The organism is Streptomyces mutabilis, from assembly GCF_046628145.1.
GTDB lineage: Bacteria > Actinomycetota > Actinomycetes > Streptomycetales > Streptomycetaceae > Streptomyces > Streptomyces mutabilis.
Genome location: NZ_CP176874.1, coordinates 7929212 through 8019266, shown reverse-complemented (window position 1 = coordinate 8019266; position 90055 = coordinate 7929212). Strand labels below are relative to the sequence as shown.

The following is a 90055-nucleotide window of genomic DNA, read 5'->3' as shown; positions in this document are numbered from 1 at the left end:
CCGGCCCGGCTGCGCCGGGCCGGTGACGCTCCGTCCGCTGCGCTCCCGGAGCTGCGGGGGTGCAGCCCCCGCGAGGTGGCCTCCGCTGCGCTCCAGCCACCCGGCCGCACCCGCTGTGCGGGACGGCCAACGGGCCTACGGCCCGGGCAGCAAGGGGAGAAGGTGGCCGGGGCCGGTGACCCTGCATCAGGTGATGCCCCATGTAGCTTTGGCAGAACCGGGCCACCCTCTCCCCTTGCTTCAAAGTGAAGCGCCAGACCAACTCTGGAACCAGGCCCTGCCCCCGCCCCTTTCGAGGCGGGGGCAGGTGCGCTTACATTCCGTTCTTTCGGCGGTTGGTCCTGCGGTCGAGTGCGGCCCGGAGTACGAGAGCGCGGCGGCTGGATGCGGGGCACGGTTCCAGGATTCCCCGCGTGTACAGGGCGGCGCCCATTGCTGCCCCTGCCTTCAGAGCTTCTTCAATGGCTCCGAAAATTGCTTGTGCCTGCTCCACGCTGGTCGGGTGCTGGAAGTCGCATTCGCACTCGTACTTGCGGTCGGCGGCCAAGTTGATGAGGGCGAGGGGGTGGTCCTTGACGGGAATGCATCCGGGGTGCCGGGTGATGGGGCGGGGGATGCCGTTGCCGTTGCGGCCGCGCAGGTGGCTCCAGAAGCGGTGGCCCTTCCAGCCGCACAGGCGGCACTCCATGAGCCACGGCTGGTCTGCGCCGGGGTAGCCCGCCAGGGGAACCCACCCGAGCTGTGCCAAGCGGGACATGGCCTCGGCGGCGCGTACCAGGTTGGGCAGGGTGAACCGCAGGTCGGGCAGGAGGTAGGCGTAGGTGCGGGTGGCGCGCAGGCCGACGATGGAGCGGAGCCGGTCGGCGGGTGAGTGGACGGGTGCTTGTGCGGGGACGGTGGGGCGCTTGCCCTGGTCGATGAGGGTGACGAGGTGGGCGGCGGCCTGGTCGCGGTCGGCGGCGCGCTGGACGGGGTGGCCGGGCATGGTCGCGTACCAGGAGCCGTGACGGCGGTGGACGGTTCCGGCTGGGGTCTGGTCGACGGTGACGGGGTAGTAGCCCTCGCCGTCACGCTTCCCGAGAATGTAGCGCTGCTGGATGTCCATTCCTTTGTTTCCTTTGTTTGTTGCTTCTTCGGTTTGCCGGTTGGGTGCCACTCCCTCCCGGCAAGGAAAAGACTATCCAATTCGCCGTCCGAGATCCAATAAATCGGGTCCCCGAAAGGGGTCTTTTTAATTCTCTTTTTCTGCCTGAATAGGCTTCACCATTTCCCTTTTCCGGGGTAGGCGGGCCGGGGCGCGGTGTCGGTCGCCGCTTTCGATAGCGCGCAGCGCTGTCGGTGACCGGCGCCGCGCAGCGGGGTCGGCAGGGGCGTGCCGCGCAGCGGGGCGGCCCGCAGCACGCGGAGGCGCGCAGCGCCGCAGGGGCCGCGCAGCGAGGGCGGGAGCGCAGCGGACGTCCGGTGCCCCGCCCGCGTGGCAGGCGGCGACCGGCGGCGCGCCCCGGCCCACCCACCCCGGGAAAGGGAAATGGTGAAGCTGCGCCTTGCCCGAGGCTGCGCTTGTGTGCCGCCCGTCCCCTCGCCGCGCTGCTGCGCCTGTGCACGCTGGAGGCCGGCGGACGGGGGCGGGGCCGATATGCTGGCCTCGGAGTCCTCCTTTGTGGGGTTCTTCGGTTGGTCGGTGCCCGTGCCACCCGCTTCGGCGGACTGAGGGCGCCGGCCGTTTTCGTCTCAGGGCCGGATGCCGTGCGCTGCCGCCTCGCGCAGCGCCCCCAGCGCGCCCCGGAACGTCCGTGTGGTCTGCTGGCGGACGACTTCCGGGCACGGGTACTCCGTGGCCTCCCGCAAGTCCTGAACGGCGTCCTGGAGAGTGTCCAGGGCTGCGCGCGGGGCGTCGAGTAGGACCAGGGCGCCCGCGCTGTCGGCCGTCCAGACCTTCCCTGTCTTTGGGGCGATGTCGGCGGCGTCGAGCTGCTGTCCGCAGGCGCAGGTGAACGTGGCGTCCGGCTGGAGGGTGTACGGGGGTGGGCGTGGGCGCAGGTGATCGGGTCCACGAGGTGCCCTGGCGTGGTGGTGCCCAGGAGGCCGTGCGGTGGAGCGGGGCCTCGGCGGGACCGCGCTTGCGCGGCGCCCGTCGACCGGGGCCGCGGGTGCGCCCCACAGGGCGCTCCCGGACGGCCCCCGACCCGCGCCGTGTGGCACCTGGGCCACCACCACGCCAGAAGGGGCGTCTACTGGCCGAGTGGCGTCTTTGCCGACATGCGAAAGCCCCGGCCGCTACGGGAGCAGGGCCGGGGCCGCGAGGGGGTGTGCCGACGGAAGGCGTCTGCGCTCGCCCGTCAGATCGCCGGGGGAGGGGTGCCGGCGTTCGTCGACCTGCGGGTGGCGTCAGCAACCGCCGTCATGTCTGAGGCGTCGCTGCGCCGCAGCACGAAGATCTTGACCAGGGCGAGCAGGCTCGGACCACACATCAGGGTGGACAACCACCAGTGCTGTGGGGCTACCAGGACACCACCCGCGAGCATCGCCAGCGCGACTACCCCGCCGACGATCAGGTTCACCAGGTACTGCGTGTGCCGGCGCTTCTCCTGCCGCTCCGCGTAGTGGCGCTCCTCGGATTCCTTCATCATGGTCATGCGCATCATGCGCTCGCGGTGCTCACGTTTGAGTGACGGCTCCATGGCCGAGAGGGCTACCTCAAGATGGGCGGCGTCCACGTCCTTCCATTGTCGGGCGACGTGCATCGCCGCTGAGAACGCGGGATCGTCACCGGCGGTGCGCTCGGGGAGACGCTGTCCTTCGGTACTCATTGCGTCGCTCCTCCGCCGCCGCTGGTCACTGGGCTGAAGTCGCGGTCCGTACCTTCAGGCGGTGGCCCCAGTCGCAGGAACAGGCGAGCCAGCGTGTCCGAAACCAGGGACGCCGCCTCTTGGGCCAGTTGGTCCCTCTCGGCGGGGGTCAAGTCGAGGTAGTCAGGTTCCGCATCCTGGGACTGACTTGGCGGAGTCACGCGTATAGCCGTGTCCCACAATCGGCGGGTCTTCTCCTGAAGCCGACGGAGGTTTTCCTGGTATCGAGCCAGCTCCTCCGGGGTGAGGTCGACTGGGTTACGCTCGGCCGGTATGGCGAAGCCTCGCTGTCGGGCGTCAAAGCTTTCGCGTCCGTCGGTGGGGTCGGCCGTGATGAGCAACCAGGCACCGTCGCTGTCGTCCGAGAGGTCGTCGATCAGCTTGTCGACTACGTCAGCCTGATCGTCGCTAGGTTCCTCTGCCCTGCGTCGTCTCTGCAACCGTCGACGCCATCGGCTCCAGCCGTCACCTGAGTCTGTCATCGCGCGCCCCCCCGAGTGATGAGTCGCCAACTCTAGCGATTTGAACGCGGAGCGGTAAGGGATACGACGACGGGAGGAGGGGCGCTGGCGGACAGGGCGTGTACCCCTGCGCCGCCCGAGTACTGCATCAGCACTTCCGCCAGCGCCCGGTCCGAGGGCTGCGCGGAAGCCCCCCATCCCTGTGTCCGTGTCGGCCTGTCCGATCGGTGTACCAAGGTGTCCCGGTGCATCTTCAGGATGCGGCGACCTTGCCACCACACTGGCCGCGGTAGCCACGGTCGCACTCGTGTGGTTCGGGGCCGGCGGACACGGCCTGCGCCTTGTGCAGCTCTGAAGAGTCCTCGCGCCCGCTGGAAAAGGCGCCGGGTCAACTCAACGAGGTGGGGCGGCGCGGAGGTGGCACCGCGCGCAGGAGTTCCCACAAGGGGCGTGAGCCGGATGCCCACACCGCGAGTGTCTGGCGGTCGACGACGTGCAGGCGCTGCTGCTTGGCGAAGATCACGGCCGGCCCGGTCACGCGACCATTGGTAACGATCACCGCGACGTCGGCGCCGTGCACCTGGCGGGCCGTCCCGTTGAGGACCTGGAGGTCGGGTGTGCCGACCGGTGAGCCGTGGGCGCCGTTGCGGCGGTGTTTGCACTGGATGACCCAACGCCGCCCGTAGGGGTCGGTGGCTTTCACGTCGGCGCCCAGATCGCCGCGGCCGCCGACCCGCTGGGCATCCCGGCAGCCGTCGCGCTGCATCAGCTCCCGTATCGCTTCCTCGAAGCGCGTGTAGTGCAGGGCGTCCAGCTGCGGCAGGCCGTAGCGCAGGCCCTGGGACCGTACTGCCTCCCAGTGGGCTTGCTGCTGGCGGTGGTAGAACCAGCCGGCGCCCGCGAGGGCGGCGAGGACCAGAGCCGCGACGAGGATCCACCAGTGGGTGAGCAGCCAGTTGACGACCATCACGACCAGCGTGATGCCGGCCGCGGCCGCCGCGGTATAGGCGAGGAGCTGGGCGTCGCGTTGCTGCTGCCTGCGGCTGGACCGCCTACTGCGCCGCCGCGCGGGCGGCCGTCGGCGGGTCACCGCTCCCACCGGATCGGGTACGAGACAGTGGGGCGCGGCTGCGGCGCCCTCACGGCGGGTGCGTCGTCGAAGCGGATCGGGTACTGGACGGTGGTCTGCGGCCGCAGGGTGTTCCCGTCGCCCGTGGAGATGTTGCTGTTGCCCAGGCCGACCACAGCCAGGGCCACCACGCTGAAGATCATCGTCTCCCGTCTGGCACCCGGCACCCACCGCGAATGCCCGCGAACCGGTGTCCCGTCAGAGCGCACGTACGGCCGAACCCAAGGCATGCAAGCCTCCCCCTCGTCACCGACTTCCCCCTACACCAGGACATGCTGACACCAGGCACTGACAACGCGTCAGCAGACCAGCACCCGGGGTGATCAAGAAAGAGGAGAACAAGCCAGGTCAGACAAGCCGAGAGGCCCCGCATCACCCGACGCCGGCGGAGGCCGGAGGCGACCCACCGGGCGCGGGTGGCGGGGGGGCGGCGACTACGCCGCAGCCTCATGCCACCGTCCGCGCGCACTTACCGTTGTCGTTCAAGGGCGGTCGCCCGGGCCAGCCGGCCCTCCAACTCACGATCGAGGTCCCGCTCATGAGCGGCCGTGGGGGCTGGGCTGCCTGCTTCGCGGCTCACTCTGTCACGTCTCCGTCGTGCTTTGCGCCCCGGCTCCGTTTGTGGGCACGAGCGGCCGCAGCTACCGCGGCAACGATGGCTGCCGTGATGAGTTGTGCCGGCAGCTCGGTCAGCAGGCCGTGTGCGAACAGGCCAAGGGCGTGATCAAGTCGCTCGGTCATGGTGTCGCTCTCCTCGTAGCTGCCGCCTGCGGGCGGCGCAGTCGGATTGGCTCATCGTCTGATGCTCTGCACTCTTCATCTGCTGAGATGGCGTGGTCGACTTGTTCGGGGAGCGGGCGGGACAAGGTCGGACATCGGCTAGTTGTTCGTGGACAACCAGGGGGTCGTAGTGACGTCGAAGGGGAGGAGAACCCGTCCGTGGGGTCGTCTCCGGGGGGCATCTGCGCGGGACAACGCGATGGCAGGCCTGCTGCGTAGCTGGGTGGACCAAGCCGGCCTAAGGGTCGATGACCTCCTCATAGCGTTCCAGCCCGAACACTTTCTTGACGGCCGTGTCCCTAGCCGCACGACGGTGTCTGAGCGGCTAGCGGGAGTAGGGCTGAGGCAAGATTTCATCGAGGCGGTGGCTGATGTCTGTTCTGCTGATGCTTCAGGACGGGACCGGCTGCTGCTTGCAGCCAGAAAACTGCAAGAGCTAGCTCCGCATCAGTCGCCCGGTGATCCACCAGAAGCCGAGGGGGCCTCGTCGAGCGAGTCGGCAGGTCCGTTCGCTACGGAACTGGTAGCTGTTCAGCAAAGGTCTCTTGCAGTCTCGGACAAGCTGATGCGCGCCATGGAACGAGCTGTCGAGCTGGAGCGTGAGCGGAACCAGGCCAATCAGATGGTGCTGGTGCTGCTGGCCATGGTGGAGAAGCTGCATCGAGACATCGCTGCGTTGTCTCGCGCGCAGGACCGTCTGACGTCTCACAGTTCGCTCAGCACCGAGCTCACTCAGACCCGGCAGCAGCTGTCACGCAGTGAGAGGCAGAGAGAGACGGCTGAGGCCGAGCTCAGGCGAGCCAGGTCTGAGCGGCAGAAGGCCGACCAGCTGGCAGAGGAGGCCGCCGAGCAGGTACGCGTGCTGTCCGAGGAACTCGAACGTCTCCGGGGCCAGCGGCCACACGAGGAGCCGGAGAGTTCTGATCCCAGCCCCACGCCAGTCCTGCAGCAGCCCCTGGAAGGTGACGACGACATCGACGTGGCGCTGGCCAAGGCGTCCCAGCACCTGGACGAGCATGCCGACCGTCTTGATCAGCTTGCTGGCGAACTACATCAGGACAACCCGCCGCCCAGCCCCTCCACCTCGGCGAATGCTCCGGACAACCCGTCGGACAACCCTGCCGATGCGAGCAACCGGCGTAGCGCTCCGCGCCGTCACCGTCTTCCGGCGCGTCACGAGCACGCCTACTGGGCTCCGCGATCGCCGACCACCAGAACCATTCAGGCGCTGGAGATGGTGGAGCAGACGAAACCGGACAAGGTGAATCATCCCTCGAGTTTTCCTGTGCGTCATGCCCACGCCTACCTCCTAGGCATGTCGGGGGACGTGGCCGCAGCGGTTGAGATGTATGAGCAGCTGGTTCATACACAGGTGATGATGTTGGGCGCCACCCACCCGAACACTTTCACCGCTCGACACAACCTGGCCTACTGGAAAGGCTGCGCCGGAGCCCCGGAAGAGGCCGCTCATGCCCTGGCTCAGCTGCTTTCTGAGCAAACGGAAGCGTTGGGATTCGACCACCCGGACACACTCACTACGAGCAACAATCTCGCCTACTGGCAAGCTCAGGCAGGCGACAGTGCCGCCGGTACAGCTGCTCTTATGGACCTCGTACTCACTCGCTCAGAAACGTTGGGCATCGACCATCCCGACACGCTGCTCGCCCGGAGGCATCTCGCCGTGTGGCACGGTGAAACAGGTGACGCCGGCGCCGCAGCAGCTGACCTGGAGCCCTTGCTCATCGACTTCCGTCGCGTCTACGGCTCAGCAGACCCCGAAACGGTCACCACCTGGCATCTACTTGCTCACTGGCAGGGCGAAGCCGATAGACCGCTCGCAGCCGTGAACACGCTGCAGCAACTCGTGAGCAAACAAGCATCGATCCACGGCCGAGCCTTACCAGCCCCACTCCAGGGCTATAAGGAACGAATCGCGTACTGGCTCACTCAGGCGCCAGGCGACTCTTCTCCCAGCCATCCGCCCTCTGAGCCGTCTTAGGTGCGTACGAGCGTTTCCCTGGGTAGCCGGCCCCCCAGTCAGTTCCATTTGTCAGTCCGGTGGGTCGCGATGCCGTCGCGGTGTCTCGGACCACGCATTGGCCAGGGAGGGCACGACCAGGGCGCCGCCCAACTACACCTATTGCGGAGCCCTTTCACTTCGGCGAAGAATGACTTCGCGCCCCACGCGGCGCGGCTGACGATTGGAGCGCCCCCGCGTCGGCGGGGAGAACGCCTCCAGCCCCTCGTAGGGGTTCACTCGGTTCGGAGCACCCCCGCGTCGGCGGGGAGGACGGGTCGGCCATCCATGTGGCGGAGGCGACGGGCGGAGCACCCCCGCGTCCGCGGAGGTGTTCCGGCGATCAACCCGGACGAGGCCGAGGAGATCAGGTCCTCCCCGCCGACGCGGGGGTGTTCCTACGGCACGTTCGAGCGGGAGGACTCCCGCGGCGTCCTCCCCGCCGACGCGGGGGTGTTCCGCGGCAGCAGCTCCTCGACGCCCTCGCGCAGGCGTCCTCCCCGCCAACGCGGGGTGTTCCGGTTACGCGCGGCGTGCTGCCCCGAACAACCTGTCGTTTCCACCGATGCCGTGTGTTCCGCTGCGGACCACGTGGCACGACCTGGACGTCGTTCCTGTCGATGTGGTGCTGGGAGGGCTGGCGCGCTATGGCCCTGCCTTGCCGGTCTAATGCTTCAGACCTCGATGTACGCGACGACGACCACGGTGCGCAGCGCTGTGATCCAGTACAGGAGGCGTACGTGTTCGATCTCGTCGGTGTACTGGCGCAGGTGGGGGTTGGTGGCGTCGCCGGGCAGGGGTTCACCGATGTCGGGGTCGACGGAGATGACGACCAGGGCGCGGTCCAGGGCGTGGAGGTCTGCCTCGCTGGTGATGGTTTCCAGTTGCTTGGCGGCGGTGTCGGAGAAGGTGATCCGGGCGCGGTGTGGGCCGTGCTGTCGGGTCATCAGGCGACGGCGGGGCGTTGGCGGGTGAGTCGGGCGAGGTGGGTCTCGCGGAGTTCTTCCCACGGTGTGCAGTCCTCGACGGAGGGCAGGCCGTTGGTGGCGATGTCTTCGAGGACGGCGGCGAGGTGGTCGGCGTTCTCGCGGGTCTTGGTCGCGTAGGCGCGGATCGCGTCGGCGGCTGCGGGCTGCAGTTGCTGCCGGGGTGTGTCCGTGGTGGCCGGCTGTTCGCTCATCGTGGGCTCCAGGGCGCGTGACTGGCGTGTCTCATCACGGTATCGCCGGGTGCAAGAGGAGGGGGCTGCTTGGGCGACGCCGGGCGTCGGCAGCCGCGTGGACGGCGTGGTCTGGTGAGGGTCGGCGTGGGGGTTGGGGGCTTGGAGGGGTGCAGGGGGCGCACGGTCACCCTTGGCGTGTGCTTCGCGTGTGAGCTTCCGCACGCTGGGGGTGGGAACTGGCACGGCGTACCCGTCGGGCCGTCAGGCACTGCCGCTGTTCGGGGACTTGAGCGCCGTTTGAGGTTTGGGAAGTTCGCCTATGCGACTGCTCGGTATGGCACGGAGTGTCAGATCGGCGTTTGGTAGTGCCGTGTTTGACGGGAAACGGGATCCGTGGCGCTCAGGTAAAGTGCCACCACCTCGTAACCCCAGGGCCCATGCGTACGCGTGGACCGCCCCGCGCGGGGTCCACGAAGTTTGTGGCCTCCGCGGAGCTGCGAAATCCGCAGTCTCCAGAGGAATGGGGTGATGGGTCCCGATGACTGAGCACGACGAGTCGGAGGGGCACTGCCGTTGTTGCAGCAGGCGGGAGCCGCCCGAGCGGGCCTCCCGTTGGCTGGGGCTTTTGATCCACGTGGCTTACGAGGTCGCGCGGAACTGGCCCTGGTAACGCGGAAAGCCCCGGTCTGAGGACCGGGGCTCTGACCGACCTATAGGTCGGCCGCACTGCACACGGGCGTGCTGGGAAGGCCTCACCGGGATGCTTGGCCGGCGTCGGGTGGGGCTTTCCTTATGTCCGAATGCGGTTACCGCCGCGAACGCAAGCGAAACTCAGCTTTTGTGATGCCTGTCACACTCGGGGGTGGCGATGTCCCCACTATGCCTTGCCTTGCCGCCCTGATGCGACAGGTAGTCACATGTTGATCAGCACACATCCGGGCCCTCAGGGCGGAAACAGCGCTGGTAGTTCCCACTTTTTCCCCATGTGGGCGTGATGCAAGTCACACCCTCGTATGGGTGATGCGCCGCACTGACGACCGCGCTTTTTAGGTCGATTTGTCGGGGATTCACACGTGCATAAATCCAACTCGGTACGGCCGCTGTGATGCGGCGCCGGACTTTACACGCACCCTCTGACAATCACATCCCCGAAGGGCACGTTTCTTCATACGCTGGTGCCGTCCGTGCAGGCGTCAGCCTGGACGGGACGTGCTGCGCCTGCCGGCCTCTTCCTCGATGAGCAGGACTCCGCGCCATCGGCGTCGATCCCAACTTCCCGAGGATGCCGCCGACCCCGCGGCCGTGAACGCGCCTCCGTCCACGGGTGCCCGACCGCGAGGGCGTGAGCAACTGCGGTGACGGGCGCCCACGTCCGGGCACTTCCGGGGCCGCCCGTCGCCCCCACCCGCCCGCCATGAGGCCAGGCGATCGCTGCTCGACCAGCTGCACGTTCTTGTCCTTCGCAGCCAGAGCCCCGGGGCCGGCTCGTTCCGCGGAGCAGCCACGGTTGCGTCGAGGGGAGGCGGTATGACCATTGCACTCACACGGGCGGCGCACTCGGCGAACCGCCGATAGCGCCCCTCCCCCGGCCGCTATCAACAGCTCATGCTCACCTCAGTGCTGCGCGGTCTGGCCGCCGCCTCCCTCGCCGTCCTGTCCGTCACCGCGTCCACGCCTGCGGCCCACGCCGCGGAGACGCTTCCTGTCGCGGAAGCCGTCACCCGCCTGCCGGTCGATGCCGAGTCCCGCGACGGATACGACCGTGACGCCTTCCGCCACTGGAACCGCGGGGAGGATCCGGCCGACGGATGCTCGACCCGCAACGAAGTCCTCATCACCGAGGCCGTCGAGCCACCTGCGGTGGGGCCCGGGTGCCGGCTGTCGGGCGGGCGCTGGTGGTCCTACTACGACCAGACATGGGTGACCTCGGCCTCCGGACTGGACATCGACCACATGGTGCCACTCGCGGAGAGCTGGGACAGCGGGGCATCGGCATGGACGGCCGAGCGGCGTGAGGCGTACGCCAACGACCAGGGCGCGAAGGCGTCGCTGGTGGCGGTCACGGCACGGTCGAACCGGTCCAAGGCCGACCAGGACCCGGCCCAGTGGCTGCCGCCGGCCGCCGAGGTGCACTGCCGGTACGTCGCCGAGTGGGTCGCCACGAAGCTGCGCTGGAATCTGAGCGCGGACGAGACGGAGGTCGCGGCGCTGCGGGAGGCGGCGGACGGCTGCCCGGAGCAGAGCGTGACCTACGAGCCCGCCGCATAGCGTCCTTCCCGCCGCGGGCGGCGGGGGCGGGAACCGGCACGATGTCACCCAGTTGCTCCCTCTACTCGACGCTTGTCCCCCGCATACGAGGAATGTGAGGCTGGCCTCGGAGCAAGCGCAAGCGGTTGTTTGCCGACCGCGGCTACGACTTCGATAAGTACCGTCGCCTGCTGTGGAAGCGCGACATCAAAGCTGGGCAGGACGCGCTGGGTGGGCGAGCGCACTTTCGCCTGGCTCCTTCGAGCTCTGATACGAGTGAAGTGTCAGCGAAGTCGCGGCATCACAGGGCGTAGTAGTACGGGCTGTTGTCGTCGAGTTCGTCTCACTCGTGCACTATCTGCCACATGGCCTGCGCGTCCTCGACCCGCGGCAGCTTCTGGAAGAGAAGCGTCAGCAGGAGGACGTCGGAACAGCTGTCGGGGAACTTCGGCTGTCATCGCCGTGCAGGGGTCGGGTGAGGCGGTAGCACTGGTCGACTGCTGCCTGCGAGCTGGAGACGAGGACGGAAATGGTTACGGCGTCCCTGTTACGCACGACGTTCTTGACGTCGAAGGAACGGCGTCCGGTGGGGTCGAGGCCGTTCTGTATCCCGGCGCGCGTCAAGTCCATGGTGTTCATGCTCGAGATGCGCGTCAGCGCCATGTGGACACGGCCAGCGATTTGGGTGCTCGGACGGCACTGGTCGTCGTCCTGCACGGAAACCCGCGGGGCCCACGCCGGGCCAGGGCGATGGGTATAGGTGAAGACGAAACAGCGAGTCAGCCGGCCGGCTCCGCTACCGGGGAGTATGCCTTCTGCGTCGTACTGGGCGGTTCTCGCGGCTGTGGCGGTGAACTCGTGACGGGCTGCGCTGTAGCTGATGACCGGGGTTGCGGAGTGCTGCCAGATCACGCCGGTCAGGGTGTCGACATCGGTCGCCTGGCTCGTGTCAAGTGCGCGGGCCGTGTCGTCCGATATGGCACGGGCCTGCTCGAGGAGCGCCACGGTTTCCTTCTTCTGGCGCTCGCTATTGATGTTGTCGTCATGCCAGTGGCGGTACCACAGCCAGGAGGCAACGATGCCGAGAATGGCGATCAACGCAGTCAGGCTGATCAGACAGCCGGTGGTCGCGAGGCGGTTGCCCTGCCTCGCGACCACCGTGCCACCGGTTCGGTCAGGTTCCACTAGCTGCCTTTGTATCCGATACCGGCCAGTTCCTGCTCCATGACCCGGGCGTAGCCCGTGGTGCCGGCGTTCTTCGGGTGGAACGACTCAAGACTGGCACAGATGTTCTCCCCGGGCCAGGGCAAGCAGGGCGCCTGGTTGGCCGGGTCTCCGGCGTGGAAGTCGCCATCGCCGTTCGGGCCGGCGACGACTCGGTTGATCCACTCGTCACCGTCACAGATACCGTGGCCCTGGAAGGCGGGTATCGGGTCGGCGAAAGCCACCTTGGTCCCGGCCTTGTTAAGTTCCGCCACCTTGGCTTTCTGCTTGTCTCGTACGTAATCGGCCAGCTGGTTCAGGGCGTTGAAGTCGGCTGTCACGCATTGCTTGTCACTGACCAGGCGTGGGTAGCCCATGAGGACGATCTGTGCGTTCGGCGCGGCGAGTGCGATGTCAGCGATGAGGCCCCCGGTGTCCAGGACCGCTTGGTCGACCTTGCCTGTGTAGTCGGCCGGGTCGCATATTCCGATGATGTAGCAGTTCGTGATGGCGTTGGTGAAGTTGTCCCCGTCGTTTCCGCCGATGGTCAGCATGACCAGCGTGGTGTCCGGGCTGAGGACACCGGAGTCGATCTGGCTCACCTCGTGGTAGTTGCCGATCTCTCCCCAGGGCAGGGGGTCGCCTGGGGTCAGCTGCGAGGTCTTCGCGCCGGAGCAGCTGACGTCGAGGAAGTCGACGGTGGCACTTCTGTTGTCCGAGAGTTCGCCGATGCTCGTGCTCTGACCGGGCAGCAGGACCTTGCGCGGCCAGGAGTTGTCGCTGCGCCGGCAGGCGTTCCAGTCGCTCTCACCGTGGTCTCTGTCGGACTCGGGCGAGTAGGCTCCGGCGCCCTCGCCAGAGGTGTAGGAGTCGCCCATGGCGACGACCATGTGCTTGGGCTTGCCCGCCAGCGGCTGGAAGGCGACGGCGTCCCAGGCGACGTCTTCGTCGGCGGTGCCGTCGGCGGTGGTGTTAGTCAGCTGCACTTGCGGGGTGCCGGTGAAGCGGTAGACGCCGAGTTCCACCCAGGTGTTGGCGCTGAAATGGGTGTTGACGTAGCGATGACGGTCGCCGCCGGCGACTCCCTTGATCACGTAGTGGGCCTGCTGGGTGTGTGCCCCGGTGTCGGGTTGGTGCGCGAAGACGCGGGTCCACTCGACGTTGCGGTCGAGGGTCCAGGTGCCGTCGATGGTCATGCGGCCTCCGGGACCGCCGAGGTGCGCGGTGTCGCGGGTGTGCGTGTACCAGAAGTGGCCGCCTTGCCCGCCGCCGATCTGGTGCAGGTCTCCCTTGGCCTCGTACTGGCCGAGCCCTGGTCCGGTTGCCGCCGGGTTGGGGTGGAAGGTGAACTGAAAGTGGCCGGCGTCGGTGTCGGAGTCTCCGCAGGTGCTGTAGGTCGCGGTGTTGTCAGGGATGGACTCGACGATCAGCGCTCCGGCGGGAGCTGCACCGCACTCCGGTGTGCCGTACTGCAGTCGGGTGCCGCGGCCGGGTTCGGCGCGGAGCGTGACGTACTTGATGTTCTCGTGGCCGCAGTCGGCGTCGCAGTTCGCTTTCCACGTCACATTCGCGCCGCGCCACCAGTACGTTTCGTAGCACTTCGCGTCGGGGCAGTCCGGTGGGTTGGCGGCGTTGCAGTTGTTGGTGGCGTTGCAGAAGGCGTCCAGTGGCGGCTTGATCCTGTCGCGCTGTCCGGGGTTGTTCCACCAGGCGGGCCGGAAGCCGGCGGAGTCGTAGCCTGACTCGCCGGGCCAGTCCTGCCGTCCGGAGGTGGCGTAGGAGTAGCCGGTGTCCATGGACCAGGCGGCCCAACCCATCACTTTCTCCTGGTAGGGCCAGTTCTGGGGCTTCGCTGCGTGCCGGGGATCGGTCATGAACGGGTCCCGCGAGGGCGGGTAGAACGGGTTGGCGGGGTTGTTGTACCAGCCCAGCCCCCATGGCTTGCCGTCACCCTTGTTCTCGTTGAAGCCGAGATTGTAGTTCCACAGGGCGGCGAACCAGTTCTCGGGCTTCGACGGGTCGTCGTTGTTGACGGTGATGGTCTGCCCAGGGGTGTGTACCTGGTTCCACTTGTCCGCGAGGATGTACATGGACGCGGCGATGTTGACCGCGTAGTCCAAGGCGACGGCCTTCTGCTTGGTCGGGGACAGGGATGTCTCGCCGGGCTTCTCGTAGCCGGCGAGGCGCATGCCGTCAGTGACCTGGCCGACTCCGTAGCCGCAGTCGGACTCGTGCCAGCGGATCTGCCAGTACGCCTCGGAGGTCTCTCCCTCGTGGCCGTAGAAGCCGGCGATCGCTGCTTGAGGGTTGCCCATCTGGCCGGGGATGGCGCCGCCTTCGGCCTGCCACAGGTTCGACTCTTGGGCGAGTACGCCGAGCAGCACCTGGGCGGGGATGCGCCCGCCGCCCTTCAGCTCGGGGGCCGGGAAGAGTCCCTGGGGGTCGACGGTGCCCAGTCCCAGCTGGGAGCGCCAGCCTCCCTGCGTGACCCACTGGGAGCGCAGCTCGCCGCGGATTGCCATGTTGACGGCCCATTCGACCTGGTTCGAGGTCGGCTGGAGCGCGAGCGCCTTGACGTCGTTGCGGGGGATGGAGCACCAGCGGTCGGTGTCCACTGGGTTGTGCGCCCGGGGGTCGGCCGCCAGTGCGGCTTTCCCGGGTGCCCGTTCCTTGTCGGCGGCTGTGCGCAGGGCGGGTGAGAAGGATCCCTTGCCCGTGTCGCTGGTCGTGTCGGTGACCGCCTGGGTGATCTTCTCACCGGTGGCGGTTGCGACACTGGTGAGGGTCAGCGGGGTGGCGCTGTCCCGCGTGGGGTCTTCAGTAGTGCGGGCTCGCGGCGTGGGTTCTGCCTTGGTGAAGCCCTTACCCGCGTTGCCGATCCTGTCCAGGCCGGCGCGTACCCCGGGCATGAGGACGGGGTCGACGGCCAGTCGGCCGTGGGTGGACACCTCTGTGTCTGCCGGAACGTCCAGGCGGGTCACTCCCGTGCCGGCAAGGTTGGCGTCTGTGGTGTTTCCGGTGAGGAATGCCTGGCCGTCAGTTCCGTGTCGGAGGGCCAGGTCGCCGAGCTTGCCCGTCGCGAGCAGTGACGGCCTGCTTCCCTGCTTCCATATTTTGGCGTGAGCGGTGGTGTCCTTGCGGTCGAGGAAGGCGATGCCCTGGCTGGTGGGGCGGATGTCGAACGGAACCTCGTTCGTGGAAGCCAGCCTCTTGAGGCTGCTGCTTGCCTGGGCAATGTGCACCAGGCGGCGACCGTGGGCGGCGACGAGTCCGTCCGTGGTCGGAACGGCGGAGGTCACCTGACCAGTGACAGAGATGTCGCTGGTCGTCTTGCCGCTGGTGTCGACGGTGAGGAGCCGGGTCTTGGTGTCGCGGAAGGCGGTGAAGGCGGCCGTGCGGGTTTCGGAGTTGCACGAGGGGTCGAAGTAGGCCAGTGATCCGGTGAAGGGGAGCTTTGTCACCTGGCCGGACTTCACATCGACGACTGCGGTGAATGCTCCGCCCCGCATGAGGTCCGGCTTGTTAGTGAACGTCCGCGGCGCGTAGACGACCGCAACGTGATCACGGTCCATGACACAGGAGTTGCCGATCCATGAGTCGGCCGGCATACCGGGCTCGGCCAGTGTGGCAGCGGTGCGCCATTGGTAGGCGTCCTTGCTGTCCGCGACAAGGATCTTGAATCCGTCGTTGTCTGCCGCTGTGGTCACGGCCCGGTCCATTGAGGTGTTCCAGCTCTTTCCGAGCTTCTTGCCGGGGTTGGGCACACGCGTCGGCGCGTCGGGCGACGGGCTACTGGTCGGCTGCGGTGCCGGTTTCGGGCCAGGAGCACTGGAGTCGGCGAATGCTGGCGTGGCCTGTATGAGCCCGGTCAGGACCGCTGTGGCCGCAAGGCCCGCGATCCCGGCAGAGGCGAATCTTCGAGCTTTCAACTGTTCTTCTCCAGAAAGTGACGTCCGGCCAGAGGCCGGCAGGCGTCGGTCGACGGAGACCGGGAGACGGTGATGACCGTTAGAAGCAGCGGCTGGTGGCACGTAAGAGGACGTGACGAGTCCGCAAGGCCAGTCTTGAACTGCTGTGCCATACGGCTCAGCGGTTGAGCTGGATTGTTGCGGTCCCGGCCGGAGAGTCCGGGACCGCAGCTGCGGGCAGCCAAAAGACGTGGCTGTCGGGCACTCTGGGAGAAGTGCCGTTATCGCTAAGTTATGTCACTCCCGCCTGCTCACATCGTTATGTAGTCGGCCTTGTCGTTGAAGGTGCCGCCCGTCGGGTAGCTGGCGGTGGAGAACTTGTAGCAGCCGCCGTTGGTCAAGACCATGTACGGGTCGGGCAGGCCCGTTCGTGCGTCGTAGACGGACACGCCGCCCTGATCGCGCTTCACGCAGCCAGCGCTGGCCTTGTCCCGGAAGTCCCAGTCCCCGAGCTGCTTGGTTCCCTTGGCGGTCCACTGGAGTCGGCGTCCGGTGTAGTCCGAGTGCTCCCACAAACAGACCCACCCGTACACGCAGTCGCTCCATGCGGTCGGGCCGAACTGGCCGTCAGCCTTCGCTGACGTGGCCCCGCTTGCGGAGCTTCTCGCAGTTGCCGGGGCGAGCGCAGCCATCGCCTGGTCTGCTTCCTCGGCACTGTCGTAGCAGTAGACCTCCCCACTGGGAACCTCGGAGCAGGCCTGCGCTCCCTGCCAGCCGTCGGCCAGGTTGATCTTCTCTCCCTTGTAGGTGGCAATCACAGGCTGGGACTCGGCGAGCTGCTGCTGCAGCTGCGCCTCCTCGGCCGGCGTGGCGAGGCCCACCTCAGGTACCGCGGAGGGCTGCGGTGCGGCGGTTGCGTTCGGCGCAGCCGCCGCCATGGCGCAGAGGGCGGCGACGACCGGGACAAGGAAACGTGTGCGGCGCATGCCTTTTTCTCCTGTGATGACGTTGTGTCAGTGAGTCACAGGAATTTCACAGTGCACTCTGAGGTGACGGTGTGACAGTGGCCGATTGTGTCGGATTATCGATCACAGTCGTCCTGATGTTCGACCTTGCGGCGGTGCCGACATCTGTGTAGGTCTCGCTGTGCTGCGACGTCTCACGGGGTCTGTCCGGCCTCGTCGACCATGCCGGAGTCGATGAGAGCGACGGAGGTGACGACGGTTCCGGCGTTGCCCCAGGCGTTGTCCTCCACGAGGACCGTGCGCTCGCCCAGCAGCCGGGCCGTGTTCTTGTCGAAAATCCACTCTGTGCGTTCGCCGTCGTGCGTCCGGGCGACGGCGACCCCGTGTCGACCCGCCGCGTCCACCGCGTCGGGGACCGTGTCGACTCCGGGAATGAGGGCAGCAGCGCGGTAGAGAGCCGCAGTTGTCTTGGGGGGCGTCACTCCGCTGCGCAGCAGGTCACCGATCGTGACGAAGGCTTCCTGGTCCGGTCCTGTGGTGGAACCGGAACCTGCTCCGTGGTTCTTCTCCGCGTCGTCGCGAATCTGCTTGAGCAGATCGTCGGGGTCGGCCGGCAAGGCGGCGAGGAAGCTGTAGGTCGGCGCGTTCAGGTTTCCTCCGTCGGCGGTACCCGGCAGCAGACTGTCGCTGCCGTCCTTGCGCTGCAGAGTCTGCTGGCTGCCGTCCACCGAGGTCCACTGCTCCATGCTCTCGTCCTCGCGCAGAAGTTCCATCTCGCCGGCTGAGGTCTCGGACAGCACCGTGGTGTGGCCAACCGTCTTGATGTAGGAGTACTGTCCGGCGCGCACGGTCGTCTGCGGCGTCGACGCCGCGGTCAGCGCCGCTCTTTCCAGCAGCTGAACCGATGCTGCTGAGGCCGGTGGCACGTCACGCGCGGTGTCAGGGGACCCGGAGCCGAGACCGAGGACGACGACGGCAGCCCCGGCGGCCACCGCTGTGCCCAGTACCAGTCCCCAACGTCCCGTCGGCCGCAGTGCCCAGCGGGAGGAACGGGAATGCGTCTGCCGGTCGACCTCGTTCAAGAGGTGTGCACGGCGTGCTGCCAGGCGATCGGGTGCCGGCTCCGGGTAGGGCACGGGAGGCAGCGTCCGGCTCGCCTTCGCACGCTCGGCCTGTTCCCGCTGCTCCAGATTCATCGTGCTCTCCTTCGGTGGGACGTGCGGGCTGCGGCCACCCCGCTGTGCGATATGTGTCCGCTGCCGGACCGCGGTTCCGTACCGTCCGAAACAGGCACCACCAGTTCCTCGTCGACGAACTTGCGCAGCTTCTCTCTCGCCCGGGAAAGCCGGGAACGCACGGTGCCCACCGGAATGCCCAGTGCCTCAGCGGCCGCCGCGTACCCCAGGTCGGACCAGACGACCAGCGTAAAGACCTCGCGCTCGCCGCGCTTGAGACGCTGCAGCGCTCTGGCGGCAGCGGCCAGCCGCTCAGCGTCAGCCATCTGACCGACCACATCGTCCGAGAAGTCCGGCAACGCTTCCGGGGGCGGCAGACGGGACATCGCTTCCCGGTGGCGGCGTGCCGACCGAGCGATATTGCGCATCACGTTTGTCGCGATGCCCAAGAGCCACGCCCGGACGCTTCTGACTTCCTCGCGCAGCTTGTCACGCAGCCGCCAAGCCTCCAGGAAGGTGAGAGACATGACGTCCTCGGCCATGGCCCAGTCGCCCGTCGTCCGGATCGCATGGGCGTAGACGATGCGCGCGTGCTCGTCGAAGATCTCGGCGAACGCCTCCCGATCACCAGACCGGATCCGTTCATGCAATAGGAAGTCCACAGCAACAAGTGTCCGCTCAGCCACAGCGGTTCCGTTTCTATACCCACCTTCTGACCAACACGTCCCCGAAGGGGGCGGTCCTGCGCCGGTGCCGTCACGAGCGGCCGTCAGCCCGAGACGGGCCGTACGGGCCACCGCCATAAATCCAAGTCACGCGAGAGTGCCGCCGACCCGCGGTCGTGAACGTGCGCCCGTCCATTCAGGTACTCGACTGTAAGGACGTGAGCGACTCTCCTATGGCGGCCGTACGCGACCCGCAGCTTCCCTGGGCCGCCCGTCATGCCCACCCGCTGCAGGGTCAAGCGATGGCCGCTCGACCAGCTGCACGTCCTCGTCCTCCACCGCCAGAGCGCCGGGGCCCGGCTCGTTCGACGAAGCAGCCATGGTCACTTGAAGGGGGGAGGATCAGCTGCCTTTCTCGCCGTCCTGCCCGTTGACGCGCGGTCACGACCCGCTCGTACCGGTCCAAGGCCGATCAGGGCCCGGCCCCAGTGGCTGCCGCCGGCCGCCGAGGTGCACTGCCGGTACGTCGCCGAGTGGGTGGCCACGAAGCTGCGCTGGAGCCTGACGGCGGACGAGACGGAGTTCGCGGCGCTGCGGGAGGCGGCGGACAGCTGCCCGGACCAGCAAGTGAGCTACGAGCCCGCCGCGTAACGCCCTCCCCCACCACGGGCGGCGAATAGACGGGCCCGGCCGCCGGGCATCTGCTCCGGCGGCCGGCTTCTTCACGCTGGTGGCTCGGTCAGCCGTGGTAGGTGATGTAGCCGTTGCCGTCCCTGTCGTTGGCCTTCTTGGTGTACGAGTGGACGTCGGCGCGGGCGCCGCCGGGCTTGTAGAAGTAGATGGTGTCCTTGTCGTTGTTCCAGATGAAGTTGCAGTTCTGGCGGTAGGCGACGTTGCCCGCGTCGGAGTCGGTGCCGCGGCCGCCGCGCAGGCTCACCTGGTCGCCGGGCTGCAGGGTGTGGTTCTTGGTGAACGTGAACGAGTTCCCGGCGGCGTCCTTGACCTTGTAGCCCTTCAGGTTCACCGTCGCCGTCTTCGAGTAGTTCTTGATCGTCAGGTACTCGTTCTTCGTGTTGCCGCCCGAGCACTTGTTGGAGTCCCGGCCCGGAGCGTCGTACTGCACGCCCTTGATCTTCAGGGCCGAGGAGTACTCGGCGGCCTGCGCCGGAGCAGCGCCGGCCAGGCCGAGCGCGGCAGCAGCCGCCGTGGTCGCGGCAGCGGTCACAGTGCGCCTGATGCGCATGAGGATTCCCCCCTCAGTGGTGCCAATGGAGCGCACGGAGCCTATCGGACGTGATCACGACGTGACGTTCAAGTGAAGGAAATGTGCTCGCGTTTCCGGCGGGCCCGGGCATGTGCCGGCCTGCCGGGGACCCGCAGGGGTGAATGCGAAGCGGGAGGAGAACTGCCGACCACAGCCGGTTCGTCGTGCCGGTCATGGAAGCGATCAACGATGTGCACGTGTCCGAGCCCGGCCTGGTCGTGGTCGACGTCGCCGCAGCCGACGACGAGACCGCGTTCGCCTTCCACACGGCGCTGGCCGCCCGATGGGCGACGACCTCGGTGGAACGCACCACACGCGAGGCCGGACAACCGGGCGTCCGGCTGCGCTGCTACCTCGACCTGCGCCAGCCCATCACCGCACCAGGACACTCCGTCAGCTCCTGATGAGGAAACCCCAGTAGGTGCCCATGTGACAGCGGCAGCACCCGACGGTCAGCCCCGACCACCGAACTCGGGAACTTGCATCGGATGCATCTCCGCTCGAACCCGGTGAAGGCGTACCGGGTGGCGCCACCGGCCGACCCCGTCGCGGGCGACGTCCACAGCGACCTCCACCACCAGCTGCGGGTCGACGAGCCTGACCTCCAGGACATCACGGCTGCCCCACCCGGCGGTGAACGTCCGGCCCGCCCACGGATGCTCGCCGACCGCCGGCGCCAGCGCGTCCGCGAGGGCAGCCGTCGCGGTGCGGGCAAGCGCGACGGTGCGGCCGGTGTAGCGCAGGCGGCCCGTGTCGTCGTAGCGGCCGAGCAGCAGCGTGCGGGGCGCGGCGGGCGTGCCGGTGACGGCGCCGACGATGGCCTCGGTGGTGACTCGGATCTTGTACTTGCCCCACGCCCTGGCCCCCGCACGGTACGGCTCGGTCAGCCTCTTGAAGCACAGCCCTTCCAGGCCGACGGAGGCCCAGGTGAGCCAGTCCCGCGCGGTGGCGGGGTCAGTGGTCGAGGGGCACAGCGTGAACGGCGCCGCCAACGGCGTGTCCGCGAACAGAGTCTCCAAAGCGGCCCGACGCCGGGCGAAGGGCCAGGAGGTGAGGTCGGCGCCCTCCAGGCGTACGACGTCGAACACGACCAGGTGCGCGGGCCAGGCGCGCGCGGCCGCCAGGGCGCCGGCGCCGCGGCGGCGGGCCAGGCGCTGCTGCAACCGCTCGAACGCGAGGCGTTCGCCCTCCCACACCACCAATTCCCCATCGAGGCCGGTGTCGCCGGGCAGCTGCGCGAGCGCGGCGTCGGCAATCTCCGGGAACGCGGCGGTCATGTCGGTGCCCTGCCGTGAGCGCAGCAGCACCCGCCCGTCGGCGTAGCGGGCGAGCTGTGCTCGGTAGCCGTCCCACTTAGGTTCTCCGGCGGCTCCGGGCGGCAGGTCGGGGCTCGCCACGGGCGTGGTGAGCATCGGGTCCGGCAGGGTCCAGGTCACGGCCGATGCCTTCCACGACGGTGGGCGCCGCGCGGCGGATTGCGCCGACCGGCGCAGGCCCCGGGTGTCAGCGGCTGGAATCGTTGATGCCGGAGACCAGCTCCCCCACGAAGTCCAGCACTCCCTGCCCGAACGCGGTCGGTGCAACGAGGATGCCGAAGACCAGGACGATCAGAACGGTCAGCTTCTCGTCATTGCGGCTGCGCGCGTGAGTCCGCCGGCGCAGCCGCAGGACGATGATGACCGCCAGCAGCACAGCGACATTGATCGTCAGCACACAATCCCCCACCAGCCGCAGAGACATCCCCTGGTGAGGTTGTAGCCAGCACGCACCTCCGAGGCGGCTGCATCGTACAAGGATGGCCGCATGTATCTGCCAGATCGGCCGGATCATCCCTCTTGCGGGGTGGAGGCCAGGCATCCGCACCAGTCAGTCGGCGCGCAGCTTCCTGCCCCACCGCTCGACGGCCTTGGCGTCGCAGTACTCGCACAGCGGGGAGCGGGCCCCGGAACCGTACTTATGGGTCGGCCGTCGGCAGGAGGAGCAGGGGCCGATCTGGTCCCCGGGGCACGAGCGGGCGGATGTGTCCGGTTCGCTGGTGGGCGGTACAGGGGCGGTCATCGGGGTTCCTCGTCGTCCCGGCGGCCACGAACGGCCGCTTCGAACGAAGAATAGAACGTAATCCGCTCCGCCCCCGGCAGGCTGGCTTCCCGGGCCGCCGCCCGCAGGTCCGCGGCGATGCCCTCCAGCGTCGCCGGGAGACGGGAGCGCCGGCGGACCGACATCCCGTGGTCCCAGCACAGATCCACCCAGCGCCATCCTGCTGCCGGGAAGGACACGGTGCGGACCGTGGCCGCCTGCTCTCCGCACACCACTCACGCCCGCGGCGGCATCGCCTGGACGCGGGCGAGAACCTCCCGCCGCGCGGGCGGCGCCGGCGCCGGCTCCAGGCCGTCGGGCTCGATGCCGTGCCGGTCGAGCAGGTCGGCGGGCTCCATGGGTGTCTCTCCGTTTCACCCACCCCTGGATTGCTGCATGACCAGCAGCACTCTCTAGAATAGAACATGTGTACGATTCAGGTCCTACGCGGCTCACGCTGCTCCGCTTCCTGGAGCGGGTACAGCTGCGCGACCTGGAACGCACCCGCCGATGGATCACCGACGAAGAACGGCGCGAGGCCGAACGCCGACGCGGCGTCGAGGAGAAACCTGCCCCGCCCGACTGGCTCCTGGAGCGGGGCCTGAACGGCCACAGCCCGCCCGTCTACGTTCACGCCGGGGACTGCTGGAACGCGGGCAAGCGCAGCACGGGCATCAACCAGGAGCAGGCCCGGCGCGCCCTCGCGGACGGCGTCAAAGCCTGCCCGCACTGCCGACCGGACAGCGCGCTGCGCGTGCTCGACTAGGCGATACAGCGCACCTGGTCGGTCTGGCGGGCTGGCCTGCCCGGCCCCCTGCGTCGTCCGGGCCCACCAGACTGCCCTTCTTCCACGGCTGCACATCTAGCCCGGTGAACGCCTTCTCTCGCTGCTGCGGCGAGCCGATCAGGCCATAGCCGGGGGTGTCTCGCCCCGTCCCCCAGTTCCGGCGGGATCGGGACGGGTGTCAGTCCGACTGGTTGGCTGAAGGCATGACTGACGCTCACCCAGCACACGGGGCCTTCGAAGAGGCGATCGATGCTCTGTCGAGCACCGCTGGCCGCGACAAGGTGCAGGCTGTCCGTACGCTGATGCGCATCGTCCGGGAAGACCCGGCTCACCGGCAGCAGGGCCTCGAAGCGCTCGATCGTTTCGTCCAGAACCAGCGCGGCCGACCGGGCTACCGAACCGACCCGGTCCTGGACGCCCGCACGACGCTGTGCGCGTTCGACCGCAAGCGGTCGGTACGGACCCTCATCGCAGTGGAGGCCTCCGCGGCCGTGCTGCTGGCTATTCCCCTGGCGACCGCCCACCTCGTCGGCGGTCACGGAGCCGCCCGCATCCTGGCCTGCGCGGGCGTCACGTTGGCGCTGCTGACCGTACTCGCCGCCACCACGCGACTGTGGAGGCCCTACCTGGGCCCCTGGGCCCTTCTGATGTCCACGTCCACTGACCGGCGCCTGCCGGGCATGCTCATCGCCGGACGGGTCATCTTCCTCGCGCTGCTGCTCAGCCTCCTGATCCGAGCGGTCCCCGACTCGGCAACCAGGGCGGCAGTGCACGCCTTGGCTCTTTGCGTTGTGGCCTGGGTCCTCTACAGGCGAGGGCCCCGACCGGCCCGGCGCCGGTAACCGGCGCGTCTTCACGGAAGAGCGGTCACCTCCGATGAGGTGGCCGCTCTTCTTTCGTGCTCGCCGGGCTGCGCACGGTCTGCGGAACGGGGTTCAGGAGGCGCGGCGGATGACCGCGGCGGGGCCGATGACGTCCTGGCCGTACTTGTCGCGTACCCGGTCGACGGCGGCCTCCGCGACGAGTCTGGCCTCGCGGGTGTGGTCCAGGCTGATCTGCTGGGCCACCTGGTCCGCGTCGACGAGGTCGTCGCCCATGAGGACCAGGCCGGTGATCCGGCCGCGCTGCAGACCGGCGGAGTCGATCAGCCGGTAGGCCATGCTGCGCAGGTCCTCGTCGTGAGCGGACGCTTCCGGCAGACGGCGGGTCTTCTCCCAGCTGCTGCCGCCGGCGAACTGGAAGGTCAACGACAGCGCGCGGGCGGCCTGGCCGCGGCGGCGCAGCAGGCGTGCGAGTTTCACGACGAGGTCCAGCAGGGCCGCGCGGACGTCGGCGCCGTCCAGGACGTGCCGGTCGAAGCGCAGGCGAACGGTGGCGGATGCGGGCAGAGTTCGGGGCACGACGGGGCGGGGGTCGAGTCCGCGGGCCCGGTCGGCGGCGAGGCGGCCGGCCTTTCCGCCGAGCAGGCGTTGCGTGGTCTCGGGTGAGACGGCTGCGAGCAGGCCCACGGTGTGGATACCGTAGTCGTGCAGCGCGGCGGCCTGGCGGGGTCCGATACCGTGGAGGGCTTCGACCGGCAGCGGGGCCAGCCAGCCGGTCGCACGGTCGGGTGTGACGGTCAGGACTCCGCCGGGCGAGGCGACCTGTGCGGACGCGGTGGCCGCGACCGTGATCGACGGGCCGATACCGACCCGTACGTCGACCCCGAGGCAGGACAGGGTGCGCACCCGCAGGATCTCGCCCAGCCGGTGCGTGTCCGGCCCGTGATACCGCAGCGCACCCTTCAGCTCCACCAGGGCCGCGGTCGGCGGCAGCGCCTGCACGACCGGGGAGAGATCGGACAGCAGCTCCAGGACCTGCCGGTAGATCTCCCCCCGGACACGGTCAGGGCAACGCACATGCATCACCGTCGGCACCCCGCCAGCCCCCGTGTCTGTGTCCGTCACGACCCTCACCTCCCCCACCACATTATCGAACGGAAAATCGAACACGCGAGAGTGGCGCGATCTGAGCGCCGGGCGGCGGGAGCCGAAGGCGCGACAGGTTGCATCAGCGGCGGTCAGACCCGTTCGAGGCAGGTGGCGGGCACCTGGCCGCCACGGACGATCCTCCACACGTGTCCCCCTCGGCCGCACTTGCGGTAGGCCGGGCCGCTCTGTGTGCGGGCGATCGCCTCGACGCACGACGTCACGATGTCTCCCCGGTGCAGGTACCGCACGACCGGCGAGTCGGGTGACGCCACGGGCTGATTGTTCTGCGGCATCCGGACAGCGACCTTCTTGCCGGTGACCCGCCACTGCTTCGTGCACTTCGCCGCTGCCGGCGCCGAGGCCGGGCTCGCCGGGACCGCCACAGCAGACTCCCCGACGAGCGCCGTCACCGCGGCGGCCAGGACCAGCACCTTCACGAATCGGTTCATGATCCCTGCAACTGCAGCACAGCCAGCCCGTCACGGCCGGGGCCGGCATGACCACACCCACGAGCGACGACGCACCAAGCGGCAACCTGCTGGTCTCCCCGGCCCTCCGGCAGAGGTCAGCGGCTGCGCAGTTCCTCGGACCAGGCGCGGAGCTGGTCCTCAAGGGCGAGGTCGTCGAGCCTGAACCTTTCCCAGTCCGCGTGCGTCCCTACGTACACCGTGACACCGTGGAGCCACCGAACCATGACCACATCTGCGCCGCCACTCTGGCCGCACTGCGCACATGGCGCAGACCCTGCCGCCGACTCAGTCGGTTGCCGCGGCATCCACGTCCCCGGCCACACGGCGTGCCTCGCCCACCTTGCCGACGCCGATCGCGACGCTTACCTGGCCAGCCTGACTGCCGGCGCCAGCATCGACCACCGAGGCACGACCTTCACCTCCCGCCTCCTGAACTCCCTGCTTCGCGCCCTCCGTGACCCCACAACCGGACACCCCCGATTTGGCATCGCCGAGTTCGCAGGGTCAACCTTCGAGAGCGAGGCCTTCTTCGGGGAGGCGACCTTCGAGGGCGACGCCTTCTTCGGGGAGGCGACCTTCGAGCGCGACGCCTTCTTCGGGGAGGCAACCTTCCAGCACAACACCGTGTTCGCGGAGGCGACCTTCAAGGGCGAGGCCTTCTTCGGGGAGGCAACCTTCAAGCTCGCCGGATTCGGGGAGGCGACCTTCGAGCGCGACGCCTTCTTCGGGGAGGCGACCTTCGAGCACAACGCCTGGTTCAAGTCGGCGACCTTCGAGCGCGACGCCTTCTTCGGGGAGGCGACCTTCAAGGACGCCGTGTTCGCGGAGGCGACTTTCAAAGGCGACGCCTTCTTCGGGGAGGCAACATTCAAGGACGCCGAGTTCGGGGAATCGAACTTCGAGCGCGACGCCTTCTTCAGGGAGGCGATCTTTGAGCACAACGCCGTGTTTGGGGCAGCGACCTTCGAGCGCAACGCCTGGTTCGGGTCGACAATCTTCAAGGACGACGCCAGGTTCGGAGAGACGACCTTCAGTGGCGACGCCGAGTTCCAGTCGGCGACCTTCGGTGGCGACGCCGAGTTCCAGTCGGCGACCTTCGGTGGCGACGCCAAGTTCCAGTCGGCGACCTTCGGTGGCGACGCCAAGTTCCAGTCGGCGACCTTCGTGGAGGCTGACCAGTTCGGGCCATTGATGTGTGCTGGGCGGCTTGTGCTGTCCAGTGCTACGTTTGGCGGCCCGGTGACCCTCTCAATCGCTGCGAGCCGTCTGGAGTGCCGTCGCACTCGCTGGTCATCGACAGCGGAGGTCCGCCTGCGCTATGCCACGGTGGACTTCGCTCACGCCGTGTTCGAGTACCCCCTCACGATCGCCGCCGAGTCGGAACCATTCTTACTCTCCGACGGCCGGTCGCTCTCTGAAGATCTCTTTCCGAGCGCGTACGACCCCGGGGTGCGGATGGCGTCGCTGCGCGGGGTGGACGCGGCACATCTGGTCCTGGCGGACCTCGATCTGTGGGAATGCCTGTTCACCGGCACGGTCCACCTGGACCAACTCCGTCTGGAGGGGGCCTGCACTTTCAACAGCGCACCGTCCGCCGTGCACTGGCGGCGTTGGCCGCCCGTGCGGTTCACCGAGCGCCGCGTCCTGGCCGAGGAACACCACTGGCGCGCCGGCCAGCCGGGGTCAGTGCCAGGCTGGGTGCTCGGCACCGGCCGGGCTGGGCCGCTGCAACTGGCTCCGGTGTACCGAGCGCTTCGCAAGGCGTTCGAGGACCAGAAGCACGAGCCGGGGGCGGCGGACTTCTACTACGGGGAGATGGAGATGCGCCGCCATGCCGACGACATCCCCCGTAGCGAAAGGGCGTTGCTGACTGCGTACTGGGCGCTGTCCGGCTACGGCCTGCGCGCCTCCCGGGCCCTGGCCTGGCTCGGGACGGCCATGTTCCTCACCATCGTCTTGCTGATGGCCTTCGGCCTCGCCCAGGAGACACCGAAGCAGACCGCGACCGGCACCGTCCCGGCTGGCGGGGGGAAGGTCACCTTCGAGATCGACAAGGACGATCCCCAGAATCCCACCGGCGACCGGTTCACCGGCAAGCGCTTCGAGAAGGCCCTGAACGTCACGTTCAACTCGGTGGTGTTCCGCTCTTCGGGACAGGATCTGACCACTGCTGGCACCTACATCGAGATGACCTCGCGCGTGGCCGAACCCATCCTTCTCGGCCTGGCGGTCCTCGCCATTCGCAATCGCGTCAAACGCTGACAGCCCCACCCCGCCAGACGTGGCCTGCGGAACGCCCGGCTCGACCGGTACGAGCAGGACCGTGTCACCGCAGCGCGGGTTCCGCGTCCGGGCCGGGAGCGGGCACGGGACTCATCTCGAAAGCTTCGTAGTGGTCGCTCATGCGCCCCGCCCTCCGGCCTCACGCGACGTGAGGGTCAAGCCGGATCCGTGGCCGGTACGACCAAGGGGCGGAACGGTTCGGGACGGGTGACGCAGTCCTTGTCGTCGCCGGCATTTCGCTGCCAGGTGGGATTGTTGCGGGCACATGGCGCACCTACGAAGGTGTCATTGCACTGGCCGTCCGGCCGACATCCCTGCCTTGACCGGCTATTGACGCATGGATAGCGTCCACGGCATGTCCAAGGACCGGCAGTTCCGGAAGAGGCGAGCCATCGATCTGATGCGCGTCGCCACCGCGGTGTGTCGCTGAACTCCACCGCTCCACTGCCCGTCCTGCCCTGTTTTCGTGTCACCTCATTCGGTGTCTCCCCCCTCTTTTTCGGGGCGAATTCCCTCTTGGCGAAAGCTCTCTTCTGAGAAGGCCGTAATGACCTCTCGCACACATATACCCGGATTCCGGCGTCTGACCTTCTCGGCGGCCACCTTGACCGTCTCGCTCGCCCTGACCTCCTGTGTGGACCCCGCTCAGTCCACCGCGAGCAGCAAGGACGTCTCCGCCGAGAAGATCCCGGCCACGGTCTCCCGTGACACCACCCTCACCGTCGGCGCACCGGACCTCAAGGTCGCCCTGGAACTGTCGGGGCAGATCGACAAGCTGCCCTTCAAGGTGAAGTGGGCCAACATCAGTGGCGGCCCGCAGTGCTCGGAGGCATTCCGGGCCGACGCCCTCGACATCTGCTCGGCCGCGGAGATCCCGTCGATCAACGCGCACTGGACGGGGCTCGACACGAAGCTCGTGGCGGCGAAGTTCCGCAAGGATCCGCTGAAGAACCCGATCTACGAACTGGGCGTCGCTCCCGGCGCCGACATCCGCTCACTGGCGGACCTGCGCGGAAAGAAGATCGCCTACAGCCCGGGGCAGGCCCAGGGCGCGCTGGTCCTGCGCATCCTGGAAAAGGCCGGTCTCACCCGGCAGGACGTCGAACTCGTCGAAATCGCCAGCACGGGCGACGTCTATCCCACGGCACTCGGCAACCGCCAGGTCGATGCCGCCCCCATCGCGGACGTCAATATCAAGCGCTATCTGACGAAGTACGGCAAGGAGGGCGGCACGACCGTCAAGCACGGCCTCCGGGACGACCCCGCCCACCTGTGGGCGCTGACCGAGTCGGTCGGCGACGCCCAGAAGTCCGCCGCGATCAGGGAACTCATCGGGTTCTGGGCACGGGCGCAGATCTGGATCGACGAGCACCCGAAGGAATGGGTGGCCGGCTATTACGTCGAGGATCAGGGACTGAGCCGCGAGGACGGCGAATACCTGGTCCAGCGAGTCGGCCATCCGGACATTCCCGCTGACTGGACCGACGCCATCCGCCGTCAGCAGCAGACCATCGACCTGCTGGCGAAGGAGCAGGACCGCGAGCCCTTCGAGGCGGATCTGCTCTTCGACCGCCGCTACGAACCGGTGGCCGCCGCGGCCATCGCCGGCGAAGGGACGTCATCATGAGCACCACCGCCCTCGACGAACAGGCACCACCGGCGGCCGTGGCCCCGACGGCCGCCTTGCGTCCCCGCCGCCCCGGCCGCAAGCGGCTCGGTCCGGGCAGGCCCGTGCCGTACGGCTGGGCGATCGGCCCGCTGCTGCTGCTCGCGCTCTGGGCGGCCGGCTCCGGCCTGGCCCTCGTCGACGCGCGCAGCCTGCCCGCGCCGTGGACCATCGCCGGCACCGCCGGGGACCTGATCGGCAACGGCAAGCTTCAGTCCCATCTGGCCACCTCCGCCGGGCGGGCCCTGCTCGGCCTGTTGTTCGGCGTGGCGGCGGGGCTGGTCCTCGCGCTGGTGTCGGGTCTGAGCCGGCTCGGGGAGGCGGTGATCGACGGTCCCGTGCAGATCAAGCGGGCCATCCCCTCGCTGGCGCTGATACCGCTGCTGATTCTCTGGTTCGGCATCGGCGAGACGATGAAGGTCATCACGATCGCGCTCGGTGTCTTCGTGCCGGTGTACATCCACACGCACAACGGACTGCGCACCATCGACAACCGCTACGCCGAACTCGCCGAGACCGTGCGCCTCGGCCGGCTCGCGTTCGTCCGGCACGTCGTGCTGCCCGGCGCCCTGCCCGGTTTCCTGCTCGGCATGCGGTTCGCGGTGACCGCCGCCTGGCTCGCGCTGGTCGTGGTGGAGCAGGTCAACGCCACCAGCGGCATCGGCTACATGATGGAGCTCGCGCGGACGTACGGGCAGACCGACGTGATCATCGTCGGCCTGGTCGTGTACGGCCTGCTCGGCCTCGTCTCCGACGCCCTGGTACGACTCGTGGAGAGGAGGACCCTGACATGGCGACGCACACTGGCGGGCTGACGAGGACCGAGGAGCGCACGACGGTCCGGATCGAGAACCTGGTGCGTTCCTTCGGACAGCGCCGGGTGCTTGACGGGCTGGACCTGTCCATCGCGCCGGGCGAGTTCGTCGCCCTGCTCGGACGCAGCGGGTCCGGCAAGAGCACGCTGCTGCGGGCGCTGGCCCGGCTCGACCACGAGGTGGCGGGCAGCGGGGAGCTGACGGCCCCGGACCATGTGTCCGTCGTCTTCCAGGACGCGCGGCTGCTGCCCTGGAAGCGTCTGCTCGACAACGTGGTCCTGGGCCTGGGCGGGCCGTCGGCGCAGGAGCGCGGCAGGGCGGCCCTCGCCGAGGTCGGACTCGCCGGCCGGGAGCGGGCCTGGCCCGTCGAACTGTCCGGGGGCGAGCAGCAGCGCGTGTCGCTGGCCCGCTCCCTGGTGCGTGAGCCGCAACTACTGCTCGCCGACGAGCCGTTCGGCGCGCTGGACGCGCTCACCCGGATCAGGATGCACGCGTTGCTGCGGCGTCTGTGCGAGCGGCACCGGCCCGCCGTGCTCCTCGTCACGCACGACGTGCACGAGGCCATCGCGCTCGCGGACCGGGTCGTGGTGCTGGACCGCGGCCGGATCTCCGCCGATCTTCCCGTGGACATCCCGACACCGCGCCGCGGGGGCAGCGCCGAGTACGCGGCCCTGCGCGGACGACTGCTCGCCGGGCTCGGACTGGATCTCGTCGAGGAGGACAACGCGGCATGAGCGCCCGCAAGCTGCACCTGAACCTGTTCGTCTACCCGGGCGGCCACCACGAGGCCGCCTGGCGCCACCACGGTACCGATCCCACCCGGCTGCTGGACATCGGCTTCTACCAGGACCTCGCCCGCAGCGCCGAACGGGCCGCCTTCGACGCGGTGTTCTTCGCGGACGGACCGTCGCTGGCCGACAACGTGCGCTACGCCAGCCGGTTCCGGCTGGAGCCGTTCACCTGTCTGTCGGCCGTCGCCGCGGCCACCGAGCGCATCGGCCTGATCGCCACGGCGTCCACCACCTACACCGAGCCGTACAACCTGGCCCGTCTCTTCGCCTCGCTGGACCATCTCAGCCGGGGCCGGGCGGGCTGGAACATCGTGACGACGGGCGCCCCGCAGGCCGCCGCCAACTTCGGTCTCGACGCGCACCCGGTGCACGCGGAGCGTTACGACCGCGCACGGGAGTTCGTGGACGTCGTGACGAGGCTGTGGGACAGCTGGGAGGACGAGGCGCTGGTCGCCGACCAGAAGTCCGGGTTGTTCGCCGACACCGACCGCATCCACGAGATCGACCATGCCGGCCGCCATCTGAAGGTGCGCGGGCCGCTGAACCTGCCCCGCTCCCCGCAGGGCCGCCCGGTCTACGTACAGGCCGGGTCCTCAGAAGACGGCCGTGCCTTCGCCGCCGCGTACGCCGAGGCGGTTTTCACGGCGCACCAGACGCTGCGCAGCGGGCAGGAGTTCTACGCCGACGTCAAGGCACGGGCCGCGGCGCTCGGCCGGGATCCGCGCCAGGTGGTCGTCCTGCCCGGCATCAGCCCTTTCATCGGCTCGACGGAGGCGGAGGCACGCGCGCTGCACCAGGAGTTCAACGAACTCACCCAGCCCGAGTACTCGCTCCACCTGCTCCAGCGGCTTCTGGGACTGGAGCTGAGCGCCGACGAGCTCGACGGTCCCGTGCCACGGTCCCTGATCGAGACCCGGGGCGAACGCGGCAACGGCAGTCGCTTCCAGCTCGTGCTGGACATCATCGACCGTGAACAGCCCACGGTCCGGCAGCTCCTGCACCGCCTCGCGGGTGCCCGCGGCCACCGCGTGGTGGCCGGTACGCCGGAGCAGATCGCCGACGAGATCCAGGAGTGGTTCGAGCACGGGGCGGCCGACGGCTTCAACATCATGCCGCCCTGGCTCACCGGTGGATTCGACCTCTTCGCCGAGCACGTGGTGCCCATCCTGCGGGCACGCGGCCTGTTCCGCACCGCCTACACCGGCGCCACGTTGCGCGAGCACTACGGGCTGCCGCGTCCCGCCGCCGCCCCCGTCCCGTCGAAGGAGATAGCGTGACCGTGTCCGGACCCCGTCCCACCCGCCGGGGGTTCGTCGCCCTCGGCGCGGCCGCCCTGCTGTCGGCGTCCGTCGCCGTCCCGCGGGCCGTCGCCGCCGACCGCCGCTCGGCGGTGCTCACCTGGTACGACGCCACGGCGGATGCCGTGGCGGCGGCCGGAGCCGCCACCCAGGTCACCAACAGCCGTACGTGGGCGATCGCGTGGCTCGCCGCGGCCCGCGCCGCCCGCGACGTGCCCAGAGGTGTCGACCGCGCCGCCTACCAGGAGGCCGCGCTCGTCGCGGCCGTTCACTACGCGCTCGTGGAGCTGGTCCCCGGCCGGGCCGGGCAGCTCGACGCCACGTTCCGGCAGAGCGTCGACCGTATTCCGGACGGCGAGGCCCGGAGCCTCGGCGTCGCGGCGGGCCGGCGCGAGGCCGTCGACGTCCTCGACCGGCGCCGGCACGACGGGCTCGACCCCGCCTCAGTCAACGCCCCCTACCCCGTCCCGGCGCCCCGGCCGGGCATCTGGCAGCCGACACCCCCGGCGTACGCCCCGGCGACCCAGTACGGCAATCGCCTCGCCGTGCCCTTCCTGCTCAGGACGCCGGACCAGTTCCGGCCGGGTCCGCCGCCCGCGCTGGACTCCGGTCGCTATGCCGCGGACCTGGCGGAGGTACGCGCCTACGGTGCCGTGGACAGCAAGGCGCGCAGCCCGCACCAGACGGAGACGGCCACCTTCTGGCTGGGATCCTCCCTCACGCTGTACACCGAGCCGCTGCGGGTGGCGCTCTCCCGGTCTCCCGCCGGGACCGCCGAACTGGCGCGTCAGGTCGCCCTGTTCCACGTGGCGCTGGTGGACACGCAGATCGCCACGTCCGACGGCAAGTACGCCTACGAGCGGTGGCGCCTGGTCACCGCGATCCGCACCGGGGCCATCGACCCCGACCCAGGCTGGACACCGCTGCACACCACGCCCGCGCACCCCGACCACCCGAGCGGGCACAACACCTACTCGGGGGCGGCGGAGGCCGTGCTCACGGCGTTCTTCGGTCCGGGCACCGCCCCGTTCGAACTGACCAGTCCGACCGCTCCGGGGGTGACCCGCACGTACACGAGCTGGAGGCGGCTCTCGGACGAGAACGTGGAGGCGCGCGTCCTGTCGGGCATCCACACCAGGTCGGCCGACGAGGCCGGCATCACGCTGGGCAGGCGGGTGGCCTGGTACGCGCTGGAGCACGCCGGGGAGCTGTTCGGCTCGCGGTGAGTGCGCCGGACGGCTGCGGGGGTGCGGGACAGCGGTCCCGCGCCCCCGTCCGCTCGGACCCGCTCCAGCGCCGTGCGCAGGGCGGGCGGTGTGGCGGCGGCCCAGGCCTGCGGTGAGCACGCGTGCGGGTACGGGACCGGTCCGGTGGTCGCGTCGCGGTCGTAGCCGGCGACGACCTCGGGCAGCCGGTGGCCGTGGCGGGCCGCCGCGACGAGGCCCTCGATGACGGTGCGCACCTCGTCGGCGAGACCGTGCCGGGCCGGTCCGAGGGCGATGACGGCGTTGTCGTGGGGCCATGCGCTGCCCCGGTGGTAGGACAACGGGTGGTACGGCCGTTGTCCGGCCGCCAGGGTCCGGATCGCCCAGCCCGAGAAGAAGTCGGGCTCCAGCAGCCGCCGGCCCACCCGGCGGGCGCGGGCCGGATCGAGGATCCCCGACCAGAACAGGTGCCCGGCGTCCGACGCCAGGGCGTCCACCTGACGCCCCGCCCCGTCCAGCGCGAGGGTGGGGAAGCCGGCCTCCGGCATCCAGAAGTCGGTGAGGAACCGCTCGCGCAGCCGGTCGGCGGCTTCGCGCAGGCGCCGTGCGTACGGCTCGTCCCGCCGTACCCCGCGGGCGAGTTCAGCCGTGCGCACGAGGGCGTCGTAGGCGTAGCCCTGTGCTTCCGACACCGCGACGGGGCCCTGGGCCCGGGTGCCGTCGCGGAAGCAGAGGGCACCCGCGAAGTCCTTCCATTTCAGGTTGACCAGTCCGCCCGGGTCCGGGGTGTACGACGTACCCGTGCTCCTCGAGACCGCCCTCGGTGAGCATCCAGTCCACGGCCCGCCGTGCGTGCGGCTCCAACCATTCCGCCAGGGAGGCTTCGCGGCAGGTCTCGTAGTGGGCGTGGAGCAGTACCAAAAGGAGGGGCGTGGCGTCGAAGGCGCCGTAGTACCGGCCGTACGGGACCTGCCGGACGTGGGCGAGTTCGCCGTGCGGGGTCTCGTGGACGATGCGTCCGGGCTGCTCCCCGCTGTAGGTGTCCTGGCGCTGACCCCTGGGTGGCGGCGAGCGCGCTGAGGACGGCGGTCGCGGTCTCCGGCCGGTACGGCAGCAGGAAGTACGACGTCAGCAGGGAGTCGCGGCCGAACAGGGTGAGGAACCACGGGATGCCGGCGGCGGGTATGCGCACCTCCTCGCCGTCGACGCCGGTGACCGGGATGGTCAGCAGGTCGACGTCGGCGAGGCCGCGCTCGCAGGCACGGGTCAGGTCGTCCGTTCCGCCCGCCGCCGTGGGGTTTCGCCTGTGCGGCTGCCGTTGGGCGGGGGTGGTGAGCGGGTGGCGGGTGGGCGAGGTGCTGGTGACCGTCGTCACCCTGCTCAACCCCGGCGTGCTGATGATCGCCGGCGAGCTCTCCAGAGTCCCCTTCCTGACCGGCGTGCGCGAGTTGCTCTACCAGCGCGCCATGCCGCGTGCCACCGCTAATCACCAGGTCGTGACCTCGCGGCTGGGCGACCACTCCGGGCTCATCGGAGCCGCCGCCATGGTCGTGGAGTCCCTCTGCTCCCCCACCCGCGCCGACGCCCGGCTCGCACGGTGACAGCCTGGCCGCTCGCCCCACAGACAGGATCACCGTGACCACTGCCTCCCCCGCCCCGTGGACCCACCGGCCCGTCGAGGCCGGGCTCGTGGGCGCCGGCCCCTGGGCCAGGGCCATGCACGCCCGCGTCCTCGCCGCCGGGCCCGAGACCCGGCTCGCCGCGGTCTGGGCCCGCCGTCCGTAGGCCGCCCGGCAGACCGCCGCTCCCCACGCCGCCCACGTCGCCGCCGGCTTCGAGGAGCTGCTGGACCACCGCGAGGCCGTGGCCCTCGCCGTTCCCCCCGTCCGTCCAGGCCGAGTTGGCGCCGCTGGCGGCGAAGCGGGGCAAGGCCCGAGCTGCTGGAGAAACCCCTCGGCCCCGACCTGCCCGCGGCCCGCCGGGTGGCCGACGCGATCGCCGAGGCCGGGGGCGTCTCCCAGCTCGTCCTCACCATTCGCTATCACCCCGCCACCCGTGCCTTCCTCCAGGCGGCGCGCGGCCTCGACGTCCGTGGCGCCCGCGCCTGCTACCTCCACGGCGCCTTCGTAGCATCCGAGTTCGCCACCGGCTGGCGCCTCGAGCACGGTGCCCTGCTCGACCTCGGTCCCCATCTGCTCGACCTGCTGGACGCGGCGATCGTCTCTAACAACGGCATCCGCGGCACGGGCGACGCGCGCCGCTGGTTCGAGCTGACCTGCGAGCACGAGAACGGCTCGGTGAGCCAGGCGACCCTGTCCGGCTCGGTCGCCGTCCCGCGCACGCTCGCCCGTGTCGAGCTGTTCGGCCCCGCGCTCCCCCTGGTCCACGACACGACCGGCATCGACCACGAGGAGTGCTGGCCCGTCCTGCGCCGCGAGTTCGCGACCGCCGTCCGCACCAACGCGCCGAGTTCCATCGACGCCGGACGAGGGCTGTATCTGCAGACCCTGCTGGAGCGGGCTGCACACCACTTAACATTTCGTGCTCATGACAGGTTTGTTGACAGGCCCTCAACTCCCTTGTACCGCCCCGGCGGACGGCCGACGCTTGTCCACGACCGGGAGCGGAACGCAACGCTCCCGGTCGTGTGCGCGATCACGCGCACACCCCCCACAGACGCGCGCCCCACCCGGGCGCGCGCCGCCCGGAGGAGGACTCCCTCGTCATGGCACGACTGCGGAGCAAGAGAATCCGGTTCGCCGCGCTGGCCGGCGTGGCAGCCGCCGCCCTCACCGGCGGGCTCACCGCCGTTCCCGCCCAGGCCGCTCCCGCGGAGGGCACCGTCCTCGCCGCCGGTTCGCCGACGGCGGTCAAGGACAGCTACATCGTGACGCTCAAGAAGAGCACCGGCCTCAAGGCGTCCTCGGCCGCTGGCAAGGACCTCGTCGAGGACTACGGCGGCACGGTGAAGAAGACGTTCCGGAGCGCCCTGAACGGCTACACCGCCACCCTCTCCGCCACCGAGGCCAGGCGCCTCGCCACCGACCCGGCCGTGGCCTCCGTCGAGCAGGACCAGCGCGTCCGCCTCGCCGACACCACGCAGGCGAACGCCCCTTGGGGCCTGGACCGCATCGACCAGACGTCGCTGCCGCTCTCCGGCACCTACACCTACCCGGACAGTGCGGGCAGCGGGGTGACCGCGTACGTCATCGACACCGGTGTACGCATCACCCACCAGCAGATCAGTGGCCGTGCCTCCTACGGCTACGACGCTGTCGACGGCGACACCACCGCCTCCGACGGCAACGGCCACGGCACCCATGTGGCCACCACGATCGCGGGCACGACCTACGGCGCCGCCAAGAAGGCGAAGATCGTGGCGGTCCGGGTGCTCGACAACAACGGCTCCGGCACCACCGCCGGCGTCATCGCGGGCATCGACTGGGTCACCGCCAACCACTCGGGCCCCTCGGTCGCCAACCTGTCGCTCGGAGGCGGGGCGTCCACCACCCTGGACACCGCCGTGCGCAACTCCATAGCCAGCGGCGTCACCTACGCCGTGGCGGCGGGCAACAGCGGTGCCAACGCCTCCTCGTACTCGCCCGCCCGGGTCACCGAGGCCATCACGGTCGGCGCCACCACCAGCACCGACGCGAAGGCCTCGTACTCGAACTACGGCTCGGTCCTCGATCTCTTCGCGCCCGGCTCCTCCATCACGGCCGGCTGGCACACCGGCGACACCGCCACGAACACCATCTCCGGTACGTCGATGGCGACCCCGCACGTCGCGGGCGCGGCCGCGGTCTACCTGGCGAACCACACATCGGCCACTCCGGCGCAGGTCGCCACGGCCCTGGTGAACGGCGCGACGGCGGGCAAGGTCACCAGCCCCGGCACCGGCTCGCCGAACCGTCTGCTGAAGATTGTGCCGTGACGTGACACCGAGCAGGCCGTCGGCCTGACAACCACGTGCCCCGGGGCACGTACGCACAGGGCCCGGCCCCGCCGCTCGCGGGACCGGGCCGGTGGACCGGGTTCTGCTCAGCTCTGGCGGGCCTTGAAACGCCGGTCCTTCTTGTTGATCACGTAGGTCACGCCCCGGCGGCGCACCACCTGTGCGCCGGGCCTGGCCTTCAGTGAGCGCAGGGAATTGCGAACCTTCATGGGATCTCCTCGCTCCGGTCCGCCGTTCAGCGTTCCTCTCGGAAGGGGACGTGCTGCCCGGCCACCGGGTCGTACGTGCGCAGGACGAGCCGGTCGGGGTCGTTGAGCCGGTTCTTGCGCGTCGCGTAGGTGACGCCTGTTCCGGCGGTCGACTTCAGCCTGACCACCGGACGTGCGGTGCTGCGTGCTATGGGTGCCCCTTCCGACCGCCGCGCGATTGCGGTTCCGACCCGCGCACGTCAGTCGCGCCACTCAACACCGTCCGCCGTCGGCGCATTCCCGGGCCCGCTACAGCAGCCCTGCCACAGCCGGGTCATCACCCGCACGCCGAAGCGCAGGCCCTCCAGCGGCCTACACCGGGACCGCTTCGCCAGTGCGCAGCAGTCCGGTGCCGTAGTCGCCGTCGTCGACATCGAGGACTCCGTCGCCCCGGCCGATTCTCATCTCCTGATCGTCCCGGATTAGCGGTTCGCGACAAGGAGGTCTGCGGGCGTTGACAGGGTGGTCCGCAGTTCGCCTGCGGCCGTTGCTCGCGCACCCGGCCGCCGGGGTGCGGGCGCGAGCCGTAGCCGGGTTGCGGGCATTGGACGGCGCGGATGCTGAGCAGATACGACAACTCCTCGACGACCCTGCCGCCGAGGTCGTCCGCGAGACCGCCACCGCCCTGCTGTCCTCGGCCAAAGGGCTGCCCGCCGACCGGCTACTGGAGCGCACTAGCGGCCGCGGCACGTCCGCGTCGGCGCCTTCCGGCTGCTCGACGCACGCGGCGGCATAGTGGCGCTACGGGCGGCGGTCGGTCTACTCAAGGACCCCGATGTGAAGCTGGCACCTGGGCCGCTCAATCAGTGCAGCGCTGACATCCGCCCCCGGACGGCCGGCGCGGCGACGCCGAGGTGGGTGAACTACTCGACCGGTCCGACACCTCTTCAGCGACCACATGCTGCGCCGGCTCAAGTGGGAAGCCGGGGTGAACAGCTGAGACTGCACCGCGGTCCAGAACTGCGCTCAGCACTCGCCGCCCGGTGGCCCTGGTAACAACACACTGCCAACGGTCGTGCTGCGGCTCGAATACGGCTTATGGCAAGTGAGGAATTACCGGTGTCTCGAAATTCGAACTCAATTGACCTGACATCCGTTAGGCCAGCGTGCAGCTCCTTGTCCCGGGTTTCCCATTCCGTGAAATGGCTCGGCGATGGCCTCTGTGACGAGTGGATGCAGCTTCTGCTCCGTCGCACCGGACTCCCGGACGTGGAGGATCTGCGCGGTGTAAGTAGGAGGTTTCGGGGTGGAGATGTGCCGCTCGCGGCCGTCTTCGGACGACCCGTTGGCCGTGTAGAGCCGAGTTGCCTTCAGATCGAATAGCGACCTTCCGGATTCCGATGGCGCCAGGCGGGGGCTTTCACGCAGTCGATCGAATCATCACCGTGAGACGAGGTGATGCTGGGGAGGGCTGGCTGTAACCCAGGTCTTCGTACCCCCACGACCGGTACAAGGCATGGACTTTCCCGTCTCCAGCAGCGCTGTTCACCATCAACGTCACGTACCGCTCGCTCCGGTCAGCGAGGAACGCATCATGGATGCGCCGCGCGACGCCGGTACCGCGCCATGCAGAGCGCACACCGATCTCCTTCAAGGCTACGGCTGCCTGCACCGTGTACTTCTCGCTGGGCGCCGGGTGCGTGCGCTGCCAGTAGCGGTCCCCGTCCTCGATCCGATTGCCGTAGACGTACCCCACCGGGTGCTGCCCCTCGTACGCGAGCACGGCTTGGAAGCCGGGTTCAGCAGCATGCCGGTCCAGCCGCTCGCCAAAGGAGCTGACCGCATAGTTCGCCAGGTGAAGCAGTGGCGCCCGTACCTCGGCGTAGACGTCGAGCAGATCACCGCGGACGGTGTCCAGCTCGGTGAAGGTGCGCAGTTCGATGGCTGGTGCCGACGTCATGGGTGAGTCCTCCAGGCGGCCGTGTGCTCGCTCCAGGTGATCGCGCTGCTGCTGCCGGGTGCCATGGCGCGGAGAGCAGCACCAAACTCTTGCAGCATGCGGGATACACGGGGATGTTGGGTAGCGGCCTCCGCTTTCACTGTCATGGCGGTGTCAGTGGCGGTGTCGACGTCACCCTGTGCGAGTTGTGCCTGTGCGAGACGGCTGGTGGTGATGGCGCGGGAGCGCTCCATGTATGGACGGAGGGCGGCGAGGCACCTGTGGGCGTGGTACTCGGCGGTGGCCCAGTCGCCGGCAGCCAGGTAGGCGGACAGGGCGAGGGAGTGCAGTTCGGCTTCGTCATAGAAGGCCAGAAGCCATACCGGGCGAGAGGCGACTGGGTCTGCACGGTCCATCGCCTCGCGTGCGTGATCGAACGTGCGCGGCAGGTTCCGCTGCTCATGGGCGGCCCCCTGGATGGCCATGTGCCGTGCCAGACCCAGGGAAGCGAACATCGGGTCGCGGCGGGTGACGTGCAGGTTGCGGGCGACGTCGTTGGCGGCGCGGGCATCTGCGGGGCGCCCCATGTGCCGGTACAGCGTGCCCGCGTGGGACCAGATTCGGAACTTGATGGCCTGGTCACCTGAGAGTTCGGCGAGGGCTTGCGCCTCTCTCATGTGGGTGACTGCGTCCTTGAAGCGGCGTCCGTCGATCGCCGCCCACATCGCCGATGACCGGAAACTGGCGGCGGTGGCGTAGAGACTGCTGCGTACGCGCTGCGTCGCGCTTCCTGAGTTCTGAAGGTTGAGGGCTGTATCGGCGAGGCCTGCGGCTCGTTGCTCGATGTCGCGCTGTCCTCCGCGTTTGTGGTCGCTGGCGATGACAGCGGAGAACTTTTCCTGCAGGCGTGCGACATCGCTCATGCCGACCTTGCGGGTTGAGACAGCGCCTGGAGCGGCTGCAGCAACAGCTATCGAGACGGTTCCTGTCACGAGGGTGCGGCGGTGCATGGGGTCCTCCTGCGGTACGGCTGTCCGTGAGTTACGGCTCCGTGGCACGAACCCTAAGTCGACGGGAGACCTTCCGGAGAGGTCGGCCAGGACTTTCCGAGTTGCCGTGTTTGGCCAGCGGACGCGACCGGCACGCCACTCCCGGATATGTCGACCGTCGTAGGTGCCAGGTTTCCCGGTGAGTGCTTCCAAGCCTGCGTTCACCGCTTTGGCCAGGCTGTTGGCGCTGTACTTGTGCTCCCTCATCCACGCCTCAAGAGCCTCGTTACGCGTGGTTTCCATGAACGCAGGGTAGCCCGCTGAGCACGTATCGCGAGGTAAAGGAGTCACCAAGACCCCCTATGGGGCTCACTGTGTTGACGGCTCGATCCCCTAACCAGACTCCTGAAGCCAGGAGTTACCTATTCCACGTAGTGCCGGACGGAAGCCGGCTACTGCATGGAGGAAAGCCCCGATCTCGACCGTCATGGTCTGACCGGGCGCCCCGCGCCGGAGGGAAGACCTCATGAAGGTGACCACCACGAAATCGACTGCAATCGCCACGCCTGGTCACATCGCACCATGTGACGCCGCGCATATGAGTCGTGCAGCAGCGGTCCCATCGTTCGACGCCGTCATACTCGCCGAGGCGCGCCGGATCGAGCACGCGCGGCGCATCGCCAGGGCCTGGCTCAGCTGGCAGTGCGGCATGACGAAGCCACGTACGGACGCACTGGAGATCATCGTCTCGGAGCTGTGCACCAACGCGGTGTGCCACGGGGGCGCACCTGTGTTCGGCCTGCGGGGAGTCGTCCCTGCGGAGGGCCACGTGCGATTAGAAGTGCGCGACGGTACGCCCTGTGCGGCACCGAGTCCGCAGTGCCCGGGCCTGCTGGAGGAGCGCGGCCGCGGCCTGTTCCTTGTCGACGCCCTGGTGGACGAACTCAGCGGAACCTGGGGCTTCTGTGACAACGGAGCCGTCGCCTGGTGCCTCGTTCCTGTGCAGGGAGAGGGCCAGTGACCTCCATGGTTCTCAGCCATCTTGACAACTACTCCGGCACGCAGTGCGGGGCAGGCCCGTTGGAACCCGCCCGTCTTCCCGACTGCGCGGCGGTGGAGATGGTCCTGACCGCCTTGCGGGCTTGGAGCCCTTACGACGGTGATACGTGGCTGGACGACGTCGCCGATGCTCTCGACCCGGTACCACGGACCGGAGAGCGCGCGGACGAACTGGCGGAGCGTCTGCGCGGATACCTTCGGCAACTCATCTCCTACGCCGCGAGCAGCGAGGCGAAGAGAGACGAACGTGTGACGCCGCTTCTCGTGCGCGCTCGTGAGGTGCACGGGGAAGAGCCGGCCGACGACTACTGGAGAGCCGTGGGGCAGTTGCGGAGGCTCGGATGGGCGGTGAACGAGCTGCACGACGCTCTCGTCGAACTGCACGCCGTCAAGGGTCCGGACTCCCTGAGGGAAGACCAGTGGTCCACGCCCGGGCAGGGCACGTCATGATCCGGCCGCAACGTGACCACCCGTCTCACGGAGGGCTTAGCGTGGCCGCCGAAGTGCCGCTCCGCGCGCTGCCGCTCTCCGCTGAGGTCTCGACCGGTACGCCTGTGGTGCGCAGCTTCACCACGCAGCTTCCCGGTGATTCCCGAGCTCTGGGCCTGGCGCGTGTGTGGACGCGGCGCATCGTCACCGTGCTCTGCTGGCGCGGCGACGTTCTGCAGGCTGTGGAAGCCGTCACTCGGCTCGTCGACAATGGTGTGAAGCACGGCATTCCCTGCAGTGTGCCTCCGTCCGAGCAGCAACTCGTCCTCAGCGTCGCCACCGACGAGAGTGGCTCTGTGGTCATGGACGTTGCCGACCTGAACCCGGCGTTCCCCGACTTCGACACTGCGGTGCGCGGTGAGAAGGGGCGCGGCCTGTGGCAGGTCGCGGCCCTCGGCGCCAAGGTCACCCGATTCCTGCCGCACGAAGACCGCGGCAAGACCGTGCGCGCTGTCCTCTCCCCCGAGCGCATCGATGTGTGAAGCCGTCGACCCAGCAGACAAGCCCCCCGAACCTCCTGATTCTGAGAGGACAGAGTGCGCAGCGCCTGGAAGCAACGACCCGTCTATGACCGGAACAGTCCGAGTCGCACGGGTCCTCTGGTAGTCAACTATGACCTGGACCAGCTCAAGGTCGGTGAGAACCGTGTGGTGGTGGGCCGCAAGGACGGTTTCGACCTCCACGGCCGGGACATCGCGCCGGGTGACGGCTGGAGCCGCGCACTGTACGCGCCGGAGTGCACGTGGCCGCAAGGCGCGCACTTGTGTGTCCTGGTCGAGTGGCATCCGGACCGCAGGGTCAGCTCGGACTGGGCTGCCCGGCTGGAAGCGGTGGCGAGCGGACTGCGGTCTCTGGATTACGTCGTGGAGCGCGCGGGCCGGCCGGTCGACCCGGCCCACGATCTGCACGCCAATCTCCTCGTGTACCGCATGGAGGCGGGCCAGCCTCCGCCTGACCGTCCTGACGACGCGTGGGCGCACGTGCCTGCCCCGCGGACCTACACCGGGCCGGAGACGAACCCTCTCCAGCAGATGGAGTGGTGGACGACGCAGACGAAGGCAGCCAGGCACGGCGGATGCGTGACGGTGCGGGACGTGGCGAGTGTCCTGTGGCCGCCACAGGCGGACCTGTGCGGGCTTGTGCGCTGGTGGCCCGCCCCTGGCACCTTCACCGCAGCCGTCTACGACGGTGTGCGTGAGGTGGCCTCGGTGATGCAGGACGCCGGCTACCGCGTCCGGACACAGGAGAGACCCCTGCCCGAGCGCGTGGAATCGGTCGACCTTCTCGTCTACCACGAAGCCGCCCCGAGCCCCGCCGCCTGACTTCTGCCAGCGGAGCGGCTGTCGACACGGCCCCTGGCAGAGCCCAACCCCCGGCGCGGAGGAGAAACCCCGGCTGCTCCCCTACGGCAGGCATCCTCCCCCGCGCCGGGCCCACACAGCTGCTCAGCGGCCCCGCACTGCCACGCCCCGGACCTCTGAGCAGCTACCGCGGCACCTGCACCACCCTCCCCTGAGTGGAGCAGGTGCCGCGGACCAGTCCGCGGGAGCACCCGAGGGACTTTCGGATGCCGATGGCCAGATCTCGGCTGACCTGGTCATCGACAAGATGCCCCGCCGGAACTCTCATTCTCCCGGCTCCGGCGTATCACCAGGATCCGGGGAGTTCCGGCACGACGAGCGGTTCATGACCGCCCAGAGCACCGGCACGGCATCCCTGCCGTGTCGGCGCCGCCCTTGCGGCACACACACTGCGGCTCAGTGGGAGCCGCACACACTGATGGAGGAATCAGCGCATGGAGCACGACGAGTTCGACCTCGACATCAGCGTCCTGGAGTCCGGCGACGGACAGGCCACGTTGATCAACCTCACCGACGACGGCTGCGGCAGCACCTGCTCCAGCCCGTGCGCCACCAACGTGGCCTGACAACAAGCACGCCGATGTGCCAGCTCGCGCGGTCTTGTGCCGCGCGGGCTGGCACTCCCGACACGCCATGAACCCAGGAGGTGCTGCGTGGATACCAGTAAGGCCGGACCGCTGTACCGGTGCGCGGACACGGCGCTCGTGCGCGCTGCCCGGTGCTCGAGGCTGCCCCTGCCCATGTGGCCGGACCTCACCGACGCCGCCCCGGGCCGAGAGGTGCGGTGGCAGGCGTGGCTGCGCGGCGTCTGGTCGATGAGCGAGATCGCCGACACCATCGAGCAGGCCAGCCCGTTGCTCGCGCGGCAGGTCGAGGCTCTGTGCTCGACGGCTCGACCTGAGACACGTCCGCTGCGCCGCACGGTGGTGTCCGTCATGCGGTACGTGTTGCGGTTGACGGGCCGGGCTACGCCCCATGGCCTGTTCGCCGGCGTCGCTCTTGCCTCCTTCGGAGCGCGGCCGGGGTGGATCTGGGGTGAGGATCACCGGGCCGTCGTCCGTGCCGACGGCGATTGGATCACTGACCTGATCGCGCGCCTGGAGGCAATCCCAGAGTTTCTGCGGCTCGTGAGCGTCATGGCCAACAACACCGTCTTCGTACGCAGCGACCGGCTGGTCGTGCCTTATCCGCCCCGCTCACACCGCACCGTGCACAGCCCGACGGCGGAAGTCTCCCTCCGGTACACCTCGGCCGTACGGATCGCCGTCGACTCGGCCATCTCGCCCGTTCCCTTCTCCAGGGTCGTGAGACGGTTGAAGAGCGAGTTCCCTACCATCGCCCCTGACCGCGTGGAAGGGCTGGTCACCAGTCTGGTCCAGCGCGGCGTGCTCGTCAGCAGTCTGCACGCGCCCTCCACCACTTTGGACGCCCTCGACCACCTGGTCCGGCAAGCCGAGGCTGTCGACGTGCCGTCGGCCGCGGACCTCGTGGCCGGTCTGCGATCGGTCCGAGAGGCCATCCACCGGCACAACCAGGTCCTCGTCCCGGCGGAGGGCCGGCGGCTGCGGGCTGCTCTGCGTCAGAAGATGACGGCCTTGAGCGCCGTCAAGGCCCAGCCCTTCACGCTGGACCTGCGGATGGACTGCTCTCTCACTCTGCCTCCGCAGGTTGCTCGCGAGGCCGAGAAGGCCGCCACGGTGCTGGCCCGGCTGACCGCGTATCCCTTTGGCACTCCGGCGTGGAAGGACTTCCACAACCGGTTCTTCGAGCGGTACGGCATCCACTCGCTCGTCCCGGTCCGGGACGTCGTGGACGAGGATGTCGGCCTGGGCTTCCCGGCCGGATACCGGGACGCGGAACCCGAACAGCGTGAGGCCCTGACCGTCCGGGAGCAGCGGTTGATCTCCCTCGCGCAGGCGGCTGTGCTCGACGGACGTGAGGAGATCTGTCTGGACGAGGATCTGATCAGCAGCCTGACGGTCGGAGACCGGGATGACTGGCAGGTACCGGCCCACACGGAGTTGCGCTTCCAGATCCGCGCCGCATCACAAGAGGCCCTGGAGGGAGGGGACTTCGCTCTCCACGGCATCGTCCCGTCGCGCGGGATCGGTACCACGATCGGTAGAAGCCTGGGGCTGCTCACAGCAGATGATCAAGCTCGCGTAGGCGCTCTGCTGAAGGACCTGCCGGTCAACGCGTCCGGCTCGGTGCCCACGCAGGTCTCCTTTGCTCCACTCGACCGGGGCGACACGGACGTCACCCGCGTCGCCGAACTCCTGCCGGCCGTCATCAGCGTGGCGGAGCACCGTCCGGTCGACGCACGCACCATCCCGCTCGACGACCTCGCTGTGAGCTGCGACCGGCGCAGGCTCTACCTCGTCTCCCTATCCCGCGCCTGCCTGCTGGACCCCATGACGCTGCACGCGCTGGACCTGCGCGGCCACACACCGCCACTCGCACGCTTCCTCACCGAGATCAGCCGGGCCCAGAGTGCCGTCCTGACCGTCTTCCCCTGGGCGTCCGCTACCGCCCTGCCGTACCTGCCGCGCGTGCGCCACGGGCGCGTGATCCTCGCGCCAGCGAGGTGGCGGCTGGACCGGCCGGAACTGCCCGACCGCCGCGCCTCCTGGCAGGAATGGCACAAGGCGGCCGACGCGTGGCGCACGCGCCGCCGAGTTCCGAACGAAGTCGCGCTGTCCGAAGGCGACCAGCTCCTGCCGCTGGACCTCAGCGAACGCGCGCACCTCGCGCTGCTGCGCGCCCACCTGGACACCCACGAATCGGTGGTCCTGACGGAAGCGGAACCCGACAGGGGCTGGTTCGACGGACGGGCCCACGAGATCATCGCCCCGGTGACGGCTGTCCGCCCGCCCCAGCAGGCGACCACCCCTCCCGTGACCGCCGACCAGCTCCTCACGCGCGACCACGGGCATCTTCCGGGCACCGCCCCCTGGCTGCTGGTCAAGCTGTACGGGCACGTCGAACGGCAGCCCGAGATCCTTGCCGACCACCTTCCCGCGCTGCTGGGCCAGTGGGACGAGCCGCCGGCCTGGTGGTACATGCGCTACCGCGACCCCCGCCGGCACCTGCGGCTGCGCATCACGGTCCCCGGCAAGCGCGACTTCGCGGTCACCGCGCAGCGTGTGAGTGCCTGGGCGAGCGGACTGCACCGTGCCGGGCTCCTTACCGACATGCAGTTCGCGACCTCCTACCCGGAGACCGGCCGGTGGGGCGCCGGGCCGCTGATGAGCCTGGCCGAGGACGTCTTCACCGCGGACTCCCGAGCCCTGGCCGTCCAGTTCTCCCAGTCCACCCGCCCGCACCGACAGGTCCTCGCTGCCGCGAACTTCGTGTCCCTCGCCGCCGCCTTCACCGGCAGCATTGCGGCCGGCATGGACTGGCTGATCACCCACGGCCGGATCACCGATCCACGCCCCATGGGCCGGACCGTGCTCGCTCAGGCGGTACGCCTGGCCGATCCGACCGGCGGCTGGGCGGCCCTGCGCACGGCCCCCGGCGGCGAGGCCATCGCCAGCGCCTGGAGCGAGCGCGATGCGGCCCTGGCCCGCTACCGGCAGAAGCTGGACGCGTCCGACGGTGGGATCGACCCGGACCTCGTTCTCGACTCGCTGCTGCACGCCCACCACATCCGCGCCGCCGGCATCGACAAGGACGACGAGCGGATGTGCGTACGGCTGGCCCACGCCGCCGCGATGGCCTGGATGCGCCGAGGAGATCACCATGAACCTGCGTGAAAGCGCGCGGGCAGCCGCTAACACGATCGCCGAGCGGCTCGCCTCGCCGCAGGACGTACGGGGGCTGCATCACCGCCAGGGCTGGTGGCCGCAGTCGCTCGCGCACGGCGCGGCTGGTGTTGCGCTGCTGCACATCGAGCGGGCCCGCACCGGCCAAGGGCCGTGGCAGCGCGCCCATGACTGGCTCGCTTGCGCCGCGGCCGAACACGCTGTCGGTGGACCGGACAGCCACCTCTACTACGGGGCGCCCGCGCTGGCCTTCGCTCTGCACGCCGCGGCCGACCGCCCCGGACGCTACGCCCGCGCCCTGGACACCCTCGACCGGTGCGTCACTACGGCGATCCTCGACCGGCTCGCCCAGGCCCACGCGCGCATGGACCGCGGCCGGATGCCGGCGCTGGCCGAGTTCGACGTGCTCCGGGGCCTGAGTGGGATGGGTGGGCTTCTGCTGCACCGTGACGTCCACACCGACGTCCTCCGCGAGATCCTGACCTACCTGGTCCGGCTGACCGATCCGGTCGAACACGATGGGGAACTCCTGCCCGGCTGGTGGAGCCACCTCGCCCCCTCCGGCCGAACCTCCCCACAGTTCCCTCAGGGGCATGCCAACAACGGCGTCGCCCACGGCATCGGCGGCCCCCTTGCCGTCCTGTCCCTTGCCGCGCGCCGCGGCATCACCGTCGACGGTCACCTCGACGCGATCGCCCGCATCCTGGGCTGGCTCGGTCAGTGGCAGCAGGACGGCCCCGCCGGCCCGTGGTGGCCGTACTGGATCACCCGTGAACAGCTGCGTTCCGGGACGACCGGCCCCCGGCCGGCCCGGCCGTCCTGGTGCTACGGCACCGCGGGACTCGCCCGCGCTCAACAACTCGCCGCCCTGGCCCTCGACGACCGTGCGCGCCAACAGGCTGCCGAATGCGCTCTCCTGCGCGCCATGACCTACCCCGGCCAGCTCGGCGCGACCGTGGACGTGTCGCTGTGCCACGGCTTCGCGGGTCTGGCGCACATCACGCAACTGGCCGCCGCCGACGCCATCATCCCCGGCCTCGCCGAGTGCCTGCCCCGGCTCCTGGCCCCGATCACCGACAACACGCCGGAGATGCTGGCGGACTCCCTGATCGCCCCGCCCGGCGGCACAGACATCGGGCTTCTCGAAGGTGCCGCAGGCACCGCCCTGGCCCTGCACTCCTTCCACACCGCAACGCCGTCCGCGTCCGGGTGGGACACCTGCTTGCTGACCAACTAGCTGAAGAGAAGAGGGAACATGGCAGCGGACGCATGGCCGCAGCGCCTCATCCGGTTCGCCGACTGGAGCCGTGCGGAGGCCACCGCCGTGGAGTATCTGCTCCCCGTGCTGACCGCCCAGGAGTCGGAACTGGCCCAGTGGTCGTTCCTGCGGAAGTTTCCCTGGTGGCGGCTGCGTTTCCGGCCCGTAGGCCCGACCTCTACGCAAGGTCTGGACGCGGCACTGGACGAGCTGGTCGGTGCCGGCGTCCTCGCCTCATGGACACGCGGCCTCTACGAGCCGGAAGAGACAGCCTTCGGCGGGCCGGCCGCCATGAAGATCGCGCACACCCTCTTCCACTACGACAGCCGCCACCTGCTGGAGGAGCTGGCCCGCCAACAGAAGACGAGCGGCCCCCGGCTCGGCCGCCGCGAGCTGGCGATCCTCCTGCCCAGCGTGGCGATGCGTGCGGCCGGACTCGACTGGTACGAGCAGGGCGACGTCTGGGTGAGGATCACGGCCGAACGCCCCGGCGACGAGATCCGCCACCCGCAACGGCACCGGGCCGCTGTCCACCGGCTGATGACCATCGACGTCAGCACCACCAGCCGCAACGTCACCCAGGGCCGGCTCGCACCGCTGGCCGAGTGGATCGCCACCTTCGAGTGGTTCGGCCAGCAGCTCGCCGACCTCAACCGCCAGGGCCACCTGGAACGAGGACTGCGGGCCGTGATCGCCCACCACGGCATCTTCCACTTCAACCGTCTGGGCCTTGCCGCCCAGGACCAGCACACCCTGTCAACACTCGCGAAAGAGGTAGTCATGGGAACGAACGACAACGCCGCGTCCAGGCGAGCCGAGGGCGCGCCGAGCACTACGGTCACCGAGGTGAACAGCGACACCCTCGAAGCCCCCTCCGCCGACCGCCTGCGCTCCCAGCTGATCGACCATCTGGTCCAGACAGAGCGCGTGCGCACGCCCCACGTCGAGGAGGCCCTGCGGACCGTGCCCCGCCACCTCTTCGTCCCGAACGTTCCCCTGGAAACGGCATACGGCAACACCCCCGTGGACACCAAGACCGACGAGTCCGGCGCTTCCATCAGCTGCGCCTCCCAACCCGACATCGTCGCCATGATGCTCGAACAGCTCGACGTCCATCCCGGCCAGAACATCCTGGAGCTGGGCGCCGGCACCGGCTTCAACGCCGGACTCCTCGGCTACCTCGTCGGCGAGAAGGGCCACGTCACCACCATCGACGTGGACGACGACATCGTCCACGGAGCACGCCGCGGACTGGCCGCCGCCGACATCCACAACGTCGACGTGATCCTCAAAGACGGCGCCCTGGGCCACGCCTCAAACGCGCCGTACGACCGCATCGAAGCCACCGTCGGCGCCCACGGCGTCCCGCACGCCTGGCTCGAACAGCTCGCCCCCGGCGGACGGCTCCTCGCCCCGCTGCGCCTGCGCGGCAGTGTCTCCCGCTCGATCGCCTTCGAGAACCAGGACGGAGCCTGGCGCAGCGTCGGCAGCCAGATGAACACGTTCATGCCGCTGCGCCGGGGCATCGCCGACGACCCGCGCGTCTTCGTTCCCCTGGACCCCGACCACACGGTCACCCTCGTCACCAACGCAGACCAGACGGTCGACGCGGACGCCCTGAGCGACATCTTCCGCCAGCCGCGCACCGAGGTGTGGACGGACGTCACCTTCCGCGGCCCGGAATCGGCCGAGTACCTGGAACTGTGGCTCACCTGCGCCTTGCCCAACGGCCTGAGCCGGATGCCCGCCAAGAACGAGGCCATCGGCAAAGGCCTGGTCACCGCGCCCTACCCGTCCTCGACCGCAGTCTTCGCGGGCGGCACACTCACCTACCTCACCCGGCGGCCCTATGCGAAGACGGCTCCCGACGGCGCCGCTCTGTATGAGTTCGGCGTCATCGGCCACGGCCCCGACGCGAAAGCCCTCGCCGCAGACGTCACCGACCAGATCCGCACCTGGAGCCAGGCCTTCCGGACACTCGACGTCGCCTTCGAGATCCAGCCGCTCGACGCAGCCCCGCCCGCACCGAAGCACGGCCGCTTCACTGTCGACAACCCGCTGAACCGCATCGTCATCGAATGGAAGTGACATGGACGTCAGCCAAATAGCGCAGCGCTTCCCACTCGCAGCCCGCCCACGTCCTGCCTGCTCTCCCCTCGCCGACCGAATCCTCGAGGTCACCAACCTCGCAGCCGCCGCCGAGCGCGACAACAACGTGACCTCCGCGACCGTGGCTCTGAACAAGGCGGCACTCATCGCGAGCGACTGCGGCATACCGGACCTGGCGCGCGCTGTGGTCGGCGCGGGGCGCGGCCGGACGGGTTCAGTCGGTTGCGGACGGCTGCAGCAGTGCGAGAAGGAGACCGCGGGCGCGGTGTCGGGCGCGCGCCACCCGGATGTCCGCGCGGTTGGCCTGGCCGATGGCCTCGTCGAGCGCGGTCAGGGCCGCTTCGACGAACGGTTTGCCGATCCGGTCTGTGGCGCGGCCGGGCTCGGTGAGATGCCAGAACTCTCGCTCGGCGGCCGGCCAGTACCTGGTGAATGCGGCAGCGGCCCACGGGCCGGGCTTGCGGGCATCCAGCTTGATCTTGGCCTTCGGGGACAGGTCGACGCTGGTGTCGGTGGCGATCTTCCAGGCGATCCTGGCGGCGAGGTCCAGCCGGTCACCGGTCTGCTCCGCTGCCGTGTGGCAGCGCTTGACCAGGTAGGCCATCTCCGCGTCGTTCTCCTCCTGCCATTGCAGGATCTGCGGACTGGTCGCCCGGAACCAGACGCTGTCCTTCTGCTGGCCGTCCTGGTCGAAGCCGTAGGCGCGCACCCGCAGCAGCGGCAGCAGCCGGCGGGGCAGGTGCTCGAGCACCGGGGGACGCCGGGCGTCCTGACGGCTGTCCTTCAGCAGCAGTGAATCCAGGTCCCGCCACAGGGCCCGGGCGCCGTCGGCCTCCCGCGGCTGGAAGTCGCCGTCCCTGCGCCGGTCGAGGACCTGGTACGGGTCACGCACCCGGTGCGGCGGCTCGTGCGTCGACCAGGTCAGGTAGGCGTCGGTCACCGTCCGGCCGTCCTCGGCGGGCACGAGGAGTGCTGCGTGGCGAAACCGGCCGGTCAGCATCCGGCCCGGCCACGTCAGCGGCGGCAACGGCTGAAGCGGAGAGGGCAGATCCTCCTCCCACGGGCAGGCGTCCGGCGTCTCCCATGCGGCGTCGCTGTCAGGGCGCGGGACGGCCAGCACGAGCGTGGTGAACAGGTCAGGGGCCCAGGGAAAGTAGGAGACGGACTTGCGCAGCGGGGCCGCATCCCCGCTGCCTGCCCGGTGCTCGGTGATCCTGCGGGGCGTGCACTGACCGGACGGCCCGTAGTACAGCTGGGCGATCAGATGCCAGGCGGCCTCGGCGGCCGGCACCGCAACCGGCGCCGTGTCGGTGAAATGTCCGAACAGGACAGCCCCGTTGACTCCCGTGGGGCGGCCCATCACCAGCTTGTTCACCCCGGACGGATTCGGGGCCCCCTTCGCGTCCACGCACTCGGTGCGCAGCCGCGGATCCTGCAGGAACGGCCGCTCGGCATCGAACAGATCGAACCGTCCCGCCAGGTCCTCTCGGCCGAAATAAGCGTCCACGGCCCGCGCATCGAACCGGCCGGCCTTTCAGCCCCTCCCTCAAGGCAAAGAACAAGCAAAGCCCCTCCTGAACCCCAGGTCAGAAAGGGTCCTCCCCGCCGACGCGGGGGTGTTCCGGACTGGTAGGCGTTGACGGCCATCGGCCCGGCGTCCTCCCCGCCGACGCGGGGGTGTTCCGTTTTCACACGGGGCGCGCGGACCCCACACTGGGTCCTCCCCGCCGACGCGGGGGTGTTCCGGCGTCGTCGGCCTGGTCCTCCGGATTGTTGGGGTCCTCCCCGCCGACGCGGGGGTGTTCCGCGTTCCTGATCAGCCTCGGCCTGATGCGCCGCGTCCTCCCCGCCGACGCGGGGGTGTTCCGTCATCGACCCGGCCCCGGAACAGGGGGTGCGTGTCCTCCCCGCCGACGCGGGAGTGTTCCGTCCGAGCTGGAGAGCGCGTCGATCCCGCTGGCGTCCTCCCCGCCGACACGGGGGTGTTCCGGTAGTGGTGGAGGGGCGAGCGCATCGTGGCTAGTCCTCCCCGCCGACGCGGGGGTGTTCCGGTGAGGATCCGGCCGTCGTGTTCCCGGCGCATGTCCTCCCCGCCGACGCGAGGGTGTTCCGACCACCAGCTCCTGGCAGCCGTACGACCCGGCGTCCTCCCCGTCGGGGCGAGGGTGTTCCGTTGGCCGGCACCTCGTATCCGCCCTTCGGCGGATCCTCCCCGCCGACGCGGGGGTGTTCCGACGTGTCGGACGCGTCCCGGCAGGTGGTGGACGTCCTCCCCGCCGCCGCGGGGGTGTTCCGGTACGCCCATGACTCAGTCGACCCTTCGGCGGGTCCTCCCCGCCGACGCGGGGGTGCTCCGTCCCGCAGGGTGGCGCGGTGGTTCAAGGTGAGGTCCTCCCCGCCAACGCGGGGGTGCTCCGGACACGTCGCCCTGGTCGATGGTTAGTCCGTTGTCCTCCCCGCCGACGCGGGGGTGCTCCGGTGGTGCCGGACAGCTCCAGGCCCTGGCCGTCGTCCTCCCCGCCGACGCGGGGGTGTTCCGGACAGGTAGTGATCACCGTTGTCGGGGCTGAGGTCCTCCCCGCCGACGCGGGGGTGTTCCGCGTAGCGGAGGAATCGGTACATCCGCGCCCAGGTCCTCCCCACCGACGCGGAGGTGTTCCGATCTCGACGATGTTGTTCGTCCCCGTGAGCCGCCCTCCCTGCCAACACGGTGGTGTTCTGTCCTGCGGCTGGAGCCAGTACGGCTACGCGTCGCCCTCCCCGCCGACGCAGGGGTGTTCCGGTCTACGGGCGGGAGCCGGCGGTGTGGCTAGCGTCCTCCCTGCCGACGCGGAGGTGTTCCGGACTCGATCTACGCGGTCGTCAACCTCAACCCGCCCTCCCCGCCGACGCGGGGGTGTTCCGACGTAGAGGCGGTCGCGTTGGGGGCCGCGGCCGTCCTCCCCGCCGACGCGGGGGTGTTCCGCTGCACGTCCATCAGTTCCGGCACACGTTCGCGTCCTCCCCGCCGACGCGGGGGTGTTCCGTAGCGGCGGGCCCAGTCGGTGACGAAGGCGGTGTCCTCCCCGCCGGTGATCCGGCGGGGCTTTGACGTGGTCCTCCCCGCCGACGCGGGGGTGTTCCGCGGCCCATCACGCACGCCCCACGGTGGTCAGGGTCCTCCCCGCCGACGCGGGGGTGTTCCGGAGATCAGGCAGCAGGCGGTGGCGCACCTTCAGTCCTCCCCGCCGGCGCGGGGGTGTTCCGTGACCATGCAGAAGCGCTCAATGACCGCCGCCGTCCTCCCCGCCGACGCGGGGGTGTTCCGGCCACCAAGGCCGCCGGCGATCAGGCCCGCACGCCCTCCCGGCCGACGCGGGGGTGTTCCGCAGAGCGCGGACAGGCTGAGGCAGAGTGTCCTGTCCTCCCTGCCGACGTGGGGGTGTTCCGCCGGTGGACGGCCAGCGCGCGCCACAGCCTTGGTCCTCCCCGCCGACGCGGGGGTGATTCGATTCCCGGGTGCTGGCTCATCGACCTGTCCGAGTCCTCCCCGCCGATGTGGGGGTGTTCCGCGGCCCGGGTGGGCCGGGGGGGAGGGTCCGCGGTCCTCCCCGCCGACGCGGGGGTGTTCCGTGTCCCGAGTAGCACCGCGCCACACCAGACCAGTCCTCCCCGCCGACGCGGGGGTGTTCCACGCGTGTGGCGTCTGAACGTCGTGGAGACGACGTCCTCCCCGCCGAAGCAGGGGTGTGCCCTGGGCACAGCAGCAGCTCACCACCGCGCAGGGGTCCTCTCTACCGATGCGGGGGCCGTCGCTTTGCAGCCACGTGACGGCGTCTATGCCCTCCCCGCCGACGCGGGGGGGTCCAGCCACCGAGCTGGGCGCCCCCGCCGGGGGCCGGTCCTCCCCGCCGACGCGGGGGTGTTCCGTCACACCAGCCCCTCGGGGGTTTCTGGACTTTGTCCTCTCCGCCGACGCGGGGGTGTTCCGTACGCTCGCCTGAACCGCCTGTACGAGCGCGAGTCCTCCCCGCCGACGCGGGAGTGTTCCGACGGCCTCGACCTTGTCGGGGTTCACGTAGGCGTCCTCCCTGCCGACGCGGAGGTGTTCCGACCAGCGGGTCGGTGTACGGGTTCGGGGTAGCGTCCTCCCCGCCGACGCGGGGGTGCTCCGGGGGTGAACTCCTTCTTCAGGACCACGCCGTAGTCCTCCCCGCCGACGCGGGGGTATTCCGCACACGACCCAGGCCGTTTCGGAGTGCACCGCGTCCCCCCTGCCGCGCGGAGGTGCTCCGACGGTGGGGGCACGATGTACAGGAACGCCAAGTTGCCGGCCGACACCGGGATGCTCCAATCAGACAGGATGGTGCTCGTGGCCGACGCTGGTCCTCCCCGCCGACGCGGGGGTGTTCCGTGGGACTCGGGCGCGCGCGGCATGCGCTTCGCGTCCTCCCCGCCGACGCGGGAGTGCTCCGCCCTCGTTCAGAATCCGGGCCTGCGGGCACAGGCGCTCCCGCCGACGCGGGGGATGCTCCGCTCGAAGGCGAGGTCGCCCTCCCGGCCCTGTTGTCCTCCCCGCCGACGCGGGGGTGTTCCGATCACGGTGCAGTCGGCATGGGATCAGGCGTGGTCCTCCCCGCCGACGCGGGGTGTTCCGAGGAAGGCGTACCGCAGGTCGTTCGGCTTGTCGTCTCCCCGCCGACGCGGGGGTGCTCCGAAGGGTGGTCCCTTCGATCCTGCCCGAGTGGGGTCCTCCCCGCCGGCACGGGGGCGTTCCGTTGTAGACGGTGGTGAGCAGGTGGGTGCCGGAGTGCGCGGGGGTGTTCCGTCGACGGCGGTGTCGGTCGTCAGGCCGGCCTTGTCCTCCTCGCCGACGCGAGGGTGATCCGGTTCCTTCCAACACTGCGGTTCGAGTGCGCAAGCTTTCTCCGCCTCCGTGGGGGGCGGCCGTCGTTCTACTTGTCCGCGAGTTAAAGAGCCGAGTCCTCACCGACCGCTGGAATGCTCCGCCAACCGGCGACGCCGTCCCCTCGGCCATGCGGTCCTGCCCGACAACGTGGATCCCTCGCTGGCTCGCCCCGGGTCACCTCTGACGTCGGCGGGGAGGACGGCGGACCGGCTGAGCGATCCGCACGCGGGGACCGGGCATCCGCCCGTCGGCGAGGAGAACGTCGAGGTACAAGAAGGACCGTGAGTCAGCGACGCCTGGGAGCAACGCCAGGGCGGTGGCAGCCAGGTGCTTGTGGGCCTGGCTGCCGTCGGAAGGTGGGCTCATGTGGCTGCGCGGGCAAGGCTGAGCAGGCCGGCGCCGTAAGACTTGGCCCGTCCGATGCCGACCAGTACGGCCTCGGCGAGGGCGTCAGGGTCGGTGACGATGGCAGTGCCGTCGTAGCGCATCAGGTGATGCCGCACGGCGGCGGCCTTGTCACTGCGGCCGTGCACGGCAGCGACCGGGGTGGGCAGCGCTGTGGTCAGGTGGAGGCCGGCCTCGTGGGCGCGGCGTGCCCACCATTGGTCGGCGTCCGGTCCGGTGAGCGCGATGCGTTTGCCACGCTGGCCCTTGTTTTCCAGTGACAGGCGTTCGGTTTTGACTGGGTTGACGACGATGCGGTAGCGGACGGCGAGGCCCTTTTGGAGGGCCTTGAACACCGGGGTGAGGTCTTTGACGTCGGCGTGGCCGTAGCCGTCGGGCAGGCGTGTCGGGTCGAGGGCGGTGGCCTGGACCAGGAGCGTGCTGAAGGCGTCGGTTACGTCGAGGCGATACAGGAGCCCGGCTGCCTGCCGGGGACTGTCGCCCAGGCCGTCGGGGACCAGACGCATAAGGGTGCGGTGCATGTCGGTAGCGTTGCGCAGGTCGCGATGGACGGCGCGGCTGTGGGGGTTGAGGCGGATGCGGGCGAGGGCCGCGCCGGGGCTCATGCGGTGGCCTCCTTCATGGCGTGGTCGATCAGCTTCGTGGGCAGAGTGTGGGGCCGGCAATCAGGTGCAGGGAGGAACGTTGCCCGGTGCCGTGGAGCAGGTCGGCGTCGTTCGTAGGTGCGGCTGTGCGGGGGTGAAGCAGAGGGATGGTGTGCACGGTGAGTACGTCTGCTTCGGCGGCGCCGCGGGTGGCGGCGGCCCCAGCAGTGTGGTGGTCGGCGAGGTGGCCGCCGGGCCGGTCCGCCTGGACGGTGAACGCCAGAGCCGCGTAGTGGTTGGATGCGTCCGCGTCCTGGCGGTCATGCCCTGCGCTGTGGCAAGCGCGCTGAGCAGCTCGGAGGGCATGGAGAGCGGGATGGTGGCCCTCTCGGGGGTGAACGCCGAGCGTTTGCATCGGGCCGGCCAGCCGGAGCACGGGCCTGTTCACGCCCACGCCCTGGCGGCGCAGGCGGCGTTGATGAGGGTCTAGCAGGAATAGTCGTACGCCGCTTCGAGCGCGTCGGTGAACGTCTGCACCATTCGGTGGCACAGTCGGATGCCTTGCACGTTGTCGCTCAGTTCCGCGGGCATCGCGAGGGCAGGGCGCGACGGAGGTCGGCCACGCGGCCACCGGGTACTCCTGTCCGCCGTCGCGAAGTGGGTGTCGATGTAGCTCTGGAGCGTTTTCAGGTAGCTGGTGCCGAAGCCTGCGTAGGGGGCGTCCGGTAGGTGTACGGCACGCCGGTACAGCGGCCGTGGCCGGTACTGGCGTGCCAGGGGTGTGAATGACATCGGCTCGTCGGTGACTTCGCCGCTGTGGTGATCTCCGTCGTCCTTGTCCGGGGCGTCGGAGTTGGTGGGGAGCGCGCCGAGCGGTCTGTCGCCGTAGAAGTCGATCGGCTGCGGGCCGTTGCGCGGCTTCTTGGCCGCCAGGGGCAGCTGTATTAGGTGGTGCAGCGGATCTTCGACGTAGCCCAGCAGGATCGGGCCTTCCGGTGGGCAGGAGCGGCGGCCGAGGAAGAGGGGCCAGTGCGGGTCACGCAGGGCAGCGGCGCACGCGTTCAGCAGCGTTTGGTCATCGGAGGTCATGGCGAGCGTGAATGCAGCGTCGGCCAGGTACTGGCGCTTGGATACCAGAGTGCCTTTGCCCTCGGGGCGGTGTTTTCCATCGACGGTGACCACTGTCTCGTCGGCGGGCCGTCCACCACCGACGGTGTGGAAGTCGGACAGCACGACGCCGGGTCGGTCGACGCGTACCGTCATCGACAACTTTGTGAGGTCGTCCACGGGCGCCTGGCGCGCTCGTCCGAGACCTGCGGCCAGCATGCCCACGATGCCGGACCGGGTGGGGAATCGGGCTGTGTCACGCCGGGCGTACTTGCTGTGCGTGCCCCAGGACTGGAGTGGGCCTGCCAGGCGCAACAGCAGCCCTCGGGAGGGGCTGTCGGTCACTGCGGGGCCTCGGCGAGAGCGAAGTCGACGGTGGCGGTGACGAGAGCCTCGAAGGACGAGTGGCGCTCGCCGAGATGCTCGAGCTTGTCGAACTGGAGGGACGCGTGTGCCGCGTGCAGGACGCGGTCGGGGCCGAGGAGGGTGTTCGCGGCCTTGGCGTAGACGTCGATGCCTTGTACGGAGCGTCCGACGAAGCCGCCTTGTCCGGCTGACCGTACGGGTTCTTCGAAGGCTGCGGCGAACGACAGCGGCCGGTCGGAGCGGACCGCCATGTGGACCAGGTGGGGGATGGTGTGCGGTGCGGTGGAGTTCTTCTTCGCCTGGGGCAGGGACTCGATGAAGGAGAGCAGGAACTGGCCGACGAGCTCGCGGGCGGCATCGAGTGCGATGTCGCTGTCCTCGCTCAGGTTTTTGATGAGTTCTTTGAGATCGACGGTGGCGAATCGGTAGAAGGTGCCGGTGCTGAATTCGGCCGTGCCCATGTGGCCACTGCCCGTCTCATCGCCCTTCGCCTCGGTAATGTCGTCGACGGCTGCGAAGTAGTCGAGTTCGACCTCAGTGGTGTGCGTGGTGAAGGCGTGCGCGACCTGGACGGCACCGTCGACATTGGCGTGGTCGACCTCGGTGAGCATGCGACCGAAGAGGTTGATGACCCCGTTCCTTTTGACAAGAATTCTGTCGACCTTGCCTTTCAGGGCGCTTTCGGGCTTGCTCTTTCCCTTTCCGGTGAAGTCGGTCGTGAGCGCGTCCTTGTGGGCTTCGGCGATGTCGGCCAGGTCCTCGACGGCGTCTTCGGGAAGATAGACGAGCGCGTTGGTCAGGATCTTGTTCGTGATGGGCTGCTTGTCCCTTCCCTTGGCCACCTCCCACTTGATGCTGCTCCCCGCCGCAACATGTGCCCCCGCACGTTCGGCAAGCGCCTTGTCCCAGCCGCGCTCGCGAAGCACCTCGGTGACCCGCTCGCCGATACGGCGTGTCCGCAGCGCGTTCTCGCCAAGCGTGTCCTGGAAGTGCTCGCGGATGGCCCGTTTCCAGGACTGGCTGGAGATACGGGTACGCAGGACGTCGCCGTAGAGCATGCTTTTCACCGCGTTGGTGTCGTCCCGGTTCAGATTCGCGTAGGGAACGGGTTGGACGACGTGGATGTCGATGAAGCGTGGCTTGAGGTCCATCGGGGATCTCCTGTGGGGTGAGAAGGGTCAGTCCTGGTCGGCGCCGGCCGTGATCCGGTAGAAGTCCTGCAGCCAGCGGCGGCTGATACGCCCCGACTGGTACTGCCAGTCGATGAGGTCTGCCAGCAACTGTCCCCAGTCGATGGAGGTGCCGGTGGTGCGTACCTGATTCACCGCAGCAGGGAGGTGCAGGTGGATACCGCGCAGACTCTGCCGGGCCAGGAGGTTGATACGGCTTTCTGCGGCGCTCATCCGCATCGGCTTGCCCTTCGCGGTGACGGCTTGGCCCAGGGTGGCACCGAATGAGGTGCCGTACGGAGCCGGCCCGGGCGGAGCAACCTCCTCGCCCGGTTCCTCCTTCTTCCGCAGAGCCTGCTTGTCTGCCGCCTCGTGTTCGTCTGGGGTGTTCTCGTCGTCTGCCTGGTCGGGTGAGAAGGCGTGTCGGGGCTGGGCCGCGATCAGCGCGGCCACCGTGTAATGGGCCTGGGCTGTCGTGTCGTCGCAGCCGTCCGGCAGCCGCGGTGTCAGCAGCCGGTGCATGGGCCGTGTGCGCGGGTGGTCCAGGTCGCGGCGCAGGCCCGCGCGCAGCGCCGCTCGGGCACCGGGGTCTGTGCGGCACAGATGTTCGATGTGTGCGGTGAATGCGGCGTACGCGGCGCGTTTGCTCTGCCGCTTGCTCGCTTCGGAAGCGTGGAAGGTCACGGCTTGTCCTCGGGTCGGCGGGTGACGGTCACGACTTCTTGGCCGCACTTCTCGTGACCGGTTGTCCCATCGCCTTGTGGGGGTCTTTCAGGGCGGCGAGGATGATGGCTTTCGCCCGGGTGACGGCCTTGGCGCCCCGTGGTGTGCGTGTCACGGAGCTGGTCACTGCCTCGTAGGCGTCGAGTGCGTGCCGCCCGAAGGCCCGGCAGGCGGCCTCGAAGTCGAATCCGGTGTCCGTGGTGCCGCCAGCGCGACTCAACTGTCGGAACCGCAACCAGAATTCATCCTCCGCCGACGGCCAGTACCGTGCCGCGACCGCGTCCTGCCAGGCCCGCGGATCGTTCTTCTTGTCATCCGTGTACTTCAGCCAGGCTTCCTTCGTGGCCTGCTCCAGCCGGTTCCCGAAGAGCTCGCCGAGTTCACGGAGCTGGCGTACGGGCCGCTCGGTGTTCGCCGCGTCCTCTTCCACTCGGGCCAGGAGCACCGGGGTCACGGAGTCGACGTACTGGTGGTTGGCTGCCTGGCTGGCATCTTGTTCGAAGCCGAGGGCGCGTACCCGTAGGTACTCGCTGACGTCGAAGGCATGGTCCATGACCTTCGGCTGGATGGGGCTCGAGTCGTCCAGTTGCTTGAGCAGGAGGGCGTCGATGTCGCGCCACAGAGAACGGGAGGAGTCTGCGAGCCGGGGGGACGTCTTCCCGTCCTTGGCGATGTCCCAGATCAGGTAGTCGTCTTCTGGCCGGATCCGCTCGGCGTCATAGGCCCAGGTGATGTACGCGTCGGCCGTATGCGCGCCGTCCGGGGCGGGGACGAGACAGAGCGCGTGCTGTGAACAGGCGGTCAGCCGTGAGCAGGGGCCCTGCGGCTCGGGCATCGGCTTGAGCGGGTCCGGGAGGTCTTCGCGCTCCCAGGGGCACAGGTCCGTGTGCCGGCTGACGTCACCGTCCGGGGGTGTGAGTCCGGCCAGCAGTGTCAGGAGCAGGTTGTCGCACTGGGGGTGGTACGAGAGCGCGGCTCGCAGGGGTGAAGCTTTCGCATAGTGGCTCCTCACCTGCCCGACCGCGCGCCGTGAAAGGGCGCCGGGGTCTCCCCAGTAGTGCCAGGTCAGCAGGGACAGCGCTGACTGCGAAAGACCGGGAGAGACGGGACTGCCGTGGCTCCAGTGCTCGAACCAGGAGTGGTTGTTGCCCGCTGCCCGGCTCATGACCAGTTTGTGGACGCCGGCCGTGTTGTTCCTGTCGCACTGGTCAGGCAGGCGGGGGTCCTGGAGCCACGGGCGGTCGCCGTCGAACAGGTCGAAGCGGTCGCTCCACTGACCGAAGTAGCCTTCGATGCCGGCTCTGCGGCCGCCAGGCAATTCGATGCTCCGCTCGGGAAACCCCTGTTCGAGGACCTGTTCCCGCCGGTCGCCCCAGCTTCCGGGCCCTGCCTCGTCCAGAGCGGTGATCCGCGCGGTCAGCGCGTACAGCAAGCGCAGCAGCGCCGAATGAGCCGGCGCTTCCGGGATCAGCAGGGTGCGGATTTTGCGGGCGTGGACAAACAGGTCCCTGAGACCCACTTCAGGTGGGCCCGGCTGCCCCTCCACCCATGCGACCGGAATCCATGGCCGGTCGACCAGATTGGACGCAGACGTGGTCACGCGCCCCTCCCCCCATCGTTGCGCGTCACCAGATACTAGAAGGGCAGGCGGGGACGGTGTGAGCAGTTAGGGCAATTGATCGACAAGCAGGCCGAGTTCGCTAACCTGGAATCGGTGCTTCTCGCCGGTTCGCACCCATGTACCGTCTTCCGGGGTCATGTTGAGCCGGAGGACAGTCTTGAGGGCGGCCATGGCGCGCCAGTCGCTGTTGGCATCGCCTGCCACGCCGTCGACGAGCCGCTGCGGTACGGGTATCAGGTAGGGGACAAGCTGGCCCGGCTTCGGTCGACGCTTGGAATCGCGCGCAAGCTTCTCCTCGAGGACCCCGGCCTCAAGAAGAGACCCCGGGTACAGGCACACCACATGCACCATCTCCTCGCCAAGAACGGAAGAGAGCAGTTCGGGCTCCATACCGGGGTGGTCCCGGCTCAGCAGGCCGAGGTCGCCGTCAAGCTCCCACGGCCCCGGCACCTGCAACCAGCCCGCAGTACCGGTCGCTCTGCGTTCTCGGACCGTCCGCCGGTTGTCAAGCCGCTGAAGCTCACGCGCCGCAGCCTCCCCCAGCCCGTCGACGAGCTCGCCGGCGTACACCTCGTCCAACAGCAGGGGAACTTCCTCCGGCAGGGAAATCGTCCTGCCGGCACCCAGGACGATCTCAGTACGCCGCACCAGCGCGACATCGTTCAGGCCGGACCTGCTGTCGGCTCGGAGCACCACGAGCCGCGGCTGGCCCCCCGCGCTCTGGCCCGCACGGGCCAGCAGGTCCACAAGCGGAGCCGGCCCCGAAACGACGAGGTCGAAGCTCAAGCCCCTGACATGTTCCAGCATCGGCGTCGTCACCAGCACGGAAGGGGCGCTGACGCCGCCGTCGGGAGAGAACGCGCTCCGGCAGGCCGCGAGACGCCGCCATCGGTCCTTGTTGCGCATCTGTTCGTGGACCAGGGTCACCTCGAGGCCGGGCAGCTCCTGTGAGAGCAAGCGGAACGTACGGATGACTTCCGCAGGCGTCGACCGGTAGACGACGGCCCTGCCGTTGCCGGCCTCGACCAGGGGTGCAAGAGCCGCCCGGATCTCGTCGTACGGCTCACCGTCAACGACCTCGACGCTGAGCGTGCTGGCCCGCGCGGCGTCCGCAGCCTGCCGGGGCAGGTGCCCCCGTCCGGACTGAGCATCCACGAACGACCACGCCGGCAGCCGGCGAGGCTGCACCATCGGCTCCGCTACTCCTCCAGAGCCACGGCGATAGGCCGCCAGCATCGCATCCACCGACTTGTCCGCAGCCATCGCGGCCAGGACCACGGGAATCCGCAGCGCAGCGGCCCACTCCAGGAACCGGAGCATCAGCTTCTGCCCCCACGCGCCGCGGGCATGGGCCTCATCCACCACGACGACCTTGCCGGAGAAGGCAAACAGCCGCATCACGTTGAACTTCACCGGCAGGACCGCCTGGAGAAGTTCGTCCACCGTCCCCGTGCCCAGCGCGGCCAGGAGCGCGCGGTGATGGGAATTGAGCCAGCTGTTCGCTGTCAGAACCCATTCCTCACCAGGCTCCGCGCTGACATCACCCAACGCATGGGCGTGCGCCCACTGCTGCGCGGCTTCCGCCGGCTTCAACCGCGAAGAGCTGTGAAGCAGCAGCGACCGCCAGGGACCCGTCAGGGCCTGCTCAGCGAAAGCATGCAGCTGCGCCATGTGGCTCTCGGCCGCCGAACCGGTCGGCAGCGCATAGAACAGACCGCGCGCGTTTGCCGCATGCCCGAGGACCGCCGCTGCACGAAGAGCCGCCTCCGTACGCTCCTGCGACGGCGAAGCCGTCACCACCACCAAGCCCGGCCCGCGCTCGGCCACCAGACCAGGCAACTGGGCCTCCACACTGGCCACAAGACTGATCTCGCCTGCACACTGGCCCGGCTTGGGCCGGGCAAAACCCGTCCCGAGCAGGCCGCTGTGCTCCACCAGACGGACAGCTGCTGCTCGGGCGACCTGCCAGTAAGCGTCCAGGTCCTCAGGGGTCCCGGCCCATCTCTCCTCCCTGAGCCTGGCCTGAATCTCTTCTTCGATACTGGCCAGCCAGTCCGACAGGGTCACCAGCCCCGTCAGGACCACAGCCGCTCCCGGTGACATCCGCCCCTGCGGAACCGACACCGCCCCTGTCACTCTGCGCACCTCATCGAAGTGGGCCCGCCGCTGCTCCTCCCACCTGCCCGTGCCCAGACCGGGGTGACGGGCCACAGGGCACCGGTAATCCTTGGCGTAGACGACCGGGTGGAAGCGGCCGCCGTGCCCACCGAGCAGCTGGGCCACCGCGTGACTGAGCTGAGACTGCGGACGCCGCTTCGACGACGGATAGCCGATCTCCTCGAGAATCCCCGCCAGCCACCAGTGCGCCGCCGCCTCGTGTGACTGCCTGTCCAGCGCGGCGCCGGCCACGGAATCGTAGCCCTGCTCATCGCCCAGCTCCTGCGTCAGCAGCTCCCCATCCGCGCTCTTCGGACCGTTGCAGTGCAGCTGGAACGGCACGCTGATCTTCCCGATATCGTGCAGCCCCGCCCAGAACGCCACAAGCGCCCGCGCCTCCCCGTCCGGAACCCGCAGCGCCCCGACCACCATGCTCCGCTGATGCGAGGTCAGCAGTTCATCCCACACGACCTCCGCCACAGCTGCCGTATCCAGCAGATGACAGATCAAAGGGTGCGTGCGGTGAGCCCCGCGGGCGTTCCTGCCCAGCCCGGCAGCCTTGCCCCACAGGCGGGAGTCCAGGGCCATGGGGTGCTCCTTGTCTCGGATCCAGCGCAGGCGCGCCTCACAAGGGCCGCGGCAGACACATCCAGCCGCAGCTCTCCCCCCCCTCATCTGCTTCACCTCGTCGAAGGCCGGCGGGGGCAGTTCCCGCAAGCACTGCCACACCAACGGGTTCCCGCCGTAGAGTACATACCGCTGCACGCCTCCCTGGGAGGTGCGCGGAACCTCATTGCCTCTCCAAGCGACGGCACAGCCGAGCAGAACGCACGACCCTCCCGAGGGATGTGGCGCAACCTCGGCCCAGTCTGCGCTCTGGAGATACAGTGTCCCGGTTCCTGCACAAGTTCGTCCTGCGCCGCGAAGTACTTCTCGGTACCTCGCGCGTAGTGGTCAGCGCGGTGACCCGTGCCCTGATCAGCGAACTCGTCAGCTGGCTCATCTGAGCCACGGTGACGGACCCCAAGGGGTCCGTCACCTCCTGTCTGCAGACGCCCCCCGGCGGAGGTGTCCCCCGCCATCCTAAGACGCCCTCCCCACCGACGCAGGGATGCTCCGATCGTGGGCGTGAGGGTGACCAAGACGGGCAGGTCCTCACCGCCGACGCGGGGGTGTTCCGGAAGACGAGCTGCCGACCGCCTAGGAGGCGGTGTCCTCCCCGCCGACGCGGGGGTGTTCCGCCGGCGCCGGTGATGAGGGTGCGGTGGCGCTTGTCCTCCCCGCCGACGCGGGGGTGTTCCAACCCTCGACGCGAACCGGGCCGTGCTCCTCAAGTCCTCCCCGCTGACGCGGGGGTGTTCCGCCGGGGATGGCTGTCCCGGGCGACGCCCAGTTGTCCTCCCCGCCGACGCGGGGGTGCTCCGCACACGACCCAGGCCGTTTCGGAGTTCACCCCGTCCTCCCTACCGCGCGGGGATGCTCCGACGGTGGGGAGCACGATGTACAGAAACGCCAAGTTGCCGGCCGACACCGGGATGCTCCGATCAGAGTGCTCGTGGCCGACGCTGGTACTCCCCGCCGACGCGGGGGTGCTCCGCCCTCGTTCAGAATCCGGGACTGCGGGTACAGGCGCTCCCGCCGACGCGGGGGTGTTCCCGGGTTCAGGCCGGTGCGCGGCACAGGTGCAAAGTCTTCCCTGCCAACGCGGGGGTGTCCCGACGCTGTCGATCGCGTGGAACCTGCGGCTGGCGTCCTCCCCGCCGACGAGGGGGTGTTCCGGCGATCCGGCCACGGGAGTCGGTGGTGATGGTGTCCTCCCCGCCGACGTGGGGGTGTTCCGTGCCGGTGGTGCGGGACGGTGTACGGGCCCGCGGTCCTCCCCGCCGACGTGGGGGTGTTCCGCCAGAAGAGGACTGATGAGACCCACCCTGCTCGTCCTCCCCGCCGACGTGGGAGTGTTCCGTGCTGGTCGAGCTGCGCGCCGGGCGCGCTCGCGTCCTCCCCGCCGACACGGGGGTGTTCCGTGTGCTTCGTGTATTCGCCAGGGTGGGGTCCGGTCCTCCCCGCCGACGTGGGGGTGTTCCGATCCTCGCCGGTGCCGTCGACGCAACGGCCCTGTCCTCCCCGCCGACGCGAGGGTGTCCCGATCCTGGCCGCGGCACGGTCTTGGGGCGTCCCGCCCTCCCCGCCAACGCGGGGGTATCCCGACCGCCGCCCACCGCCTCACGAATTGGGTCCCGCCCTCCCCGCCGACGCGGGGGTGTCCCGGCCACCGCAGGATGCGCGGTGCGGTTCTTGGTGTCCTCCCCGCCGACGTGGGGGTGTTCCGATGTTGCCGACGATCTCGGCGACGTTCTCGCCGCCCTGCCCGCCGACGCGGGGGTGTCCCGCCCGCGGTCGGCTACGTCGCTGCCGCGCCGGGGTCCTCCCCGCCGACGCGGGGGTATTCCGGTCAACGGCCACGACCACGGCTTTGACCCGCGGCCCTCCCCGCTGACGCGGGGGTGTTCCGACGCTCACGCTGCGGAACGCGCACACCATCGAGTCCTCCCCGCCGACGCAGGGGTGTTCCGTGACCGTGACCACCATCACGGGAACTGCGGAGGTCCTCCCCGCCGACGCGGGAGTGTTCCGCCGGGATCGCTGCACGACGCCATCGCCGCCCGGTTCTCCCCGCCGACGCGGGGGTGTTCCGACGGCCGGCTTGCGGACGGTGACGGTGTCGCCGTCCTCCCCGCCGACGCGGGGGTGTTCCGGTGGCCGCGTGATCGCCGCCCTGTACCTCGCGGTCCTCCCCGCCGACGCGGGGGTGTTCCAACGTCTCTTCGGTGATCGTGACGTGCGGAGCGTCCTCCCCGCCGATGCGGGGGTGTTCCGGCCTTGGCCGGCTTCTCCTCCTCGCCGACGCAGCGGCGATCCAGGAGTTGAGAGGATGGAGCCATGCCCAGCTCTGTCCTCCCCGCCGATACGGGGGTGTTCCGCTGAAGACGCGGTCCATCGCGACTCCTTTCTCGGCCCTCCCCGCCGACGCGGGGGTGTTCCGTCGGAGCAGGTGTCGGGCCGATGTCGGCTACGGTCCTCCCCCGTCCTCCCCGTCAGCGCGGGGATGTTCCGACGACCGGCCACAAGAACAACCGGCCCTGGCCGCTTCCCGCCGACAGGGGGTGTTCTGATCGTTCGGGACTCGACGTCGCGCTACGTCCGGTCCACCCCGCGGACGCGGGGGTGCTCCGCAGCTCGGGGCGTCGACCGGATGGACGCTCGGGTCCTCCCCGCCGACGCGGGGGTGTTCCGTGGCACATCCGGGCCCTGTTCCCGAAGACCAAGTCCTTCCCGTCGACGCGGGGGTGTTCCGATATGCCGAGCCCGGGCATCAGTTCGGTACGCCCCCCCCCGCTGACGCGGGGGTGTTCCGAGCGCGGCCACCTCGCCAGCCCGGAACCGGGTGGCTCCCCCTCGCGCGGGCCGGGCACGGCTGGAGCCGGCCTCCGCTGGTGGGTCGGCCGGGGACCGAGCGAGGAGGGGGAAGGCAGGGCGATGCGGCGTCCGATAGCGATCCTCTCCACGACTTCCCCCGCGTCGACGCGGACAGGCGTGGGCTGCCCCAGCGGCGAGGGTTGCTGTGGCAATGCCGGGATGCCTCTCCACTGTCGCCGACGGCCCAGACGGCGCCGGGGTAGGCCTTGTTGTGGACGCCTTCATCCATCAGGGTTTCGATGCGGTCGGTCGCGTACGTCATGGTCTCCCTGTTCGCAGTCAGCGTCCCATCGGCCAGCGTAGTGATGGGCTTGGGCCGCCGCCCCGTGCACGGCACGGCTTGGGACATCCTGATCAGGCCATCTGATGCAACTCCCCTCACTGCACAGGACCGTGGCCCTCTGCCGTGGGCTCACCGAGCTGACGGCGAACCCCGGCGCGGGACCTCTTCCCCTGTGTCGTGCCGACACAGGCCTGCGAGACGAGAAGCGGCTGCCGTCCCTAGAAGGGAGCCGACGTACCCGCGAGCGCTCAGCGGCACTCGACTCACGCCGTGGGTCAGTCGCGTCGGGCGGCTCCCTGTGGCCAAACGATGTCTACGGGAAGACCGGCTTCGCGTGCCTCCATGACGGTGTCTGCGCTGCCGCCCCCCTTGCCGCTCGGGGGCTGGCCATTCCACACAGCGACGAGTCGGTCTGCCCGCTTCAGCAGAGCCCGGTTGGCGTCCTCGTAGGCTGACCGGTTTGCCGTCTCGTGATCCAGCACGACTACCTCATTCGCGGCATTCAGGAGGCGGTCGAAGGTCTCAGCGTGGTCATGCTTGACCTTGTTCTGCCGGTAGTCCTTCGAGGGGATGACAACCACCAGCTGTCCGCCCAGCTCGAGAACGGTTTCGGCGAAGAGGGAGTCAGAGCCCTTGGCGATACAGGAGACACCCGTTAGATCTGCGGCGTACGGCTCAAGCGTCTCGCGCAGCGCGTCGCGCACCAAGGGCACGGTGGTATCCGTCAGGTCCATGTGCCCGGTCACGGCGATGGTGGTCACATTGCTCCTTCAACTCGACAGGGCTTCGCGGATCCTTTTCCGCGCTTCGCTGACGGTACGTGATGCCGACCGGCCCACGGTGTACGGGTACAGCTGCGCGAGCTGAGTACGGACTCGACTTGACTGTGTGCGAGCAGCCGCGTCCACCGATCGGTGCGTGTACTCGACCGCGCTTTTCAGATCCCCTGTGAGGAAGTGACATTCGGCGAGTCCGATCAGGTCCAGGGCGTGGCTGCGTCCTGCTTCGGCGCCGCGCTGGGTGAGAGCGCTTCGGATATGAGTTGCTGCGTCTTCGGCGTGCGACTGCGGGTCTTGACGGGCCATGTCGAGGAGTCGGCCGCCCGTCACGCCTGCGAGTTCGGATTTATCGAAGTAGGCAATCCAATAGGGCTCGTCGTCTGTGTCAGCTTCAGCGAGGGCTTCTGTAGCCTCCCCGGTGGCCCGTCGAAATGCCGCAGGCCGCCCCATGGCAGCGTATGCCCAGGCCTCTCGCGTGTGCAGCATGGCGCGGACACGTGCGACCGAATGCGAAATGCCCCTCTGTGCCAGGTGTACGAGTTCCAGCGCGTCCTGTGGGCGGTCTAGGTAAAGCATCTGCCGGGCCATTCCCGCGAGCACGTTCGCTCCGAATGCCCTGTCGCCGGCAGCATGCGCTGCACGCAGCGCCAGCATGTAGTAGTTCTGAGCTTGCTTCTGCTGTCCGGAGTCCCACGCCATCGTCGCGGCGATTCCCCCAAGGTGGGCCATCACCCCGAACAGTCCTCGCTCGACGGCTGGTGTCTGGTCGTCCTCCAGGTAGCCGGCCGCTTCGTTCAGCTGTCCGACGACCGCTTTGCGCCGCAGACCGCCTCCGAAGCGGTGGTCCCAGGCACGGAACGCGCGGGCCGTTGCCTCCAGTTCCTGCACCTCACGCAGACCGATTCGACCGCTCTGACGCTTCTGGTCGGTCCGGGGCGAGGGCTGGAGCCAATCCTCCAGGGAGTCGAGCAGGGGCGCACCAGACAGGGCGGCGTTCGCCAGCGTGCGCGTTGCAGTGCGACGGTCCATCACGAGATCGCTCCTGGTCAGGTCTGCGGCCAGATGCACCGTCGCTGTGGGACACCACGGGGCGTCGTCAGAGGCAGGTGCGGCCGGCGGCGGGTCCGGCGTGCCGGGCTCTTTCTCCCAGGGACGGTCGGCGAGACCGACCAGGCGGCCGGGGATACGGAGCCCGTCAGCGATGCGGCAGATCACGTCGAAGCTGGTGACCTGCTGCTGTCCGCTTATGATCGTAGAGACTTTGCCGGGTGTGAGCTGACAGGCCGCCGCGATGCGGTTCTGAGACAGGCCACCCCATTTCTTGATGAGAGAGAAGGCAGCGGCGAAGTCGTGCTCTTCCAGGGCTCGTTTCACGTCATCCCGTTCGAGGACTTCGCGCGCGAGCGGGCCGGGGGTGGTGGCGTCCATGGGGCCAACTTCCGCATTGATGGTAGGCGCTTCGTCGCGCCCTTACGGAACCAGCAACGAGTGTATTACCGCCTCGGTAACACTCGCCGGTCATCCCGCAGTTGGTCCCGACGAACGACTCTTGATGCAAAGCAAAGTGATCCCGGCGACCGCGCGAACGGCCCCGGGACGTGGCCAACGCTTCGAAGGAGCGTCGACGTTATGAAAGTTACCGCCCGCAGAACGCGCAGCGCCAGGACGACCCCCCACGTGCACCGAGTCACTCGGGGCAGCGCAGTCTCTGGGAAAGTGGGGCCCAGGTGAAGGCCACTCGTCTTGGGACATCTGCGCAGGCCCTCGCCCTGTGCCAGCGGCCCAGCCTCGACAAGCCTGCCGGACGAAGGACTGGCGCACTGCCCCATCGCAGAGGGGACGTAATGCAGGCGCACTTCAAGGTGACCACCCCGCGCAGCGGTCTACCGTTGCGGCGCGAGGACGCCTGCCAGGTCGGGGTCATGCGTCGGATCGCGGCGGCACGGCTTCGCCGCTGCGGTCTTGCGTCCATGACGGACGACGTAATGCTGATCCTTTCCGAGTTGGTGACCAATGCGCTGCAGCACAGCGGGGCTGCGGAGATCAGCCTGGCCATCACCGTCGATGACGAGACTCTGCATGTCCGGGTACGCGACGGCATGCCGAGTACCGGCGCTGTGCGCACTCCCGAGGAATGTGCAGAGTCGGGGCGGGGGCTGCTGCTCGTCGACGCTCTCGCGAAGGAGCGCAGCGGCGCGTGGGGTTTTGGCGATGCCGGGGCGGAAGCCTGGTGCTGTTTGCCGCTGCCCGGCGTGGGGCAGCGATGACCGCGTTAGTCATCCCATCGTGGACGCCGCCGCTGGAGTCATCAGAGCTGGCCGGTGTGCTGGCCAGGCTTCAGCAGTGGACACCGTTCGACGGTGATGCGGTGCTCGAGGACGTCGGAGTGGCGCTGGATGACGTCGCGCCGCGCGAGGAAGAAGTTGAGGCCTGTGCTGCGCGGCTGGACGGGCATCTGGCAAAGCTGGTGGACATCGCTGTCGCTTCCGGGGCCGGCCAGGAGGATGCGGATGCCGACCTGCTGGTTCGACGGGCCCAGGACGTGCGAAAGGTGCAGGTGTCGGACAGCTGCTGGTCGGCGGTGGCGCATTTGCGACGGCTGGCCTGGTCCGTCAACGAACTCCTCGACTACCTCGCCGCCACAGGCTGTATCAGGGAGGCGGCGTGATCACTCCCCCGCTGCCTCACAGCCCATTCCCCTCCCCGAGCAAGGTCCGCTCCGTGCGCATCCCGAGCAAGCCCGGCTTGATCCCCTTCATCACCCAGCGGCAGGGAGAGGAAGCCGCCCCCGACAACCTTCTCATTCACCTGCACGCCTCCGGACCGCGGCTGTACTACCGCGACGAGGACCCGAGGGACCGGCCCCTGCGGGGCATCCTGTGGGCACGGTGCAGCTTCAACCCCGTGGACGAGCAGCAGATGCCGACCGGTGAGCCGCAGTGGAAGCTCATGCACCCCTACCGGCAGATGCTCACGATGCGGACGCTGCGCTGCCAGGTCTGCGCCGAGCTGGCGCGTACCCGGCTCGGGTGGGTCTTCCTGGCCGGTCCGGGAGACGTGGGCCCTGCCCTATCGACGGTCGTGCTCAACCAGCCACCGGTCTGCGCCAGGCATGTCCGCGTCGCCGCAGCGCGCTGCCCCCACCTCACCAGGGACCCGGTGGTGTTCCTCGCACGCAGTGCTCCCCTGTTCGGGGTGCACGGCACCCTCTACGGCTTGAACGCCCGAGGTCACGTGCACGTCGTCGCCCAGCCCGATCATCCGCTGCCGTTCGGGCATCCGAACCTGCGCACCATGCTGGCGTCACAACTCATCCGCCGCCTCAGCACGTACCGGGTCCTCACCATCAATGAACTCACCCGGGAGCTGGCGGAGAGGCCGTAGGCCCTGCTCGGCGACCTGGTGTTCCCCAGCCAGGCCGCATCCAGCGGGCACAGCTCTCCTGCAGCATCCGCTTCCGCGCCCACTCGGGTGACAGGGAGTATGCCCACCGGCGGGGTGCGGGCCTCAGAAACGCATGACCCACCGTCCAGCTGGCCCCGGGCGCGTAGCCCGTGACTGGGGCGGGCCCTGAGGAGTCCACCGACTTTGCCATCACACAGGACCCGCCCCACTCCCGCCAAACGACTTGAAGAACAACGCGCTCGAACTGAGGGCGATCCCGTTCCTGCGCCTCCATCGCCTCCAGTCTTCCCCGCCGGCTCACGCGCGGTGAGGGATCCCGTACCACAACTGAAGTATCGAACGGACAGCACCAAGAGAAGAGGGGTCTCCACGTGCTCATCGACCTTTCGAGCGAACTCGAAGCGGCCCTGATCGGCCTTTCACTCCCGGCGTGGGAACTCGATGGCTCGTTTTTGGCCCGTACCACCATGATGCGGTACCGCACCGAGCTGATGGTCACGCCACAATTCGAGGAGACCGTCGCCACATTGCGTCACGCCCTGACCGCGGAGAACGGGGGCTACGCCGTGCTGCGCCTGGGTAACCTCTTCACGGCGCTGGGGAACGATGACGGCCGGTTTCTGCGAGTGTCGGCGGCCTTCGCCGCCGAAATCGCGACTCCCTTCTCGCCCTTCCCCAGGTGGCCGCTGTGGAAGGACATCGGGGTCAAGATCGGCAAGGACCCCGGCAAGTCCAGCGGCATCGGGTACAACGCCTTCCACATGGACCTGGTGAACGCAGGCCTCCCTCCGGACTACACCACGCTCCTGTGCGTGCGCCCCGACCCGCTTGGTGGTGGCCCCAGCATCCTGTCCGACGCCCACGCTGCGGTGGCGCGTCTGTCGGAGGAAAGCCGCGCCCTGCTGGCCGAGTCGGCCTACCACTATGGGACCTTCTTCGACTTGTTCGGAGTGGGCGAGGAGTACAAGCCGTTTCCGATCCTGGACGGCTCCGGTCCTGGCAGGGGGTTCGTCCGGTTCACCGCCAAGATGCTGGAGCGGTCCCAGCTCGGGCGGGCGCACGCCAACGCTGCCAGAGAACTGGCCGAGGAGCTGGTCAAGGGCCAGGTCTCCTTCATGCTCATGCCCGGGGACTACCTCATCGTCGACCAGCGCCGCTTTCTCCACGGACGGGAGGCGCTCCGCAGCGGTCAGGAGACTGTTCCGGAATCCGACCGGCGGCTGCTCCTCCAGCTGTTCCTGCGTGCAAGGTCCGACGAGAGCTTGGCCGCGTAGCCGGCCGAAGGCACACGGTGTCTCGCGAGTCCAGTGCGCCGTACAGCCTCCGAGGACGCGGCACGGTCACGAAACGGGCCTGGTGAGGCAGGTCCAAGGGTCGTGTAGGGTTCCGGGCCCGTGCACGAGGTCAGATGCGCGAGTTCCGCACCGACTGCCACACAGCGCCGGCCAGTGCCCGCGTCGCCCGTGGGATCGACAGGTGCTCATGCTCGCGGTACAGAGTCCAGTTGTACTGCACGAGCGACAGCTTGTTGGAGGACAGGGATCCCGCTTGGTGGGCCCTGTACACCGCGAGCGGTTCATCCAGGCCTCGGGCGTCAGCGCCGTCCCGCATGATCGACAGCCACAGAGCGTAGTCCTGGCGCTTGCGCATCTCCGGCATCAGCCGTGTGCCCAGAACCCTGCGGTCGTACATGGCGGTCAGGGCACCGATGTGGTCCCGGACCAGCATCGCGCGGTAGTCCACGTGCTGCCGTGCGCGGATCACCCGCCCGTTGGAGACCCAGTCAGTACTCTCGCCGTCGTAGTCGGCGTCCATTTTGAAGTACGAGGTGAATGTCAACGGCGCATGGCCTTCTGCGGCGAAGGCGAGTTGCTTCTCGGTCTTCTCCGGGAGCCACATGTCGTCCGAGTCGAGGAAGGCGACGTAGTCCCCGCGGGCCCGCTCGATGGCGAGGTTGCGGGCCCGGCCCGCACCGCCCCGCGTAGGCGAGGACTGGGGCAGCACTCGCTCGTCCTGGGCGGCGAACTCACGCAGCAGGTCCATGGAGCCATCGGAGGACTGGTCGTCGGTGACCAGCAGCTCCAGGTCGCTGTGGGTCTGCGTGAGTACCGAACGGACGGCCGCGCCGAGGGTGGCCGCCGAGTTGTAGACGGGCATCACGACAGACACCAGGGGCACAGCACATCTCCTTGTCAGATCAGGAACGACGGTCCATTCAAGCACCGCAACCGAGTAGGAGCTGAAATGCAGGTAGTCGTCGCTGGTCAGGGTTACGTAGGGCTTCCGCTGGCGGTCCGCGCGGCGGAGGTGGGGCATCGCGTGATCGGCTATGACGTGGACGCGGACCGTGTCCGGCAGCTCACCGCCGGCCAGTCCGTCATCGAGGACGTGTCCTCAGCACGGCTGCGCGCCGTGCTGGAGTCCGCTGCGTACTCCGCGACCACCGACGATGCGGGGCTGGCCGGCTTCGACACCGCGGTGATCACCGTGCCGACCCCACTGCGGGACAACGTGCCCGACCTGACCTACCTCGAAGCTTGCGCGCTGACCCTGGGCGCGCACCTCCGCGTCGGCGGGACCGTAGTCCTGGAGTCCACGACCTACCCCGGCTGTACCGAGGAACTGCTGCTGCCGATCCTGGAGAAGGCATCAGGCCTGCGGGCGGGGATGGGCTTTCTGGCCGGGTTCAGCCCCGAACGCATCGCTCCGGGCAACAAGCGCTGGTCGTTCGACGGCACACCGAAAATCGTGTCCGGGATCGACGCCACGTCGCTCCACGAGATCAAGAGGTTCTACGACGGCATCTTCCAGACCACGGTCCCCGTATCCGGACCCAAGGTCGCCGAGTTGGCGAAGCTGCTGGAGAACACCTTCCGGCTGGTCAACATCTCACTCGTAAACGAGTTGGCAACGTTGGCGGCACCCCTCGGAGTGAACATCTGGGAGGCGATCGACGCCGCCGCGACCAAGCCCTTCGGCTTCACTCGATTCACCCCCGGGCCAGGAGCCGGCGGGCACTGCCTGCCCGTCGATCCGCTGTTCCTCTCGTGGAAGGTCGAGCAGGAACTGGGAGTCCCGTTCAGGCTCGTAAAACTCGCCGACGACGTCAACCGGCACATGCCCGACTACGTCGTCCAGCGCGTCGTAGACGGCTTGCGCAGACGCGGCCTGCCCATCGAGGGGTCGCGCGTCCTGCTGCTCGGTCTGACCTACAAGTACAACGCCACCGACCTGCGAAACTCCCCTTCAGCGCGGGTTGCCGAACTTCTCACCGGCCTCGGCGCCGATGTCTACGGCGCCGACCCGATCGTGCCGGAGGACGACATCAGCAAGCTGAACGTGCCCCGGGTCGATGCGAACCCGCAGGAAGTGGCAGCGGCTGATGCCGTGGTGCTCCTCATGGACCACACCCGATTCGACCTCACCATGATCGAGAAGGACGCACCGTACGTGCTCGACTGCCGCAATCGGCTGTCCGGAACCAACGTCGAGACGCTGTAAACCCCCGTATTTCCCCGGGTCCCGCTACCCCTTCAACCATCAGGAGTCCCCTTTTGCGCCACGAATGGGAGCACGCCCACACGGACTACAGCAAGCCCTCGCAGCGCCCGGCTCCCGCGTCGCTGGCCGAAAGTGAGGACAACTGGCGCCGCTATCTGGAGGATGACACCCCCAACGGATGGCTGATTCGGCACAACGCGATGACCGAAGCGCTCGTCAGCGGCCGGCCCCTGTACCTGCTGCACACCACCAAGGACATCACCGCCATCCGTGCCAGCAGGGAACTGCACGTCTCCACCGGATGCCTGGTCGGAGCCCTGTACTGCTCTCCGCTCTCACGCCGGCGCCAGGGATGGCGTCCGCACAATCTCGGCGCCTACCTGATGCACACGAAACCCGACACCACGCCCATGATCTTCGAGGTCACCCCAGACGCTCCGATCCCTACCAAGGGGGTGGACTATCTGCACCTCGGCCCCATCCACCTGCGCACCTACCTGCGCTATCAGAGCTTTCTCACCCGGTCCGAGACCGACCAGCTTGACGATGCCGTGCAGGCCGGGCTGCGCGCTGCGGCCGTGTTCCTCGACGTGGCCCTGCGCAACGCTACAGGCCGGGCCACGACAGCTACCGAGTTCATCGACCAGTTGGCCACTGCCGTACCCGCTGTGCCCTTCCTCGGCTACCTGTACTTCGAGGTGCTGTCCGAGTACCTGATGCTCCACTCCACGAGTGAGGAGACCAAGAACTGCGCCCAGGTCGGGGAACTGAACAACTGGCTGTACAAGCGCCTCGCGTTCGCCGCCGTGGACGGCATGCACGAATTGTTCGACCTCGCCCGCTTCCATCCGCGCCACCAGCAGCTCATTCAGCTCATCGACGGCATCGAACCGGCGCTGGCCCCACAAGTCGCCGAGTACGTGCGACGACGGCTGTCCCACCTGTTCGCCCGTACCGCGCTGCACCCATCTCAGGACCCGGCATCGGCGACCTTCCAGGACACGGATCTCAGCACACTCCGGCACGTCGCGCCGGGACTGATCGGACATATGATCTTCCGCGAGATCCGGTACATGCCGCGCTATCACAGGCTCTACCACTGCTTCGAGAAAGCCAAGGCGCTCGAAGCATGGGACTACTGGAACAGCGAACGCATCCCCACCCCTTTCAACGGCTTCCTCCCCAAGGGCGAGATCGGGATACAGCCCCTCTACCCCCGAGCGTCCGTCAGAGCGTGGACAGCCAAACAGGACGGCAAAGGACTCCTGCACCCAGTCCAAGAGGTCAACGCCGTCCTCACGCCGCACCTGGCAGCGTGGTGGGCTCCACCCCGCCACCGCGAACGGAAGACCACCATCTCCCGGGCCACGGCGGACCGTGATGTCCCGTCCTCGCTCCCTACCCACCCTGCCAAGAGGGTCTCCGCATGACCGCGGAACCCCTGTCCATCCTCACCGGCATCAACCGCCCGTGCGAGCCTTCGTCCGGAAGCCTGATCCTCGTCAACGACCTCTACCGCGCCATGCCCGAAACCCGCACGGCCTACCTCGGCCGGACGCCGTTCGATCAGACCTGGAAGGACACGTTCGATCACCTGATCCCCCTTTCCACGACCAAACGCCCCCAGGGCCCCGGCTTCGACGACTACGTCGACGAGCTGACGCGCGAGGTAGCAACGCTCATCCAGCAGGTCAAACCGAACGCCATCCACGCCCAGAACGTCGGGTTCGCCCTCAGCCTCGCGCTCAGCCGCACCGCCGGCAGCATCCCGGTCATCTCCATCGCTCACGGCACCGAGGTGATGGCGGCCGAGCGCAACCCGGCCGAACACGCGGCCGTACGCGAAGTGGCCGCCGCCAGCGCCGCGATCGTCGCCCCCACCTCAGACCTTGCCGAACGCATCGACCACCTGACAGGGCGCCGGTACACCGACCGCATCACCGTCATCCCCTGGGGCATCCGCCTAGCCGACGCCCAGCAGCGCGACCGGCCGTCCGCAGACGCCGGCCCGTTGTCCCTGGCCCACGCCGGACGCCTGGACGACAACAAGTCCACGATCACGGCCATCGAAGCCATCGCCCTCACTGAACAACCCCACCGTCTGACCGTGATCGGCAAAGGACCCCTGCGCAAGCACCTGGAACACAGAACTGCCGAACTTGGCCTGCAAGACCGGGTCCGCTTCGAGAGACACCTGCCACGCGTTGAACTGTGGAGTCTCCTACCGACCTTCGACGCCTTCGTGTTCACCACCAAAGGTCTGGAGGCATTCGGGCTGGTTCTCGTCGAGGCCCAAGCCCACGGACTCCCGGTCGTCTACTCCGATCTCCCTGGTGTGAGGCACCTCCTCGGAGGCGCCGGCGCCCCCTACACTCCCGGCGACCCCCGCTCCCTGGCCACGGCCCTGGACGAAATGAGCCGGAACCTTCACCAGCGAACGGCCGCGTCCAAGGCAGCTCTCCACAACGCACGCCGGTACGACATCACCACCACCGGACGCCTGCTCCACGAACTGACACTCCGCGTTACAAACAGCTGAGACACATCTAGCAGGGCGGCCTGGCCTGCTCAGCCCGGTGGGGCCAACCGTTGACGGCCGGCACCAGCCGACCCCAGTTCGGTCACCATCACCTGGGCAAGCACCGCACCTTTCGATCGGAGCACTCCCGCAGGCGCGGAGCCGACCCGTGGATGCGTGCGCTGCCGCCCGGCTACTCTGATCCTCCCCGCGGAGGCGGGGTCGACGAACCGTAAACGACGACGCTCACTGAGCGGCCGCCGGTGTTCGTACGGCGCTGCCTCCGGCTGCCGGTTGCAGCAGCGCGCCCTTATGAGCTGACCCTCCCGTCGGGACCACCCCCGCGGGCGTGGGGAGCAGACCGACGGCGACGATGGCCTCGCTGGCATCCGGGGATCAACCCCGCGCGTGCGGGGAGCAGGCGGCTTGACCTGGGAGTCTTTGGACCGCGAGGACGCTCTTCAGTGACTTGTACAGATTTCGACAGCATGTGCGGCGTGCAGGGGCGCAGGGAGCACGACTCCGACGTCGAGCCGGCGCACATGGCCAGGAGACCCCTCTGGGGAGTGGGAAGCAGTCGAGCGCTGCGTTAACTCCGGTTGGTGTACTCAGGCGAGGTCCAGGACGCGGATCGCCTGGCTGCTCCACCGACCCGGATCCGTGGTGGCGACGATCGCCCCGTCGGGGCGGTCGGGAGTGGGCTGTGCGGCGTGCAGGCCTTGTGCCTTGCCACGGCCAGAACAGCAGCGAGGTCCAGGTCGAGGACGGTGATGCCGGGCAGGGATGCCAGATGTTCCGCCGTGCCGGGCAGGGCTCGGTCGGCTTCCACCAACGCACATGCCGGGGCGTAGAGGAACCAGCCGGCTTCGGCGTGAGCGCGGTGGATGAGGCGGGAAGCAAGGACGTTGCCCTGGCCGGCCGCGGTCATCGCGGTGTCGTCCAGGACGATGTGCATGGCGTCGCTCACCGGCCGGTCACCCGGGCCAGACGGCGGTCCAGCTCGCTGTCGAGGTCCCGCTCCTGATCGGCGGTGGGAGTGTAGCCGTTCCACTCCTTGAGCGCGGCCCGCGCCTTTTCGGCCCTCTCAGCCCGCTCGGCTGCTGTCAGCAGGGTCTGCGCGAGCGCGCCAGGTACGCGCGAAGCGACAGCCCCTCCGCAGCGGCTATGACAGCGAGCCGATTCTTGGCTTCCGCGAGGATGCGAACGTCGGCATCAGTCATCGTAGTGCTCCTTCCCACCCCCGCGGTACGGGTACGTACCCGTACCGCGGATGCAAGGGTCGCTTGCCACGCAAGCCCGGATGGCCGCCGTGGAGGCGTCCCTGCCGACTCGATGTCGCGGACGCCGCGCACCAGCAGCCGGTCGGTGGGGCTGCGCGCACCACCCTTACATATCGGTGCAATTTCGATGAATTTAGGGTGGTCGGTTTTCCCGCGAGGGGTGGCGGAGGGTGGCGCTCTTTCGATTCGTGTGACGAGATGTCCGACCCCTTCATTGAATTGCAGGGTCGCAGGCGGTCCGTATTCCTTGAGGGTGGAGGCAGCCTGCAGGGGGCCGCGAGGGGACGGCTCGGTCTTATCCGTGGGCGGCGTCACGCCGTCCGATAATTCCTGAGAGGGGGGCACGCAGTGGACCCGTCTGTGCGTGCTGACCTGTGGTGATGAGCAACATTTTGCGAGAGGCGGGGCCCGAGTACCTCGCGGGGCTGCTGGTCCTGGCCACCGGGGCCTTGACCGGCACGCTTGTGCGCGCCCTGCGGCGCCGAACGACTGACCGCCAGCAGGCGGATCACACGCGCTCGGACGACTGATTCCTGTTTTCGCACCGACATGGGATGGAGAGTTCATGCCGTCACGAAAAAGTGTCGTCCGAGGGACGACAAAAAGCGTCGTCAGTAAGACGACAGAGTCACGACCGATTGAAGAATACAGCCGTGAAGCGGCCTGGCAGCATTTACACACTCCGCCGGAGCATGACCCCAGCGAGTGGGAAGGCGAACTGGCCCGCGTGACCAGTGAGTTCTCCGTAGCTGACCGCGATCTGACGAGCATCGCCGCGAAATATGACCTAGTGGTGCAGCGCGCCCGCTACCGCGATACGGGTATGGACGAAACCAGCGTGCTCGCCGCGCTCCTGGTCATCCGTACGCTGCGCGACAAGCTGGAAGCCGACGAACGCAGGCTCATCAGTACCGCCCGGAGCCTCAAGGTCACCTGGGGCAGGATCGGGAACGCTCTGGAGCTCAAGAGCCGGCAGGCAGCCGAGCGCCGATTCCTGCAGCTGCGTGATGACCTCGAGGATGTCGCCGGTGACGTCCTCACCCAGGCCGAGCGCGTCGAAGTGGCCCGTGCCCGGCGTGACCGCCGCACCGAGTACACGTGGGCCGCGAGCCATGCCACACCGATCATCTCGCTGGCCCTGCGGCTGCACGCCGTGTCCGGCCTGCAACAGCGCGCGGACAACTCGCCCGCCGCTCTTGCCGCCTATCAGCGGGCGGCCAACGGTGCGGTCTTCGAGGGCCGCCCCGCCCCGCCGCCCGCGCGGATGCCGTGGCCTGCGCGCCTGCATGAGGCGGTACAGACCTACCGCAACCACCAGCAGGCCGACCGGGAGTACCGGATGCGGGCGGTGATACCCGGCCCGCAGGAGGACACCCGGCCACCAGTGGGCCTGCTCGCGCCGGTGGCCTTCGACCGCCTTGTGCACGACATGTTCGGTCTGATCGGCCACGCCCTGGACATCGACTTGCGAGACCACACCGACATCGTCGAGGACGTGCAGACCCTCTACGACGAGGCCGGCACCGCGTCCCCCCGCGCTCTGGAGAAGTGAGCACGCGGGCACGTGCGCGTCAGGTCGCGGTGGCCTGCCGAATCCGAGGAGGATGCGCAGGTCGCCGCGGTCCCCGCCGCGCACACCGGGGCGGGCTTCGGTGATCGGCTTCGATCCCGCCGCTGGTCGGCGCGTTGCGGCGCGGGCGCGGTTCGGGCCGCCTTGGTGGAGCCGTTTCAAGATGGCCTCGCTGGCCGTCTCTCGCTGGGCCACGGCCAAGGGGGCGGGTGGCGGAGTCCTGGTGTGTCAGTCGGCCGTTGTGGTGTGCGGGGCTTCGGCGAACGCTGCGCGGTCGTCGATGACAATGCGGACGGGTTTGCCCTCCCCGTCGCTGCTGGGACGGGTGATGATCTCTTGCACCGCGGTAGTGATCTTCTGCTGGATGTGGTCTGCGATGGCTTGCGTGACCGGGTTGGCCGCGCTCCGCGCGATGTGGTTCAGGCTGGTGATGGCGGCGACGAGGCTGGGGCCGGAGAAGCGGACACTGACGAAGCCTTCGTGGTCGTCGACCTTGCCCGGGATGTGGAAGTGCTGCTCGTTGCCTGCGGTCTGGATGAGGAACGCCCAGGTGTCGCGATGGGCTTCGACTACGGCGTGGGCGATGCCGGCCGCCGCTCGCAGGACAGCCGGGTCAGGACGGGTCGGATCCGCCTCGGTCTCCGACTCACCTACCGCGCCTGATACGGGGTCAGGATCCGGGCCCGGGCCGGGCTGGCTCGACGGTTCGGGGTCCGCGGCGGGAGCTGTCTCGGGCGCGGCCGTGGGTTGGCTTGTGGTGGCGCGGAGCTGCCCATCGATCTGGGTGACAGCGCTTCGGAGAGCGACGATCTCGTTGCTGACCTGGGTGAGCGGACCGCCGACGAGGTCGGTAGTACGGGCCATGGCGTCACGGGCGACGGACCGGATGTCGGCGAGGCCAGAGTTGATGGCGGCGGCGGTGTCGTGGCGGATCTGGTCAAGGGTGTGCTGCTGGTCGGCCACCTGCTGCTTGATGGCCGCGATCTCGGTGGCCAGTCTGGTGAGCTGGTCGAGGATCTGCTTGAGCTGAGCCCTATCGCCGCTACCGAATGGCACGGTTCCCCCCTCATGCGTACGAGTGACCTGAATAGGGTGGAGTGGGTGCAACTACCCGACAAGGATGCGAACCGGCCACTGGATTCGGGTCGCGAACGGCGGTCTACAGGGCGGGGATCCGCGACCAGTAGGTCGCCGTCTCTCGGACCTCGGCGAGTGCCCCTGCGTCGAGCAGCACGTCGCGCAGTACGGCGCCTGGCTGTAGCCGACCGCGGCGTGGTCAAGGGCATCGAGGCGCTCGAGGCCTGCGCACCGACCGAGTCGACCTCAGCTGCACTGGACTTTAATGCGTGGCTGGACGACCAACGCCAGCCGCAACCCGGCCTTCGAAGTCGACGCTCGCTGCGACGAGTGGTAACGCGACACCGTCCACGCCTACTGGGGGCGGGGCGGGCAGGAAGCTCCTTTCCTCCCCGCCCCCAGCACACGACATGTCCCCCGGTTCCGGGCGCTGGAGCGGAGGACCTGACCGGCCGGAACATCCCTGCAGGCGCGGGGGCGACGTGGGCGGCGCCGCGCATCTCACCCGCGAAGCCGGGACGGCGCCACTCGGCGTCCGCCGCGCCCGGATGGCTTCCCGCCTGCTCTTGGAACTCACTTTCACCCGCCCGGCCTTGACGGACGGGGAACCTGGCCCAGTAGCCGCAGTGCACGGTATGCGGCGCGCCGGGCCGGCGTGTGCGCGCACAGCATTATGACGCAGGCCACACCCTCCCTATGTTCACGGCGCTTACATCGCACCTTAATGTTGGCACTGCATACACCGTGAGTGATCGAGACGGAAGAGGGAACCGGAATGACCAGCGAGCTGTTCTCCCCGCTGCTCCTACGTTCCGGGCAGGTGCTCGCCAACCGGATTGGGAAGGCAGCCATGGAGGAGAATATGGCCGACGGCGGCCAGGTGCCCGGCAAGCAGATCCTCACCCTTTACCGACGCTGGGCCGAAGGGGGTGCCGGTCTCCTGATCACCGGCAACGTCATGGTCCATGCCGAGGCACTGACGGCACCCTCCGGGGTCGTCCTCGACGCACATTCCCCCCTCAAGCCGTTCGCCGAGTGGGCGAAGGTGGGCAAGTCGGGCGGCGGCTCGATGTGGATGCAGATCAACCACCCCGGCCGCCAAGTGCCTTCCGGCATGCCCGGCGTCGTATGGGGCCCCTCAGACATCGGTGTCAACCTGGGCAGGCACAGCAAGCGTTTCGGCCGTCCGACCGCCATGACCCCCCAGCAGATCGACGACACTGTGACCCGGTTCGTCGTCACGGCCCATCGCGCCGAGAAGGCCGGATTCGACGGTGTCGAGATCCACGCCGCGCACGGATACCTGCTGTCGCAGTTCCTCTCGCCGCTGGTCAACAGGCGCACCGATCGATGGGGCGGCTCCCTTCAGAACCGGGCCAGAATGCTGCTGGACATCGTGCAGGCAGTCCGTGCCGCCGTCTCACCGTCCTTCGCGGTCGCGGTGAAACTGAACTCCGCCGACTTCCAGCGCGGCGGATTCGACACCGATGATGCCCGCCAGGTGATCGAAATGCTCGAACCCCTCGGCGTCGACCTCGTCGAACTGTCCGGTGGCAGCTACGAAAGTCCGGCGATGACCGGCCGCCCCGCTGATGAGAGCACCCAAGCCCGCGAGGCGTACTTCCTCGATCTCGCCAAGACCCTGGTCAAGAGGGGCCCTGTCCCACTGATGCTCACGGGCGGCATCACCCAGCGATACTCCGCCGAGCGTGTCCTCGACAGCGGCGTGGCGGTGGTCGGCATGGGCACCGCTCTGACTCTCATCCCCGATCTCCCCCATCTATGGAGGAACCAGCGCGAGGCAGATCGTTCGATGAAGCCGGTCACCTGGTCGGACAAGGCCCTCGCTTCGGCTGCCAGCATGGCAAGAGTCCGGCAGCAGATGCGCCGTCTCGCTCGTGGACGCCAGACTAATCCGGATGCGAACGCGGCGATCGCTCTGATCTCCGAACGGCGCAAGCAGCGCAAGGCCCTTCGTACTTACCGCTCCTGGCTGTCCGCGGAACGCAGCACCACCGGCCGGTAGGCCTGTTGCCTGTCCTACCCGCGGACGGCGGGGCAGAGCACCTCGTTCGTGGAGTCCCTCCCCCGACTGGTGCGCCGGCTGCCCGCCACACCAGCAGGTCCGGTGACCGCGGTGGGGAGAGCAGACCGGCAAAGGAGGGTCCTGTCCGTCGTGTGGGCCGGGACCCTGTCCTCGTGGTCGGGACGCTGGTCTTTACATCCTCGAGGATTAGCAGTCCCGGTCAGTGACCTCGTGGGTGCGCGGGTACGGGCGGACGTGTTGGGCAAACGGGGAGTCGCGGCGCCCATATCGGAGGCAACGGAAGGGCGTCACGAGTCGGGCGGCGACTCCCTTGTTGTCGGTTGCCGTGGCGATGGCCGGGACCGAATCCCCGTGAGCCCTGCGGGCTCCCCGGGGCCGATGTTGGTATCGAAGGATCGATCCCGGCAGGGTTCAGCCGAGGAGTTCGGTGATGCCCTCCTCATAGGAGGTAACGGTGAAGTCGGGAAAGCGAGTCGCGAACTTCGCTGCGTCGAAGATGTTGTCACCGCGGTAGCGCGGCAGCAGTTCCTGAACCTCTCCGAGCGGCCCGATGAAGCGACCTCCGAGGTTGAATACGGCCAGTGGTAGCACGCTGTATCGGATACGGCGACCAGTGACCTGTTCGGCCACGCCGATCATCTCGGCGTAGGTGAGGCGGTGTGGATCGACGGGCAGGTGCCAGGTCTGACCGTAGGCGTCCGGGGTGTTGCCGACGAGCGCCATAGCCCGGCTGGCGTCAGGCGTCCAGATGAGGGACCGGACGGTCTTCGCGCTGACGGGGACGAAGGGGCGCTTGCCCGCTCTGATCCGGTCGAAGACGAGTGAGTTCGTCAGGCTCTTGGTCTTTCCCGGACCGTAGAACTCCGGAGCCCGGCAGATGACGGCATCGACCGATCCTGCGGCCATCGCGTCGAGCAGCATCGTCGCGATCTGTGCACGGACGCGACCCTTGCGTCCGTTCGGTTCGAAAGCGGTCGACTCGGTCTGGGGGGCGGGCGTACCGGGGTACATGTACGTGTTGTCGAAGAACACGAGCTTGGCGCCGTACTTCGCGCAGGCGTCGATGACGTTGCGCATCATGGCGGGGAACTTCTGCTCCCACACTTGTGAATCCATGGGCAGGCCCACGGTGAGGTATGCGATTTCGCTGCCTTCTACGGCCCGGGCCGTGGCCTCGGGGTCCGTCAGGTCAGCCTTGATGAGCTGATCGGTGTCGTGGATCTTCGTGGGGTTACGGCTGACCAGCCGGATGTCGTGTGTGAATCTGCGGTACAGCTCGCGGGCCAGTTCTTCGCCGATCGGCCCGTTGGCGCCCAGTACGGTCTGCATGGAACTCATCACTCTTTCTTGTCTACTTGAGGCCAGGAAGGCGCTTGAGGATCTTCAGGTCCGCCGAAACGACGCTGGGATAGGGCGCGGGGTCTACTCCGTCGGACGCTCCGCCCGGAACCACGCGCTCGACGGCGATGGTCTGGGACTCGCTGTACTTCAACATGCCGTCGACCGAACCCCACGCTGCGGCGTAGGCGTCGTTGACGTTGACGGTTCCGGCCTGCAGGCGTGCCGCGTACCCGCCGTCCTCGGCGCGCGTCACCGGTCCAGACACTGAAGTTCAGGCCGTATTCGCTGTCGTTGGCCTTGGCAATTGCCTTTTCCTCGTCGGCTACGCGATGTATGGAGACGAGGGGTCCGAAAGTCTCGTGCGCGTACACCTCCATCGTGCCGTCGACACCGGTGGGAATCGTCGGCTCGCAGAAGAAGGGACCGAGGACCGGGCGGCGCATGCCCCAGGCCAGGACCGTGGCTCCCTTGGACTTCGCGTCCTCGACGTGGCGGATTACGGGATCCAGCTGCTTCTGGGAGACCAGCGCGGCCACTGTCCGCCCGACCGCGGTGGATCCGGTGAACATGAGAAAGTCGCAGTTCTCGATGATGGGCAGGCTGAGTTCGGCACCGGCTCCTGTGACGACCTGGACCAGCCCGGGCTGCATACCGGCTTCTTCAAGCAGGTCGACGGCCCACAGGGCGGAGAAGGGAGTCTGTGCGTCGGGTTTGGTCAGGATGGCGTTCCCAGCAACGATCGCCGGCAAGGCGTCGCTGATTCCGAGGGTCAGGGGGTAGTTCCACGGCGAGATGACTCCGACGAGACCCTTGGGGTGGTGCAGCTCGCAGACCCTGGTCAGGCCTGGCTGTGCTCCCTGCCGCCTCTTCGGGCGTAGGTACTCCTGTGCGGTGTTCGCGCAGTACCGCGCGTTGAGAGCGACGTCCATGATCTCCTCGAACGCATGACGGCGTGCCTTGCTGTTCTCGAGCTGGATCAGGTCCAGGACCTCGTCCTGGCGGTCGATGACGAGGTGGTGGGAGCGCCGCAGCACAGCAGCGCGTTCTCGGACTGGACGGGCTGCCCATGCCTTCTGAACACTTCGGTCTTGGGCTGGTTCCTGAAGAACTCGACCACGGCCACGCGAGGATCCTTCGCCACCTCGTCGAGATCGGCCTGCATCCGGTAACGGTCGAACAGTCCCCCCGCCGGGACGTGCACTGCGCGCTCGCCCAGAGTGACCTCAACCGTGTCCTGGGCCTTTGGGGCCTGTGTGTCGTCCATGGTTGTGCTCCAATCGTTGCCCTTGTTTCTCGGCAACTACACGACAACTCTACACCCAAATGTTTACATCGCTCACTTCTGGGTCGGTGACGTATGCCTCTTGCCGCGGTGATCCGGATGGCGGGCGCAGATCCATCATTGCCGCAGCAGGCAGCGCCCGCATCACATCTCTCGGCTCGAAGGGCACCAGGGGGGAACGACCCCGGTTTCCGTGAAGCGGCGAGCACGGGGCTGGAGGTACTTCGCGTCCGGGCAGGGAGAGTCCGACGGCTCTGGCCGAGCGAGGGCGCATCGGTACCCGGTGCGGCGGTTGGCTGCCAGGACGGCGACAGCTCAGAGGATTCCTCACCATCGGGCGGCTCGGCTGAGAGGAGAAGAGTCTGGGCCTGTCAGTGCCATATGCGGCAGTGACAGGCCCAGCCTGATCTGTGCGGTTGTGCAGCGCCCTGACGGAGCGGTCTCAGTCTTCGTGCAGAGCGGTACGCAGGGCGTCGACGGCGAGTTTGCGGGCGACGTTGGCGGCACGGGTGTCGCGCAGGCTGTCCAGGAGGAGGAAGTCGTGGACCATGCCTGCCACCCTGACGGAGGTGACGTCCACGCCGGCCTCGCGGAGCTTGTTGGCGTACTGCTCGCCCTCGTCGCGCAGCACGTCGGCCTCGTCGGTGATGACCAGGGTGGTGGGCAGTCCGCGGAGTTGGTCCACGGATGCCTGGAGCGGTGAGGCGTACACCTCGGCACGCTGGGCGGGGTCGGTGGTGTAGGCGTCCCAGAACCACTTCATGCCGTCGCGGGTGAGGTAGTAGCCCTCGGCGAACTGAAGGTAGGAGGGGGTGTCGAAGTCGGCGTTGGCCACGGGGTAGAGCAGCACCTGAGCCTTGAGGTCGATGCCGCCGCGCTCCTTGTTCATCAGCGCGAACACCGCGGACATGCAGCCGCCGACCGACTCACCTGTGACGGCGATCCGCGAGGTGTCCAGGCCGTGTTCGGCGCCGTGTTCCAAAACCCAGCGGCCCACGGCGTAGTTCTGCTCGACCTGAGTGGGGTACTTCGCCTCCGGCGCGCGGTCGTAGACGGGGAAGACGCCCGCTGCACCGGCGCCCACGGCGAGTTCGCGGAAGAGCCGGTCATGGGTCTTGTCGTCGCCGAAGACCCAGCCGGCACCGTGGATGTAGAACACCACCGGCAGCGGGCCGGTGGCGCCCTTGGGCCGGATGATGCGTGTACGGACCGTGCCCCACTCGCCCGCGGCCACGTCGACCCACTCCTCGTCGACGTCGGGACGGGGCACGCTCTGGTCGCTCTGCAGGCCGAGCAGGATGTCGCGGCCCTTCTCCGGAGGAACCTCGTAGATCCGCGGGTGGGGGTCCGTTGCCTCGCACAGTTCTTTTGCAGCAGGTTCGAGGTAGGGAGTGATTGGAGGGGGAAGATCGCTCATGTTCGGTCCATTCACGGACACAGGCGTGCCCTGTTCGCGCGGCCTCACCAGCCGCTCATGCTATGCCTGCCGATGGAGCCATGCCCTTATCTCATCGTTCACGCCCCCTTGGACCGCCGCAACCCGTCCCCCTGCCCGCAAGCGCTCACCCCGCCGCAGACGACGGGATGCGCAACTGTTCAAGGCGGCCACGGCCTCTGCGCCCGCAACCGGAGGCGGCCACGCGGTCGGCTGTACTGCTGCGCCAACTCGGTACGCGGGCGCCCGCAGGGCCCGCCGATCCGGCTGAACTTAAAGCCGGAGTGCGGTCTTCAATCGGCAGGGCGATCACCCGCTTAAGGATCTTGCCGCTCGGCCCCAACGGCAGCTTGTCCACCAACCACACCCGACGCGGGTACTTGTATGCCGCTACTTGACTCTTCACATACTCCCGCAGTTCCTCTGGCGTGGCCTGCTCGGCGGGGCGGAGCACGACCACGGCGGCGACCTCTTCGCCCAGTTCGGCGTGAGGAACACCCACAACCGCAGCCAAGGCGACAGCGGGGTGCTCGTGGAGGACCTCTTCGATTTCGCGCGGGTAGACGTTGTATCCGCCGCGAATGATCAGATCCTTCTTGCGGTCGACGATGTACAGGTAGCCATCCTCGTCTGCTCGGGCGAGGTCACCGGTGCGCAGCCAGCCGTCGGGGATGGCCGCCTGTGTCTCCAGAGGCCGATTCCAGTAGCCCGTCATCACGTTCGGCCCCCGGACGGCCAGCTCACCGATCTCACCGGGGGCCACGTCCTGCCCTCCTTCGTCCACCAGCCGTACCTCCACATCCCGGATGGGGGTACCGATGGAGCCGGCCTTGCGCGGGCGGTCGGGGTGGTTGAACGTGACCACCGGGCTGGTTTCGGACATCCCGAAGCCTTCGAGGACCGGACACCCGAACCGCCGCTCGAAACCATGCAGGATCTCTACCGGCAGCGAAGCCCCGCCGGAGATGCACATCCGCAGCGTCGAGACGTCCCCCTCGAACGGGTGCTGCAGCAGCGCTGCGTACATGGTCGGGACACCCTCGAAGACCGTGGCCCGCTCACGAGTGATCGCGTCCAGGACCGCTCCCGGTTCGAAGCGGGGAATCAGGACAAGGGAGGCACCACTGCGGACGGCTGCGCTCATGGTGCAGATCTGTCCGAAGATGTGGAAGAGCGGCAGGCAGCCCACCACTACGTCCTGCGGGGTCATACGCTGGACTTCGATGCTGTTGACCTCGGTGTTGTGCCGCAGGCCGGCGTGGGTGAGGACAGCCCCCTTGGGGCGGCCGGTGGTACCGGAGGTGTACAGCAGCACAGCCATGTCCTCACCGCACGCCTCGGCGACGTCGGCAAGTGGTTCGTGCTCAGCCAGTGCCGCGGCGAACGCGGTGGGTTCGACGGCGGTGTGTCGCACTCCTGCGGCGGCAGCCCCCTTGGCTCCTTCACCTGGTGCCTGGTGCCATTCGAAGAGCCGTACCGCGCCTGAGTCGGCGAGGTGGAACTCGGCCTCCCTTGTCTTCAAGAGCGGATTCATCGGAACGACGATCGCTCCGGCGCGCAGGGCTCCGTAGTAGAGGACGACGAACTCGGGGACATTGGGCAGCATCAGGGCGACTCGGTCTCCCACGCACACGCCTTCCGCCCTGAGCAGCGCGGCGGCGCGGGCGGTGCGGTCGTCCAGCTCCGCATAGGTGATGACCTGCTCGTCCAGGCGCAGCGCGGGGTGCCCGGGCTGCCGTTTCGCCGTCTCTACGAGGAACCCTGCCAGATTGGGCATGACCCGCCTCCGTAACACGAGATCACTGGATGTTTACATCGCAGACATCTTGTCGCTGTCCGTCGGGCATGTCCTATGGCCTGCACGACAGCGCTCACCCTCGCAGATTGTCCGTGACAACAAAATGGCAGCCGTATGCTGCGCTTATGAATATTTCGGGTGTTGCTGCGGCGCTGCATTCACGGCTTCCCGAGCTGGCCGAGAGCATGGCGCTTCGCATCCGCGCGGAGGTCGATGTCTACAAGGACGAATCGCTGATCTCCTTCGGGTCGCTGCGGCACTCTTGTTACGCCAACGCGGACTTCGTTCTGAGGCACCTCGGCCGCAAGGAGACCCCCGACGCGGCGGCCGCGCGTGAGACCGGTCGACTCAGGGCGGAGCAGGGTGTCCCGTTGGCTGACAGTCTGCGCGCATACCGCATCGGCTCGGAGCTGCTCTGGATGGAGATCGTCGCGGAGGCGCGCACGCGTCCAGAGATCTCGGACGATCTGCTGGTCTCGGAGTCCGCAAGGTTCTGGGCGTTGTTCGGCCTGTACGCGGAGGCGGTGGCGGTCGCCTACCGCGAGACGGCTGTCGAGCTGTCCTCACAGGGGCAGGCAAGGCGTGCAGCCTTGGTGGAGGCACTGTTCACCGGTGTCATCACCGACCACACCCTATGGGAGGCCGCTCGGGAGCTGGGGCTGCCCGAGCAGGGGCCCTATGCCGTCGCCGTCGCGGAGGTCAGCGCTGCGGGTGAGGTACCCCTGGCGGGTATGGGGCCGCGCTGCGGGAGGCGGAGATTCCTTTCGCCTGGAGGTCGCTGCCGGATCAGCAGCTCGCTCTGATCGCGCTTCCCACCGCCGCGGCGGAGAACATCTGCCTGCGCATCCTGCGGCGAGGGCGCGCCCGCGTGGGGTTCAGTCCGTGCTTCGCATCGCTGCGGAGCACTCCACAGAACCTGCGCTTCGCCCGGCTGGCCCTGTCCAC

General features: G+C 68.7%; 69 protein-coding genes, 9 pseudogenes and 1 CRISPR repeat array. Of the genes and pseudogenes, 36 read left to right on the top strand and 42 right to left on the bottom strand.

Annotated elements, in window-relative coordinates; translation table 11 throughout:
* Nucleotides 1-313 precede the first annotated feature (313 nt).
* From ACLIN4_RS36095 to ACLIN4_RS36075, 5 genes are all read right to left on the bottom strand, one after another.
* Nucleotides 314-1105: a hypothetical protein gene (locus ACLIN4_RS36095; protein ID WP_411576711.1), complete on the bottom strand. Its 792-nt coding sequence runs from the start codon at nt 1103-1105 to the stop codon at nt 314-316.
* 1234 nt (nt 1106-2339) lie between these two features.
* Entirely contained in the window at nt 2340-2810 is a 471-nt protein-coding gene (locus ACLIN4_RS36090) for a hypothetical protein (protein ID WP_411576710.1), read from the bottom strand.
* 888 nt (nt 2811-3698) lie between these two features.
* Complete coding sequence (locus ACLIN4_RS36085; RefSeq protein ID WP_411576709.1) at nt 3699-4400, bottom strand: restriction endonuclease; 702 nt, start codon at nt 4398-4400, stop codon at nt 3699-3701.
* Nucleotides 4397-4582, bottom strand: coding sequence for a hypothetical protein (locus ACLIN4_RS36080; protein ID WP_411576708.1), 186 nt, complete (start codon nt 4580-4582; stop codon nt 4397-4399). The genes ACLIN4_RS36085 and ACLIN4_RS36080 overlap by 4 nt, the downstream gene beginning before the upstream one ends.
* A 433-nt stretch (nt 4583-5015) precedes the next feature.
* A complete protein-coding gene (locus tag ACLIN4_RS36075; RefSeq protein ID WP_411576707.1) occupies nt 5016-5180 on the bottom strand; it encodes a hypothetical protein in 165 nt (54 codons plus the stop codon).
* 403 nt (nt 5181-5583) lie between these two features.
* On the opposite strand from ACLIN4_RS36075, the gene ACLIN4_RS36070 reads away from it, so the two are divergent.
* Entirely contained in the window at nt 5584-7218 is a 1635-nt protein-coding gene (locus ACLIN4_RS36070; protein ID WP_411576706.1) for a tetratricopeptide repeat protein, read from the top strand.
* 692 nt (nt 7219-7910) lie between these two features.
* On the opposite strand, the gene ACLIN4_RS36065 is transcribed toward ACLIN4_RS36070, so the two are convergent.
* Together ACLIN4_RS36065 and ACLIN4_RS36060 are read right to left on the bottom strand one after the other, a co-directional pair.
* Nucleotides 7911-8183 (bottom strand): hypothetical protein, encoded by a 273-nt coding sequence (locus ACLIN4_RS36065; protein ID WP_411576705.1) that lies wholly within the window; start codon nt 8181-8183, stop codon nt 7911-7913.
* On the bottom strand, nt 8183-8416 hold the full coding sequence (locus ACLIN4_RS36060) for a hypothetical protein (RefSeq protein WP_411576704.1): 234 nt from the start codon (nt 8414-8416) through the stop codon (nt 8183-8185). Before ACLIN4_RS36060 ends, ACLIN4_RS36065 begins: the two co-directional genes overlap by 1 nt.
* 1587 nt (nt 8417-10003) lie before the next feature.
* Between ACLIN4_RS36060 and ACLIN4_RS36055 the strand changes: the two genes are divergently transcribed.
* Together ACLIN4_RS36055 and ACLIN4_RS36050 are read left to right on the top strand one after the other, a co-directional pair.
* Nucleotides 10004-10666: an HNH endonuclease family protein gene (locus tag ACLIN4_RS36055; RefSeq protein WP_411576703.1), complete on the top strand. Its 663-nt coding sequence runs from the start codon at nt 10004-10006 to the stop codon at nt 10664-10666.
* Between the two features lie 25 nt (nt 10667-10691).
* Nucleotides 10692-10903: pseudogene (locus tag ACLIN4_RS36050) on the top strand (IS5/IS1182 family transposase); the annotation flags it as partial.
* 153 nt (nt 10904-11056) lie between these two features.
* On the opposite strand, the gene ACLIN4_RS36045 reads toward ACLIN4_RS36050, so the two are convergent.
* The 5 genes from ACLIN4_RS36045 to ACLIN4_RS36025 form a co-directional block, all read right to left on the bottom strand.
* The gene (locus tag ACLIN4_RS36045; RefSeq protein WP_100046769.1) at nt 11057-11830 is read right to left on the bottom strand and encodes a hypothetical protein; all 774 of its coding nucleotides are present in this window, start codon (nt 11828-11830) and stop codon (nt 11057-11059) included.
* Nucleotides 11830-15555 carry an SGNH/GDSL hydrolase family protein gene (locus ACLIN4_RS36040; RefSeq protein WP_411576702.1) on the bottom strand — a complete coding sequence of 1242 codons (3726 nt, stop codon included), beginning with the start codon at nt 15553-15555 and terminating at the stop codon, nt 11830-11832. Before ACLIN4_RS36040 ends, ACLIN4_RS36045 begins: the two co-directional genes overlap by 1 nt.
* 512 nt (nt 15556-16067) lie before the next feature.
* On the bottom strand, nt 16068-16742 hold the full coding sequence (locus ACLIN4_RS36035; RefSeq protein ID WP_100046770.1) for a peptidase inhibitor family I36 protein: 675 nt from the start codon (nt 16740-16742) through the stop codon (nt 16068-16070).
* Nucleotides 16743-16915: 173 nt separating this feature from the next.
* Complete coding sequence (locus tag ACLIN4_RS36030; RefSeq protein WP_411576701.1) at nt 16916-17857, bottom strand: CU044_5270 family protein; 942 nt, start codon at nt 17855-17857, stop codon at nt 16916-16918.
* Nucleotides 17858-17913: 56 nt separating this feature from the next.
* Entirely contained in the window at nt 17914-18558 is a 645-nt protein-coding gene (locus ACLIN4_RS36025; protein WP_257003154.1) for an RNA polymerase sigma factor, read from the bottom strand.
* A 440-nt stretch (nt 18559-18998) separates the two neighbouring features.
* Between ACLIN4_RS36025 and ACLIN4_RS36020 the strand changes: the two are divergent.
* Nucleotides 18999-19212, top strand: a pseudogene (locus tag ACLIN4_RS36020) (HNH endonuclease); the annotation flags it as partial.
* Between the two features lie 88 nt (nt 19213-19300).
* Here the strand turns inward: ACLIN4_RS36020 and ACLIN4_RS36015 are convergent.
* Nucleotides 19301-19804, bottom strand: coding sequence for a lamin tail domain-containing protein (locus tag ACLIN4_RS36015; protein WP_411576700.1), 504 nt, complete (start codon nt 19802-19804; stop codon nt 19301-19303).
* A gap of 194 nt (nt 19805-19998) precedes the next feature.
* Here ACLIN4_RS36015 and ACLIN4_RS36010 point away from each other — a divergent pair, with 194 nt between their 5' ends.
* Entirely contained in the window at nt 19999-20229 is a 231-nt protein-coding gene (locus ACLIN4_RS36010) for a DUF6207 family protein (protein ID WP_179350366.1), read from the top strand.
* A 48-nt stretch (nt 20230-20277) separates the two neighbouring features.
* Here ACLIN4_RS36010 and ACLIN4_RS36005 read toward each other — a convergent pair whose 3' ends face one another.
* The 4 genes from ACLIN4_RS36005 to ACLIN4_RS35990 all read right to left on the bottom strand — a co-directional run bounded on the left by ACLIN4_RS36005 (nt 20278) and on the right by ACLIN4_RS35990 (nt 22260).
* Nucleotides 20278-21261, bottom strand: a complete 984-nt coding sequence (locus ACLIN4_RS36005; protein WP_411576699.1) for an ATP-dependent DNA ligase — start codon at nt 21259-21261, stop codon at nt 20278-20280.
* Nucleotides 21262-21328: 67 nt separating this feature from the next.
* On the bottom strand, nt 21329-21565 hold the full coding sequence (locus tag ACLIN4_RS36000; protein WP_191889219.1) for a hypothetical protein: 237 nt from the start codon (nt 21563-21565) through the stop codon (nt 21329-21331).
* Nucleotides 21566-21691: 126 nt separating this feature from the next.
* Nucleotides 21692-21883: a hypothetical protein gene (locus ACLIN4_RS35995; RefSeq protein WP_411576698.1), complete on the bottom strand. Its 192-nt coding sequence runs from the start codon at nt 21881-21883 to the stop codon at nt 21692-21694.
* Nucleotides 21884-22137: 254 nt separating this feature from the next.
* Nucleotides 22138-22260: a hypothetical protein gene (locus ACLIN4_RS35990; RefSeq protein ID WP_257003358.1), complete on the bottom strand. Its 123-nt coding sequence runs from the start codon at nt 22258-22260 to the stop codon at nt 22138-22140.
* 68 nt (nt 22261-22328) lie between these two features.
* Between ACLIN4_RS35990 and ACLIN4_RS35985 the strand changes: the two genes are divergently transcribed.
* Nucleotides 22329-22667, top strand: a complete 339-nt coding sequence (locus tag ACLIN4_RS35985; RefSeq protein WP_100048996.1) for a DUF6233 domain-containing protein — start codon at nt 22329-22331, stop codon at nt 22665-22667.
* Nucleotides 22668-22891: 224 nt separating this feature from the next.
* A complete protein-coding gene (locus ACLIN4_RS35980) occupies nt 22892-23530 on the top strand; it encodes a hypothetical protein (RefSeq protein WP_100048995.1) in 639 nt (212 codons plus the stop codon).
* 93 nt (nt 23531-23623) lie between these two features.
* Here ACLIN4_RS35980 and ACLIN4_RS35975 read toward each other — a convergent pair whose 3' ends face one another.
* Both ACLIN4_RS35975 and ACLIN4_RS35970 read right to left on the bottom strand, forming a co-directional pair.
* Complete coding sequence (locus ACLIN4_RS35975) at nt 23624-24592, bottom strand: DNA polymerase Y family protein (RefSeq protein WP_411576813.1); 969 nt, start codon at nt 24590-24592, stop codon at nt 23624-23626.
* 155 nt (nt 24593-24747) lie between these two features.
* Nucleotides 24748-25107 carry a hypothetical protein gene (locus tag ACLIN4_RS35970; protein ID WP_164285378.1) on the bottom strand — a complete coding sequence of 120 codons (360 nt, stop codon included), beginning with the start codon at nt 25105-25107 and terminating at the stop codon, nt 24748-24750.
* A 243-nt stretch (nt 25108-25350) separates the two neighbouring features.
* On the opposite strand from ACLIN4_RS35970, the gene ACLIN4_RS35965 reads away from it, so the two are divergent.
* The 6 genes from ACLIN4_RS35965 to ACLIN4_RS35940 all read left to right on the top strand — a co-directional run bounded on the left by ACLIN4_RS35965 (nt 25351) and on the right by ACLIN4_RS35940 (nt 33207).
* The gene (locus ACLIN4_RS35965; RefSeq protein ID WP_411576697.1) at nt 25351-27390 is read left to right on the top strand and encodes a pentapeptide repeat-containing protein; all 2040 of its coding nucleotides are present in this window, start codon (nt 25351-25353) and stop codon (nt 27388-27390) included.
* Between the two features lie 625 nt (nt 27391-28015).
* Nucleotides 28016-29038: an ABC transporter substrate-binding protein gene (locus tag ACLIN4_RS35960; RefSeq protein ID WP_411576696.1), complete on the top strand. Its 1023-nt coding sequence runs from the start codon at nt 28016-28018 to the stop codon at nt 29036-29038.
* Nucleotides 29035-29892: an ABC transporter permease gene (locus ACLIN4_RS35955; protein ID WP_411576695.1), complete on the top strand. Its 858-nt coding sequence runs from the start codon at nt 29035-29037 to the stop codon at nt 29890-29892. Before ACLIN4_RS35960 ends, ACLIN4_RS35955 begins: the two co-directional genes overlap by 4 nt.
* A complete protein-coding gene (locus ACLIN4_RS35950; protein ID WP_411575305.1) occupies nt 29868-30626 on the top strand; it encodes an ABC transporter ATP-binding protein in 759 nt (252 codons plus the stop codon). Before ACLIN4_RS35955 ends, ACLIN4_RS35950 begins: the two co-directional genes overlap by 25 nt.
* Nucleotides 30623-31960, top strand: coding sequence for an LLM class flavin-dependent oxidoreductase (locus ACLIN4_RS35945; RefSeq protein WP_411575306.1), 1338 nt, complete (start codon nt 30623-30625; stop codon nt 31958-31960). The genes ACLIN4_RS35950 and ACLIN4_RS35945 overlap by 4 nt, the downstream gene beginning before the upstream one ends.
* A gap of 2 nt (nt 31961-31962) precedes the next feature.
* Nucleotides 31963-33207: a vanadium-dependent haloperoxidase gene (locus tag ACLIN4_RS35940; protein WP_411575307.1), complete on the top strand. Its 1245-nt coding sequence runs from the start codon at nt 31963-31965 to the stop codon at nt 33205-33207.
* A gap of 65 nt (nt 33208-33272) precedes the next feature.
* Here the strand turns inward: ACLIN4_RS35940 and ACLIN4_RS35935 are convergent.
* Nucleotides 33273-34468, bottom strand: a pseudogene (locus tag ACLIN4_RS35935) (amylo-alpha-1,6-glucosidase); the annotation flags it as partial.
* A gap of 52 nt (nt 34469-34520) precedes the next feature.
* On the opposite strand from ACLIN4_RS35935, the pseudogene ACLIN4_RS35930 reads away from it, so the two are divergent.
* The 3 genes and pseudogenes from ACLIN4_RS35930 to ACLIN4_RS35920 form a co-directional block, all read left to right on the top strand.
* Nucleotides 34521-34787: pseudogene (locus tag ACLIN4_RS35930) on the top strand (ROK family protein); the annotation flags it as partial.
* 115 nt (nt 34788-34902) lie between these two features.
* Nucleotides 34903-35708: pseudogene (locus ACLIN4_RS35925) on the top strand (Gfo/Idh/MocA family protein); the annotation flags it as partial.
* A gap of 203 nt (nt 35709-35911) precedes the next feature.
* Nucleotides 35912-37120, top strand: coding sequence for a S8 family peptidase (locus tag ACLIN4_RS35920; RefSeq protein ID WP_164285607.1), 1209 nt, complete (start codon nt 35912-35914; stop codon nt 37118-37120).
* Between the two features lie 107 nt (nt 37121-37227).
* Here the strand turns inward: ACLIN4_RS35920 and ykgO are convergent, their stop codons facing one another.
* Complete coding sequence (ykgO, locus tag ACLIN4_RS35915; RefSeq protein WP_164285605.1) at nt 37228-37350, bottom strand: type B 50S ribosomal protein L36; 123 nt, start codon at nt 37348-37350, stop codon at nt 37228-37230.
* 26 nt (nt 37351-37376) lie between these two features.
* Nucleotides 37377-37541 (bottom strand): 50S ribosomal protein L33, encoded by a 165-nt coding sequence (rpmG, locus tag ACLIN4_RS35910; protein WP_164285611.1) that lies wholly within the window; start codon nt 37539-37541, stop codon nt 37377-37379.
* A gap of 335 nt (nt 37542-37876) precedes the next feature.
* Here rpmG and ACLIN4_RS35905 point away from each other — a divergent pair, with 335 nt between their 5' ends.
* Complete coding sequence (locus ACLIN4_RS35905; RefSeq protein ID WP_411575308.1) at nt 37877-38125, top strand: hypothetical protein; 249 nt, start codon at nt 37877-37879, stop codon at nt 38123-38125.
* Nucleotides 38126-38749: 624 nt separating this feature from the next.
* Here the strand turns inward: ACLIN4_RS35905 and ACLIN4_RS35900 are convergent.
* Both ACLIN4_RS35900 and ACLIN4_RS35895 read right to left on the bottom strand, forming a co-directional pair.
* The gene (locus tag ACLIN4_RS35900) at nt 38750-39289 is read right to left on the bottom strand and encodes a GNAT family N-acetyltransferase (RefSeq protein ID WP_164285603.1); all 540 of its coding nucleotides are present in this window, start codon (nt 39287-39289) and stop codon (nt 38750-38752) included.
* Nucleotides 39286-40560 carry an XRE family transcriptional regulator gene (locus tag ACLIN4_RS35895; RefSeq protein ID WP_411575309.1) on the bottom strand — a complete coding sequence of 425 codons (1275 nt, stop codon included), beginning with the start codon at nt 40558-40560 and terminating at the stop codon, nt 39286-39288. Before ACLIN4_RS35895 ends, ACLIN4_RS35900 begins: the two co-directional genes overlap by 4 nt.
* A gap of 295 nt (nt 40561-40855) precedes the next feature.
* On the opposite strand from ACLIN4_RS35895, the gene ACLIN4_RS35890 reads away from it, so the two are divergent.
* From ACLIN4_RS35890 to fxlM, 8 genes are all read left to right on the top strand, one after another.
* On the top strand, nt 40856-41278 hold the full coding sequence (locus tag ACLIN4_RS35890) for an ATP-binding protein (RefSeq protein ID WP_220670448.1): 423 nt from the start codon (nt 40856-40858) through the stop codon (nt 41276-41278).
* A gap of 5 nt (nt 41279-41283) precedes the next feature.
* Nucleotides 41284-41766: a DUF6415 family natural product biosynthesis protein gene (locus ACLIN4_RS35885; protein WP_411576712.1), complete on the top strand. Its 483-nt coding sequence runs from the start codon at nt 41284-41286 to the stop codon at nt 41764-41766.
* 41 nt (nt 41767-41807) lie between these two features.
* Nucleotides 41808-42287, top strand: a complete 480-nt coding sequence (locus tag ACLIN4_RS35880) for a hypothetical protein (protein ID WP_411575310.1) — start codon at nt 41808-41810, stop codon at nt 42285-42287.
* A gap of 54 nt (nt 42288-42341) precedes the next feature.
* Nucleotides 42342-43127, top strand: coding sequence for a hypothetical protein (locus tag ACLIN4_RS35875; RefSeq protein ID WP_164285593.1), 786 nt, complete (start codon nt 42342-42344; stop codon nt 43125-43127).
* Between the two features lie 473 nt (nt 43128-43600).
* Entirely contained in the window at nt 43601-43732 is a 132-nt protein-coding gene (locus ACLIN4_RS35870; RefSeq protein ID WP_079060774.1) for an FxLD family lanthipeptide, read from the top strand.
* A gap of 87 nt (nt 43733-43819) precedes the next feature.
* Complete coding sequence (locus tag ACLIN4_RS35865) at nt 43820-46921, top strand: lantibiotic dehydratase (protein WP_411575311.1); 3102 nt, start codon at nt 43820-43822, stop codon at nt 46919-46921.
* Nucleotides 46908-48167, top strand: coding sequence for a lanthionine synthetase C family protein (locus ACLIN4_RS35860; RefSeq protein WP_411575312.1), 1260 nt, complete (start codon nt 46908-46910; stop codon nt 48165-48167). Before ACLIN4_RS35865 ends, ACLIN4_RS35860 begins: the two co-directional genes overlap by 14 nt.
* A gap of 18 nt (nt 48168-48185) precedes the next feature.
* Nucleotides 48186-50276, top strand: a complete 2091-nt coding sequence (gene fxlM / locus ACLIN4_RS35855) for a methyltransferase, FxLD system (RefSeq protein ID WP_411575313.1) — start codon at nt 48186-48188, stop codon at nt 50274-50276.
* A gap of 235 nt (nt 50277-50511) precedes the next feature.
* On the opposite strand, the gene casA (ACLIN4_RS35850) is transcribed toward fxlM, so the two are convergent.
* Entirely contained in the window at nt 50512-51804 is a 1293-nt protein-coding gene (casA, locus tag ACLIN4_RS35850; RefSeq protein ID WP_411575314.1) for a type I-E CRISPR-associated protein Cse1/CasA, read from the bottom strand.
* Between the two features lie 88 nt (nt 51805-51892).
* Nucleotides 51893-52958: a CRISPR direct-repeat array (repeat unit 29 nt; unit sequence GTCCTCCCCGCCGACGCGGGGGTGTTCCG).
* A 2589-nt stretch (nt 52959-55547) separates the two neighbouring features.
* The gene (gene cas6e / locus ACLIN4_RS35845) at nt 55548-56195 is read right to left on the bottom strand and encodes a type I-E CRISPR-associated protein Cas6/Cse3/CasE (protein WP_386808392.1); all 648 of its coding nucleotides are present in this window, start codon (nt 56193-56195) and stop codon (nt 55548-55550) included.
* Between the two features lie 133 nt (nt 56196-56328).
* Between cas6e and ACLIN4_RS35840 the strand changes: the two genes are divergently transcribed.
* Nucleotides 56329-56664, top strand: a complete 336-nt coding sequence (locus ACLIN4_RS35840; RefSeq protein WP_386808394.1) for a hypothetical protein — start codon at nt 56329-56331, stop codon at nt 56662-56664.
* A 140-nt stretch (nt 56665-56804) separates the two neighbouring features.
* Here the strand turns inward: ACLIN4_RS35840 and cas5e are convergent.
* From cas5e to ACLIN4_RS35805, 7 genes and pseudogenes are all read right to left on the bottom strand, one after another.
* Nucleotides 56805-57626, bottom strand: a pseudogene (cas5e, locus tag ACLIN4_RS35835) (type I-E CRISPR-associated protein Cas5/CasD); the annotation flags it as partial.
* Entirely contained in the window at nt 57623-58798 is a 1176-nt protein-coding gene (gene cas7e / locus ACLIN4_RS35830; protein WP_411575315.1) for a type I-E CRISPR-associated protein Cas7/Cse4/CasC, read from the bottom strand. The pseudogene cas5e and the gene cas7e, both read right to left, overlap by 4 nt.
* 27 nt (nt 58799-58825) lie before the next feature.
* Entirely contained in the window at nt 58826-59500 is a 675-nt protein-coding gene (gene casB, locus ACLIN4_RS35825) for a type I-E CRISPR-associated protein Cse2/CasB (RefSeq protein ID WP_381943465.1), read from the bottom strand.
* 28 nt (nt 59501-59528) lie between these two features.
* Entirely contained in the window at nt 59529-61139 is a 1611-nt protein-coding gene (gene casA / locus ACLIN4_RS35820; RefSeq protein ID WP_411575316.1) for a type I-E CRISPR-associated protein Cse1/CasA, read from the bottom strand.
* A gap of 66 nt (nt 61140-61205) precedes the next feature.
* Nucleotides 61206-63905 carry a CRISPR-associated endonuclease Cas3'' gene (locus ACLIN4_RS35815; RefSeq protein ID WP_411575317.1) on the bottom strand — a complete coding sequence of 900 codons (2700 nt, stop codon included), beginning with the start codon at nt 63903-63905 and terminating at the stop codon, nt 61206-61208.
* A 3447-nt stretch (nt 63906-67352) separates the two neighbouring features.
* The gene (locus ACLIN4_RS35810; protein ID WP_386766431.1) at nt 67353-67838 is read right to left on the bottom strand and encodes a hypothetical protein; all 486 of its coding nucleotides are present in this window, start codon (nt 67836-67838) and stop codon (nt 67353-67355) included.
* 9 nt (nt 67839-67847) lie between these two features.
* The gene (locus tag ACLIN4_RS35805; RefSeq protein ID WP_411576694.1) at nt 67848-69284 is read right to left on the bottom strand and encodes a helix-turn-helix domain-containing protein; all 1437 of its coding nucleotides are present in this window, start codon (nt 69282-69284) and stop codon (nt 67848-67850) included.
* A 416-nt stretch (nt 69285-69700) separates the two neighbouring features.
* On the opposite strand from ACLIN4_RS35805, the gene ACLIN4_RS35800 reads away from it, so the two are divergent.
* From ACLIN4_RS35800 to ACLIN4_RS35785, 4 genes are all read left to right on the top strand, one after another.
* Nucleotides 69701-70123 (top strand): ATP-binding protein, encoded by a 423-nt coding sequence (locus ACLIN4_RS35800; protein ID WP_388091532.1) that lies wholly within the window; start codon nt 69701-69703, stop codon nt 70121-70123.
* Complete coding sequence (locus ACLIN4_RS35795; RefSeq protein ID WP_411576693.1) at nt 70120-70524, top strand: DUF6415 family natural product biosynthesis protein; 405 nt, start codon at nt 70120-70122, stop codon at nt 70522-70524. Before ACLIN4_RS35800 ends, ACLIN4_RS35795 begins: the two co-directional genes overlap by 4 nt.
* 53 nt (nt 70525-70577) lie before the next feature.
* Complete coding sequence (locus tag ACLIN4_RS35790; protein WP_388091531.1) at nt 70578-71240, top strand: hypothetical protein; 663 nt, start codon at nt 70578-70580, stop codon at nt 71238-71240.
* A gap of 392 nt (nt 71241-71632) precedes the next feature.
* Entirely contained in the window at nt 71633-72535 is a 903-nt protein-coding gene (locus tag ACLIN4_RS35785) for a TauD/TfdA family dioxygenase (RefSeq protein WP_388091530.1), read from the top strand.
* 130 nt (nt 72536-72665) lie between these two features.
* Here ACLIN4_RS35785 and ACLIN4_RS35780 read toward each other — a convergent pair whose 3' ends face one another.
* Nucleotides 72666-73439 (bottom strand): glycosyltransferase family 2 protein, encoded by a 774-nt coding sequence (locus tag ACLIN4_RS35780; protein ID WP_386766443.1) that lies wholly within the window; start codon nt 73437-73439, stop codon nt 72666-72668.
* A gap of 66 nt (nt 73440-73505) precedes the next feature.
* On the opposite strand from ACLIN4_RS35780, the gene ACLIN4_RS35775 reads away from it, so the two are divergent.
* From ACLIN4_RS35775 to ACLIN4_RS35765, 3 genes are read left to right on the top strand one after another with little or no spacing between them, the layout of a single operon-like run.
* Entirely contained in the window at nt 73506-74762 is a 1257-nt protein-coding gene (locus tag ACLIN4_RS35775; protein WP_411576692.1) for a nucleotide sugar dehydrogenase, read from the top strand.
* A gap of 53 nt (nt 74763-74815) precedes the next feature.
* Nucleotides 74816-76192 (top strand): hypothetical protein, encoded by a 1377-nt coding sequence (locus ACLIN4_RS35770; protein WP_411576691.1) that lies wholly within the window; start codon nt 74816-74818, stop codon nt 76190-76192.
* A complete protein-coding gene (locus tag ACLIN4_RS35765) occupies nt 76189-77301 on the top strand; it encodes a glycosyltransferase family 4 protein (protein ID WP_411576690.1) in 1113 nt (370 codons plus the stop codon). The genes ACLIN4_RS35770 and ACLIN4_RS35765 overlap by 4 nt, the downstream gene beginning before the upstream one ends.
* Nucleotides 77302-77888: 587 nt before the next feature.
* On the opposite strand, the pseudogene ACLIN4_RS35760 reads toward ACLIN4_RS35765, so the two are convergent.
* Nucleotides 77889-78235, bottom strand: a pseudogene (locus tag ACLIN4_RS35760) (hypothetical protein).
* 8 nt (nt 78236-78243) lie between these two features.
* Nucleotides 78244-78500 (bottom strand): annotated as a pseudogene (locus ACLIN4_RS35755) (hypothetical protein).
* Nucleotides 78501-79125: 625 nt separating this feature from the next.
* Between ACLIN4_RS35755 and ACLIN4_RS35750 the strand changes: the two are divergent.
* Nucleotides 79126-80112: a hypothetical protein gene (locus ACLIN4_RS35750; RefSeq protein ID WP_411576689.1), complete on the top strand. Its 987-nt coding sequence runs from the start codon at nt 79126-79128 to the stop codon at nt 80110-80112.
* A 246-nt stretch (nt 80113-80358) separates the two neighbouring features.
* Here the strand turns inward: ACLIN4_RS35750 and ACLIN4_RS35745 are convergent, their stop codons facing one another.
* On the bottom strand, nt 80359-81186 hold the full coding sequence (locus ACLIN4_RS35745; protein WP_411576688.1) for a hypothetical protein: 828 nt from the start codon (nt 81184-81186) through the stop codon (nt 80359-80361).
* A 796-nt stretch (nt 81187-81982) separates the two neighbouring features.
* Between ACLIN4_RS35745 and ACLIN4_RS35740 the strand changes: the two genes are divergently transcribed.
* Nucleotides 81983-83233 carry an NADH:flavin oxidoreductase/NADH oxidase family protein gene (locus ACLIN4_RS35740; RefSeq protein ID WP_411576687.1) on the top strand — a complete coding sequence of 417 codons (1251 nt, stop codon included), beginning with the start codon at nt 81983-81985 and terminating at the stop codon, nt 83231-83233.
* 432 nt (nt 83234-83665) lie between these two features.
* Here ACLIN4_RS35740 and ACLIN4_RS35735 read toward each other — a convergent pair whose 3' ends face one another.
* The 5 genes and pseudogenes from ACLIN4_RS35735 to ACLIN4_RS35715 all read right to left on the bottom strand — a co-directional run bounded on the left by ACLIN4_RS35735 (nt 83666) and on the right by ACLIN4_RS35715 (nt 89089).
* Nucleotides 83666-84583 (bottom strand): NAD-dependent epimerase/dehydratase family protein, encoded by a 918-nt coding sequence (locus ACLIN4_RS35735; RefSeq protein WP_411576686.1) that lies wholly within the window; start codon nt 84581-84583, stop codon nt 83666-83668.
* Between the two features lie 8 nt (nt 84584-84591).
* Nucleotides 84592-85629 carry an aldehyde dehydrogenase family protein gene (locus ACLIN4_RS35730; RefSeq protein ID WP_411576685.1) on the bottom strand — a complete coding sequence of 346 codons (1038 nt, stop codon included), beginning with the start codon at nt 85627-85629 and terminating at the stop codon, nt 84592-84594.
* Nucleotides 85630-85673: 44 nt separating this feature from the next.
* Nucleotides 85674-85859: pseudogene (locus tag ACLIN4_RS35725) on the bottom strand (acetoacetate decarboxylase); the annotation flags it as partial.
* Between the two features lie 460 nt (nt 85860-86319).
* A complete protein-coding gene (locus ACLIN4_RS35720; protein ID WP_411576684.1) occupies nt 86320-87294 on the bottom strand; it encodes an alpha/beta hydrolase in 975 nt (324 codons plus the stop codon).
* 145 nt (nt 87295-87439) lie between these two features.
* Nucleotides 87440-89089, bottom strand: a complete 1650-nt coding sequence (locus tag ACLIN4_RS35715; RefSeq protein WP_411576683.1) for a long-chain-fatty-acid--CoA ligase — start codon at nt 89087-89089, stop codon at nt 87440-87442.
* Nucleotides 89090-89235: 146 nt separating this feature from the next.
* Here ACLIN4_RS35715 and ACLIN4_RS35710 point away from each other — a divergent pair, with 146 nt between their 5' ends.
* Nucleotides 89236-89913, top strand: coding sequence for a hypothetical protein (locus ACLIN4_RS35710; protein WP_411576682.1), 678 nt, complete (start codon nt 89236-89238; stop codon nt 89911-89913).
* Nucleotides 89914-90055: the final 142 nt, after the last annotated feature.

Excerpts from the sequence above, each read along its gene's own strand:
- ACLIN4_RS35720 (WP_411576684.1), bottom strand. The coding sequence starts at position 87,294 with ATGAGCGATCTTCCCCCTCCAATCACTCCCTACCTCGAACCTGCTGCA.
- ACLIN4_RS35870 (WP_079060774.1), top strand. The coding sequence starts at position 43,601 with ATGGAGCACGACGAGTTCGACCTCGACATCAGCGTCCTGGAGTCCGGC.
- ACLIN4_RS35990 (WP_257003358.1), bottom strand. The coding sequence starts at position 22,260 with ATGGAGCCCGCCGACCTGCTCGACCGGCACGGCATCGAGCCCGACGGC.
- ACLIN4_RS36015 (WP_411576700.1), bottom strand. The coding sequence starts at position 19,804 with ATGCGCATCAGGCGCACTGTGACCGCTGCCGCGACCACGGCGGCTGCT.
- ACLIN4_RS35735 (WP_411576686.1), bottom strand. The coding sequence starts at position 84,583 with ATGCAGACCGTACTGGGCGCCAACGGGCCGATCGGCGAAGAACTGGCC.
- ACLIN4_RS35805 (WP_411576694.1), bottom strand. The coding sequence starts at position 69,284 with ATGGACGCCACCACCCCCGGCCCGCTCGCGCGCGAAGTCCTCGAACGG.
- ACLIN4_RS35795 (WP_411576693.1), top strand. The coding sequence starts at position 70,120 with ATGACCGCGTTAGTCATCCCATCGTGGACGCCGCCGCTGGAGTCATCA.
- ACLIN4_RS35965 (WP_411576697.1), top strand. The coding sequence starts at position 25,351 with ATGACCACATCTGCGCCGCCACTCTGGCCGCACTGCGCACATGGCGCA.
- ACLIN4_RS35895 (WP_411575309.1), bottom strand. The coding sequence starts at position 40,560 with ATGGAAACCACGCGTAACGAGGCTCTTGAGGCGTGGATGAGGGAGCAC.
- cas6e (WP_386808392.1), bottom strand. The coding sequence starts at position 56,195 with ATGAGCCCCGGCGCGGCCCTCGCCCGCATCCGCCTCAACCCCCACAGC.
- ACLIN4_RS35995 (WP_411576698.1), bottom strand. The coding sequence starts at position 21,883 with ATGACCGCCCCTGTACCGCCCACCAGCGAACCGGACACATCCGCCCGC.
- ACLIN4_RS36080 (WP_411576708.1), bottom strand. The coding sequence starts at position 4,582 with ATGATCTTCAGCGTGGTGGCCCTGGCTGTGGTCGGCCTGGGCAACAGC.
- ACLIN4_RS35890 (WP_220670448.1), top strand. The coding sequence starts at position 40,856 with ATGAGTCGTGCAGCAGCGGTCCCATCGTTCGACGCCGTCATACTCGCC.
- ACLIN4_RS35955 (WP_411576695.1), top strand. The coding sequence starts at position 29,035 with ATGAGCACCACCGCCCTCGACGAACAGGCACCACCGGCGGCCGTGGCC.
- ACLIN4_RS36095 (WP_411576711.1), bottom strand. The coding sequence starts at position 1,105 with ATGGACATCCAGCAGCGCTACATTCTCGGGAAGCGTGACGGCGAGGGC.
- ykgO (WP_164285605.1), bottom strand. The coding sequence starts at position 37,350 with ATGAAGGTTCGCAATTCCCTGCGCTCACTGAAGGCCAGGCCCGGCGCA.
- ACLIN4_RS35860 (WP_411575312.1), top strand. The coding sequence starts at position 46,908 with ATGAACCTGCGTGAAAGCGCGCGGGCAGCCGCTAACACGATCGCCGAG.
- ACLIN4_RS35885 (WP_411576712.1), top strand. The coding sequence starts at position 41,284 with ATGGTTCTCAGCCATCTTGACAACTACTCCGGCACGCAGTGCGGGGCA.
- ACLIN4_RS35750 (WP_411576689.1), top strand. The coding sequence starts at position 79,126 with ATGCCGTCACGAAAAAGTGTCGTCCGAGGGACGACAAAAAGCGTCGTC.
- ACLIN4_RS36090 (WP_411576710.1), bottom strand. The coding sequence starts at position 2,810 with ATGAGTACCGAAGGACAGCGTCTCCCCGAGCGCACCGCCGGTGACGAT.
- ACLIN4_RS35975 (WP_411576813.1), bottom strand. The coding sequence starts at position 24,592 with ATGCATGTGCGTTGCCCTGACCGTGTCCGGGGGGAGATCTACCGGCAG.
- ACLIN4_RS36035 (WP_100046770.1), bottom strand. The coding sequence starts at position 16,742 with ATGCGCCGCACACGTTTCCTTGTCCCGGTCGTCGCCGCCCTCTGCGCC.
- ACLIN4_RS36010 (WP_179350366.1), top strand. The coding sequence starts at position 19,999 with ATGGAAGCGATCAACGATGTGCACGTGTCCGAGCCCGGCCTGGTCGTG.
- ACLIN4_RS35900 (WP_164285603.1), bottom strand. The coding sequence starts at position 39,289 with ATGACGTCGGCACCAGCCATCGAACTGCGCACCTTCACCGAGCTGGAC.
- ACLIN4_RS35945 (WP_411575306.1), top strand. The coding sequence starts at position 30,623 with ATGAGCGCCCGCAAGCTGCACCTGAACCTGTTCGTCTACCCGGGCGGC.
- ACLIN4_RS35950 (WP_411575305.1), top strand. The coding sequence starts at position 29,868 with ATGGCGACGCACACTGGCGGGCTGACGAGGACCGAGGAGCGCACGACG.
- cas7e (WP_411575315.1), bottom strand. The coding sequence starts at position 58,798 with ATGGACCTCAAGCCACGCTTCATCGACATCCACGTCGTCCAACCCGTT.
- ACLIN4_RS35775 (WP_411576692.1), top strand. The coding sequence starts at position 73,506 with ATGCAGGTAGTCGTCGCTGGTCAGGGTTACGTAGGGCTTCCGCTGGCG.
- ACLIN4_RS36000 (WP_191889219.1), bottom strand. The coding sequence starts at position 21,565 with ATGTCTCTGCGGCTGGTGGGGGATTGTGTGCTGACGATCAATGTCGCT.
- ACLIN4_RS36055 (WP_411576703.1), top strand. The coding sequence starts at position 10,004 with ATGCTCACCTCAGTGCTGCGCGGTCTGGCCGCCGCCTCCCTCGCCGTC.
- ACLIN4_RS35970 (WP_164285378.1), bottom strand. The coding sequence starts at position 25,107 with ATGAACCGATTCGTGAAGGTGCTGGTCCTGGCCGCCGCGGTGACGGCG.
- ACLIN4_RS35980 (WP_100048995.1), top strand. The coding sequence starts at position 22,892 with ATGACTGACGCTCACCCAGCACACGGGGCCTTCGAAGAGGCGATCGAT.
- ACLIN4_RS35920 (WP_164285607.1), top strand. The coding sequence starts at position 35,912 with ATGGCACGACTGCGGAGCAAGAGAATCCGGTTCGCCGCGCTGGCCGGC.
- fxlM (WP_411575313.1), top strand. The coding sequence starts at position 48,186 with ATGGCAGCGGACGCATGGCCGCAGCGCCTCATCCGGTTCGCCGACTGG.
- ACLIN4_RS36075 (WP_411576707.1), bottom strand. The coding sequence starts at position 5,180 with ATGACCGAGCGACTTGATCACGCCCTTGGCCTGTTCGCACACGGCCTG.
- ACLIN4_RS36060 (WP_411576704.1), bottom strand. The coding sequence starts at position 8,416 with ATGAGCGAACAGCCGGCCACCACGGACACACCCCGGCAGCAACTGCAG.
- ACLIN4_RS35740 (WP_411576687.1), top strand. The coding sequence starts at position 81,983 with ATGACCAGCGAGCTGTTCTCCCCGCTGCTCCTACGTTCCGGGCAGGTG.
- ACLIN4_RS36065 (WP_411576705.1), bottom strand. The coding sequence starts at position 8,183 with ATGACCCGACAGCACGGCCCACACCGCGCCCGGATCACCTTCTCCGAC.
- ACLIN4_RS35800 (WP_388091532.1), top strand. The coding sequence starts at position 69,701 with ATGCAGGCGCACTTCAAGGTGACCACCCCGCGCAGCGGTCTACCGTTG.
- ACLIN4_RS35815 (WP_411575317.1), bottom strand. The coding sequence starts at position 63,905 with ATGGCCCTGGACTCCCGCCTGTGGGGCAAGGCTGCCGGGCTGGGCAGG.
- ACLIN4_RS35715 (WP_411576683.1), bottom strand. The coding sequence starts at position 89,089 with ATGCCCAATCTGGCAGGGTTCCTCGTAGAGACGGCGAAACGGCAGCCC.
- ACLIN4_RS35765 (WP_411576690.1), top strand. The coding sequence starts at position 76,189 with ATGACCGCGGAACCCCTGTCCATCCTCACCGGCATCAACCGCCCGTGC.
- ACLIN4_RS35710 (WP_411576682.1), top strand. The coding sequence starts at position 89,236 with ATGAATATTTCGGGTGTTGCTGCGGCGCTGCATTCACGGCTTCCCGAG.